Consider the following 115,042-nt stretch of genomic DNA (forward strand, 5'->3'; position numbering starts at 1 on the left):
GTGGGGGGTGGGGGGTGGGGGTTAGGACATGTGTGGGTACGAGTGGTCGGTCGGCGGGACGAAGGTCTCCTTGATCGTCCGCGGCGACATCCACCGCACCAGGTTCTGCCAGGAGCCGGCCTTGTCGTTGGTGCCGCTGGCCCGGGCGCCACCGAACGGCTGCTGCCCGACCACGGCGCCGGTCGGCTTGTCGTTGATGTAGAAGTTGCCGGCCGCGTACCGCAGCTTCTCCGTCGCCCAGTCGACGACCCGCCGATCGGTCGCGAAGACCGCCCCCGTGAGCGCGTACGGCGCGATGGACTCGGCCTGCGTCACCACATCGGAGAACCGCGCGTCGTCGTAGACGTGCACACCCAGGATCGGTCCGAAGTACTCCGTGGTGAACGACTCGTGCGCCGGGTCACCGCACTCGAACAGCGTCGGCCGGACGAAGTACCCCTCGGAATCGTCGGCGATGCCACCGGCCAGGATCCGGCAGGCGTCGTCGCCCTTGATCATGTCGAGCGCCGCGGTGTGCCGGGCGAACGCCTTCGCGTCGATCACCGCGCCACCGAAGTTGGCGAAGTCGGTGACGTCGCCGTACCGCAGCGAGTCCACGGTGGCGGCGAGCCGGTCGCGCAGGCCGCCCTCCCACAGCGAGCGCGGCACGTACGCCCGGGAGGCCGCCGAGCACTTCTGGCCCTGGTATTCGTACGCGCCCCGGACCAGGGCGGTGTGCAGCGCGTCCACGTCGGCGCTGGCGTGCGCGACGACGAAGTCCTTGCCGCCGGTCTCGCCGACCAGCCGGGGGTAACCGCGGTAGCTGGCGATGTTCTCCCCGACGGTGCGCCACAGGTGCTGGAACACCTTGGTGGAGCCGGTGAAGTGGATGCCGGCCAGGTCCGGATCGGCCAGCACCACGTCGGACACCTCCTCGCCCCGACCGGTCACCATGTTGATCACTCCGGGCGGCAGACCGGCGGCCTCGAACAGGCGCATCGTGAAGTGGGCGGCGAACTGCTGCGTCGGTGCCGGCTTCCAGACCACGGTGTTGCCCAGCAACGCCGGCGCGGAGGGCAGGTTGCCGGCGATCGCGGTGAAGTTGAACGGGGTGATCGCGTAGACGAACCCCTCAAGTGGCCGGTGGTCGAAACGGTTCCACACACCGGGCGAGGAGTTCGGCTGCGCGGCGAGCAGCTTGCTGGCGAAGGCCACGTTGAACCGCAGGAAGTCGATCAACTCGCAGGCGGAGTCGATCTCGGCCTGCACCGCGGTCTTCGACTGGCCGAGCATCGTGGCGGCGTTCAGCGTGTCCCGCCACGGCCCAGCGAGCAGGTCGGCGGCGCGCAGGAACACCGCGGCGCGGTCGGCGAAGGACAGGCTCCGCCAGTCCGGTGCGGCCGCCTTGGCCGCCCGCACCGCCGCCCGCCCGTCGTCATGGGTGGCGTGGCCGGTGACACCCAGAACGTGCGCGTGCTTGTGCGGCTGCACCACGTCTATCCGCTCGCCGCCGGCCATCCGCCGCTCCCCGCCGATGGTCATCGGCAGGTCGATCCGTTCGGCGGCGAGTTCGTCGAGCCGCCGCCGCAGGCTCTCCCGCTCGGCACTCCCCGGCGCGTAGGTGTGGACCGGCTCGTTGTGCGGCTCGGGTACGGAAAAGAGGGCGTCCATTCCAGCTCCTGCGGATCTCGACAGCGATGGCGAAACCGGACCCACCGGGCGCCGGTATGGTGAACCGAACTGGCCGCGTACCCGGTGGTACCGGGCCGCCGGCGGCGGGACCTCGGCCAATACTCCCACGCCCGCCCGACGGCGCCGAGCGCGGCGGGCGCCGGTCCGGTCACCGCGTACCCTCGCAGACGGCGGTCCACCCGGCCCGTGCCCTGCGGCTCCCGCGGAGAAGGAGACGATGAGCGACAAGCCCGGCAGCACCGCGGCGTCCCGGCCCCGCCGCCGACCCACGCCCGCCGGTGATTCCCCCGCCCCCGCCACGGACGCCTTCCGACGCCAGCCAGCGCCGGGAGCGCCACTGCTGGCCCTGCTCGCGCTGGCCTGGCTGGTCGCCATGCTCTGGTCGACCCAGCGGGCGATCTCGTCGAACGCGGGCACGACCGCGATCTTTTCGGCCGCGTACGCGCTGCCGGGGGTGATCTCCGCGAGCCTGGTCGGCGGGGCCGCGGCCGGCCTGGCCGCGGTCCGCCTGCTGGCCCGGCGCGGTGCCCACCGCCCATGGGTGAGGTTCGCCGTGGCCGTCGGCGCGGGAGCGCTTACCGGGTTACTGTCCGCCGTGGTCCTGACGCTCGGCCGCGACGACCAGGGTGTGGTCGCGGTACTCGCCGGCACCATCGCGGCCGCCACCGTCATCGGCGGGGCGATCGGCGCCCTCCGGCCACCGGTCGCCGGCGCCGTGGTGCTCGGAGGGCTGGCCGTATTCGCCGCCACCTTCGTACTCAGCCTCTTCCAGCGTGAGATCACCTCCTGGTACGGCGCCGGTGACACCATGGCGTCGCAGCTCAGCGCATTCACCTGGTTCTCCCGGACGCTCTCGGTGACCTGCGGGCTGGCCGCCGGCCTCGCCGCGTACGCCTACCTGCGCGGTGCCGAGCGCCGCGCCGTGGGTCGGGATGCCGCCGGCGAGCCGGACCGGCCCGCTGGTTGGCCCACCTACCTGGCGGCCGGTGCGGGGCCGGGCCTCGTCCTGCTGCTCGCCGAGACGCTTATCTGGACCGCAGGCGGCCGGGTGCTCCGGCTCGCCGGCCAGCTCAGCGAGGCGGACCAGGTGGCCCAGGGCCTGCTCAACGGCTCCCGGGTGGTACACGGCATGGGCGTGTTGTTCCTCGGCGGGCTCGTCGCGATGATCGCCTTCGGCCGGACCGTGCGGCCGGCCGACGAGACCGGTCGAGCGGTACCGGACGACGCCGCGGCGGGCACCGGTCCGGCGGGTGCCGGACGACCGGACGGCGATCCGGCGAGGGCGCGTCCGACCAACGCGGGACGACCGGACGGCGACCCGGTGGACACCGGCCCCGAGGAGACCGGCGCACCGGGCACCGGCCCGGTCGACGCCGACCAGGCGTCGCCCCGGGACGCCGACGACGACCGGGACGAGGCCGACGACCGGGACGCGGACGACGATGACACGGGCGGCTGGCCGGAACGGCGGTAAGGCGCCGGACCGGGAATGTCGTAGGCGAACGGCAGGATTGTCCCGGCGCATCCGAGCGCCAGGGGCGCCCGGCCAGCGCACGCCAGACCGGCCGGGTCGACGACCAGAGAGGACACCATGCTCATCGTTGCCGGCAGTATCTGGGTCGATCCGGCGGACCGCGACTCCTACCTGGCCGGTTGCCGGCAGGTGGTCGGCGCGGCCCGCGCCGCGGCGGGTTGCCACGACTTCGCCCTGGACGCCGACCTGCTCGAACCGGGTCGAATCAACATCTTCGAGCGTTGGGAGTCCGACGGGCACCTGCACGCGTTCCGGGGCAGTGGACCCGACCAGGAGCAGACCGTGGCGATCACGCGGGCCGAGGTCTCCAAGTACCGGATCTCCTCGGTCGAGGCGCCCTGACCCGGGCACTCACCGCAACGTGTCCAGCTCCGACACGTCGTACCATTCCAGCTCGTGGTCCTCGGCGGTGTCCACCGTGAACTCAGCGTCCGGGTCGCCGGCCAGGGCCTCCTCGATCGCCTCGGCGGCCGCGCCGACGTCCGCCTGGGCGTCGTCACCGTCGACATGGACCGCGGCGACGGCGCCGACCCGCACCGGGACGCCCAGCCGTACCGTGCTGGAGCCCAGTTCGCCGTCCACCGGCCGGACCTCCGACGCGGGCAGATCGGCGGAGACCACCACGCGTCGCCGGGGCGCCGTGGGATCCGCCCGCAGCAGCCGAAGCGCCGCCTGTGCGGCCCGGGTGAAGGCGACGTACTCCAACTCCTCCTCGTCTCCCTCGGCGTACCACTCCCGCAGGCCCGGGGTCACGGCGTGAGCTTGCGCGGCGGTGCCGTCGTGGGCGTCCGTGGCATCGACGAGGCCCGCGCCGGACAACGCGGCCAGCATGGGCACCGTGGCCGGGACGTACACCCGGACCAGTTGTTCTGTCACCGCACCACCTCCGGCTCGACACCCGCACCGGCCACCGGGCCGGCCCTGTCGCAGATCATGCCCGGCCCACTCCCGGTCCCGCCGTTCGGGGCGGGGCCAGGCCCCAGCCGGCCGGACCGCTATGTGTCACGCGGTCAGGCCGGTGGTGGCGCACCAACCACGGGGCGAAGCGTGTCCGGAGTCCGCCCCCGAGGCGGCGCGCGCACGGCTCTGGTACGACCGACGGTCCTCGCCTGTCGTCGGTCGGAGGCCGTCGATGGCAAACTGAGGGTATCGCGCCATCCCAGGGAGAGCCCGTGGAGTCCAGGTTCCTGCAGTTGTCCGACGTCGCCGCCGAACTGAACGTGTCGGACTCGCAGGTTTACCACATGGTGCGCAGCGGGGAACTGCCGGCGATCAAGATCGGTGGCCGAGGTCAGTGGCGGGTGGAACGAGCCAGGCTCGAGGAGTACATCCAGCGCAAGTACGCCGAGACGGCCGACTGGGTGCGGCAGAACCCGCTCGTCGAGCGGGACGACTGACCCCTTGACACGGGGCGTGGCGGCTCGCGGCTCCCTGCTCACGCCTCCCTGCTCGCGGCTCACGGCTCACGACTCGCGGCTTCGCCTGCCACGACATGCCGCACAGCGAGCGGATCAACAGTGTGAGCCGTCGTTCACCCAAACCACGACGGCACGTTATCCACAGGACCGGCAGCACTCCCATTGACCGGCCTCGTCATGATGCCCTACAAAGAGGATGTCGGAGGCAAACGAAGGTAAACACAAGATTATAGGAGCTGAGGCGGATGCGTGGAGCGATGGTCACGTCCCGGCCGACCGTCCGGATCCGGCCCGTCCCGCCACTCGATCCGCCCTTCGACGACGAGTCCACCGCCTACACCTGGTGGCGGGAATCGACCGGGCAGCTCGCTCTCGACCTCACGGCCCCGGCGACCAGCGGGCTGGGCTCGGCGGGAGGTCCGCCCGTCCGCGCCGTCGAGCGGGCCGATCGTGACCTTCTGGCCGGCACCTCACCGGCCCCGGGCGGGGAGCGACTCAGCCCGGCCGGGCTGCAACCCTGGCCGGCCTCGGCCGGCCCGGACCTCCGCCCAACCCCGACCGGGCCGGGCCTCCGCCCGGCCGACCCGCGGGGCGGTCCGGGGACGCCCGCCGGAGCATTGTCACCGGACCGGTCGCCGACGTCAGGACCGGCGGTGTCACGGGCGTCGACACCCGGTGTGCTGGTCACGGCAAGTCCGGAGGCGCGGCGGGCGACCCGCCGCTTCCTCGGTTGCTGCCTGGAAATCCTCGACGGCCACCGGCCGATCGGTCACCTCCGACGGCTGTGCCACCCGGTCGAGGCGACCGATCTGATCGACGCGTTCACCGCGGCGGTCCGCCGACTCGCCAGGAGGACGGGCACGGTCACCCGGCGTTCGGGCAGCGCCCTGCGGATCCGCGTCCTCCGGGTCTGCGAGCCCACCGACGGCGTAGCCGAGGTGGCCGTCGTGCTGGGGCGGATCGACCGGAGCTGGGCCCTTGCGCTACGCCTCGAACGAAGTCCGGACGGCTGGTTGTGCACCGCCTTCGAGCTGCTGTGACGGTGTCCGCGAGCGGCGGCACCCGGACGATCGAGTCAATCCGTCACGGCGTCGAGCCGCCCGGGGTGCCCGCCCGGCACGGTCGGTGGGCATCCCGGGCATCCAGATCGTCTCGGTCAGGAGTTGCCAGGGGCTCCGTGGCACCGCTTGTACTTGCGACCCGACCCACAAGGGCAGGGCGCGTTACGGGACGGCCCGCTGCTGGCCGCCGGGGTGCCGGCGGGTGCCGGCTGTGCGGCGGCCCGACGCTTGGTCGGCGCCGGAGCACCCGAACCGCCGATCCCCAGCGCGGGTGCCTGGTTCTCCGGCCGCTCCACCGTCACGCCACCGGTGGCGCCAGCCTCGCCGTCAATGGTCGGAGCGGAGTATTGCAGGCCCTGACGGCGCGGCGTCGGAGCCAGTCCCTTGGCCTTGATCTCGACCGGCTGCTCGAGCAGCTTGATCTCCTCGGCCGGGGCCGGCTCCGGCTCCTCGACCTGGACCTCCAGGTTGTAGAGGAAGCCGACGGTCTCCTCCTTGATGCCGTCCATCATGGTGGCGAACATGTCGAAGCCCTCGCGCTGGTACTCCACAACCGGGTCGCGCTGCGCGTACGCCCGCAGCGAGATGCCCTGCTGGAGGTAGTCCATCTCGTAGAGGTGCTCGCGCCACTTCCGGTCGATGACCTGAAGCAGCACCATCCGCTCCAACTGGCGCAGCGCCTCGCTGCCGAGATCCGCCTCGCGACGCTCGTACGCGGCGTGCGCGTCCTCCTTGAGCCGGGCGAGCAGGAACTCGGCGTCCAGGCTGTTGCGCTCGCCGCCAGCCTCCTCCTCGAGGTCCTCGATGCTCACGCCGATCGGGTAGAGCTGCTTGAGGCTGGTCCAGAGCTGGTCGAGGTCCCAGTCCTCGGCGTATCCGTCCGCGGTCGCGCCGGTGACGTACGCCCCGACCACGTCGTCGATCATGTTCCGCACCTGGTCGTGCAGGTCCTCGCCGTTGAGCACGCGGCGGCGCTCGGCATAGACCACCTGGCGCTGCTTGTTCATCACCTCGTCGTACTTGAGGACGTTCTTCCGGATCTCGGCGTTCTGGTTCTCGATCTGGGCCTGCGCGCTCTTGATCTGGCGGGTGACCATCTTCGACTCGATGGGCACGTCCTCCGGAATGTTGAACCGCTCCATGACGGCCTCGACGGCACCGGCGCGGAACCGCCGCATCAGCTCGTCCTGCAACGACAGATAGAACCGCGACTCACCCGGGTCGCCCTGCCGGCCCGACCGACCGCGCAGCTGGTTGTCGATCCGCCGCGACTCGTGCCGCTCGGTGCCCAGCACGTACAGGCCACCAACGGAACCGACCTCGTCCGCCTCGGCCTCACACGCCTGCTTCCAGCCGGGCAGGACCTCCTCCAACGCCTTGACGTAGTCGTCCGGCTGCTCGTCCGGGTCGAGGCCGCGCTGCCGCAGCTCGTTGGCGGCCAGGAACTCGGGGTTGCCGCCGAGCAGGATGTCGGTGCCCCGACCGGCCATGTTCGTCGCCACCGTGACGGCGCCCTTACGGCCCGCCTGCGCGATGATCTCGGCTTCCTTGGCGTGGAACTTGGCGTTCAGCACCGCGTGCGGGATGCCGCGCCGACGCAGCAACTGCGAGAGGATCTCGGAGTTCTCCACCGAGACCGTGCCGACCAGGATCGGCTGCCCCTGCTCGTGCCGCTCGGCGATGTCCTCCACCACGGCGTTGAACTTGGCCTTCTCCGTCTTGTAGATGACGTCCGGCCGATCCGCCCGAATCATCGGACGGTGGGTCGGGATGGTCACCACGCCGACCTTGTAGACCTTGTTGAACTCGCCGGCCTCCGTCTGCGCGGTGCCCGTCATGCCGGAGAGCTTGTTGTAGAGGCGGAAGTAGTTCTGCAGGGTGATGGTGGCAAGCGTCTGGTTCTCCTGCTTGATCTCCACCCCCTCCTTGGCCTCGATCGCCTGGTGCATGCCCTCGTTGTAGCGGCGACCGTGCAGGATGCGGCCGGTGAACTCGTCAACGATCAGGACCTCGCCCTCGTTGACGATGTAGTCCTTGTCCCGCTTGTAGAGTTCCTTGGCCTTGATCGCGTTGTTCAGGTAGCCGACCAGCGGCGTGTTGACCGACTCGTACAGGTTGTCGATGCCCAACCGGTCCTCGACCTTGGCCACCCCGCGCTCGGTGATCGCGACGGTGCGCTTCGAGTAGTCGACCTCGTAGTCGCCCTCGCCGTCGGTGCCCGCCTGCAACCGGGACACCACCCGGGCGAACTCGGTGTACCACCGGGCCGAGTGCTCGGCCGGACCGGAGATGATCAGCGGCGTCCGGGCCTCGTCGATGAGGATCGAGTCCACCTCGTCGACGACCGCGAAGTTGTGCCCGCGCTGCACCAACTCGTCCTTCGACCAGGCCATGTTGTCGCGCAGGTAGTCGAAGCCGAACTCGTTGTTGGTGCCGTAGGTGATGTCGCACTGGTAGGCGGCCCGGTGCTCCGCCGAGGGACGGTTCGGCAGGATCACGCCGACGGTCAGCCCGAGGAACTCGTGCACCCGACCCATCCATGCCGCGTCCCGCTGTGCCAGGTAGTCGTTGACCGTGACCACGTGCACGCCGTCGCCGGACAGCGCGTTCAGGTACACCGGCATGACGGAGGTCAGGGTCTTGCCCTCACCGGTCTTCATCTCGGCGATGTTGCCGAAGTGCAGCGCCGCGCCGCCCATCACCTGCACGTCGTACGGCCGCTGGCCGAGCACCCGGGAGGCCGCCTCACGGACCACCGCGAATGCCTCGGGGAGCAGGTCGTCAAGGGTCTCACCGTCGGCCAGCCGGTCCCGGAACTGGTCGGTCATCCCGCGCAGCTCTTCGTCGCTGAGGTCGACGTAGTCGTCCTCGACCGAGTTGACGGCGGCCGCGATGGCCTTGAGCCGACGCAGCATGCGCCCCTCGCCGGCACTGAGGACCTTTTCCAGAATCGACACGGATCAACGCTCCCCTAGAGTCTCAACCAAACCATCGTAGGCGCTCGACCCGGGACGCCGTCAGGTGCGCCACCTGTCGGTACCCCACTGAACCAGACAATCTCGGCGGATAGCGACCGGCCGGCGGAGAAATCCGTTACGCCGAGCGCGAAGTCTCCGCCAGGATGACCGGATGGAGTCCCCCGAACTCGTCGAGGACGGCCTGCTGCTGCGCCCCTGGAAGGCGTCCGACGCCGACGCCGTGCACCGCGCCTGCCAGGACCCGGAGATCCAGCGCTGGACCACCGTACCCGCCCCCTACCTGCCTGAACACGCCGTTCAGTTCGTCACCGAGCGGGCTCCGAAGCAGTGGACGGACGGCACCGGGGCGCCGTTCGCCGCCTGCGACGCGACCACCGGCGAGTTGCTCGCCTCCTGCGGCCTGGTGACCCTCACGCCCGGCGAGGCGACCGGTGAGATCGGGTACTGGACGGCGCCGTGGGCGCGAGGGCGCGGCGTGGCGGTCCGGGCCACTCGGGCGGTGGCTCGGTGGGCCTTCGCCGAGCGGGGACTGCACCGCCTGGTCTGGCAGGCCGAGGTGGGCAACCACGCCTCCCGGCTGGTGGCGTTACGGGCCGGTTTCCGGGTCGAGGGGCAGCTCCGGCTGGCCCACCCGCACCCGCGGGGCGGCCGGGACGCGTGGGTGGGCTCGTTGCTGCCGGACGAGGTGCCGCCGCCCGGCACCCCGGCCGACGGCACCGGCGGACCGGCCGGCCCGGGTTCGCTTGTCGCCCGTCGCGCCGCCGTCTTCGGCCGCCCGCAACCCGTGCTGTTCGCCGCAACGCCGGAGACCGAACTCAGCCTGCGCCCGCCGGCCGAGCAGGACCTCGACGCGATGGTGGCGGCCTGTCGGGACCCGGAGGCCCAGCGCTGGATCCCGCTGCCCGATCCGTACCACCGGTCGGACGCCGAGGCGTTCCTGACGAAAGGGCTCGCCGCCTGGCGCGCCGGCACCGCCGCGTGCTTCGTGGTGGCCGGCCCGGACGACGGCTACCTCGGCGCGCTCGACCTGCGCATCGCCCCCGGAGATCCACTGATCGGCGAGGTCGGTTTCATGATCGCGCCGCAGGCCCGGGGCCGTGGCTATCTGCCCGCCGCGCTGACCGCCGTCGCCGCCTGGGGCTTCGCCACGCTCGGCCTGGCCAGGATCGACTGGTACGCCCAGGTCGGCAACACCGCCTCCCGACGGGCCGCCGAGAAGGCCGGATTCGTCATGGTGGGAACGGTCCGATCAGCCCTCGACCAGCGAGGCACCCGGAGGGACGCGTGGCTGGGTTCGCTGCTACCCGGGGACCTGCGGATGCGCCAGGACCCATGACGGCCGGAGACTGATGAACCCTGGGACCCACGATTGAGCGAGGATCTGGATGACTATCGCCACGGAGCCTGATGTGATCGACGGTGACGGGGTCCGGCTGCGCGCGTACCGGGCGGCGGACGCCGACGACGTCGCGGCGGCCTGCGCGGACCCGCTTACCCAGCGGTTCATCCCGACGATGCCCCACCCGTACACCAGGGACCGGGCCATGGAGTGGATCGACAAGGGGGCGCCGGCCGCCTGGTCGGCCGGCGGCGCCGCGTACGCCATCGTGGACCCGGCCAGCGACCGGGTGATCGGTGGCATCGGCATCGAGCGGCCGGTGCCGGCCCGCCGGCAGGCGGAGATCGGCTACTGGGTGGCGCCCTGGGCACGGGGGCGTGGCGTGGCCACCGCCGCCACCCGCGCGCTGGCCGAGGCGGCCTTCGCCGGCATCCCCGGCGGGCCGCGCGTCGACCGGTTGGAACTGCTCACCGAGTGGGAGAACGCGGCCAGCCAACGGGTGGCCCTGTCCGCGGGATTCCAGCGCGAGGGAGTACGCCGGGAGGCCGGTCTCCTCCCGGACGGGCGTCGCTACGATCTCGTCGCGTTCACCCGGCTCGCCACCGACACGGGCGGTCCCGTGCCCCGACTGCTGCCCGACCTGCCCGACCCGGCGACCGGGCGTGCCCGGCTGACCGACGGGGTGGTGGCCCTGCGCCCGCTCGGCCCGGAAGACGTGGACTTCTTCGTCGAACTACAGAGCCTGCCGGACGTGGTGGCCACGAACGTGCCACCGGTGCCCGCCGACCGGGAGCGGCTCGCCAGGCGATGCGCCCGGGCCACCGCCCAATGGCTGGCCGGCGCGCAGGCCGACGTGGTCGTCCTGGACGCCGCGTCGGGTGACCCGACCGGGCACCTCAGCCTCTACTACGAGCAGCCGGGCCTGCGCGAGGCCATGGTCGCGTACAGCGTGCTGCCCCCCTGGCGGGGACGCGGCTATCCGACCCGCGCGCTGCGTCTGCTGTCCCGGTGGGCGTTCACCGAGGCCGGCATCGCCCGGCTGTACGGCGGCACACTGCCGGACAATGTCGGCTCGCAGCGCGTACTGGAGAAGGCCGGCTACCGGCGCGAGGGTGTGTTGCGCGGTCAGCTCCCGGGCGCCGGTGGCATCCGGGCCGACGACGTGGTCTACGGCCTGCTGCCTGCGGACCTGCCCGAGGCGGCTCGACCGTCGACGTGAACGCCGCCGGGACGATCCCGCCGGGGATCGTCCCGGCGCCCGGCGTCAGGCGTCCAGCGCGATGATCCCGTAGTCGTAACCCTTCCTGCGATAGATCACGCTCGGTTGCCCGGAGTCCTTGTCGAGGAACAGGTAGAAGTCGTGGCCGACCAGTTCCATGTTGTGCAGGGCGTCGTCGACTGTCATCGGCTCGGCGGGATGCACCTTCTCCCGAGCGATGTGCCAGGGCTTGTCGTCGTACTCGTAGTCGTCGTACCGCGAGTCAGCCGGCTCGGGACGGTCGGCGACCGCGGTGGCGGTAGCTCGACCGTTGCCGTTGGGAGAGGAGAGGAGAGGCTCGTCGAGACCGGCCACCGGCAGACCCGCGGTGGCCGCGGCCACCGAAATCGGGGCGTGCCGGCCGCGGTGCACCCGACGGCGATCGGCGGCGCGGCGGAGCCGCGTGTCCAGCTTGGCGATGGCGACGTCGAGCGCGGCGTAGAAGTCCTTGGCACAGGCCTCCGCCCGGACGACCGGGCCACGGGAGACGCAGGTGATTTCGACGCGCTGACAGTGATCCGACTGCCGCGGATTGCGCTCGTGGAACAGTTCGACGTCGACCCGGATGAGCTTGTGGTCGTAACGTTCGACTTTGGCGAGCTTCTCGGCTACATGAATTCGGTAATGATCGGGAACTTCGACGTTACGGCCCTTGACCACGATATCCACGCGTGACCTCCTGAGGTGCGGATGGTCGTGCAAACAGAAAATCCGGTCGGCCATGACCCAGGGACTGTGTCGGCGCGACCGGTCGGCTACGGCTACGCCTCCTTCCAACACCGGGGGATGGAGTTGAGCTGGGTGGTACCCCGGTGAACACGACGCTAACGCCTGGCTGAGCCCTAGTCACCCCCACTGCCAAGACCTTTTCGAGAAGATTTGCGGCAATGGCACGATGAGGTGAATCAGGCACCACGCAGAGTCAATTCATCCGCCGGCGCACCGTCCCGGCGAGCACCGCCGCCGCCCGCACCGGCACCTCGTACCCGTTGAGCAGGACGGCGATCGCCGCGAGCGTGGCCCCCGTGGTGATGATGTCGTCGACAAGCACGATCGTGGCGTCACTTGTTACGGAACGTAGTCTTCGGATGGCTCCGGGACGTACCTGGAAGGCCTCCCCGGCAGTCGCCGCCCGCGCCGCGCTGTCCAGGTGGGTCGAATCCGGGCGGGGCATCGCCCGCAGCGGCTGGGTCGCCGCCGCCGGCCAGCCCGCACCCCGCAACCGGACGACCGCGCGCCGGGCCAGCCGGGCCATGTGGTCCCCGTGCCGCTCCCGCGCCGCCCGGGCGGTCGCCGGCACCGGGACCAGCAGCACCGGGCGTGGCCGGCCGACCGCCGCTGCCACCGCCCCGGCCAGTAGAACACCCAACGGCCGGCCCAGCCTGTGCCGGCCGCGTTCCTTGTACGAGAGCACCGCCTCCCGCAGCACCCCCTGGTACGCCCCGACGGCGGTGCACGGAGGCAGGCCGGCTGGTGCGGGCGTGGGCCGGACCGGATGCGGAACCAACGCCTCCAGCGCGCCAGCGCAGGAGGCGCAGACACCCGCTCGCAACGGCAGCCGGGTGGCCCGGCAGCCGGCGCAGTCGGCCGGCAGCACGAGGTCGGCAAGCGCAGCCAACACACCGTCGCTCGGCAACAGACCTCCCGCACGCCTGGCTGAGCCGATCGGCTCAGCGGGATGGACGGTCGGGTCCGGCGGTGAGAGCCGGGCCGGATTCAGTAGAGGAAGAACGGGGCCCGGGGGCCGTTCTGCCCGGCCTCCGCACCGACCACCTGCTGCGCGGTGACCTGTTCGTAGGAGTTGAACCGGTTCGCCCACACGGATCCGGCCGCCTCGTACATCAGCCACGTGCTCGACTTACCGACCACCGGGTTGTTCGGGTACGTCGCCAACTGGGTCACCGGGGCGTCCGGTGTGTGCAGGTCGAAGTCGGCGCCCCCGTCCACCGTCACCTGGTAGATCATCGGGCGGCCACCCCGTCCGGTGCCCGCCACCGCGAGCGAGGTCTCGTCGAACCAGTCCACGGCGGTGGGAGCGGTCAGCGGCACCGGCACCGGGCGGGCCTCCCCCGCGGTCAGGCCGGCACCGTCGGTGTTCACGGCGGCGACGTAGACCCGACCGCCGGCGACCACCGCGATCCGGCGGCCGTCGAGTGCGGCGCCGACGCTCGCCAGCGGGCCCGAGACGTTCGGGATCCGCACCTCGACCATGCCCGCTTCGACGTCGAACCGGAAGAGCTTCCCGTCGGCCACCACAAGCCCGGTCATGCGCTGCTTGGCGTACGGCACCTTGAGCCACACCGGTCGGCCCATCGCCCCGTACGACCGGCCGCCGAGCCGCTTTACGGCGACGCTTCCCGATCCGATCCCGGCGGCCAGCGCCTGCCGGTCCCCGGCGCTTACCACCAGGCCGGCCGCGACGGTGTCTCCGCTGCTCACTATGCCGGCGGAAAGGACATTCTGGTTCGTGTCCACGGTGAGCGGCGGCGGGAACGGCGGCGGGTCGCTCACCCCGCTCGCGACCGCGCGCACCTGCCCGTCGTACACCACGAACCGCTGGTTCCGCTCCGACACGTCGTACAGCGGCATGATCTCGCGCTCGCTGACCGCGTCGAACGACCGCCGGCTCTCGTTGCCCACCTTGACGTCGATGAGGTTCTGGTCATCCGGCATGGACCAGGCGAGTTGGGTGACCAGACGGTCCAGCTCGGCCTCCTCGTCCGCGCCGGCGTTCGGCAGCGACAGGTTGACCTCCAACCGGCCGGCGTCGGTCTCCGCGACGTTGCCCGTCACCCGGATGCCGTCGGGCAGCGACCGCGCCACCGATCTCAGCCACTCCGACGGACCGTCGTTCAACCAGCCGGCGATCTCCGTTGCGTGCCGTTCCCGCGGCACCTTGCGCGGCAGGTGGCGCAGGTCCGGAACGAGGTGCGAGTTGTCGCTGCTCCAGAAGTAGACGGCGTACGGCACGTAGTGTTTGGCGAGCGCCTTGGTACTCAGCATCAGCTCGCGCGGCGGGTTGTGCAGCCACAGGCCCGGCTCCACCTTGCCTCGGGCGTCCGGCTGGGCCCGGCCGACCTCGAAGGTGTACTGGCCGGACGGCGTGGCCGGGGGTGGACCGATGGTGCCGTCCGACTGGAGAACCCCGACGACCTCGTAGGGCACGGTCACCCTGGTGACCGACCCGGCCGGTGCGAGGTCGAAGTCGGTCTCCTCGACCCGGACCACCGTCAGGGTGACCTCGCTGGCCCCCTTCGGCGGCAACAGGGTCCGGGTGTCCTTCGGCAGGAATTCGTGCACCCGGCCGTACGCGCCGTCGGTCTCCCCGGCCGCCGCGGACAGGTAGTTCATGACGAAGGTGGCGGGGTCCAGGGTTTCGGTCCGGGCCGGCGGGTCCTGCGTGCCGAGTTGATCAGCCGCCCCGCTGAGCGACGTGCCGGCCCGCGGCGGTCCCGCCACCCGGACATCCGTGCTGTCCGGGATGCCGCAACCGAGCAGCCCAGTGGTCATCAACACCGCGACGACCGCCGCTAGGGCCCGTGTCGACGTCCTCGGTCGAGCCGAGGACGTCGACACGGGCCGTGACCACCGCCCGATCATCGCGGCACCCGTTCGCCGTCCGGTGTCGGCACGGACGGTGGGCGACCAGGACCGTCGACGTCCACCGATCTCGCCGAATCCTCGACCGCCACCGGCCACGCGGGGCCGTCGGCCGTCGCCCGCCGCGCGTCGGCCGGGTTCGGTGTCGCGGTGGCAGGAGTCGACGCGGCGCCTGCCGGGGGCGCTGTCGCGGCGGCCGGGCCGATCGCCAGTACGCCACCGCTGCCCGGGCCGATAGCCACCCGGGGGGCGGCGCCGTGGCCAGGACCGGGCACGGCCGCGTCGGCCGGCACCAGCCGCAGCGGAGCGGAGGTGAGCCGGTCCCCGGCCCGCGCGGGCAGCGTGAGCCGGAACTGAGCGCCCTGCCCGGACGCCCCCCATGCCTCCAGCCAGCCCCCGTGAAGTCGGGCATCCTCGAGGCTGATGGAGAGGCCGAGCCCGGTACCGCCGGTCTGCCGGGCCCGAGACGGGTCGGCCCGCCAGAACCGGTTGAACACCAGCTTCTCCTCACCGGGCTTGAGGCCGATCCCCCGGTCCCGCACGGTCACCGCCACCGCGGCGGCGTCCGCGCCGAGCACCACGTCGACGGGTCGTCCCTCACCGTGCTCCACCGCGTTGCCGACCAGGTTACGCAGCACCCGCTCCACCCGGCGCGGATCGATCTCGGCGATCACCGGCCCGTCCGGCACCGTTACCCGCAACGGCACGCCGACCCGATCGGCGAGGCAGGTCAACTGGTCGACCACCCGGTGCACGATCGGCACGAGGTCGGTCGGCTCGACGTCCAGCATCGCGAACCCGGCGTCGAACCGGCTGATCTCCAGCAGGTCGGTCAACAGGCTCTCGAACCGGTCCAGCTCGGCCTGGAGCAGTTCGGCGCTGCGGGCCACCGCCGGGTCGAACTCGTCCCGCTCGGCGAAGATCAGGTCGGCCGCCATCCGGACGGTGGTCAGCGGCGTACGCAGCTCGTGGGACACGTCCGAGGTGAACCGTCGTTGCAGCCGAGACATCTCCTCAAGCCGGACGATCTGCCGCTGGAGATTGGTCGCCATCTGGTTGAACGACGCGGCGAGCAACGCCAGGTCGTCCTCCCCGTTGACAGCCATCCGCTGGTCGAGCAGGCCGGCAGAGAGCCGCTGTGCGGTGCGGGCGGCCACCCGGACCGGGTTGACCACCAACCGGGTCACCAACGCCGCGAGCAGGCCGAGCAGCAGGACCAGCGCTACCCCGGTGGCCAGCACCGTGGAGCGGGTCTGCTCGGCGATCTCGTCCTGCTGGGTCAGCGGTACGAAGTAGTAGAGCTCAAGCTGGCCGAACCGGGTGGCGACGGGGGAACCGTAGACGAGGTACTTGGCCGTGCCGCTGCCCAGGTCACCGGTGCGGATCTGGGACGCCATGTTGCCGGAGCTGACCTTCTCCCGCAGCTCATCGCTGATCAACGGTTGGAAGTTCACCCGGGCCGACGCCTGGGGTTCGATGGCGCTGGGGTCGGCGTCCGAGGTCACCGCCACCACCAGCCCGCCGACCTGGTTGGAGTCACCACCGGCCAGGGCCTGGATGGTGGCCGTGATGGTGCTCTGCAGCTTCGGCTCGTAGGAGGCAGTGTGCACGCTTATCTGCTTCGTCGCGTACGCCTGGCCGTTCTCCAGCCGGTTGTGGACGTCCTCGGTGGCGTTGTCCAGGAGGATGTTTGTGATCTTGTCAGCGACCAGGTAGGCGAACCCGCCCACCAGCAGGCTGGAGGCCACCAGCGTGATGGTCACCACGCGGACCTGGAGCGAGCGGCGCCAGGTGCGGTGGCCCCGTACCGTCAGGGTCATCCCCCGGCGCGCCACGACACGCCACATCTCCCGGGCGACCGCCTGGGCGCGGGCGACGGGAGACTCTTCGGGAACGGGAGGACTGGCCACGGTGTGTCCAGGCTATCCGGTGCCCGCCTTGTAACCCACGCCGCGCACCGTCAGGATGATCTCGGGTCGTTCGGGATCCGGCTCGATCTTGGCCCGGAGCCGCTGCACGTGGACGTTGACGAGCCTGGTGTCCGCCGCGTGCCGGTAACCCCAGACCTGCTCCAGCAGCACCTCCCGAGTAAAGACCTGGCGCGGCTTGCGGGCCAGGGCGACAAGCAGATCGAACTCCAGCGGGGTGAGCTTGACCTCCTCGCCGTTGCGGCTCACCGTGTGCGCCGGCACGTCGATGGTGATCTGGCTGCCGGGTGGCCCGATGGCGAGCATCTCCGGCGCGACATCCTCTCCCCGGCGCAACCGGGCCCGCATCCGGGCGACAAGTTCCTTGGGTTTGAACGGCTTGACAACGTAGTCGTCGGCGCCCGACTCCAGACCGAGCACCACGTCCACGGTGTCACTCTTGGCGGTCAACATCACGATCGGGATGCCCGATTCGCCGCGGATCGCCCGCGCCACGTCGATGCCACTCATTCCCGGCAGCATCAGGTCGAGTAGCACGATGTCCGGCCGACCCTCCCGGAACGCGGCGAGCGCGCGTTCGCCGTCGGCCACGAAGGAGGGCAGGAAACCCTCGCTCCGCAGCACGATGCCGAGCATTTCCGCAAGTGCGGGATCATCGTCGACCACCAGGACCCGGGCTCTCATGGCACCAATGTTTACACCCCGGGCCGCCGTCGCGGTGACCCGCTCCGTCCGAAGCCACGACGCGCCGCCGCCAGGTCAGGCCGAGAACCGCCCGACAGAACGGGACACCAAGGCTCGGACCCGGACGAAATTCCGGTTGGGTCCGGCCGCGGTGACCAGTGTGCGTGCGTCGGGCCGACCCCGGGAGACCGCCGGCCGGCGGCCGCGGCCGGGGATCTGCTGGAATGGGCCGATGAAGGCATTCCTGCCGTGGCTCGCCGTCCTCGCCGTCGTTCTGCTGCTCTCCGCGCTCCGGATGCGCACCCTGGCCGCGGCGGTCTCCCTCGGCTGGCTCGCCTACTGCGTGTGGACCTGGGTCCGACCCCGGCGGAACCACTCCGGGTGAGACGGGGAAGAGCCTCCGGTCCACGCCTTTCGCGTTGACCAGAGGCTCTATTCCGCGCGGAATCAGTAGCGGTAGTGATCGGGCTTGAACGGGCCCTCCACCGGCACGCCCAGGTAGGCGGCCTGCTCCTTGGACAGCGTGCTCAGCTTGGCGCCCAGCGCATCCAGGTGCAGCCGGGCGACCTTCTCGTCCAGGTGCTTGGGCAGCACGTAGACGCCGATCGGGTACTGGTCGGTCTTGGTGAACAACTCGATCTGCGCGATCGTCTGGTTGGCAAAACTGTTCGACATCACGAAGCTCGGGTGCCCCGTCGCGTTACCCAGGTTCAGCAGGCGACCCTCCGACAGCACGATGATGGCGTGCCCGTCGTCGAACGTCCACAGGTCGACCTGCGGCTTGATGTTCTCGCGGGTGACGTCCGAACGCTTGGCCAGACCGGCCATGTCGATCTCGTTGTCGAAGTGCCCGATGTTGCCGACGATGGCCTGGTGCTTCATCCGCGCCATGTGTTCGTTGGTGATGACGTCGAAGCAGCCGGTCGCGGTGACGAAGATGTCCGCCTGCTCGACCACGTCGTCAAGCGTCGCCACCTGGTAACCGTCCATCGCCGCCTGCAGGGCGCAGATCGGGTCGACCTCGGTCACCACCACGCGGGCGCCCTGCCCACGCAACGATTCGGCACAGCCCTTGCCCACGTCGCCGTAGCCCATCACCACGGCCAGCTTGCCGCCGATGAGGGTGTCGGTGGCCCGGTTAATGCCGTCGATCAACGAGTGCCGGCAACCGTACTTGTTGTCGAACTTGCTCTTGGTCACCGAGTCGTTCACGTTGATCGCCGGGAACAGCAGCGTCCCATCCCGGTGCATCTCGTACAGCCGGTGCACGCCGGTGGTGGTCTCCTCGGTCACACCCTTGATGCCGGCGGCGATGCCGGTCCACCGCTGCCCGTCCTCGGCAAGCGAGCGGTGCAGCAGTTCCAGGATGACGGCGTACTCCTCGGAGTCGGCCGACTCCACCGCCGGCACCGCCCCGGCCTTCTCGAACTCGGCGCCCTTGTGGACCAGCAGGGTGGCGTCCCCGCCGTCGTCCAGGATCATGTTCGGACCCTGCCCGTCCGGCCAGGTCAGCACCTGCTCGGTGCACCACCAGTACTCCGAAAGGGTCTCCCCCTTCCAGGCGTACACCGGAGTGCCCGCCGGCGCCTCCGGGGTCCCCTCAGGACCCACCACCACAGCGGCGGCCGCGTGGTCCTGGGTGGAGAAGATGTTGCACGATGCCCACCGCACCCGCGCGCCCAGCGCGACAAGGGTTTCGATAAGCACCGCGGTCTGGATCGTCATGTGCAGCGAACCGGTGATCCGCGCGCCCGCCAGGGGCTGCGCCTCGGCGAACTCCCGCCGGATCGCCATCAGGCCCGGCATCTCGTGCTCCGCGAGCCGGATCTCCTTACGTCCGAACGCGGCGAGCGACAGATCCGCCACCTTGAAGTCGCCGTCGGCGAGCGTGGCCGGCCGGGCCTTGGGGGATGCGCCGCCGGACGGCGCCGGGAGGGTGCTGGTCATCGAAGCTCCTGTCGAACGGTTTCGTGCGCGACCTCCCACCATACGCGGGTCACCCTCGATGCTTGGCAGAGGACGGCGCGACGTGACACGCTCCGCGGCGATCCCGCACATATGGACAAGAGCCGGCGCGTCCGGGACCGCGCGGGAGCCCGGTGCCGCTCACCGGCGCGCAGCGGAGACCGGACCGGCACGCAGCAGAGGCCGGACGAGCCGCCCCAGCCAGGCCGGACCGCGTGCCGAACAGCGCGCGGGACGGCCAGCCGCGGGCGGCCTGTCCACCCACTGCTCGGCCGCCCCGCGCATCCCCCCGGTTTGGTCGCCCGCCGGGCGCAGAGCGTTCAGCGAGAGCCGCTCATGCACCAGGCGTACTGATCACACTACCGAGAGTCACTGTCCTGTCAACCAGAACGCGGAAAGTCGGCCACCGAGGCGACGTACGCCTCCCCGTCGCCGTCCACCGACAACGGCCCCGCCACGGCGGCACCGAAGGCCGCCGCACCCGGCCCGAGGTCCACCGACCCGGCGGCGTCACCGACGGTCACCCGACCCTCGGTGCACAGCACCACCCGGGGGCCGAGTGGCTCCAGCCGCACCGGCTCGGCCCCGCCGACCCGGGCCCGACGCAGGGCGAAATCCTCCACCGGCACCGGCCAGGTAACCAGTCCCGGTCCCAGCGGTTCCGGTTTCAGCACCGGGTCGGTCAACACCTCGAAGCGGAGCACCCCGAGCAGTTCCGGCACGTCCACCCGTTTCGGGGTCAATCCACCGCGCAGTACGTTGTCGCTGGCCGCCAGGATCTCCACGCCGCATCCGTTGAGATAGGCGTGCAGGTTTCCGGCCGGCATCCAGATCGCCTCGTCGGGCGCCAGCCGCACCTCGTTGAGCAGCAGCGCGACCAGCACGCCGGGATCGTCCGGATAGTCCCGCGCGAGGCGGCCCACCAGGTCGGCGCGACCCGCGAGCGCCGGCGCGGCGCTGGCCCGTACCGCGGCCCCCACCAGCCCGGCGCGTTCCGACTCCGGCCAGGTGAGCAGCAGCCGCACCGCCTCGGCGAGCCCCGCCACCCCCGTCCGCAGCGCCGCTACCACCGGGGCCAGCGCGTCGAGCCGCAACGCGGCCAGCACCTCGGCGGAGATCGCCGGGTCGCGGAACCCGCACAGCGCCTCGAACGGTTGGAGCGCGACCAGCAGCTCCGGCTTGTGGTACGGGTCGGCGTAGTTGCGGTGGACGCCGGCCACCTCCTCGGCGGCGTACCCGGCTCGCGCCTGCTCGGCGTCCGGATGGGCCTGCAGGGAGAGCGGCCGCTCCGGAGCCAGGATCTTCAGCAGGAACGGCAGGCGCGGCCCGAACCGGCGCAGCACCTCCCCGCCGAGCCAATGCTCCGGTTCCCTTGCCAACAGGTCCGGCAGCGGGATCGGACCAGCCGGCCGGGACACCACGCCGGGGCCTCCGGGATGGGCGCCCAGCCACAGCTCCGCCTCCGGTCCGTCGGCCGGGACCGGGCGGCCCTGGAGCTGGGCCAGGACCGACCGGGACCCCCATGCGTAGTCGCGGATCGGTCCGTGTAACCGCTCCACGTCAGGTACCCGAGGACTCGGCCGCCGCCCGGTCCCGCAGCGGCTCGTCCTCGGCACGCTGCCCCACCACCACGTCGGCCCGGCCGGCCTCCGCACCGGCAGCGCCGGTCCCTGCGTCCACCCCGGCATCGTCCGTACGGGCCTTGTCCACCCGGTAGACGTCCGGCTCCAGGTAGATCACGCGAGCGATCGGGACCGCCTCCCGGATCCTGGACTCGGCGCCGTCGATTGTGCGTGCCACCTCGACGGCCTCCTCGCAGGGCGCGACAGCAATCTTGGCGGCCACCAGCAGTTCCTCGGGTCCGAGGTGCAGCGTCTTCATGTGGATGATCCGCTCGATGTCCGGCTCGGCCAGGATCGCCCGCTCGATTCGGGTGACATCGTCGGCGGACGCGCCCTCGCCGAGCAGCAGGCTCTTGGTCTCGATCGCCAGGATCACGGCGATGATCACGAGCAGTACACCGATCATCGCCGTACCGGCCGCGTCCCAGTAGCCGTTGTCAGTGATCAGCGTCATCCCGACACCGAACAGGGCGAAGATCAGACCGACAAGCGCGCCCAGGTCCTCCAGTAGCACGACCGGCAGCTCCGGCGCCTTGGCCTTGCGTACGAACGTGCCCCAGCTCGCCTTGCCCCGCACCTTGTTGGACTCGACGATCGCGGTCCGGAACGAGAAGGTCTCCATGATGATCGCGGCCACCAGCACGGTGACCGGCACCCACTTCCAACTCTCGATCGGGTGCGGATCGTGCCACTTGTGGTACGCCTCGTAGAGCGCGAAGAGGCCGCCCACGCTGAACAGCACGATCGAGACGATGAACGCGTAGATGTAGCGCTCCCGGCCGTACCCGAACGGGTGTTGCGGGGTGGCGGACCGCCGCGCTCGCTTGCCGCCGAGGAGCAGGAGCCCCTGGTTTCCGGAGTCGGCCACCGAGTGGATCGACTCGGCCAGCATCGACGACGACTGCGTCAGCAGGAACGCGATGAACTTGGTGACGGCGATGCCGAGGTTGGCCGCGAGTGCGGCGATGATGGCCTTGTTTCCGCCGCTGGCGCTCACCGTGTCACCCCTCGTCGGTGTCGCGGGAAGCCCCCCGTGATTCGCTCGTTCACTGGTTCGACAGCTCCTTCATCTCGGTGATGGCGGGCACCGCCATCGGGTCCAACCGGTGAGCCAGCGCCAGATAGACCGACGCGAAGTCAGGGACGGCGGTAAGCGAGGCGAGCCGTTCCAGCGCCGACCCACCCTCGGCGGTCACCACGTCGCACCGCACGCCGCGACGCTCCGCGAGGGTCTGCACCGCGTCGGCGCGCCGCTCCTCGACCGCCGGCGGCTCGTCGGCGTCGTCCGCGGCGTTCAACCCGCCGTCGCGCAACAGGACGACCCGCAACCGGGTCCCGTCCGGCTCGTCGTCCGGGTCGGCGAAGATGTCCCGGGCAGCCTCACCCAGGCCGCCGAAGACCCCGTCCAACAGGCCGACCCGGCCGCGACCGGCCTCGCCGAGCGCGCCGGCCACCACCGGGTAGCGGGCGTTTGCCGACAGCGTGTCACCGAAGCGACGGGCGGCCACCGTGGCCAGCGGGGACGACCCCCAGACGACCGGGATCGAGCCGGCCAGGCCGAGCGCGAGCGACTTGGCCGGGTTGACGAACGACTCGGCGGTCGGCCGGCACCGGTCCGCGTCGGCGTCCAGCCGGGCCGCGGTCTCGGCGAAATCGGCCTCGTTGACCTTGACCAGTCCCAGTGCCCGGGCCGCCAGGAGCACCGGCACGACCAGCCCCCACAGGCTGGCCCGGGCCGGCGCTCGGCGGGGCACCGGCACGAACGGTGCCCGCACCCGGCTGGCCACCGACTGGAGTTCGGAATCGGGAGCGCCAACCGCCACCAGCCGGGCGCCCCGACGGGCGGCCGCCTCGGCGGCCCCGAGCGCCTCCGGGCTGCGGCCGGAGGCGCTGACGGCGATCACCACGTCGGCGGCGCCCACCCAGCCGGGCACGCCCGCGCTGCGGTGCGGGATCACCGGCACCGGACACCGTGGGCCGGCCACCGTGGCGAGCACGTCCCCGGTACGCCCGGCGGTGCCCACGCCCGCGATCACCACCGCCCGCGGCCTGCCCTCGTCGCCCAGCCCGGCCAGGTTCGCCTCGGCGGCCAACGCGGCCGACTCGCGGACCTGCGCACCCGCCGACGCGGTCGACCGGAGCATGCCACCCGGATCGAACTCGGCAAGCGCCGTCGCGTCGTCGAGCAGTGCCTCGTCGGCGACGCGCTGCCCGCTCACCCCGGCGGACCCCTCCATCAGCGTGCCCCTCCAGCCCGCCGGATCATCTACCGCCCCGTCCCGTCGGCCGGCTGAGCCGGACCACCGCGTGCCTCATCGAGCAGGAGCACCGGAATGTCGTCGCGCACCTCGAAGATCCGCCCGCACTCGGTGCAGGTAAGCGTCTGCGCCGAGGCATCGTAGTCCAGCGGGGCGTGATGCGTGTCGGGACAGGCGAGAATGTCGAGCAGCTGCGGGTCGAGGGCCACGGTGCGGCTCCTTCCACATCGAGCGGTGGACGCTGGGGGCAGTGTCCCCCGGCCCAGAGGATCCTAATCACGCCACCCGACGCGGACGCCCCCAGCCGGGACGCTGACGACAGGCACAACGGCCGGTGAGTCGGCCGCCGGACCAGCCGGCGGGTCAGCCGTCGGGTCGGCCGCTGGGTCGGCCGCTGGGCCAGCCGGCGGGTCGGCGCCGGGCCGGTCGGCGCCCGATCAGCCGCGCACCACGGCGAGCACCTCGTCGCGCAGACTCGCCATCCGGTCGGCGGTGGGTGCCTCCACGTTGAGCCGGAGCAGTGGCTCGGTGTTGGACGGACGCAGGTTCGCCCAGGCGCCGTCGGCGAAGGTAAGCGTCAGGCCGTCCAGGTCGTCGGCCTCGGCCTGGGGATAGGCGCGCCGCACCTCGGCAAGCTTGGCCGCCTGGTCCAGCACCGTCGAGTTGATCTCACCCGAGGCGGCGTACCGCTCGAAGGCGCCGGCCAACTCGGACAGCGGACGGTCCTGCTCACCGAGGGCCGCCAGCACGTGCATGGCGGCCAGCATGCCGGTGTCGGCGAACCAGAAATCCCGGAAGTAGTAGTGGGCCGAGTGTTCGCCACCGAAGATCGCGTTGGTCCGGGCCATCTCGGCCTTGATGAACGAGTGACCCACCCGGGCGCGCAGCGGCTCCCCGCCGGCCTCGCGCACGATCTCCGGTACGGCCCGCGAGGTGATCAGGTTGTGGATCACCGTCGAGCCGGGGTGTCGGGCCAGTTCCCGGGTGGCGACCAGGGCGGTGATCGCCGACGGGGACACCGGCTCGCCCCGCTCGTCCACCACGAAACAACGGTCGGCATCCCCGTCAAAGGCCAGTCCGAGGTCGGCCCGGTGCTCCCGGACGGCCGCCCGCAGATCCACCAGGTTCGCCGGATCCAGCGGATTGGCCTCGTGGTTGGGGAACGTCCCATCCAGTTCGAAGTAGAGCGGGACGATGTCGAGGGGCAGCGCGGGAAGCACCGCGTCACCGAGCACGGCCGGCACCGTGTGGCCGGCCATCCCGTTGCCCGCGTCCACCACCACGCGCAGCGGCCGAATGCCGGTCAGGTCGGCCAGGCCGCGCAGGTGTGCCGCGTACGCCGGAAGCAGGTCCCGGCGTTCGCCGGCCGGCACGTCCACCTCGACGCCGGTCGCCTCGCCCTTGTCCAGCAGAGCCTGCGCCCGGTCCCGGATCTCCGCGAGCCCGGTGTCCTGTCCGATCGGCCGGGCCCCGGCCCGGCACATCTTGATCCCGTTGTAGTCGGCCGGGTTGTGGCTGGCGGTGAACATCGCGCCGGGCAGATCCAGCGTGCCGGAGGCGAAGTAGAGCAGATCAGTGGAGCCGAGGCCGATGTCGATGACGGCCATGCCCTCGGCACGCACCCCGGCGGCGAAGGCGGCGGCCAGCACCGGGGACGAGGCCCGCATGTCGTACGCGATGATCACGGTGTCCGGACCGTCCGGCTCCGCCAGCACCTGGGCGAAGGCGGCGCCGAGCGCCTCGGCCTCCCGCTCGCCCCACTGCTCCGGGACCTTGGCCCGGATGTCGTATGCCTTGACGATCTGGGACAAGTCAGACAACGGTTACACTCCTCGCCGCGACGGTCAACCCCCCGAGGGTAGCGGAGCCACACCGGCCCGCCGGGGGCTACTGGGAGCCGCGCTCCGGCTGGTGCGGGAACCTCGGCATGATCACGGTCTGGTCCCCACCGGTAGGCGGCATCGCCCTGGTCTGGTCCCCACCGGCAGGCGGCATCACCCTGGTCTGGTCCCCACCGGCAGGCGGCATCACCCTGGTCTGGTCCTCACCTCGGTGGGGGCGGCCCGCGGGCGGGACGCCACCGGCGGCCTGGGCGCCGCCGGGAGCCGGATAGTCGCTCGTGGCCGGGTAGCCGCCGCCCGACCCGTAGGCGTTACCGCCGTAGGTGTTACCGCCGTACGTGCCGCCGCCATAGGTGCCGCCCGAGCCGTACCTGCCGCCGCCATAGGTGCCGCCCGAGCCATAGGTGCCGCCCGAGCCATAGGGGCCGCCGGAGCCATAGGTGCCGCCCGCAGGGCCGCCCGCCGGGGTCGGCCCGGATCCGGCCGCCTTGTCGGCCCGGTTCCGGCGCAGCAGCAGCACCAGCAACGCGAGGCCGATGACCACCATGCCGACGCCGAACAGGACCGCCGGCCAGGGGAGTCCGCCCGACGGCGCCGTCGCCGCCGCCGGTGCCGCCGACGGGGTCCCCACCGGCCCCACCACCTGTGTGTCGGTGGGCGGCACGGTCGGCGCCGAACTGGCCGTACGGGACGGTGAGGCGGACGGGCGCGCCGTCGCGCCGGTCACCCGCGTGGTGACCGCCTGCCGGGCCAGCACGTCACCGCCGGCGCTACTGGCCTGCCCGATCAGAGTGGCCGTGCCACCCGGCGCGCCGTCGAGGAAGGTGACCCGGAAGCGGACGGCGGCGCTCTTCTTCTCGCACAGCCGTTCCCGCTCCGGAGCGATCGGACTTGTCGCGACGGCCGACGCGGAGCCCGAGACGCCGACCCGCCGCGTGTCGCCGTCGACCGTGGCGTCCACCCGTACCTGGTCGGGAGCGAGGCCGGCCAACCGGATGCCGAGCTGGAGCCGGACGTTGACGCAGCCGTCCTCCCGGCGGTTCACCGACACCACCACCGCACCCGGATTCCCGCCCGCGGTGAAGCTCTTCGGCGCCCGCATGCCGACCCGGTCCGGCTCGTCCGCTGCTGCCGGCGCCGCGCAGACCGCCACGAACCCGGCGAGCACCACGGCGGCCGTCGCCAGCCGTCCCGCACCGAGCCGTCGCATCATGATCCACCTCATCATCGCCAGTCAGTCGCCGGTCAGCCTATCCCCCGCCTACCCGAGCGGCAGGGATGCGGACAGCCGACCGGTGACCAGCGCCACCTCACAGCGGGACGCCGCTGAGCACCAGAACACGGGGCTCGGTGTAGTCGTCCATCGCGCTGCGTACCCCCTCGCGACCCACGCCGCTCGCCTTCACACCGCCGTACGGCATCTGGTCGGCCCGGTAGGACGGCACGTCGCCGACGATGACCCCGCCGACGCGGAGGGCACGGTGCGCCGCGAAGGCGGTGTCCAGGCGGCGGGTGAACACACCGGCCTGCAACCCGTACCGCGAGTCGTTCACCGCGTCAAAGCCGGCGGCGTCGTCGGCCACCGGTTCGACAATCAGGACCGGCCCGAAGACCTCCTCGGTCCGTACGGCGGCGTCAGCGGGCACGCCGGTGAGCACGGTCGGCGGAAAGGTGGTGCCGTCCCGTCGGCCGCCCAGTTCAAGCCGGGCACCGGCGGCCACCGCGTCGTCCACCCAGCGTTCCACGCGGGCGGCCGCCGCCTCGTTGATCAGCGGTCCGACCTCGGTCGCCTCGTCGGCCGGATCGCCCACCCGCAAAGCGGCGACCGCGTCCACCAACCGGGCCAGGAAGCCGTCGTAGAGCCACTCGTGCACGAACACGCGCTGCACCGCGATGCAGCTCTGTCCAGCCTGGTACGCGCCGAATGTGGCGATCCGCCGGGCCGCGAAGTCGAAGTCCTCGTCGGCGGCCCAGTCCTCGCAGATCAACGCGGCCGCGTTACCACCGAGTTCCAGGGTGACGTGCTTGTCCGGCACCATGCGCCGGATCGCCTCGCCGACCCGGTCCGAGCCGGTGAACGACACCACAGGCAGCCGGGGATCGCGTACCAACGCCTCGGCCCGGTCGTCCGGCACCGGCAGCACGGCGACCATCCCGGCCGGCAGGTCGGTCTCGGCCAGGATGTCGCCGAGCACCAGCGCCGACAACGGGGTCTTCGGTGCCGGCTTCACCACGATCGGGGCACCCACCGCCAGCGCCGGGGCCACCTTGTGGGCCACCAGGTTGAGCGGGAAGTTGAACGGCGTGATGCCCAGCACCGGACCGCGCGGCACCCGCCGGACCAGGGCGATCCGGTCGGTGCCGGTGGGATCGGTGTCCAGCCGCTGCAGCTCGCCGGAGAACCTGCGAGCCTCCTCGGCTGCCCACCGGAACGTCGAGACCGCCCGCCGCACCTCGATCCGGGCCCAGCGGATCGGCTTGCCGCTCTCCGCCGTGATCAGCTCCGCCAGTTCGACGGACCGCTCGGTCAGCCGGCGGGCCACGTGGTCCAGCGCGCCGGCCCGAACGTGCGCCGGCAGTCCGGCGGCCGTCCCACTCGCCCGCGCCGCCGCGGCCACCGCCCGCTCCACCTCGTCGGTGGTCACCGCCCGAACGCGGTCAACCTCGCTCCCGTCGTACGGATTGACCACCACCAGTTCATCCACCCGCGCAGGCTACCCCGCCCCCTTTCGCGGATCTTGCACTTTGGGCTGTCGTTACGGGTGTTTGATTCCTTTCGCGGGGACCCAAAGACCAAGATCGCGGGTGGGTTGGGGCAGGCACGAGTCACCGGGAGGCAGCGAGGGCCGCGCGGACCAGGGCCACGATGTAATCCGGCCTGCGGTACAGGTCGCGGTCGGTGAAGTACCGCATGGTCCAACCCCTGGCGTCGAACCAGTTGGACCTCTCCCGGTCGTACCGCAGGCGATCCCGGTCGAGATGTGACATCCCGTCGTACTCGACGCCCACCCGGCGCTCCTCATAGCCGAGGTCGATCCGATAGCGGCGGTTGCCCCAGTCGTCACAGACCCACACCTGAGGTTCCGGAGCCGGCAGCCGAGCGTCAATCAACACCAGTCGCAGTTGGCTCTCCTGCCGACACTCGGCCCGCCCGTCGGCCAGCGGTACGAGTTCACGAGCCTGCCTGACCCCCCGGAGTCCGCGATGCCGGTCCACCTCGGCGTGGAGCCCGTCGGGCGTCACGAGGTCGCTTCTCAGCGCCGCGTCGAGGACCGGCAACGCGTCCAACCTACGCACTGTTCGGGCCAGGTCGACAGCGCACCGGGCTGGCGGAACGCACGGAATGCCACGCACCATGACCGGCTCCGGCAGCGGCAGCACTCCGTGGTGGACGATCAGACCCGGCAGGCGGGGCCGCGAAACGTCGGGTGGAAGCTGGATGTGGACCGCGTCCTCGCGCAGCACCCCAAAACCGAACCGTCGGGCCGCGCTCAGCCCCGCCAGCACCGCCACCTCCGGCAGGCAGAGGAACAGGGCCCGCAGGTCAACCTCGTCATCAGGCATCCGATCGGCGTAGACCCCCCGACGGACGCGATACAGGTCGCCGCGCCCGACCCGCATCCGTACGGCCATTCGCCCGGCGGACTGTACTAGCTCCCGCCCGCGCCATAGTCCCCGATCCATGGGTGTGTAGATTGCCAGCCGAGGGCAGACCGCCGGACGGTCAACGCGGTCGCCTGTGGACTACCAGACCGGCTGTGGACAACGCCCATCGCCACCCCTGATGTGCTATCGCATCGAAGCCCGCACACCACCCCAATCCCTCGTTGATCTTGCAGTTTAGGTTGCGGCAAAACGGGATCAGAGCCACTAATTGCCAACCAAACCCGCAAGATCGACAGAGGTGGGGGTGGGTGGGTGGGTGGGTGGCAATCCAGCGTGAGCTGCGTCACGATGGTTGGTGATGGCGGATCCCTGGCTGGCACTGGAGGTCGGCGCCGATCCGGTTGAGCGGATGGCGCGAATCGGAGCCGCCCACGAGGCGTTCCTGGCCGGCCGCTCAGCCGACGGCACCGCCGGCAGGGCCACCGATGGCGGCACCACCGACGGCATCATCCGCAGCGCCGACGGATCTCGTCCTGGCTCGGTCCGGCGCGCATCGATGTCACAAGCCTTCGAGGGCGCGCCCGACCACGCCGCCAACGGCGCGGTGGACAGCGGACGCGCTCCACAGCTTCGGGTACGGGACGTGGTGGCGGCCTCGTGGCGCCGTTCGTTGGGTGCCCGACTCGACCCGGACACCACCGCCCCGATCGAGCTGACCGACGACTCACTGGCAGCGTACCGGGCCGACCACCCGCTGGCCCGGGTGTTGCCGCTGGTCCGGGATCTGCTCGGCGGCGTCACCCAGGACGGCGCCCACCTGATGGCGGTCTGCGACGCGGCCGGCCGGCTGCTCTGGGTCGAGGGCCACCCCGCGGTGCGCCGGCAGGCCGAACGGATGAACTTCGTGCCGGGCGCCCGGTGGGACGAGGGCCACGCCGGCACCAACGCGCCGGGCACCGCGCTCGCCGAGGACCACAGTGTCCAGATCTTCGCCACCGAACACTTCAGCCGGCCGGTGCAGCGGTGGACCTGCGCCGCCGCCCCGATCCACGACCCGGCCACCGGCCGGCTGCTCGGCGCCCTGGACATCACCGGCGGCGACCACCTGGCCAACCCGCAGAGCCTCGCTCTGGTACGCGCCACCGCCCGGGCCGCCGAGGCGTACCTCGCCACGATCCGGCCCCCGGCTGGGAACTGGCCCTCCCCCGTTACCGGGACAGGATGGCTGGGCAGCGCGGACACCGGGCCCGAAGGGCCGACCGGGATGGGCGCCGGCGGACTGGTCCGCGCGCTCGGCCGGGACACCGCTCTGCTCAGCACCGGCGGGCGGCGGATCCGGCTCGGCCGCCGGCACAGTGAACTCGTGGTGCTGCTGCTCAGTCACCCGGAGGGTCGCACCGGTGAACAGCTCGGCCTCGACCTGTACGGCGACGGCCGGTGGACCCCGGTGACGCTGCGCGCCGAGCTGTCCCGGCTGCGCCGCAACCTCGGCCCGGCCCTGCTCGACTCCCGCCCGTACCGGTTGCGGCCCGGCCTGGACGCGGACTTCCTGGCCGTCACCCGGCTCCTCGACGCCGGCCGGGTGGCGACCGCCGTCGAGGCGTACCGCGGTCCGCTCCTGCCCGCCTCCGACGCACCGGAAGTGGGCCGGCTGCGCCGGCTGGTCGACGGCCAACTGCGGGCGGCGGTGCTCGCCGGCGCGGACCCGGCGGCGCTGGCGGCGTGGGCGCGGGCACCGTGGGGCGAGACCGACCTGCGGGTGTGGGAGCGACTGGTGGCCGTGCTGCCGCTCGGATCGCCGCACCGACCACTGGCCGCCGACCGGGTGCGACAGCTCCGGATGGAGTACGGCCTGCCGGCCGACCCCGGGCGACAGTGGCCGCCGCGCCGGCCCCAGCGCGTCGTCGCCACCGATGCAACGTGGCTGCAACGTCCTCGTCACTAACGTCGCCGGGACACGCATCCTGCGACGATGGAGGACCGGCATGACCCGATACGCGGCGCCGGGCACCGAGGGTGCCCCCGTTTCCTACCAGTCCCGGTACGACCACTGGATCGGCGGCGAGTACGTCGCCCCGGCCGGCGGCCGGTACTTCGAGAACCCCACCCCGGTGACCGGGCAGCCGTTCACCGAGATCGCCCGTGGCACCGCGGACGACGTCGAACGCGCGTTGGACGCGGCACACGGCGCCGCCGACGCGTGGGGCCGAACCCCCGTGGCCGAGCGTGCCCTCCTGCTCAACCGGATCGCCGACCGGATGGAGGCCAACCTGGAGGCTCTCGCCGTCGCCGAAACGTGGGAGAACGGCAAGCCGGTACGGGAGACACTGGCGGCCGATATCCCGCTGGCCATCGACCACTTCCGGTACTTCGCCGGGGCGATCCGGGCGCAGGAGGGCGGCCTCGCGGAACTGGACGACGACACCGTGGCGTACCACTTCCACGAACCGCTCGGCGTGGTCGGTCAGATCATCCCGTGGAACTTCCCCATCCTCATGGCCACCTGGAAGCTGGCCCCCGCCCTGGCCGCCGGTAACGCCGTGGTGCTCAAGCCGGCCGAGCAGACCCCCGCCTCGATCCACCTGTGGCTCAGCCTGGTCGCCGACCTGCTGCCGCCCGGCGTACTGAACATCGTCAACGGGTTCGGGGTGGAGGCGGGCAAGCCACTCGCGGCGAGCCCACGGGTGGCGAAGGTGGCGTTCACCGGCGAGACCACCACCGGGCGGCTGATCATGCAGTACGCCAGCGAGAACATCAAGCCGGTCACCCTGGAACTGGGCGGTAAGAGCCCCAACCTGTTCTTCGACGACGTGAGCGTGGCCCGGGACGACTTCTACGACAAGGCGCTCGAAGGCTTCACGATGTTCGCCCTGAACCAGGGCGAGGTGTGCACCTGCCCGTCCCGGGCACTGGTCCAGCAGGGCCACTACGCGGATTTCCTGGCCGACGCGGTGACCCGGACCGAGGCGATCAAGCAGGGACACCCGCTGGACACCGAGACGATGGTCGGCGCGCAGGCGTCCAACGACCAGCTCGAGAAAATTTTGTCCTATCTGGACATCGGGCGGCAGGAGGGCGCGAAGGTGCTCACCGGTGGCGAGCGCGCCGACCTCGGCGGGGAGCTTTCCGGCGGCTGGTACGTGCGGCCCACGATCTTCGAGGGCGACAACTCGATGCGGGTCTTCCAGGAGGAGATCTTCGGACCGGTGGTGTCCGTGGCCTCGTTCAACGACCTCGCCGACGCCGTCAAGGTCGCCAACGACACGCTGTACGGCCTCGGCGCCGGCGTGTGGACCCGGGACATGAACACCGCGTACCGGGCCGGCCGCGCCATCCAGGCCGGTCGGGTGTGGACGAACTGCTACCACGCGTACCCGGCGCACGCGGCGTTCGGCGGCTACAAGCAGTCCGGCATCGGCCGGGAGAACCACCGGATGATGCTCGACCACTACCAGCAGACGAAGAACCTGCTGGTCAGTTACTCCCCCAAGAAGCTCGGCCTGTTCTGATGGCCGGCGTCCCCACCACCGACGGCTCGCCCGTCACCGTGACGCCTGCGGCAGCAGACCTCATCCGGTCGCTGCGGGCGGCCCACGGGCCGTTGATGTTCCACCAGTCCGGTGGCTGCTGCGACGGCAGCGCCCCGATGTGCTACCCGGCGGGCGAGTTCCGCACCGGCGCGTCGGACGTACTGCTGGCCTCGCTCGTCGTGGACGACGTGCCGGAACGGGTGGAGTTCTGGATGTCGGCCGCGCAGTGGGAACGATGGCGGCACACCACGCTGACCGTCGACGTGGTGCCCGGCCGAGGCAGCGGCTTCTCGCTGGAGGCCCCCGAGGGCGTCCGGTTCCTGATCCGCTCCCGGGTGCTCGGCAATCGGTAACCGGGCTGCGACCGGGTCTTCAATGACCCGGTCGCGTCCTGGTCATCCGGCCGGCGCGCGATCGGCGTCGTCGAGCAGCGCCTGCAACCGGTCCCGGCAGCGCAGCAGGAGGCCGGAGATCTCGTCGAACGTCGTCGCGTCGACCTGGCTGCCGTCGAACCACATTGCGCGTACGGCCGACTGCCCCTGCAACAGGTAGGACCCCGCGGTCTCGACCAACCCGACGAACTCGGCACGCCGCTGCGGCGGCGCGAACTGGACGGACCCGCGCGCCGCTCGCAACGGCTCCCCGGGCGACGGTGAGGTAAAGAGCCCCGCGGGGTCACCGCCCGCCTGATCGGCCCCGATACACGCCAGCAGGTACTCCAGCTCGGTCGAGGCCAGCGTGAGTCTGCCGACCGCCAGGACCGTTTCGTTGGTCAAGCGCCGCACCGGTCACACGGTAGCGGACCCGGCGCCTCGCGGTCGCGGGTCAGGGCCGGGGCGGGATGACCCGGAGGTGGCCGCGCCGGCCGGTGTGCGGCTCGGTCGGCCGGTCCAGGTCGACCTCGTCGGCGCGGGGCGGCGCGGGGCGGGCCGCCTCGCGTACCGCCTCGGCGAGCGCCACCAGGTCGTCCGTGGTGGGTGGTGGCGGCTCGAACTTGCCCTCGTGCCGGACCACATCCCAGCCGCGTGGCGCGGTCAGGCTGCGGGCGTGCTGCTCACACAGGTCGTACGTGTGCGGCTCGGCGAACGCGGCAAGCGGTCCCACCACGGCGGTCGATTCGTTGTAGACATAGGTCAACGTGGCGACGGCTTGTCGGGGGCAGCCGTTGCGGGAGCAACGCCGTGGTGACCTCACGGCGGCACGGTATCTCTCTTACCGCGTTCCGCGCGACGGTTGCCGATCCGACACGCCGACCGTAGTGATCACAATCTGGGCGCGCCGCAGGCAGCGGGCGAAGCGGCGCTGGAAATAGTGGTACGCGCGGTGGTCGCGCCTCGCGCCCCGTACGACGGCCTGCTTCGCGCACGGGGGCTGGCGCTGGCCGGCACCGTGACGGGCCGGTCAGCGGGGCAGATCGAGCGCATAGTGTCTGCTTATCGGCCAGATCGCCCAACCCACGCAGCCATCGCCAAGAAGCACAGGCCGGCAGCGCCGGCGCGCCGGAACGTGCCGATCCCGGGACACGACCGGGCACCGACGGCATGGCGCGGCCGGACGGGACTACCCTTCTCGCGTGGGAACCCCGCACCAGGGAGCGCAGATGACCAGTCCAGACCACCGCCGACCGGGCACCGGTCGGCGGGCACACCGCGACCGCCGGGGTCGCGGACTGCGTGGTCGGCTGGTGCCGGCGACGGTGCCGCTGGCCCGCACCAAGGCCGAGGTCTTCGACGACCTGGTCCTCGACACGGTCGAGACGCTGGAGCGGCGGCTCGCGAAGGAGCTGTCCGGGGTCGAGTTCGCGGTGGAGGACGTTCCGCCGGAACTCAACGTTTACGACACCGACGTGCTGGAGGATGGCGAGGTGCCACTGGCCCGGTTGTTACCGGGCCGCCCCGGCCGCCAGGAGATGCCGCCCCGGATCGTCCTCTACCGCCGTCCCTTGGAATTCCGCGCCATGGACAACGAGGACCTCGCCGACCTCGTCCACGATGTGATCATCGAACAGGTGGCCAACCTGCTGGGCATGGATCCCGACGAACTGGCCTGACTCGACCGTCTGGTCACGCCACCCGCTGTCCGGTCACGCCACCCGTCGCTTCAGCTTGCGGCGTTCTCGTTCGGACAGGCCCCCCCAGATTCCGAACCGTTCGTCGTGCCCGAGCGCGTACTCCAGGCACTCGGTCTTGACCTCGCAGCGGGAACAGATGCGCTTTGCCTCGCGGGTCGAGCCGCCCTTCTCGGGAAAGAACGCCTCGGGGTCGGTTTGCGAGCACAGTGCCCGCTCCTGCCACTCCGGTGCGTTTCCGAGCAGGTCGGCCACCTCGAGTCGGCCGTCCATGCAGATGCCTCCTTTTCGTGCGACGACCGCAGCCGCCGCAACCCCCCACGCGGAAGGCGTATGTGTCCGTCCGTCCCGGTTTATCCCGCTCCGTCCGAACGACCCCTCCGAAAATTACACGCGTGTAATGCGTGCGCCGTCAAGCGGAACCTGCTAGGCGAGAAACTCCTCCGGCGCGTCTGGAACGACTCGCGGAAACCCGTCCCGCCTCGCACCGCCTATCTGTCGGGGACCGCCGCGAGTAACGCCCGCCCGGCGAGTTGAGTCGGAAATCGGCGTGGCGTTCGGCGTGTCGGATCAGCCGATCAATTCGTACCTGGTGCCGCGTTGCCGGGCCGGCCGCCCGGCCGCGGCGGCGATGCCCGTCAGCTGCGCCACGGTCCGGGCCGAGCCATGCCCCGAACCCGCCATCCGGGAGATCGTCTCCTCCATCAGGGTGCCGCCCAGGTCGTTCGCCCCACCGCGCAGGATCTCCGCCGTCCCCGCGTCACCCAGCTTCACCCAGGAGCACTGGATGTTGCGGATCCGGCCGTGCAGCAACAGCCGGGCCATCGCGTGCACCACCCGGTTCTCCCGCCAGGTGGGACCCGGTCGGGCGATCCCGGCGAGATAGATCGGCGCGTTGGTGTGCACGAACGGCAGCCCGACGAACTCGGTGAAGCCGCCGGTGCGGTCCTGCACGCCGGCGAGCACCCGCAGGTGGGCCAGCCACTGCCCGGGATGGTCGACATGCCCGTACATCATCGTGGAGCTGGACCGGATGCCCAGCTCATGCGCGGTGCTCACCACCTCGACCCAGGTGGCGGCCGGAAGCTTTCCCTTGGTCAACACCCACCGCACGTCGTCGTCGAGGATCTCCGCGGCGGTGCCCGGGATGGTGTCCAGGCCGGCTTCGCGCAGCATCACCAGCCAGTCCCGCACCGGCACCCCGGCCTTGGCCGCCGCCGTCACGATCTCCATCGGAGAGAAGGCGTGCACGTGCAGTTCCGGCACCCGCGACTTGATCGCCCGGACCATGTCCGGGTACGTCGTGACGGGCAACTGCGGATCGATGCCACCCTGCATGCACACCTCGGTCGCGCCCGCCCGCCACGCCTCCTCGGCCCGGTCGGCGACCTGCTCGATCGAGAGTCGGTACGAATCAGCGTCCCGCTCCCGCTGAGCGAAGGCGCAGAACCGGCAGCCGACGTAGCACACGTTCGAGAAGTTGATGTTGCGGTTGATCACGTAGGTGACGTCCGGCCCGACGACGTCCTGCCGCACCTCGTCGGCGATCCGGCACAGCTCGTCCAGCGCCGGACCGTCGGCCGCGAACAACGCCAGCGCCGCCGCCTCGTGCCGGGGATCGAGCAGCGCCGCCGGGTCCGTGCCGGCCAACCGCAACCCGGCCCGCAGCTCCGCGTCGGCCAGGTCCGCGCCGTCGGCACCGTGCCGATCGGCCGAGCTGACGCCTTCGCCCGACCCGGACCCGGCGTCGCCGGACCCGGCCGGGCCGCCGCCCGATCCGTCCCGGTCACCGCCCGATCCGGCCGGGCCGGTCTGCGGACGGCCCTCGGCGGCGCCGGTCGCCGCCAGCTGACCGGCCAACTCGGCCCAGTCGCCGTACACACTGTCGAAGTCACCCCGCCGGTCGGTGGCCCGCCCGACACTGTCGATCGCGGCGTGCAGGTCGGTCCGACCCGTCGGAAGGCCCTGGTCCGGCTCCTGCCACGGGTGTCCCACCGGCCTGGCGTCGGCGATCGCCAGGCCGGTGGACGGATCGGCCAACGCCGACACGTGTGCCGCGAGCCGGGGGTCGAGCCAGCCACCACCGCGGCGCAGATACTCCGGGTAGATGGTGAGCCGCTCCCGCAGTTCGAAGCCGGCAGCCGCGCAGCGGCGAGCCAACTCGTCGATCTGCGGCCAGGGACGCTCTGGATTCACATGGTCGGGTGTCAGCGGCGAGACGCCGCCCCAGTCGTCGATGCCGGCCCGCAGAAGCAGGTCGTACTCGCCCTCGATCAGGTTCGGCGGGGCCTGCACCCGCACCGCCGGGCCGAGCAGGATCCGGGTCACCGCCACGGTGGCGGCCAGCTCCCGCAACTCCGCGTCGGGCATCCCGCGCATCGCCGTGTCCGGCTTGGCGCGGAAGTTCTGCACGATCACTTCCTGAATGTGGCCGTACTGCCGGTGCGACCGCCGGATCGCGAAGATCGAATCGACGCGCTCGACGCGGGTCTCCCCGATCCCGATCAGAATTCCGGTGGTGAACGGCACGCCCACCCGCCCGGCGTCGTCGAGCACCCGCAACCGGACCGCCGGTTCCTTGTCCGGTGAGCCGTAATGCGGCCCGCCCGGCTCCGACCACAACCGGGTCGCCGTGGTCTCCAGCATCATCCCCATGCTCGGCGCGACCGGCTTCAGCCGTTGCAGGTCCGACCAGGACAGCACCCCGGGATTGAGATGCGGCAGTAGGCCGGTCTCCTCCAGTACGGCCACCGCGCAGGCGCGGACATAGGCCAATGTGGAGTCGTAGCCGCGCTCGTCGAGCCAGGTCCGCGCCGCCGGCCAGCGCTCCTCCGGCCGGTCGCCCAGGGTGAACAACGCCTCCTTGCACCCGGCCGCGGCCCCGCGCGCGGCGATCGCCAGCACCTCGTCGCGATCCAGGTAGGGCGCCGGCAACCGGTGTGGCACGGTGGCGAACGTGCAGTAGTGGCAGCGGTCCCGGCACAGCCGGGTGAGCGGAATGAATACCTTCTTCGAGTACGTCACCACGCCCGGCCGCCCGGTCTCCCGCAGGCCGGCGTCGCGGATCCCGGCCGCGATCCCGAGCAGTTCGTCGAGTGCGTCGTCGCGGGCGCCGAGCAGCGCGGCGGCCTCGTCGACGGAGAGCGTGCGGCCGTCGGCGGCACGGCGGAGGGCTCTGCGCACACTGGCCCCGGTCGCCGGGGAGTCGATCAACTCAGCCACCCGAGGAGCCTAACGCCCGACGCCGACACCCGCCGAGCCGCGCACCGGGTCGTCCCAGGTGGCGGCCGGGGCCCACGGCCGCGGGCCCCGGCCGCCACGGCTACTGCTGGTCGGAACCGCCCTCGGGTCGCCGCACGCCCTGGTCGCCGATGATCATCTGAGTGGCCTCGCTGTCGTCCGCACCGGCACTCGGCCGGGGAATAACCTGCGTCCGCTCAGCTCCCGAGTCACCGCCGTCATCGGAGGTCGTCGGGTCGGCCGACTCCGGCGGCGCGGGCGACGCCGAGGCCGGCGCCGGAGCGGAAGCGGGCGACGCCGCCAAGTCACCGGTCGACACCACCTGGGTAGCCGCCGGATCAGCCGCCGCCGACGACCCGGGCGGGGACGAGGCCGCCGCCGACGACCCGGGCGGGGACGAGGCCGCCGCCGACGACCCGGGCGGGGACGAGGCCGGCGCCGACGAGTGAGCAGAAGCCGGCGGCGCCGAACTCGGCGCGGCGCTCTCGGCGGAACCGGGCGTCGCCTCGCCGGGCGGGGGCAGGGGCGGCATCGGGGGTGGCGGTGGCGGCGCGACGACCGTCGGCGGGGTGGGCGGCCCCGGCGGGGTGGACGGCCCCGGCGCGGGGACCACCTGGGTGGCCTCGACGTTCCCGCCGAACTGCGGCGACGGCGGCTGCCCGTAGCCGGTGCCACCGAAGTCGTGCCCGTACGGCGACGGCGGCCGACCGTACGGGTTGGGCTGGCTGACCTGCGCGTACGGGTCGGACGGGCTGGCGTACGGTTCGGCCGGGCCGGGCTGCTCCCACGGCGGCCGCGGCGGCTGGCTGGGCTGCTCCCAGGGCGGCGTCGGCGGCAGACCACCGTACGGGTTGGGCTGCGGCCGGCCGTACACTCCCGGCTCCCGCTTGGGCCGGGGGGCGTAGTAGAGCGTGCGCCACACCCGGTAGACGGCGAACGCCGCGATGCCGAACACCGTCAGGAACGCCGTGCGGACGAGCACGCCGGTGAACAGCGCCCGGAAGGCCAGATCGGCCAGCGAGTTGACCATCCACACCAGGAAGCTGATCACGGCGAACACCGCCGAGACGGCGTACTCCACCGCGGCGGCCTGCGTGATCAGCTTGGCCCGGCCGACGGGCGGCTGCGGAATCGTGGCGAGCAGCACCGCCACCAGCGGCAGCACGATCGCGGTCAGGCCGACGAAATCGAAGAAGGCGCCGCCCACCCGGCTGCTGAACACCGGTCCACCACTGACCGGGATCAACAGGTCGATCAGAGCGACGAAGAGCAACAGGGCATTCGCCCCCACCAGCACGACGGCGGCGAGTTCCCGCAGTGGCGCGATGATCTGGCCGGCCGACGGTTTCGGCTCCGGCCCGGGCACGCTGGTCAAGGCTCCCCCTGGTTCTTCTCGCGGGTAGTGGCGACGGTGAGCCTAGTCTCCCCACCCGGAGCCCGCCGAAGGCCACGGCGTAGGCGAGGATGGAGACATGCGGATCGTGGTACTGGCGGGCGGCATCGGCGGGGCTCGTTTCCTGGCCGGTGTCCGGGCGTACGCCGCCGGGGTGGGCGCCGAGGTGACCGCGGTGGTCAACGTGGGCGACGACATCCGGCTGCACGGCCTGCGGATCTGCCCCGACCTGGACAGCGTGATGTACCACCTGGGAGGCGGCGCCGACCCGGAACGGGGCTGGGGACGGGCGGACGAGACCTGGACCGTCAAGTCGGAACTGGCCGCGTACGGCGCGGAACCGACGTGGTTCGGCCTCGGTGACCGGGATGTCGCCACCCACCTGGTCCGCACCACGATGCTGGACGCCGGCTACCCGCTGTCGGCGGTCACCGAGGCGCTGTGCGAACGCTGGCGTCCCGGCGTACGACTGCTGCCGGCGACCGACGACCGGTTGGAGACGCACGTCGTGGTCGACGTCGACGGCGAGCGGCGGGCCGTCCACTTCCAGGAGTGGTGGATCCGCTACCGCGGTGACCTGCCCACCCACCGGTTCGTCTTCGTCGGCGCCGACGCGGCGAAGCCGGCGCCCGGGGTGCTGGACTCGATCGAGGGCGCCGACGTGGTGCTGGTCGCCCCGAGCAACCCGGTGGTGAGCATCGCGCCGGTCCTGGCCGTGGCCGGCGTGCGGGAGGCGGTGGCGGGTGGTTCGGCGCCGGTGGTGGGCGTTTCGCCGATCATCGGCGGGCGACCGGTGCGCGGGATGGCCGACAAGTGCCTGGCCACCCTGGAGGTGCCGTGCACGGCGGCGGGGGTCGGCGGCATGTACGGGTCCCGCGGTGACGGTGGCATTCTGGATGGCTGGCTGGTGGACCCGGCCGACGGGGACGTCGCGCTGCCCGGTGTGCGGGTGGGCGCCGCGCCGCTGTGGATGACGGACGAGATGGCGACCGCCGCGATGGTGCGCGCCGCGATGGAGTTGGTGTGACGTTGGAGATCTTGCCGGTCCGGGGAATCGGCGAGGTGGCCGAGGGCGACGACCTCGCCGCGATGATCGCCGAGGCGGCGCCCTGGCTGCGCGACGGTGACGTTCTGGTGGTGACCAGCAAGATCGTCTCTAAGGCGGAGGGTCGGCTGGTCGACGTACCGGTGGCCGAGCCGGACCGGTCGGTCGCGCGCGAGGACGTGCTGGCCGCGGAGACCGCCCGGGTGGTGGCCCGGCGCGGGCCGGTCCGGATCGTGCAGACCCACCACGGCTTCGTGATGGCCTCCGCCGGCATCGACGCCTCGAACGTGCACCGGTCCCGCCTGGTGCTGCTGCCCAAGGATCCGGACGCGTCCGCCCGGGGGCTACGCGCGGCCCTGCGCGAACGGTACGAACTGGACGTAGCCGTGATCATCTCGGACACTATGGGTCGACCCTGGCGCAACGGGCTGACCGACGTGGCGCTCGGCGCCGCGGGGATCGCCCCCATCCGGGACCACCGCGGCGAGGTGGACCCGTACGGCAACGAACTCAGCATCACCCAGATGGCCGTGGTGGACGAACTGGCCGCCGCCGGCGAACTGGTGAAGGGCAAGCGGGACCAGGTGCCCGTCGCGGTGATCCGCGGCTACCTGGACGCGGCCGACCCGGCCGACGGCCCGGGGGCGGCCGTGCTGGTCCGGGACGCGGAGCACGACCTGTTCGCCCTGGGCACGGCCGAGGCTCGGAGCGAGGGCCTGCTCACCGCCGCCAGGCTGCCCGCCGTACCACCGCCGGGGTCGACCCCGGCGGACCCGGCGGCGGCAGCCCGGGCGATCGCCACGGTGGCCGGCGTCGTGGCGCCCGGCACGGTCTTCACACTGCACACCGACCATGCGGTACGCGCGGAACTGGCCGCCCGGGTGCCTGACTGGCCCCCGGACGTAACCGCCGTGATCGTCGCACCTCGACTGGACGGCGACTCGGCGGCGCTGATCCGCCTCGGCACCGACCTGCACCGGTTACGCGCCGCACTGGCCGCCGAGGGCATCCCCTCAACCCTGCTACTCCCCCCCGAAGCCCCCGCAATAATCGCCATCTGACCCCCTGACCCTCCCTGTCCTGCGTTGATCAAGAGGTTCGCGTCACCGTAAGGCCGGTCCGGTGACGCGAACCTCTTGATCAACGCTGGACAACCGAGGGACAGGGGGTGGGGCAGCCGGGTCAGCGGTCGAGCATCGCGCGGCCGAGCGGGGTGAGCGTGTGCAGCACCGTGTTGCGGTCCCGGTGGCTGACCAGCAGGCCGGCGTTTCGCAGCACCGACGTGTGCTGGCTGGCGGCCGCCGGTGAGATGCGCAGCCGGCGGGCCACCTCACCGGTGGAGCACCCACCGTCGACCACCGCGAGCACGCTGGCCCGGGTCCGGCCGAGCAGCGCCGCCAGCGCCTCCCGGCCACCGGCGTCGCTACCCCCGGTCGGGTCGTTCCCGCCGGCGGCCGCGGTCATCCCGCCACCCGGCGCCCCGCCGGGCAGCAGCCCACCGAGCCGGTCGACCGGGTAGACCAGCACCGGTGGCAGCGTCGGATCGAGCAGCGCCACCGGCGCCCGCGAGCAGAAGAACGACGGAACCAGCAGCAGGCCGCGCCCGTCCAGATGCAACTCCCGGTCGGCCGGATAATTCGGCACCTCCAGCAGCCCGGCGTGCCAGCGCATGGCCGGACGCAGCCCGGCGAGCAGCGCCTCCGTCCCGCCGTCCAGCAGCGCCCGGGCCCGCCGCGCTCGATCGGCGTCCACGGCCGCCTGCACCCGCGGCCAGTACGGCGTGACCGCCACCGCCCGGTAGTGCTCCATCAGATCGGTGAGGTCGCGCAACGCCTCCGGTTCGCCCCTGGCCAACGCCGCGGTCGAGGTGGGCAGCGGGTTCTCCGCGGCGAGCACGGCGAGGTCGCGCCGCAACCGGGTCACCGGGGTGGAGCGCAGGGCGTCCAGCCCCGCCTCCAGGCCCTGCCGGGTCTCCTGCGGGGTGAGGAAGTCGGGGAAGTAGCCGCGTGGCGGGTTGAGGGCCAGCAGCAGCCGGAAGCGAGCAGCGGCCCGGTCCCGGCGCAGCCCGGCGGTCACCGCCCGACGCCAGCCGGCCATCGCCGGATCCGCGTCCCGGGCCTGTAACAGATGCAGGCTGAGCACGAGTTCCCATAGCGGATCGGCGGTGGCGGCGACCCGGGTGCGGCCGACGTCCTCGCTGGAGAAGTGGATTCTCAGCACCGAACGCTCCTGGCGGTCGTGGGGCCCTTTCGCCCCAGCGCACCTCGAACTGTACCGGGCCCTTTCCACATCAATATTTCAGCGAGGACTGAAACGGCTCGACCGGCCCGTGCGGCCCCGGGCATGCTCGGCCATGTCGCGGCGCGTCGTCGCCGCGACTTATGGGGGTACCGGTCGCGGCACAGCCGCGACCTCCGGGGAACAGTCGCGGCGTATCGGGGGATCCGCCGCGACGACACGGGGAACGGTCGCGGCGTATCGGGGGATCCGCCGCGACGCCCGGGGCACAACGGGGCGGCCACCACGAGGGTTCGCGGACCGAGGTCCGCGAAGGTGGCCGCCCATCCCGCGCACCGGCTCGGACTGCCCCCGTTTAGCGTCACCGCTTCAGACGAGTCCGTCCTCGCCCCGGTCGCGCAGGTCTTCGACCAACTTCTTCACATCCTGGGCCCGGTCCCGGGGGCAGACCAGCACCGCGTCCGCCGTGTCCACCACGATGAGGTCGTGCACACCGAGGGCGGCGACGAGCCGGCCGGACTGTGGGACCACGATCAGACCGCTACTGTCACGCAGCAGGACCCCTGGCTTCTCCTCCGCCGTCTCGGCGCCGAGCACCACGTTGCGATCCTCGTCGGCGGGCAGTACGTCGGCGAGCGTGTGGAAGTCACCCACGTCGGTCCAGCCGAAGTCGCCCCGCACGGTCGCCACCCGACCGGCCGCGGCGGCCCCCTCCATCACCGCGTAGTCCACCGAGATCTTGGGAAGCGTCGGCCACACCGCACCCAGCACCTCGTCCTGTGCCGGCGTACCCCACGCCCGCGCGATGGCCACGATGCCGGCGTGCAGCGCTGGCTGCTGCCGGGCCAGTTCGGCCAGGAAGACGTCCACCCGCCAGACGAACATGCTGGCGTTCCACAGATGCCGCCCGGACCGCAGGTACCCCTCGGCGACGTCGGCGGCCGGCTTCTCCCGGAACTCCGCCACCTGGCGCAGCGGACCGGACCCGATCGTCTCCCCGCACTCCAGATAGCCGTATCCGGTCTCGGGCCTGGTGGGCTGGATCCCCACCGTCATGAGCAGTCCCTGTTCCGCCCCGGAGATCGCCTCCCGCAGCGCGGCCTCGAACGCACCCGGATCGGTGATCAGGTGGTCGGCGGCGAAGGACCCCATCACCGCGTCCGGCTCCCGGGTCGCGATGACCGCCGCGGCCAGCGCGATCGCCGCGCACGAGTCCCGCTGGGAGGGCTCGACCAGGATGTTCTCCTCGGGCACCCCGGCGAGTTGGCGGGCCACCGCGGCCGCGTGCGCCACCCCGGTGACCACTAGGGTGCGGTCCGGCGTGGCCAGCGGCGCGAGGCGCTGCACGGTGGCCTGCAACAGCGAGGCAGCCGTGCCGGTCAGCGGGTGGAGGAACTTGGGGTGGCCGGCCCGGGACAGCGGCCAGAGCCGGGTTCCGCTGCCCCCCGCGGGGATGACTGCATAGAACATTCGCACATCATGCCGGACGGGGGCACGCCGCCACGGTACGACGGCCCCACCCGGTCAGCCGCGGGCCCGGCTCCACGCGGAAATGTGCACGTCGGCGCTGGACTCCCAGGTGAACTCCTTGGCCCGGTCGAACCCGGCCTTGGCCAGGGTCAACCGCCGGGACTCGTCATCCAGCAGCGCGGCCAGGTCGGCCCCGATCTGCTCGGGATTCTCACTGGTGTACGCGACCGCGTCCCCGCCCACCTCGGGCAGCGACAGCCGCGGCGTGGTCAGCACCGGTGCCGCGCACGCCATCGCCTCCAGGATCGGCAGACCGAAGCCCTCGCCGTACGACGGATAGGCCGCGACCAGGGCACCGCCCAGGAACCCTGGCAGATCGGCGTAACGCAGGTAGCCCGGCCGCAGCAGTCGCAGGTGCGCCGGCACGTCGGCGACCGCCCGGTCGATCTCGTCGTCGTGCCCCTGACCGCCGGCCACCACGAGGGCCGGCGGGTCCTCCCGGTCGGCGACCGCGATCACCCAGCCACGGATCAGGTTCGGCACGTTCTTGCGCGGCTCCTTGGCGCCGAGGAACGCCACATAGCTGCTGCCGCCGAGGCCGAGCCGGGCCCGGACCCGGGCCTTCTCCTCCTCCGTCGGGGCGTGGAAGGCCGCGTGATCCACTCCGTGGTACGCCACGTCGATCCGGGTCGGATCGGCGTCCAGCAGCCGGATCAACTCGTCCCGGGTGGCCTTGCTCGGGACGATCACCCGGTCCGCCCGCCGCAACGAGGTCTTGATGGCGCTGCGGAAGAACGTACGGCGGGATTTGTCGTAGTGCTCGGGCTCCGTGAAGAAGGTCGCGTCGTGCACGGTGACCGTCACCGGACAACCCGCCCGCAGCGGGCAGGTGTAGAACGGCGAGTGCAACACGTCAGCCCCCACCTGCTGCGCCAGCAGCGGCAGGCCGGTCTGTTCCCACGCCAGCCGGGCCGGTCGGTGCGCCACCGCGGCCGGCGCCGCGATCACCTCGGCGTGCGGCAACATCCGGGCGTACCGCTCGGCGTCGGTGCGCAGGCCCACCACCACCAGGTCGACAGCCATCCGGGCCGGGCCTTCGAGGGCGCCCAACAGGCCGTCGACGTATCTGCCCACACCGCCCCGATCAGCGGGGACACTCGTGGCGTCGATGAGCACGCGGGGCGGACGACCGGCGGTCACGGGGCGACTCCTCAACTCACAGGCACAGCGGTTCCGGGCGGTCACGGCACACCGACGACGGATCGTCGACTGTGCGCAACGACACTCTGCGCAAAGCCTACGCCGGGTCCCCACACCGCCGACGACCGCGACCCGACACGTAACTGTCCTGCACCCGACCCGCCACCGGCCGTGTTCCTGAGCGCGGCGTGGCGCGGCCTGGCGTGGGTCGCCGGGCGAGTCGCGCCGGCCCGGCCGGTATCGTCGCCGTCGATGACCGACAACCTCGCCCGACGCTTCGCCGCAGCCGTCGCCACCGATCCCGCCCAGCCGTTGCTGACCTGGTACGACGATGCCACCGGCGAGCGGACCGAGCTGTCCGGCGCGACCCTCGCGAACTGGGTGGCGAAGACCGCCAACCTGCTTGTCGACGAGGTCGGGCTGGCCACCGACGACCCGGTCGGCGTGCTGCTCCCGCCGCACTGGCAGACCGCCGCCGTGCTGCTCGGCTGCTGGTCGGCCGGGGCAGCCGTGCGCACCGGCACACCGGAACCGGTCGAGGCCCTGTTCGTCGCCGCCGACCGGGTGCCCGAGGCGGCCGACTGGCCGGCCGGCGAGCGGTTCGCGCTCGCCCTCGCTCCGCTCGCCGCCCCGCTGCGGGTGGTGCCCGACGGCTTCGTCGACTACGTGGTGCAGGTCCGTGGCCACGGCGACCACTTCACCCCGTACCCGGACGGGGGCGCGCAGAGCGCGGAGCTGGCTCCCGCCGCGGCCCGGCGCGCCGCGGAGTTGGGGATCTCCGCTGGCGACCGGGTGCTTGTCGACACCGACCGGCGCCCCGACCCGCTGGACTGGCTGCTCGCCCCGCTGGCCGTGGGCGCCAGCCTGGTGCTGTGCGCGCACACCGACCCGGTCCGCTGGGCGCAGCGGCGGGCCGTGGAGAAGGTCACCGCGGAGATCGGCTGATCCCGGCCGGCCGTTACGACCGACCACGCCGGCGGTGGTACGCCCCGACGAGGACCAGCAACAGCGGGCCCCAGAGCAGGTTCGGCAGGTAGCACGCGACGAGCAATGCCTGCCACCACCCGCTTGTGAAATCGAACTCGTTGCGGCTCGGCACGAACAGGTTGACCGTGGCGAACGTCCACATGACGGTCAGCAGGACCGCGCCGACGGTCCCGGGCACGATCGCGGCGAGCGGTGGCACCCGGCGACCGCCGATCAGTGGCATCCAGCTCGGCACGACCTCGCCCCACGGCCGGACCAGGCCCAGCGACAGCAGGGCAAGCGCCTCGGTGACCAGCGACAGCCCGAGGATGTAGGCCGCCTCGCCGCCGTGCACGCTGACCGGCGTCCCGTCGACGGAGGCGCCCAGCGAGAAACCGGCCACCAGGGCGATCCGCCAGAGCGCCGACGGGAGCACGAGTAGCGGGATCAGGTGGGCGACCCGGACCGACCAGCGCGGCGGCCGCCGCTCCTGGTGGCTGGAGATGTTCCAGGCAGGCTCGACACAGGTGGCGGCGTTCATTTCCACTATGGTGCCGGCCACCGGTCGGCCCGCCCTCCCGCGACGTCGTGAGCCGGCTCCCCCGGACGGGGGATGGTCTGGACGTGGCGGCCGATACCCGAGGCCGGGCCGGGGATCAACCCGTGGCGCGGTCCCGGGCCAACCGCTCGAAGGCGACAAGCGACTCCGGATTGGCCAGCGCACCGGTCGCCGCCGCCGAATCCACCGGCGTACCGGTCAGGATCTTCTTGACCGGCACCTCCAGCTTCTTGGCCGACAGCGTCCGGGGCACCGCGCGCACCTGATGGATCTCATCGGGCACGTGCCGGGGCGACAGCGCGGTACGCAGCTCGCGCACGATCTTCGTGCGCAGCGCGTCGTCCATCTCCAGCCCGTCGGCGAGGACCACGAACAGCAGCAGCTCGCCCGCGCCGCCCTCGGCGTCCTCCAAGTGCACCACCACCGAGTCCACCACCTCGTCGAGCCCCTCGACCACGGAGTAGAACTCGGCGGTGCCGAGCCGTACACCGCCCCGGTTGAGGGTCGCGTCGGACCGACCGGTGATCACGCACCCGCCCCGGGAGTTGATGGTGATCCAGTCGCCGTGCCGCCACACACCCGGGTAGAGGTCGAAGTACGCCTCCCGGTAGCGGACGCCGTCCGGGTCGTTCCAGAAGCCGACCGGCATGCTGGGCATCGGAGCGGTGATCACCAACTCACCGAGCTGGTCGATGACGGGAGTGCCGTCCGCCGAGCGCGCCTCCACCCGCGCCCCGAGGCAGCGGCACGCTATCTCACCGGCACGCACCGGCAGCAACGGCACTCCGCCGACAAAGCCGGTGCAGACGTCCGTGCCCCCGGACAGCGACTGCAGTTGGAGGGTGTCGCACACCGCCTCGTACACCCAGGTGAAGCCCTCGGCGGGCAGCGGTGCTCCGGTGGAACCCAACCCGCGCAGCGCGGACAGGTCGGCCAGGTCCCGCGGCCGCAGCCCGGCCTTGCGACAGGCCAGCAGGAACGGCGCCGAGGTGCCGAAGTAGGTGACGCCGGACTCGGCGGCCAGCCGCCACAGCCCGCCCAGGTCGGGCTCGGCCGGCCGGCCGGGCTCCGCCCGGACCGCCGGGTTGCCGTCGAACAGCACGATCGCGGCGCCGACCGCTGGACCGGAGGCCAGGAAGTTCCACATCATCCACCCGGTGGTGGAGAACCAGAAGAACCGGTCGCCCGGGCCCAGGTCGTGGTGCAGCGCCAGCATCTTCAGGTGTTCCAGCAGGATGCCGCCGTGACCGTGCACGATCGGCTTGGGCAGCCCGGTGGTACCCGAGGAGTAGAGCACGTACAGCGGGTGGTCGAACGGCACCGGCGCGAACGCCAGCGGCTCGTCCGTCGGGGCCGCCAGCTCCGACCAGGGCAACGCGCCGTCGTCCGGGGTGGCCTCCGGGTCGAGGTAGCCGAGCAGCACGGTGTGCCGGACCGACGGCAGCGCCGCCCGGATCGCGGCCACCTCGGCCCGCCGATCCACCGGCTTGTCGCCGTACCGGTATCCGTCGACCGCCACCAGCACCGCCGGCTCGATCTGCCGCCACCGGTCGGTGACGCTGCGGGTGCCGAACTCCGGCGCGCAGGACGAGAAGATCGCGCCGAGGCTCGCCGTCGCGAGCATCAGCACGTACGTCTCGGGGATGTTCGGCGCGTACGCGGCCACCCGGTCGCCCGGGCCCACGCCGAGCCGGCGCAGCCCGGCCCGGACCCGCCCGACGTCCTCGCGCAGCAGCGCGGCCGTCCGGGTGACCGGCGGACGGCTCTGGCTGTACGCGATGACGGCCGGCTCGTCGTCGCCGATCCCCGGCATCCGCAGCACGTGCTCGGCGTAGTTGAGCGTCGCCCCGGGGAACCAGCGGACGCCCGGCATGTGGTCGCCCACCAGGACCCGCTCCGCCGGGGTGTGCGCGATGACGTCGAAGTAGTCCCAGATCGACTGCCAGAACGCCGGCACGTGGCTCACGGACCACTGGTAGAGGTCGTCGTACGAGGCGAAGTCCAGTCCGCGCTCGGTGCGCAGCCAGCGCAGGTAGTGACCGATCCGGGACCGTTCGACGACGTCGTCCGGCGGCGCCCAGAGCACCTCGTCCACTGTTCCACCCCTCCCCGACCAGCACGGCGCTGTGCCGGCCCACCGCCATCTTGCCGTACCCGGGTGGCCATTCTGCGCAGCCGTCCCGGCGTCGCGACGCGTGGCCGCCCCACATGCCCGGGCCGCGTCCGGTGTGCGCGGCCGACGGGTGTGCTCAACCGACCTCACGGTGTCGCTGGATCGCCTGCCGCCGGGCCAGCCGGTGTGCCCGGCGGATCTCGGCCTCCCGGAACCGCCGGTGGTCCGCCGCGGTCTCGGGCAGCACGGGACGCACCTCACGCGGCCCGCCGGCCACGTCCACGCCCACGAAGACGAGGTACGCGGTGGCCACCGGTACCGGTTCGTCCTCGGCCGTGTCCCAACGCTCGGCGACCACCCGCACCCCCACCTCCATGGAGGTACGACCGGTCCAGTTGACCTGTGCGTGCGCGTGCACCAGGTCGCCGACCCGGACCGGCTCGGAGAAGACGATCTCGTCGATCGCGGCCGTGACAGCGGTGCCGCCGCTGTGCCGGGCGGCGGACGCGCCGGCCACGTCGTCGACGAACTTCATAAGCACGCCGCCGTGGACCGTGCCGTAGAGGTTGACGTCCACCGCGGTCATGATCCGGCTCAGCGTGACCCGGGAGTAGGAGGTCGGCTTGCCACTCGCGTTGCTCATGACATTGACGCTACGACGTAACGGACGTGCCGTAGTTGGCGCCATTTGCACAAGAGACGGCCGCAACCACCCGCGCCGCCGGCCGGCGGACCACCGTGGGGTCGGTCACAACGGAAACGGTACGGTGCGCCGATGCGACATTTCTGGAGCTTCCTCGCCGGCCTGGCGGCGGCCCCGTTGTCCTGGGTCCTGATCGCCCTCGGTCAGGACGGGTCCGCCTCCACCATCGCCAGGTGGGCTGACGCCGGCACGTACAACGTGGCGAATCTGATCGAGCCGGCGGTCTATCTGGCGGTCGCCGGAATAGTGCTCGGTCTGCTGGGGACGCTGCGATTCTCGCCGCTCGGGCCGCTGGTGGCCGGGTTGCTGCTGGTCGCCCCGTACGTGGGCATGTTCATCAACCCGTTCGGGGTGCGCAACCAGGTGCCGGCGAGTTGGAAGGTTCTCGGTGACCCGCTGCCGCTGCGCCTCCCGCTGGACAACGGCACCCTGTTCATGATCGGTCTGCTCCTGGTGATGGCGACCTTCAGCGGGCAACGGTGGCGGCGCTGGCCGGAGTCGACGTCCAGCGGCGAGGCCGCGCTGGTCGGGGTCGACGGTCCGAAGACCCGGTCGGCCGAGGACCAGCCGGCCGAGCGCACCATCGACTGGTCGGTGCTGCGGGAGCCGGAGAAGGAGCCGGACACGGCTCCACTCAGCCTCGGTTATCCGGATCCGCAGCCGACCGGGGGCGCTGGGCGACGCGACGGTGGGACGCCGTGGTCCGATCCGCCGTCATCCTGGCGCGACAACGCCACGCGATAGAACGGTCGCACAGCGTAAGGTTTCTCTCGCAGGCAGCACGCGGGGGGACCGATGCGGCACGTCAACTCATTCATGCTTTCCCTGGTGCTGGCGCCCACGGTGTGGGCGCTCAGCGGGTACGGAATGGTCGCGTACGGCCGGGCGGGCACCCGGCCGGACGGCGATCTCGCCGCGGACCGGCTGGCCGGACTGGCCGCCCTGCTCGCCGCCGGCCTGATCGTGGCGCTGCTGACCACCACGCGGCTCAGCCCGCTCGGTCCAGCTTTCGCCGGCCTGACCTACCTCGGAACCGCGGGCTGGGTCGCCGCCCATCCGGCGCTCGCGAACCAGTGGGTACGCGAGCTTGGCGCGCCGTTCGGCGCGGAGCTGATCCGGCCGGCCGAGGGGTTCGCCGTGCTGATCGGCGTGCCGCTGGTGGCGACGGCGTTCAGCCCCGGGCGCTGGCGACGCGGCACGGCGCCACCGGCGTGGTACGCCGAACCGGCCCACGTCGCCGCACCGGCGGACATCACGGTAATACCGGACTTACCGCAAACCAGCCCGTTGGCCGTCGACGAGCCGCCGATCTGGCAGTCGGCCGAGCGGTGGCGACCGCCGCCCGGTTGGCCGGACTCGGTGGCGGCGGCACCGATGAGCCCGGCGGTCGGGGGTCTGCCGCCGAGGGCGCTGCCAGCGGGCGACGCGGACACCGCCGACCTCACCGCCGACCTGCTACCGCTCCGGTCGGCACATCCGCCGGCACCCTGACCCGCTGCCGCTCCGGCCGGCACATCACTCACTGCCCCGGCGCCCTGGCCCGACCCCGGCGGCGGGCTACAGCAGCGCAAAGGGAATTCCCACCCACGCGGGGTCCTCGTCCGATACCTCTACAACCCGGCCTGCGTGAGCAGCACATCCGCCGGGCGACCAGAGTCAGCCCTTGAGCAACTGCCTCGCCATGACGACCCGCTGCACCTGGTTCGTACCCTCGTAGATCTGGGTGATCTTGGCGTCCCGCATCATCCGCTCCAGCGGGTAGTCACGCGTGTAGCCGTACCCGCCGAGGAGCTGGACCGCGTCGGTGGTGATCTCCATGGCCGCGTCGGAGGCGAAGCACTTGGCCGCGGCGCCGAAGAAGGTCAGATCGGCGTCGCCGCGCTCCGACTTCCCGGCCGCGACGTATGTCATCTGTCGCGCCGCCTCCAGCTTCATCCCCATGTCGGCGAGCATGAACTGGACACCCTGGAAGTCGGCCACCGGCTTGCCGAACTGCTTGCGTTCCTTGATGTACGCCGTGGCGTAGTCCAGGGCACCCTGGGCGATGCCGACGGCCTGGGCGGCGATGGTGACCCGGGTGTGGTCCAGCGTGCGCATCGCGGTGGCGAAGCCGGTGCCCGGCGCGCCGATCATGCGGTCCGCCGGAATGCGCACATTGTCCAGATACACCTCACGAGTGGGTGAGCCCTTGATGCCGAGCTTCTTCTCCGGAGCGCCGAAGCTGACCCCGGGATCGGACTTCTCCACCACGAACGCCGAGATCCCCCGGGACCGGGCGGCCGGATCGGTCACCGCGAACACCGTGTAGAACTCCGAGACACCGGCGTTGGTGATCCACCGCTTGACCCCGTTGAGCACGTAATGGTCGCCGTCCCGCTCGGCCCGGGTCGTCATCGACGCGGCGTCGCTGCCGGCCTCCGGCTCGGAGAGGCAGTACGAGAACATCGCCTCGCCGGCGGCCACCGGGGTGAGGTAGCGACGCTTCACCTCGTCCGACCCGGCCAGCAGCAGCGGCATGGTGCCCAGCTTGTTGACCGCTGGAATGAGGGAGGAGGAAGCGCAGGCCCGCGCGACTTCCTCGATCACGATGGCGGTGGCCAAGGCGTCCGCCCCCGCGCCGCCATACTGCTCCGGAACGTGCGGGGCGTGGAAGTCGGCAGCCCGCAGCGCCTCGTAGGACGCCTTCGGGAACTCGCCGGTCTCGTCGGCCTCCGCCGCGTTCGGCGCGACCTTCGCGTCACAAACGTCGCGGACCGCCGCCCGGACGGCGTCGTGTTCCTCGGTCAACCGGTAGAGGTCAAACGACGATTCTGTCGTCATCGTGGCCCTTTCCTTGGCGACTATGCTGGTCAGCGGTAGCGTCGGCGTACTGGTGGCCCGGCCGCGCCGAGCGAGGATACCGACCAGGGTTCGCCCGTCACTTACCGGCGCGTAGGCTCATCCACTATCGTCTCCTGCGCCCGATGCGGCGGCATGAGCCAGCTCACACAACAGCAGATCGCCATTGTTAGAGCAGTAATGTCCACTTCCGGTGCCCACGCGAGGCGCCGCAGTCAGCTGCGACGCAAAGTAGCGCCGCCAGTGCGAGCGGAGAACCCAGGCGTGACGATTCCGTACCCGACCACTCAGCCCGTCCCGTTCGGCACGGTCAGCCCGCCGTCGGGCGCCGCCCGGCCCCGGCTGACCTTCCTGGGCACCGGCTACCTGGGTGCGACCTATGCCATCTGCTTCGCCGAGCTCGGCTACGAGGTGATGGGCGTCGACGTCGACGCCGACAAGATCGCCAGCCTGTCCGCCGGTGAGGTGCCGTTCCACGAGCCCGGCCTCGACGAACTGCTGCGCCGCAACCTGGCCTCCGGGCGGCTGCGGTTCAGCACCTCGTACCAGGAGGCCGCCGGATTCGGCGACGTGCACTTCATCTGCGTCGGCACTCCGCAACGGGCCGACGGGATGGGCGCCGACCTCAGCTACGTGGAGAACTCGGTCACCAGCCTGGCCCAGCACCTGAACCGCAAGGCGCTGATCGTCGGCAAGTCGACAGTCCCCGTCGGCACCGCCGAGTGGATCGAGCAACTGGTCGGCAAGCACACCGAGACGGACCTCGGGATCGAGGTCGCCTGGAGCCCGGAGTTCCTGCAGGAGGGCTTCGCGGTCGAGGACGTGCTGCGTCCGAATCGGATCGTCGTCGGGGTGAAGTCCGAGTGGGCAAACAACATGCTCTACTCCGCGCACAAGGGCGTGTTCGACCTGGCCGCCACCGAGGACCGCGAGGTCCCGCTGGTGGTCACCGACTTCGCCACGGCGGAGCTGGTGAAGGTGGCGGCGAACGCGTTCCTGGCCACCAAGATCTCGTTCATCAACGCGATGGCCGAGGTGTGCGAGGTCGCCGGCGGCGACGTCACCCAACTGGCCCGGGCGATCGGGTACGACCCGAGGATCGGCAACCGGTTCCTCCAGGCTGGAGTCGGCTTCGGCGGCGGTTGCCTGCCCAAGGACATCCGTGCGTTCCAGGCCCGCGCCCAGGAACTGGGGGCCGGTGAGGCGCTGCGGTTCCTGCACGAGGTGGACCTGATCAACACGCGCCGACGCAACCGGGTGCTCCAACTCGCCGCCGATCTGCTCGGCCGCCGCTACGGCCCGGCGGGCCCGGACCTGTCGGGCACCCGGATCGCGGTGCTCGGTGCCACCTTCAAGCCCAACTCCGACGACGTACGGGACGCGCCGTCGCTGGCGGTCGCGGCGCTGCTGCGCAAGGCCGGCGCGGACGTCCGCGTGTACGACCCGGAGGGCATCGACAACGCCCGTAAGGCGCAGCCGGAACTGACCTACGAGGCCAGCATGGCCGACGCCGCCCGGAACGCCGACCTGATCTGCGTGCTGACCGAGTGGGCCGACTTCCGAAACGCCGACCCGGTCGCCCTGGGAGAGCTGGTCGCCGGCCGACGCGTCATCGACGGTCGGAACTGCCTCGATCCCCACCTGTGGGCCCAGGCCGGCTGGGAGTACCGCGGCATGGGACGTCCCCAGGCCTGACGCGACGACGGTGGCGACCGTGGACCGGCCAGGTCCACGGTCGCCGCCGTTTCCGCGTGATCTTCCATCACCAAGGGGCTATTCAACAGTTGCCTGGTTTGGGCATGCTTCGGTGGGAGACAAACGCGGACGGCCGCGCGAAGGGGGAGCCATGAGTACGTACCAGTGCTCCTCGTGCGGACGCCTGATCGAGTCGGCACCGATCTGCCCCTTCTGCGGCGCGGAGCAGCACCAGTGGGCGGACGACCTGGTCCGTATCGAGCGTTCCATCGCCGAGATGAAGCAGCGCGAGCTGGCGATCGCGCAGGAACAGAAGAAGATCGCCCAGCAGATGCAGGCGGCGATGTTCCAGCGGGACATCCTGGCGCACGCCAGCGAGGAGAAGCTGCGGGCCGCCAGCCGGTCCCGCCGATTCCGGCGCGGCGCCAACCGCCGTCCACCGCAGACACCGCCACCGGCCGGGCCGTTCCCCGCCGGCCCGGCCTCCAGCGGACCGGGCACCAGCGGACCGGCCTCCAGCGGACCGGGCACCAGCGGACCGGGCACCAGCGGACCGCATGCGGACCGCCCGGATGGGACCGAACGCCCCGCGACCCCCCCGACCACGGCCCCCCGGACCGGGGCGGCACCCGCCGCGGCACCGGAGTCCACCTCGGGCGCCCCCAAGCCGCCGGGGTCCACGTCGGCCGGCCCTACAGCGCCCGAGTCCACCTCGGCCGGCCCCACGGCCCCCGAGTCCACCTCGGCCGGCCCCACGGCCGACCGGGTCCGTCCCGACCAGGCGCCTGCGGACCGGGTGGCGAGCGGTCGCGCCGGTGGCGGAGACCCCGCCGCCACCGGGCCCCGGGTGCCGCGACAGGGTCCGCTCCACGACGACCGGGTACGCCGGAGGCGCGCCACCTCGTCGCCGTACCCGGCCGCGCCGTCGCTGGATCCCGACGAGCCGCGCGTCGACCCCCGACCGTCGAATGTGGGCGCCGGCGAGCCACCGCCCCGCCTGGACTTCCCGCCGGACCCGGCCGGCGGAGCGGACCGACCGCACCAGCCGGAGGCGTCCTCCCGCGAGGTGCAGAACATCTTCCTCGGCCTGGCCGGACTGCTGTTCGGCGTCGCGGCGGCGGCGTTCGCGGTGGTGGCGGTCACCTCGCTCGCCGACGGCAGCCGGGTCGCCATCCTCGCTGGCGCGACCGTCCTCATGCTGGCCGCCGCGCCGGTGGTGGCCCGGCGCGGGCTCACCTCCACCGCCGAAACGATCGCCGCGGTGGGGCTCCTGCTGGTGCCGTTGACCGGGTACGCGGTGTGGACGGTGGACGCGGTCTGGACCAGCGGGCTGTCCGGTGCGGTCTTCGCCGGATTCACGTTCCTCAGCACCGCACTGGTCGCCGGCCTGTATGCCGGGGCCACCGGGCTGGCCGCCCCCCGGTACGCCACCGTCCTCGCCGGACAGCCCGTGCTGCCGTTGCTGGCGTACGACTGGATCACCGGCCCGGCCGGGTGGGCGCTGACCCTCACCGGTGTGGCGGTCCTGGACCTCTACCTCGCTCGGTTGTTCACCGTGGACGGACGGCTGGTGGTGACGTCCTGGCTGTCCAGGCGCGCCGGACCGGCGGAGCCGGCTGCCGACCACACGGCGGACCGGCCGGGTCGGCGGCGCGCCGACGACCCGGCCGTCAGCCGGCCCGAGGGGGCCGAAGAGGAGTCGGACGCCGTCGTCACCACCGGCATCGGGGAGCGCGCGAGCCGGACCGGCGCGGGCGCGGAGTTCGAACCGGACGTGCCGCCCGCCGCCGCGACGGCCCCCACCGCCCCGGTAATCGCCTGGCTGCGCGAGCTGACCTGGTTGCTGCACGCCCTGGCGATCACCATCGCGTTGGCGTACGCGGTCCAGGCCCTGGTAGTCGCTGTGACCGTGCCGGAAGCTGTCCGGGGCGCCACCGTCCTGCTGCTGGCCGCGGCCGTGGCACTTGTCGGCGCGATGAGCGTGGGCCGCCCCGCGCTTACCGATGTCGCCGCCGGCCTGCTGACCCTGGCGGTCATCGGCGCCTTTGGTCGGGTGGCGGCCGTGGCCGTGCCCGGCCGCGCCCTGCTCCCCGTCGCCGCCGTTGTCGCGGTGACCGGGATCGGCGTGCGCGCCGTCCCGCCGCGACTGCGTCGCGGCCCGGAGCTGGCCTCGGCGATCGCCCTCGTGGTGATCGGAGCGGTGGTCGCCGGCACCGCGCTACGCGCCGCGCTGGCGCCGATCCGGGCCGCCCTGCCGCCGTGGCAGGCCGATCTCGGTGGGTACGCCGACACGTTGGCCCGGGCCGTCGGTCCCGCCGGTTGGCAGCTCGCCGCCGCGGCGTTCCTGCTCACGGTGACCGCCGTGATCGCTCTTCCGGCTGGCCTGCGCCGTGAGTTCGCGGTGACCGGGACCGTGGTGACGGCGCTCGCGGTGCCCGCCGCGCTGGGGCTGCCGTGGCCGGCCGCCCCCTGGCCGGGGGTGCTCGCGGCGATCGGTATCGCCGTCACCGGGCTGACCGCCGAGTCGGAACGGGCCGCCCGGGCGCACGCGGTGGGTGCCGCCGTGGCCGGTCTCGGCGCCGCCGGCGCGGCGATGACCCGTCCCGCGTCCACCGCGGCCGTGCTCACCGTGCTGGCCGTCGCGGGGGTGCTTATCGCGCTGGCCCCACGCGTCGCCAGCTCCGCCGGTTCCGCCGCCTGGTACGTGCCGCGGTCCACCCGCCTGAACGCCGTCGGTGATCGTACGGCCGGGGGCGGGATCGCCGGCCGGGGCCGCCTGGCCGGCGTCGTCGCGGACTGGGCAGCCGGCGGGGCCGCGCTGGCGGTGCCCGGCGCGGTGGCCGCGTTCGCGGCGGCGGCGCTGCCGCTCGGTCCGGCACCGGCACCGGAAGCGGTCGAACGGGCCAGCCTGACCGTGCTGGCCGCCAGCTTCCTGGCCGCCTGCGGCACGCTCGGTTACGCGGCGCTGCGCCAGGTCGCGCACCGGCAGATCGGTTTCCCGCTGACGGCCGGCACCGGCCTCGGCGCGCTGGCGGTCGCCATCGCGGCCTTCGGCGCGCCGGGGGCGACCCTCGCCGACGCCCTGGTCGGCGCCGCCCTGCTGGTCGCGGCTGCGCTGCTGGTCCTCGCCCCGTCCATCGACGCCAGCCGACGCGCCGACCGGACGCTGGACGGCCCGGACTTCGCCGCGGCCGCCGCCACGGCCGCCGCGGTCGGCGCGCTCGCCCGGATCGCGGCGATCCTGGTGCCCGGCTCCGCGCTGGCAGCCGCGGCGGGGCTGGTACTGATGGTCGCCGCAGCCGCCCGGGCGATGCCCGCCCAGTGGCGCCGGGGACCGACGTTCGGTCTGCTGGTCACCGGTGCGGTGATCGCGGCGGTGGCCGGCTGGACCGCGGTGGTCGGCGGATTGCGGGCGTTGGCCACGCCGGGCCGGATCTGGGCGGCCGACCTCACGAACTGGTCGGCTCACGTGCCGGGCGGGGCCGGTTGGCAGGCACCGGTGGCGCTGGCCCTGCTCGCCCTCGCGGCCTCGATCCTGCTGCCCAGGCCCCGGGCGTACGACGTCGCCGCGGTCTGCGCCGGGCTGGCCGCCATCGGTACACCGGCCGCGTTCGGCCTGCCCTGGTGGTCGCCGATGGTGGTGAGCGGCGTCGTCGCGATCGGCTACGCGACCGCCGCCGTGGCGGCCGCCGATCCGCGCGCCGGGCTCACCAGAGCCGTCCTCGCCGGCTGCATGGCGCTGCACGCCGTCGGCGCCAGCCTGGTCCGCCCGTGGACCACGGCCACGGCGCTGATCGGGATCGCCCTGTTGGGCGTGGTGGTGGCGGTGCTGGCCCGCGCCATCGGCACGATGACCGCCGAGCCGGAGCCGCGCCCGGACGGCGAGCCGGCACCGGCCGTGGATCGGGCGGCGGCGATGCCGGTGCACCTGGCCCAGATCGGCGGTATGGCCACCGGTGGCGCCCTACTCGCTCTCCCCGGCGCGCTGGCCGCACTGGCCGCTCAGCTCGGCTGGGCCGCGGAGATCATCCTGACGGCGACTCTGGGCGGATCGAGCCTCGGCGTCGCGCTCCTTGCCCTGGCCCGTCGCCGGGTCCCGGAATATCTGCCGTACGCGACGGTCGGCATCGCCTGCGGCGCCACCGTGACCGCGGCGGTGTCGTTCTTCACTGATCTGCCGTACGGCGTCTACGCGGCGGCCGCCGCGCTGCTCGGTGTGCTCGCCGAGCTGATGCGGGCGGCCACCCCACCGCCGGGGGCCACCGACGGGCCGCACCGGCGGTGGACGGTGCTGCTCGGCGGTGCCCGACGCCGGCTGCCCGACCCGCCGCGCAGCCGGTGGTCGGTCAGCCCGACGGTGGGCGCGCTCGCGGTCTCCGCGCTACCCGCCGCGCTGGCCATCGTGGCGGTGGCTCCGGCGCTTGTCGTCGCGCTTGTCGAGCCGTACCGGGTGCTGGGCCGGATCTGGGACGGCCCGCCGCCGGAACTGCTCGCCCCACCGCCCGGCGCGGTCGATTCGAGCAACGTGTTGGCGGCTCTGCTGCTGACCACCGCCGCCGCACTCGGTGCGACCGGGTTGAGCGGAGGCCGCCCGGCCCGGGCGGTACCGGTGGTGCTGCCCGGAGCCGCCATCACCCTGCTGATCACGCCGACCTCGCTCGGTATGGGGTGGCCGAACGCCACCATGGCGGCGCTCGTCGTCTTCACCATCTCGATGCTCGGCCTGGCCCTCACCCCACCACCGCCGGCCGCGGAGCGGTCCCGTTCACTGCGGGTGGCGCGGATTCTGGTGTTCGGCATCGGTCTGGCGGCCGGCGGCGCCGGGCTGGCCGGCAGCCTCGCCGTCCAGAACCTCACCCTGTTCACCCTGGGTGCCGCGGTGGGTGTCGGCGCCGTCGCCGCGTTCGCCGGCCGGAGCCAGCCCGCCCGGATTCTCGGTTGGTTGTTCGCCTCGGTGATGGCGCAACTGTTCGTGCTGACCGTGGCGCTTGTCGCTGGGCTGCCACCGACCTGGTCGGCGTTCGGCGTGCTGGCTGTCGGCGCGGTGCTGCTGGTGGTGGCCCGGACGTTGCCCCGGTTGCGCCGGCCGGAGGCGCGGGCCGAGTCGGCCACCGTGGAGTGGACCGGCTACGGTGCCGCGCTGATCGCACTCGCCCTGGCGTTCCAGTCGCCGCGACACATCGCCGCGCTGCTGGCCGCGTGGGGGGCGGTGATCGGGGTGGCCGCGAGCCGGCCCGGACGCGGCACCATCGAGCGCCGGGCGCTGTTCTGGTCGGCGGTGGCCTGCGAGATCAGCGCCTGGTGGCTGCTCATGTGGATTTCCGATGTCGGGTTGCCGGAGGCCTACACGCTGCCGTTCGCCGCGTTGGCGCTGCTGGTCGGAGTGCTGGAGGTGCGCCACCATCCCGAGTTGAGCAGCTGGCTGGCGTACGGTCCGGCGCTGGTCGCCGCCTTCCTGCCCACGCTGGCGATCGTGCTGGTCAGCGACGCCAGCAGCACCCGGCAGGTCCTGTTGCTGCTCGGCGCGGTGGCGGTGCTCATCGCCGGCTCGACCAGCCGGCAGCAGGCGCCGGTGGTGGTGGGTGCCGTGGTCACCGCGATCACGGCGCTGCACGCGCTTACCGTGTACGGCCCGTGGTTGGTGCTCATCCCGGTCGGGATCGTGCTGCTCGTGCTCGGGGCCAGCAACGAGCGGCGCCGCCGCACGCAGGACCGCCTGCGCGGCGCCCTGCGCGGCATGCGGTAACCCCCGCACCCCCCGTCCCCCGGTCCCCCTCCCCCAGCCCTCCTCGTTGATCTTGCGGTTGTGGCTCCGGCATAGGGCACAAAAGCACCCATAACGGCAACCCAAAATGCAAGATCGACGTGGTAGGGGGGTTTAGGGGAGCGAGGCGCGCAAGGCCGCTTCCTTCTCCGCCACCAGGTCCGCCAACTCGCCCTGGTACGCCGACATCCGATCCCGCACCGCGGGGTCCGACGCGCCGAGGATGCGGACCGCGAGCAGGCCGGCATTGCGGGCGTTGCCGATGGACACGGTGGCCACCGGTACCCCGGCCGGCATCTGGACGATGGACAACAGCGAGTCCATCCCGTCCAGGTGCTTCAGTGGCACCGGCACCCCGATCACCGGCAGCGGGGTGACCGAGGCGACCATGCCGGGCAGGGCGGCCGCACCACCGGCCCCCGCGATGATCACCCTGATTCCGCGACCGGCCGCGGCGCGTCCGTACTCGATCATCTTGACCGGGGTCCGGTGCGCCGAGACCACCGACACCTCGTAGCCGACGCCGAACGAGTCGAGCGCCTCGGCCGCGGCCCGCATGGTGGGCCAGTCCGAGTCACTTCCCATGATCAGCCCGACCGCCGGTGCCGATTCGTCGCTCATCAGGTCCACCCTTCGTTCGCGACCGCCGGGCTCTCGAAGCTCACTGGTCACCGTGCCGCAGCCAGCGGGCGGCCCGCGCGGCCCGTGCCCGTACCTCGTCGAGATCGTCCCCAAGCACCGTGACGTGCCCGATCTTGCGGCCGGGTCGCACCTGCTTGCCGTACAGGTGCACCTTGGCCCCCGGTTCGGCGGCGAACAGGTGGTGCAGCCGTTCGTCGATGGCCATACCACCCGGCTCACCGCCGAGCACGTTCGCCATCACCGTCACCGGCGCGGTCAGCGCCGTGCTGCCCATCGGATAGTCCAGCACGGCCCGCAGGTGCTGCTCGAACTGGGAGGTCCGGGCCCCCTCGATGGTCCAGTGCCCGGAGTTGTGCGGCCGCATGGCCAACTCGTTGACGACCAGCCCGGCCGGGGTGTCGAACAGTTCCACGGCGAGCAGACCCACCACGTCCAGCCCGGTGGCCAGGTCGATGGCGAGCTGCTGCGCGGCCACCGCCAGCTCCTCGGGCAGTGCCGGCGCCGGCGCCAGCACCTCCACGCAGATGCCGTCCCGCTGCACCGTCTCCACCACCGGGTACGCCGCGACCTGGCCGAACGGCGAGCGGGCCACCTGCACGGCCAGTTCCCGCCGCAGCGCCACCCGTTCCTCGACGATCAGCTCGGCACCCCCGGCGAGCAACGCCGCCGCCCGTTCGACGGCCTCCGCGCCGGTACCGATCAGCCAGACGCCCCGGCCGTCGTACCCGCCGCGGGCCGCCTTGAGCACCACCGGCCAGCCAACTTCGGCACCGAACGCGGTCACGTCGTCCGGCGAGGCCACGGGCCGCCACCGGGGCACCGGGGCGCCCATCTCCGACAGCCGCTCCCGCATCGCCCGCTTGTCCTGGGCATACCGCAGTGGGTCGGCGGCCGGATACAGCGTCACCCCCTCGGCGGCAAGCGCTCGGATGTGTTCGCCGGGCACGTGCTCGTGGTCGAAGGTGACCACATCGCAGTCCTTGGCGAAGGCACGCAGCGCGGCCAGGTCGGTGTGATCGCCGTACCGGACGTCGGCGGCGACCAGTGCGGCACCGTCGTCGGGGGTGAGGGCGAGGACGCGCAGCGACTGGCCGAGGGCGATGGCAGCCTGATGGGTCATCCGGGCGAGTTGCCCGCCGCCCACCATGCCCACCACGGGCAGACCGGTTCGGGGATCCATAGCGGGATCAGCCTAACCACCCCCCGAACCCCACCAGCCCCCGGCCGGAACCCCACCCCACCCCCCTTGCCGCGATCTTGCGTTTTGGGCTCGGACGAAAGGGCTAAACAATCCTAAAGCGCCAACCCAAAGTGCAAGATCACCGGGGGAGGAGGGTCAGGTGAGTTGGGCGATGAGGGCGTCGACCGACGTCACCGGGCGGTCGCAGACGAAGCCCCGGCAGACGTACGCGGTGGAGCCGCCGTCGAGCATCGGCCGGTCGGCGAGCAGCGGCACCCCCGGCCGGTCCGGCGGGCCGGCGACCACCACGGCTCCCGGCGGCGCGTGCCGGTGCGCCGCCGCGACCAGCGGATCGGCCGCCGAGTCGTCGGTGACCACTGCGATCTCGTACGGCCCGGAGAGCAGCGCCTCGCCCACGGCGGCCGAGTAGCCGGTAAACCGGGCGTGCCGGCCGACGACCGGCGCCATGGTGCCCAACGCCCGCTCGGCGGCCTCCCGGTAGCTCGACTCGCCGGTCAGGGCCGCGTACGCGGTCAGCGCCGCGGCGATCGACGACAGACCGCTCGGGGTGGCGTTGTCGGTCGGGTCCGCCGGGCGGGTGACCAGGCGCTCCGCGTCGTCGGCGGTGTCGTAGAAGCCACCGTTCGGGGCGGCGAACCGGGCCAGCGCGACATCGAGCAGACCGCGGGCCGACTCCAACCACCGGCCCTCGCCGGTGACCTGATGCATCGCGCAGAACGCCTCGGCGACGCAACCGTAGTCCTCCAACACGCCCGCCGGATCGCCCACCACGCCGTTCCTGGAGACCCGGCGCAGCCGGCCGTCGACGATGTGCGCCCGCGCCAGGTGTTCGGCGGCGTCGCGCATCGCGCCGAAGGTGCCATCGGCCACGCTCTCCAGCGTCTGCGAGTCCTCGTCCGGACCCGCCGGGCCGAAGCTGTCGGCGACCTGGTTGAACTCGGCGATCGCGGTGATCGCCAGGCCGTTCCAGGCCGCCACCACCTTGTCGTCCCGGGCCGGTTGCGGGCGCCGGTTCCGCGCCTCGTGCAGTTGGCCGACGACGTCCCGCCAGCGGGCCCTGATCGCCGGATCGGCGTCGTCCACGTCCCGGGCCAGCCGCAACACGCTCGTCCCGTGCTCGAAGGTCCCGGCGGCAGTCACGTCGAACAGGTCGGCGGCCCACCGGCCGTCCTCCTCGCCGAGCGCCGCCACGAGCTGCGCCGGGGTCCACGCGTACGTCGCCCCCTCCACACCCTCGGTGTCGGCGTCCAACGCCGAGGCGAACCCTCCGGACGGCACCGCCATCTCCTCGGCGAGGAACCAGGCCGTGTCCTGGGCGACCCGGCGGGCCAACGGGTCGCCGGTCAACCGCCACAGGTGGGTGTAGACCCGCAGCAACAGCGCGTTGTCATAGAGCATCTTCTCGAAGTGCGGCACGGTCCAGTGCGCGTCCACCGAATACCGCGCGAAGCCGCCGGCGAGCTGGTCGTAGATGCCGCCGCGGGCCATCGCCTCGCAGGTGTGCCGGACCACCTCCAGGTCGCGTACCAGGCCGGTGCGCTGGTGATGGCGGAGCAGGAACAGCAGGTTCATGTGCGGCGGGAACTTGGGCGCGTCGCCGAACCCGCCGTTCGTCTCGTCGTACTCCCGGCCGAGCTGGGTCGCGGCGGTGTCCAGCAGGTCCGCGGTGAGCGGGGCCTGCGGCCCACCCACCGCCTGCGCGCCGCCGATGGCCTCGACCACGGCGGCCCCCTGCTGGCGTACGGCGTCCCGCTGGTCGCGCCAGGCGGTGGTGACCGACTCCAGCAGCCGGAGGAAGTTCGGCCGGGGGAAGTAGGTGCCGCAGAAGAACGGTGTGCCGTCCGGGGTGGCGAAGACCGTCATCGGCCAGCCGCCCTGGCCGGTCATCGCCTGCGTGGCGGTCATGTAGACGGCGTCGACGTCCGGCCGCTCCTCCCGATCCACCTTGATCGAGACAAAGTTCTCGTTCAGCAACCGGCCGACCGTCTCGTCCTCGAACGACTCGTGCGCCATGACGTGGCACCAGTGGCAGGCGGCGTACCCGACGGAGATGAGCACCGGCACGTCGCGGCGTTTCGCCTCGGCGAATGCCTGGTCACACCACGGCCACCAGTCCACCGGGTTGTCGGCGTGCTGCTGCAGGTACGGGCTGGTGGCGTCGGCCAGTCGATTCACCACCCGACCATATCCAGTCCGTCCGGCGGGCGCCCGCGCTCCGGCAACGGGCCTCGATACCGGGGTCAGGAGGCGCCGTCGGCGCGCAGCGGGAAGACTTTGGCCTGCGCGGAGTCGAGCAACGAGCGCAGCACCGCGACGATCTTCTCGGCCGGCATGGGTTTGAAGAAGTGGTAGCCCTGGGCGGCGGTGCAGCCGAGTTGGGCCAGGGCGGCCCGCTGATCGGCCGTCTCGACACCCTCCGCGACCACCCGTAGGCCCAGCTCCCGGGCCAGTTGGACGGTGGTCCGGACGATCGCGGCGGCCTCCGGAGAATCCGCCATCCGCATAACGAACGAGCGGTCCACCTTGAGTTCGTCCACCGGCACCCGGGCGAGGAAGGTCAACGAGGAGAAGCCGGTGCCGAAGTCGTCGACCGCGAGCTGCACACCCAGCGCCCGCAGCGCCCCCAGCACCTCGTCGATCACCTCCAACTCGCTCATCACCACCGTTTCGGTGATCTCCAGCACCAGCCGGCGCGGCGGGACCCGGTGCTGGCGCAGCGACTCGGCGACATCCGCGGGCAGGCTCGGATCGAGCAGGCTGCGGGCCGAGACGTTGATCGAGATGGGTACGTCGAGCCCGTGCCGGCCCCACTCGGCGGCCACCGTGAGCGCCTTGTCCACGACGTACCGGGTGAAGCCGCCGAGCAGTTCGCTGTTCTCCACGGTGCGGACGAAGTCGACGGGTCCGAGCATCCCGCGCCGGGGGTGGCTCCACCGGATCAGGGCCTCGACCCCGGTCGGGGCGCCGGTGTCCAGGTCTACGGCCGGCTGCAGGGCCAGCACCAGCTGGTCGTCGACCTCCAGCGCCTCGCGCAGCTCGGCGAGCAGGGCGAGCTGGTCGGTGTTGGCCGCATCCCGGGTGCCGTCGTACGACGCGACGCTGCCGCCGCCCTCCTTCGCCTGGTACATCGCGACATCGGCCCGGCGCAGCAGTTCCGTCATGTCGGCGGTGCCGGCACCGGCCGCCACGACGCCCACCGACGCCTCGATGGACATCCGCACGTCGGCGACCTCCATCACCTCGGTGAGCACTTCGATGATCTCCCGTGCCCGACGTACCGCGTGTGGTGTCGAGCCGGCGGAACCGGCCGGCGGGGCCGCGGTGACCAGCAGCGCGAACTCGTCACCGCCCAGCCGGCCGAGCAGCTCTCCGGGCCGGGCCAGGGTGCTCAGCCGGGCCGCGATCACCTGGAGCAGCTCGTCGCCCGCCGCGTGCCCGAGAGTGTCGTTGACCTCTTTGAAATGGTTGATGTCCAGCAGCAGCAGGGCGACCGGATGGTCGTGTCCGAGCTGCCGCAGCAGCGCGTCGCCACGAGCCAGCAACGCCACCCGGTTCAGCAGCCCGGTCAATGGGTCGTGCCGGGCCTCGTAGCTGGACCGCGCGGTCAGCACGCGGAGTTCGCGGTGCGTCGCGGCGTCGTGCAGCGCGGCCCCCAGCGCGTCGGCGAAGGCCGACAGGGCGGCGCGGTCCCGCGGGCCGGGATATACCGATCGCGGCAGCCGAACGCGCAACTCGCCGACGTGCACGGCCCCGACCAGCAGCGAACGGCTGAGTTCGGGCTCCTCACCGGTGCCGGGTCCGCCCGGCTCCTCGAACCGGGCCACGTCACTGCCGAACCCGGCCACGTCACTGCCGAACCCGGCCACGTCACCGCCGAACGCCGCGGTTGCCACCCTCGGCGGCCTCGACCCGGCGGCGGTCGACCCGCCCCTCGATTGGCCGCGTACCCGGGCTGGGCCGAGCGGCGGCGTCATGGCCTCGTCGGTGACCTTTCCGTCGGACCCCCCGCGGTACCGGCGCCACTGGCCGTCCCCGCGTGCCACGTCGAGTTCCACCGACTCGGCGGTGAACAGGGCCAGCGCCCCGGTCACCCCGGCGGTCGCGACACCCCGCTCGTTCAGTTTGTTGAGCGCGCTTGTCGCCTCGGCGAACGTCCGCCAGACGCGCCGTTCCTCGTCGGCCCGCAACCGGTGACTGTATGTCTGCTGCAACAACCACAGCCCCGGCGGCAGCAGCAGCAGCCAGCGCGGGTCGCGATCGAGCATGGTCACCACGACGAGCCCGACCAGCACGTTGCCGACGAACATCAGCAACTTGCCGCGCAACGTGGCGATCAGCAGTGGGCGGATCGCGGTACGTTCCCGCACCGCCATGGTGCCGGCCGCGAGCGTCACGGTAACCAGGAGATAGACGCAGGCGCCAAGGACCATCGCGCCGGCCGAGGTGGGCGTGGGAGACAACCCGAACGGATCCACCAGAAGCCGGGTCGCGGCGGTGGCCAGCGAGGCGGCGATCGTCAGCGACGCGGTGACCCGGACGACCTCGACCGGCGGCCGTCCGTCGGAGACAGCCGAGAGGATCACCCAGGCGAGCCCGGAGCCGAGGAACACCGCCGCCGGGATCCAGCCGGCCGGCGCGAGATAGAGGGCGATGATGAGTGCCGCCTCGCCCCAGGCGACGTTTATGGTGCCGGTGGCCAGGCGGAAGCGCAGCCGGGCCAACTGGGCCAGGGCCACGATCGCCAGCGCCGCGCCCAATCGGGTCGGGTCGCCCGGTGGCCCCGTCGAGCCGCCGAACGGCACCCCGACCACCAGCCCGACGACGACAGCGGCGGCGGCGACCACGAACAGCACGGCGGCCAGCCCGACCAACCTCCGGGGCAGTGTGGTCAGTCCGGCCCAGGCCAGCAGGCGACGATTGGTCACGGGTCCGCCCCCGCCGTGACCACGAATCGGATCGGGGCACCGGACGGAGTGGTCGGGCCGCGCTCACCACGCCGCGCGCTCGACACCGGTCCTGGGGCACGATCGGAGGTCCGGCCGGTGGCTGGAACGCGGCGCCGGTCAGATCTGACAAACACTGACGCCCCCTCCGCGCACGGTGCGGGACTGAATGGTCCCCCGGCGGAAGGCTAAGCCATCCCGATGAGGGGCAACAGGGGTCGAGCGGGCCCCGGCGGATGAATCACGATGTCGGTGGACGGTCCCGGCCCAGGTCACCCGGGTTTCCGGAAGCTCCGGAAGATTCATCCATGGTGGTCGGGCCGACGCCGGATTCCTCGTCGCGCTGGGCTGGAAAACGGTCCGGCAGCCGGCGCAGCCGGGCGTTCATATTGCGGATCAGCAGCACCGTGACGATCGCCAACACGACGATCATGAACAGGCCCATCGGCCCGGCGAGGCCGCCGGACCGGGTATCCCCGAAGTTGTTCTCCGCGAGCACCTGCGCAGCGGTCATCATGTCCGATCCTCCGAAGTGCGGCCGTCAGGGCCGGTGTCAAAGTCCTCGGTCGAGCCAAGGCAGAGTCCGGGAGCTTTGACACGGGCCCCAGTCAACCGTACGCCGCTGCCCGGTCATCGGGCATACGAGGTGCCCCGGATGCCGGCGAACAGGTCCGACTCAGGCAGCGGGCTCTCGACCACCGACCTGGCCAACTGGAAGTCCTCCGTCGGCCAGGCCCGCCGCTGCAACTCCATCGGCACGTGGAACCAGAAACCGTCAGGGTCGACCTGGGTGGCGTGCGCCCGGAGCGCGTCGTCCCGGACCGGGAAGTAGTCGGCGCAGTCCACCCGGGTGGTGATCCGGGGACCCTTGTCGGGCCGTTCCTCCCAGCGCTCCAGCCATTCCTGGTACGGCGATTCCAACCCGGCCTCCAGCATCGCCTCGTGCAACGCGACGATCTTGCCCTTGGAGAACCCGATGTCGTAGTACAGCTTCAGCGGCTGCCACGGCTCGCCCAGCTCCGGATAGCGCGCCGGGTCCGCGGCCGCCTCGAAGGCCGCCACCGTCACCTTGTGGGTCATGATGTGGTCCGGGTGCGGGTAGCCGCCCTCCTCGTCGTACGTGGTGATCACGTGCGGGCGGAACTCACGGATGAGCCGGACCAGTGGCCCGGCGGCAACGGCCAGGTCCTGGAGGGCGAAGCATCCCTCCGGCAGGGGCGGCAGGGGATCCCCCTCGGGCAGCCCGGAGTCGACGAAGCCCAACCAGGCCTGCTCGACACCGAGGATGGCCCGCGCCGCGTCCATCTCGCCGCGCCGGATCTCCGCGATGTTCTCCCAGATCTCGGGGCGGTCCAGCTTGGGGTTCAGTACGCTGCCCCGCTCGCCTCCGGTGCAGGTGGCGACCAGTACGTCGACTCCCTCCGCGACATACTTCGCGGTGGTCGCGGCCCCCTTGCTCGACTCGTCGTCCGGATGGGCGTGGACGGCCATCAGACGCAGTTGCTCTGCCAACTCCGGTGCTCCCTCGTCATACCGGGCGATGCCGATGCCGCCGGACATCCGGCACGACCCGGGCGACGCCGGGTGAAGACACCCGGACGGCGAGCGGCCCGCCGGACCGACCACGGCGGCCGGCTGAGATGATGGACTCCTGACATTCTTGCCGATGCCACCGACAGAAACCGCAGGAGTTTGCCTCCGGTGATCGAGACGCACGCCACAACGCCGCCCGGAGCGCCGATGTTCCCGGCGGGCCGCTACGGTCGGCGCCGGGCCGTCCGGCGGCGCCGGCCGTGGCTGGTCGGGCTGCTCGCGCTGGCACTGGTCGCGACGCTCGGGTTGATCTCGGTGCGCTTGTACGAGCAGTACGGAGATCCGGAATACCGGGCAAAGGTGATCACCTACACCGACATCACCGACAGGCAGGTGGTGGTCGACTTCGAGGTGACCGTCCCGGCCGGTGGTGCCGCCGTCTGCGTGCTGCGCGCCCGGTCCCGGGACGGCGCCACAGTCGGTCAGGAGGAGGTCCGGGTGGCGGCCGCGCCCGGACAGCGCCATTCCCGGGTGCGGCATTTGATGATCACCACCGGGCGACCGCTGGTCGGCGAGGTGCTGCGCTGCCGACCGGCGGACTGACCGCCAGCCGGACGCACGGGTCGGCGCCCGTCGACACCGGCCAACGCCGGGTCATGAGCCCGTCCCCCGCCCGCAAGCCGTGAGTCGTGGATCCGTCCGCCGGGAAACGAGCGCGGTGCGGCGTGTATCGCACTGGTAACTTGGTAAGTCGTCCCTGTCCACCGCTATGCCCACCCGAGGAGATCGCCTGTGTCCACGACCGATCAAGGCGCCACCTGGCTGTCGCAGGACGCGTACGACCGGCTGCAGGCCGAGCTCGACGAGTTGATCGCTGCCCGCCCCGCCGTCGCCGCGGAAATCAACGAACGCCGGGAGGAGGGTGACCTCCGGGAGAACGGTGGTTACCACGCCGCCCGTGAAGAGCAGGGCAAGCAGGAGGCGCGCATCCGCTACCTCCAGGAGCTGCTGCGCACCGCCCGGGTGGGCGAAGCTCCGACGGCGGACGCCATCGCCCCGGGCACCGTCGTGACGATCTACTTCGACGACGACACCGACGCCACGGAGACCTTCCTGCTCGGCTCCCGGGAGATCTCCGCCACCACCGACCTCAGGGTCTACAGCCCGGAATCCGCCCTCGGGCAGGCCATCCTGGGCAGCCGGTCGGGCCAGACCGTGACCTACACCGCACCGAGCGGCGCCGATATCAAGGTCACCGTGGTCAGGTTCGAACCGTACGGAGGCTGACCGCAGATACGGCAAAGGGCCCCTTATCACCGCACGGCGGGATAAAGGGGCCCTCTTCATTCGTCAATCCGCCCCGAAGGAGACCAGGTAGCCGCTGGTCCGTAGCGCCTCGATCAATCGGTCCGAGTGTTCGGCGCCCCGGGTCTCCACGGACAGCGCCACCTCGACCTCGCCGAGCCGCAGATGCGGGTTGTGCCGCTGGTGCTCGACGTCCACCACGTTGCCCCGATGCTCGGCGATCTGCATGAGCAGGGACGCCAGCTGCCCCGGCCGGTCCGAGCAGCGCACCGTGAACCGCAGGTAACGCCCGGCCGCGGCCAGCCCGTGCCCGATCACCCGCAGCAGCAGCAACGGGTCGATGTTGCCACCGCTCAGCACCGCCACCGCCGGCGTCGGCGCCTCCACCGCCCCGGCGAGCAGCGCCGCCACCCCCACCGCCCCGGCCGGCTCCACCACCTGCTTGCCCCGCTCCAACAACATCAGCAGGGCCCGGGAGATGTCCTCCTCGGAGACGGTCACCATCTCGTCCACCAGCTTCGCCACATGCGCGAAGGTCACCTCACCCGGCCGACCCACGGCGATCCCGTCGGCGATCGTGGTGAACGACGCGAGGCGTACCGGCTCTCCGGCGCTGAGCGACGGCGGGAAGGCCGCCGCCCCCGCCGCCTGCACCCCCACCACGCGGACGTCCGGCCGGAGTGCCTTGGCGGCCACCGCGATGCCGGAGACCAGCCCGCCACCGCCCACCCCCGTCACGATGGTCCGCACCTCCGGGCACTGGTCGAGGATCTCCAACGCCACGGTGCCCTGACCGGCGATCACGTCCCGATGATCGAACGGGTGGATGAGCACCGCACCCGTCCGGTCGGCGAACTCCTGCGCGGCCACCAGCGCCTCGTCCACGGTGCTGCCGGACAGCTCGACCGTGGCGCCGTACCCCTTCGTCGCCGCCACCTTCGGCAGCGGGGCGTTCGCCGGCATGAAGACCGTCGCGTCGGTGCCGACCAGGCCGGCGGCGAGCGCCACACCCTGAGCGTGGTTGCCCGCGCTGGCTGCCACCACCCCCCGGGCCCGCTCCGCCGGGCTCAACCGGGAGATCCGCACGTAGGCGCCGCGCACCTTGTACGACCCGGCGCGTTGCAGATGCTCGCACTTGAGCCACACCGGGCCGCCGAGTGCCGAGCTCAGCGGTCGGGACGGCTCCAGCGGCGTGGTGCGGGTGACACCAACGAGCAGATCCCGCGCGGACTCGACGTCGGGCAGTCCGACCAGCTCCGTCATGCCCCGATCGTGCCACCTCGGATTTCCGGGCCGGCCGGGGATGGCATCGCCATGCCGGGTAGCACCTGCCCGATCGGCTGTCCACCGCCCCGGATCCGGGCCGTCTGGGCAGCCGATATCCGAATGATCAGGACGGCGAGGGCGCCGGCCGCGACGACGCCGCAGAGTGCGACGAGCGGATAGGTGATGGTCGTCGACCCGTAGTAGTCGACATACGCCTGGTAGTCGTCCGGAGTCGCCAGCACGGTGGGCAACTCGTCGTACCGCCGTTGGTCGAGCCGGCTGAGGAGCTGCCCCCCGTACGAGTTGATCACCCAGCCGGCCCACCAGACGCCGATCAGGGCCGGCGCGCCGGCCCGGCCGAGGCTGCCCCGGGCGATCTGGATCATCACCCGGCAGGGGATGACCAGGTTGGCGAACGGTATGAACCAACCACCGATCGCCCAGCCGGCACCCATTCCCGGCGTGGCCTCCGGGAATGCCTCGATGTTCTTGCGCGCCCGGTAGAACCAGATGATGACGAGCGTGGCGGCGGCGAGGGTGCAGGCCAGCACCGGGAGGGTGAGCACGGCTTCCAGCAGCGCCGCGTCGGAGAGCAGCTCGGGATCGTCGGTCTGCTGGGCGCGCACCGCCATTCTCCGGCCGATGATCGGCCAGAACGACAGCAGCGTGTCCACCAGCGCGGTGGCCGCCACCGCGACGATGGCCGCGATACCCACACCGCGCACGGCGTACGTCCGCGTCGCCGTGGGCTGCGCGGGGAACGCCGGAGATGCCGGAGGCTGCGTGGGGTACGCCTGCCGTACCCCGTACGCCGGCTGCTGTCCGACGCCCGGATCCTCCCAGAGCGGCGCGTGGCAGAACCGGCACCGGACATCCTGCGGCGGCACGTCCCGCTTACAGATCTGACACCGCATGATCGCCCCCCGGTCGACGTGCCGGGCACACGATAATCGACCGCGATCAAGCCGGCGACCCCGTTACCGGGCGACCGGATACTCCGGGGCGTGCCGCTGCCACGGCTGGGCCAGCTCGAACTGGCCGGCGACGGCGAGCAGCCGCAGCTCGGACCCGGGCGGGCCGACCAGTTGCACGCCGACCGGCAGCCCGTCGGGGCGCCGCCCGACCGGCACCACGATCGCCGGCAGGCCAGCCACGTTCCACGGCGCCGCGTACGGGGCGTACCGGATGTTGACGCTCATGTTGGCCCGCCAGGAGCGCCTCGACCAGCCGTCCGCGCCCGGCGGGGTGGCCGCCAGGGCCGGGGTGAGCAGCAGGTCCAGGTCGTTGTCGGCGAAGAACGCGACGCTCCGCTCCCGCCAGGCCGCGCGGTCGGACTCCCGGACCAGGCCGCGCCGCTCGGCCACGCCGCCCAGGACGGCGTGCCGGCGGGTCCGTGGTTGCAGGGTCGCGCGGTCCACCCCGGCGGCCCGCGCCTCGGCCGCCGCGGCGGCCAGCCAGGTGGCCACGCCACGCAGCCCGAGCGAGGTGGGATAGACCGGGTCGGCGGCGATGGCGTCATGTCCGGCGGCCGCGAGCAGCCGGGACCCGGTGGCCACCGCGTCCCGGTTGGCGTCGTCGAGCCGTACGCCACGTACCGGCGACCGCAGCGACACCGCGATCCGCAGCCGGTTCGGCGGCACCAGCTTGTCCGGGCGGCGACCGGCGAGCACCGCGAAGCCGAGGGCGGCGTCGGCGACCGTGGTGGCGAGGATTCCGTGTTCGGCCAGTCCGAACCAGTCGGTGGCACCAAGCTGGCAGGGCACCACGCCGCGCCCCGGTTTGAGCCCCACGAGGCCGCAGCAGGCGGCCGGGATCCGGATCGAGCCCAGCCCGTCGTTGCCGTGCGCGATGGGGACCAACCCGGCCGCGACCGCCGCCGCGGCGCCGCCGGAGGAGCCACCGGGGGTACGGTCGCGATGCCACGGGTTGCGGGTCGTCGCGGACTCGTCGTCGGTGGTGCCCCACAACCCCAGTTCGGGCATCCGGGTGACGCCGACGATCACCGCGCCGGCGCCCCGCAGCCGGCGTACCACCTCGTGGTCCTCCTCGGCGACGGCGGTCCGCACCACCGCGGAGCCGTTCCAGGTCGGCAGACCGGCTACCGGCGTGTTCTCCTTCACGGCGACCGGCACCCCGGCCAACGGAAGGTTTGCCAGGTCGTCCTGCTCGTCGACCTTCTCCGCCTCGACGATCGCCTCGCCGCCGCGGACCACCCGGAACGCGGACAGGTCACGGTCGGCGCGGGCGATGTGCTCCAGATGGTCGGCGACCACCTGGGTCGCCGAGGTGTCCCCCCGACGAACGGCCCGGGCGACCTGCTTCGCGGTCGCACCCACCCAGGTCGGCATCATCTCCTGCACCGCCACACCCTCCCCATCAGGTCCTCAGGTACGCCGAGCGGCGCCACGCCCGCGGTACCGGCACCGTGCCGGCACCGCGCCAGCGGAACCGGCCCGCCCGCGACGCGGCCGGGCCGGTTCACCGCCGTGGCGGTCAGCCGAGCGCCTGCTCCAGGTCGGCGAGAAGATCGTCGGCCGTCTCGATGCCGACAGACAGTCGCACGAGATCGGCGGGAACTTCAAGCGGCGAGCCGGCGGCGCTGGCGTGCGTCATCCGCCCGGGGTGTTCGATAAGTGACTCCACCCCGCCGAGTGACTCGGCGAGCACGAACAGTTTCGCCCGGTTGCAGATCTCGACCGCGTGGTCCTCGCCTCCGGCTGCCCGGAACGAGATCATGCCGCCGAACCGGCGCATCTGCTTCGCGGCCGTCTCGTGGCCCGGGTGCTCCAGCAGGCCCGGATAGATCACCTGGGCAACCTTGGCGTGCCCCTTCAGGTAGTCGGCGATCCGCTCGGCGTTGTCGCAGTGCCGGTCCATCCGTACCCCGAGGGTCTTCAGGCCGCGCAGCGTCAGCCAGGCGTCGAACGGGCCGTTCACCGCCCCCATCGCGTTCTGGTGGTACGCGAGTTCGGCGCCCAGGTCCTGGCTGGCCGCGACCAGCGCGCCACCCACCACGTCGGAGTGGCCACCGACGTACTTGGTGGTGGAGTGCACCACCACGTCGGCGCCGTGCGCGATCGGCTGTTGCAGGTACGGCGAGGCGAAGGTGTTGTCGACCACCAGCAGGGCCTTTGCCTCGTGCGCCACGGCGGCCAGGGCGGCAATGTCGGCGATCCCGAGCAGCGGGTTCGTCGGCGTCTCCACCCAAATGATCTTCGTCCGGCCGGGCTGGACCGCGGCCCGCATGGCGTCGACGTCGGAGACCTTCGCCGGCGTGAAGTCCAGGCCCCAGCGCTCGGCGACCCGGGCGAACAGCCGGTAGGTGCCGCCGTACGCGTCATCGGGGATCACCACGTGGTCGCCGGGCCGGCAGACGGCGCGCAACAGGGTGTCCTCGGCCGCCAACCCGCTGGCGAAGGCGAGCCCGGTCCGCCCGCCCTCCAACGCCGCCAGGGCCTCCTGGAGCGCGTCGCGGGTGGGGTTGCCCGACCGGCTGTACTCGTAGCCCAGCCGGGGGGCACCGACGGCGTCCTGAGCGTACGTGCTGGTCTGGTAGATCGGCGGGATCACCGCACCGGTGCGGGGGTCCGGCTCCTGGCCGGCATGGATGGCGAGCGTCTCGAAGCCGTAGTTCATTCGACAGAGGCTAGTCTGCCCCGATGGAGGGTTGCGTCTTCTGTGCGATCGCGGCGAAGGAGACACCCGCGTTCCGGGTGCTCGACGAGCCCGGGGTGGTGGCGTTCCTGGACACCCGCCCGGTCTTCAAGGGCCACCTGCTGGTGGTGCCGCGCAGGCATGTCGAGACGCTTGGCGACCTGCCGCCCGACGAGGTGGCCGGTTACTTCGCCACCGTCCGGCAGCTCAGCCGGGCGGTGGAGGACGGACTCGCCGCCGGCGGCACCTTCGTGGCGATCAACAACCGGGTCTCCCAGTCGGTGCCGCACCTGCACACCCACGTCATCCCCCGCACCAAGGGCGACGGGCTGCGCGGCTTCTTCTGGCCGCGACACCGGTACGACTCGGACGCGGAGGCCCAGACCTACGCCGACAAGATCGCCGCCGGGGCGTAGGGAAGGGCGCTTCCGCCATGCCTGGCGGCCGATGAGGCGGGTAAGGATCAAGGTGGGCGGGGCGTTGCATGTTACAGAGGTCCCGTCCGCCCACCGGGTGGACCGAAAGGAGCAAGACGTGTTTCTCCGTCGCATGAAGCCCCAGATGCCGTCCCCGGACCAGATCCTGCCGGGCCGGCAGACCACCATGCCGGTCGCCGAGCGGCACGCCGTTCTCGGCAGTCCGCTGGCGGGCCCCTGGCCCACCGGTGCCCGGACCGCGGTGTTCGGGATGGGGTGCTTCTGGGGAGCCGAACGGCTCTTCTGGTCGCTGCCCGGGGTCATCTCCACCTCGGTCGGCTACGCCGGTGGTCAGACCCCCAACCCGACGTACGAGGAGGTCTGCTCCGGCTACACCGGGCACACCGAGGTCGTCCAGGTCGTGTACGACCCGTCCAAGATCGATTATGCGGACCTGCTCAAGGTCTTCTGGGAGAACCACGACCCGACGCAGGGCATGCGGCAGGGCAATGACATCGGTACGCAGTACCGGTCGGCGATCTACGCCACCGACGACGAGCAACTCGCCGAGGCGGAGACGTCCCGGGAGGCGTTCGCGCCGGTCGTGGCCGCCGCCGGGCACGGGGAGATCACCACCGAGATCGGCATGCTGTCCACGTACTACTTCGCCGAGGACTACCACCAGCAGTACCTCGCGCCGTCGAAGAACCCGGACGGCTACTGCACCCACGGCCCGACCGGCATGTCGTGCCCGGTCGGCGTGGCCCGGACCGCCGCCTGACCTACTGGTAGGACACCGGCGGCTGACCGGGACTCGGAGTCGCCTGCTGGCCTGGACCGGTGTTCGGCGGCTGGCCGGGGCCGGCAGTCGACGGCTGACCCAGGCCAGCGCTCGACGGCTGACCCAGGCCGGCGTTCGGCGGCTGACCCAGGCCAGCGCTCGACGGCTGACCCAGGCCGGCGTTCGGCGGCTGACCCAGGCCGGCGTTCGGCGGCTGACCCGGGCCGTATCCGGGCGGCGACGGGTAGCCCGCAGGCCCGCCGGCCCCGCCCGCAGGCCCGCCGAAGCCGCCCGCCGGCCCGAACCCGCCCGCCGGCCCGAACCCGGCCGCCGGCCCGCCGAAGCCTCCGGCCACCCCACCGGCTCCGAGCGCCGGGGTGGCCGGTGCCGGCAGGTGCCGTCCGATCTGGAAGCCGATCCCGGCGAGCATGGCGGTGAGTCCGCCGAGGGCCAACACGACAGCCGCTGTTCTCATGCTCTGGGCCTCCAGCTGGCACTCCAGGATCTCCTCCTGGGTACGGGCCAGATCGCACACGCTGGCAGCGGCCACCGTCAGGTACACCGCGAGCATCATGCTCAGCAGCGACAAGACGAACAGGACGATGAAGCCGGCGTGGACCCTCGCGTTGCGCACGGTGGGACACCATACCGACCACGCTGCCCGGCCGATGCCCCCGCGGCGCCGGGCGCCGGAATCACGATCCGGTGCGTCCGGAGCGTGCGTTTACCGCCTCGAACACCAGCAGACCGACGTCGGACGCCGCCAATTCACCGCCGATCCCACGTTACACATCGGCGCCGCCCACCGGAGCTAGCGCGAGCCGGCGGACTCGGCAAGTGATCTAAACCCGTTGCCGGTCCGCCGCCGGCTGGATAGGTTGGCCGTACACGGGAAGGGAGGTGGTCCAGGCTTTGTATAGCAATCGGACTCGTGAGGTGGCTGTCCGCTAGCCGCTGTCCTTGACAGTCCTGGTCGCCGCCGGTGGTTCGCCGCCGACGAAGACCAGAGCCAGATCGTCGAGACCGTGTGGCAGCGGTGCGGCGAATCCACGACAGCCACCCGACCCCCGGAGCGCCGGCCCAGTCCAGCCGGTCCGCGTACGCGCGGAACCTCCGGGGGTCGCTCTATTTCCCGGGGGTCGTCCGGCGTGTCAGCGCGCGAGCTGGTGGTGCTCGGCACCGCGAGTCAGGTGCCCACCCGGCACCGCAACCACAACGGCTACCTGCTCCGCTGGGACGGCGAGGGTTTCCTCTTCGACCCCGGCGAGGGCACCCAGCGGCAGATGCTGCCGGCCGGGGTGGCCGCAGGCGACATCACCCGGGTCTGTGTGACCCACTTCCACGGCGACCACTGCCTCGGCCTGCCCGGCGTGATCCAGCGGCTGTCCCTGGACCGGGTCGCCCATCCGGTGACCGCCCACTATCCCGCCTCCGGCGAGCGGTACTTCGCCGCCCTGCGGTACGCCAGTTCCTTCCACGAGACCGCGCGGCTGCGCCCCGAGCCGGTGACCGGCGATGGGCAGATGATCGAGACACCGGTCGGCCGGCTGGAGGCCCGCCGGCTGCGGCACCCCGTCGAGGCGTACGGCTATCGGCTGATCGAGCCGGATGGTCGGCGGATGTTGTCCGACCGGCTCCGGGCGTACGGCGTCGAAGGGCCCGCGGCCGGCGAACTGAGCCGCGCCGGTCACCTGGACGTCGGCGGGCGCCGGGTCACCCTGGACGAGGTGAGCGTCCACCGACGCGGGCAGCGATTCGCGTTCGTGATGGACACCGGGCTGTGCGACAACGTGTACGCGCTGGCCGAGGGCGCCGACCTGCTGGTGATCGAGTCAACTTTCCGCGCCCAGGACGCCGCGTTGGCCGCGGAGTTCGGCCACCTGACGGCTGGTCAGGCAGCGCGGGTGGCGGCCGAGTCCGGGGTACGGACGCTGGTGCTGACGCACTTCTCCCAGCGGTACCCCGATCCCGACGGGTTCGCCGCCGAGGCCCGGGAGTGGTTCACCGGGGAACTGGTGGTGGCGGCGGACCTCGACAGGTTGCCGGTGCCACCCCGCCGGGTACCCTCGGCCGAGTGATCATCACGCTCCGTCCCGCTCGGAAGATCGATCTGATGGGCGTCGGCGCCCTGCACCAGCGTTCGCGGGTGGCCGCGTACGCCGATTTCCTGCCGGCCGAGGCGCTGGCCCGGCCGACACCGCGTGCCATGGGGCGATACTGGACCGAGCGGTGGAGCTACGAGAAGCGCGACCATTCGCTCACCGTGGCCGAGCACGCCGGCCGGCTGGTCGGCTTCAGCTACCTCGGCCCGGCGGCGCCCGACGAGGCCGGATCGGAGCCGAACGCGGCTGCGCTCGAGCCGGACGCGCCCGGTGCGGCTGGCGGGGCCGATGCGGCCGGCGGGGCCGGTGCGGACGCGCCGCGGACCGGGGTGCTGCACGCGATTCACCTGGACCCGCGCTGGCGGGGTCGAGGTGTCGGCCGGCAACTCATGATCGACGCGCTGCGGACCCTGGCCGGCGAGGGCTACCACCGGGCCGAGCTGTGGGTGCTTGTGGACAACCTCACCGCCCGCCGGTTCTATGAACGCGGCGGCTGGAGCTGTGACGGCGTGGAGCGGGAGGACACCATCGGCACGGCGCTCACCCGACAGGTGCGCTACTCCCGCCCCCTGCCCTGACCCACACCCCCTTGTTGATCAAGAGCTCCGCGTCATGGGACGGCGGGAATCTGACGCGAACCTCTTGATCAACTCGGCAGGGCGCGCGAACCCGGCAGGGCGCGCGAACTCAGCGGGCGCCCAGGTGGGCCAGCAGGTCCTGGCGGGTGAGGACGCCCTTGGGCTTGCCGTCCACCAGCACCAGGGCGGCGTCGGACTTTTCCAGCAGGTTCACGGCCTCGCTCACCGGCTGCCCGCCACCGATCATCGGCAGCGCCGGGCCCATGTGCCGCTCGATCGTGTCGTGCAGGTGGGCCTGACCGGTGAACAGCGCGTCGAGCAGGTCCCGCTCGGCGATCGAGCCGGCCACCTCCCCGGTGACCACCGGCGGCTCGGCCTTGAGCACCGGCAGTTGGGAGACGCCGTACTCGCGCATGTAGTCGATGGCGTCCCGGACCGTTTCGGTCGGGTGCACGTGCACCAGCTCCGGCATGCCGCCCGGCTTCTGGGCCAGCGCCTCCGCCACGGTCGACTCGGCGCCACCATGGGCCAGGAAGCCGTACCGGGCCATCCACGCGTCGTTGAAGATCTTGGACAGGTAACCCTTGCCGCTGTCCGGCAGCAGCACGACGACCACGTCGTCCGGTCCCGCCTTGCGGGCGACCTCCAGCGCACCCACCACAGCCATCCCGCACGAGCCGCCGACCAGCAGGCCCTCCTCGCGGGCCAGCCGCCGGGTCATCTCGAACGAGTCCTTGTCCGAGACCTCCACGATCTCGTCGCAGATTGACCGGTCGTACGTCTCCGGCCAGAAGTCCTCGCCGACGCCCTCCACCAGGTACGGCCGGCCACTGCCGCCGGAGTAGACCGAGCCCTCCGGATCGGCGCCGGCGATGTGCACCCGACCGCCCGACGCCTCCTTGAGGTATCGCCCGATCCCGGAGATCGTGCCCCCGGTGCCGACGCCCGCCACGAAGTGGGTGATCTTGCCTTCGGTCTGTTCCCACAGTTCCGGCCCGGTGGTCTCGTAGTGCGACCGCGGGTTCGCCGGATTGGCGTACTGGTTCGGCTTCCACGCGTCCGGGATCTCCCGGGCCAGCCGGTCCGACACGTTGTAGTAGGAACGTGGGTCCTCGGGGGCCACCGCCGTCGGGCAGACCACCACCTCGGCGCCGTACGCCCGGAGCACGTCCTGCTTGTCCTGGCTCACCTTGTCCGGGCAGACGAACACGCACTTGTAGCCCTTGAGCTGCGCGACCAGGGCCAGTCCGACCCCGGTGTTGCCGCTGGTCGGCTCGACGATCGTGCCGCCCGGCTTGAGGATCCCCGCCGCTTCGGCGTCCTCCACCATCCGCAGCGCGATCCGGTCCTTGACCGACCCACCGGGGTTGAAGTACTCCACCTTGGCGAGCACGGTCGCCTGGATGCCCTCGGTCACGTTGCGCAACCGCACCAACGGGGTGTTGCCGATCATGTCGACGACGTTGTCGTAGTAGCGCACTGCGGTGTGCCCTTCTCGTCTGGCTGGCTCGCCGGCCGGGGGACGGTGCCGGCCGGCGTCGCTGCCGGCAGGCGGCCGGGCCTGCGGTGAATTCCGCCTCCAGGGTACGTGCCGTCAGCGCACGGTCTGACCGGGGATCACCGTGTCGCGGCGCGCCTCCCAGGCCAGGAACCGCTCGGTCTCCGACAGCACGCTGCCGGCCAGCCAGGCGATCATCAGGGCGTCGTCGGCCAACCCGAAGATCATCAAGGCGGCCTCCGGGACCAGGTCGACCGGGGACACCACGTACGCCGTCGCGGCCGCCATGAGAGCGATCCGCAGGCCACCGTCGTACTCGCCACGCCGGGTGGCGCTGATCATCCGGGGCAGCGCGGCGAGCCGGGCGCCGAGCGACGGACCTCCGCGCGCACCGGCGGCCAACGCCCGGGCCAGGGCGGTGAGGGCGGCCGTACGCTTAAGGGACTTGGCCATGTGTGCCTCCTTGACGACCCCACCCATGTTGCCTCGCCGGCGCCACCCGGCGGTGCTGTCCTCCACGGGTGCTAATTACCCACCGGCAACCGTTTCCAGACGCGATGGCCGCATCTGCGACAGCGCGCCGGCATCCACTCGCGATAGCCTCGAAGATCGCAGGGCAGATCAGTTGAGGGCGGGGGGCGCTTGATGGATCGGGCCGTCGCGGCGCCAGCGGCAGCCGTGTCATTGCCGGCAATCCGCCGGCTGGCCAGGCTGGCCGCGTACGGCGCGGGGCTGACCGCGGCGACGGCGCTGACCGCCTCCGGCGTGCTCATCGGTCAGGCCCGGCAGGCCCGGCGGACCATCCCGATGGCCGAAGCTCCACCGCCCCGCGGTGACGGCGTGTACGGCGTCAAGTTTCCCGGTACGCCGATCACGCTCGTGGTCCTCGGCGACTCGTCGGCCGCCGGCTACGGCGTGCACCGGCCTCGGGAGACGCCCGGCGCGCTGCTGGCCACCGGCATCTCCCGCCGGCTCCGCCGCCCGGTGCGGCTGTTCCGGCACGCCGTCGTGGGCTCCCTGTCGTCCGGGCTGCGGCCGCAGGTGGAGGCGGCGCTGGAGCACCGACCGGACCTGGCCGTGATCCTGATCGGCGGGAACGACATCACCAACCGGACCCCGCAACCGGTGGCCGTCCGGCACCTGGTCGAGACGGTCCGGGCGCTCCGCACGGCTGGCGCCGAGGTGGTCGTCGGCACCTGCCCCGATCTCGGCGCCATCCAACCGATCAAGCCGCCGTTGCGCTGGCTGGCCCGGCGGTGGAGCCGCCGGCTGGCGGCCGCGCAGACCGTCGCGGTGGTGGAGGCGGGCGGCTGGACGGTGTCGCTGGGCGACCTGCTCGGCCCCCGCTTCGCGGCCGAGCCGACCAGGATGTTCGCCTGGGACCACTTCCACCCGTCGGCCGAGGGGTACGCGATAGCGGCCGCCGCGTTGCTCCCGACCGCGCTGTCCGCCCTGGCCGCCGGCGAGCGTCCGGCGGGCGCGCCGGGCGACGACGAGCTTCGCTCGATTGTTGCCACCGGCCCCGCTGGCGTACGGTCGCTGCCAGAGGCGGCACAGGTCGCCGCCCGGCACGCCGGGACGGAGGTCAGTGCCGCGCGGGTGGCCGGCCGCGATCGGGGCCCGGCCGGGCGGTGGGCACGACTGCGTCGACGCCGACCCTGGTTCGGGCACGCCCGTGGTCCGGCACCGGTTCCCGGCCAACCGCCGGGTCCGGTTCCCGGCCAACCGCCGGATCCGGTTCCCGGCCAACCGCCGGATCCGTCCACCGCGACGTCGACAGTGGAGGAAGGCGCGACATGACCGGGTCGAGCACCGCGGACATCGCCCTCCGGATCGGCCGGACGGCCGCGATGGCCCTGCTCGCCGGGACGGTCGGCGGAGCGGCCGTGCTCGCCGGTGAGGCAGTCCTGGCCAGCAACCGGCGGTACGCCCACCCCGACCCCGACCTCGCCCTGAGGTGCACCGTCGGGCCGTCCGGCGCGCCGCCGCTGCGACTGGTGTTGCTCGGCGACTCGTCCGCCCTCGGCGTCGGCGTGAACCGGGTCGGCGACACGGTCGGCGGGCAGCTCGCCCGGCTGCTCGCCGAGGGAGCCGGGCGTCCCGGGGCGGGCCGGCGAGAGGTCCGGTTGTCCAGCGTGGGCGTCGTCGGCTCGCGGTCGACCGACCTGGCCACCCAGGTGGCTCGGGCCCTGCTGGGCGAGCGCCCCGACGTCGCGATGATCCTTATCGGCGCCAACGACGCCACCGGTCTGCGCCGTCCCGCCGAGTCGGCCGTCCACCTCGGCGCCGCGGTCCGCCAGTTGCGGGCGGCCCACGTGGAGGTGGTGGTCGGGACCTGCCCGGACCTGGGCGCCGTGCGGGCGATCGCCCAGCCGCTCCGGCAGGTCGCCGGCTGGCTGGGCCGCCGCACCGCGGACGCGCACGCCGAGGCCGCCCGCCAGGCGGGTGCCCGGGTGGTCGACCTCGGCGCGGTGACCGGGCCGGTGTTCCGGGCCGACGCCGGGACGCTCTGCTATGACGGGTTCCACCCGTCGGCGGACGGCTACCGGGTGTGGGCACACGCCCTGCTGTCGGCGACGGCCGAGGCGGCGGCCGTGACGAGCCGGAACTGAGGCACCCCTTCCCGGCGAAGTTACTCGCGAGTTAACGTTGGCCCATGCCGACCGACCCTTCGCGTACCGCCGTCATCGTCGCCACCGCCCGCTCGCCGATCGGCCGGGCGGTCAAGGGCTCGCTCCGCGACGTCCGTCCCGACGACCTCGCCGCCACGATCGTCCAGGCCGCCCTGGACAAGGTGCCCCAGCTCGACCCGGCCACCATCGAGGACCTCTACCTCGGCTGCGGCCTGCCGGGTGGGGAACAGGGCTTCAACATGGCCCGGGTGGTGTCCACCCTGCTCGGCCTGGACGGCCTGCCCGGCGCCACCCTGACCCGTTACTGCGCCTCCTCGCTCCAGACCACCCGGATGGCGTACCATGCCATCGCCGCCGGGGAGGGTGACGTGTTCGTCTCCGCCGGGGTGGAGACCGTTTCCCGGTACGCCCGGGGCAACTCCGACCAGCTCCCCCCGGAGGCTCAGGAACTGGTCGGTGGCGGTTGGCAGAATCCACGGTTCACCGCCGCCCGGGACCGATCGACGGCTCGCGCGCAGGGCGGCGCGCCGGTCTGGGCAGACCCGCGGGAGGCCGGCGAACTGCCGGACATCTACCTGGCCATGGGGCAAACCGCCGAAAACCTCGCCCAGGTGTACGACGTCAGCCGCGCCGAGATGGACGAGTTCGGCGTACGCAGCCAGAACCTCGCCGAGAAGGCGATCGCCGACGGCTTCTGGGCCCGCGAGATCACCCCGGTCAGCACGCCCGGCGGCGACGTGGTGAGCACCGACGACGGGCCCCGGGCGGGGGTGACGCTCGACGCCGTCGCCGGCCTCAAGCCGGTGTTCCGGCCGGACGGTCGGATCACCGCTGGCAACTGCTGCCCGCTCAACGACGGTGCCGCCGCCGTGATCGTAATGAGCGAGCAGCGCGCCCGCGACCTCGGCATCCCACCGCTGGCCCGGATCGTCTCCACCGGCGTGACCGCGCTCTCCCCCGAGATCATGGGGCTCGGTCCGGTCGAGGCGTCCCGGCAGGCCCTGCGGCGGGCCGGCATGACCATCGACGACATCGACCTCGTCGAGATCAACGAGGCGTTCGCGGCCCAGGTCATTCCGTCGTACCGGGAGTTGGGCATCCCGCTGGAGAAGCTGAACGTGATGGGTGGCGCGATCGCCGTGGGCCACCCGTTCGGGATGACCGGCGCCCGGATCACCGGCACCCTGCTCAACGCGCTGGACTGGCACGACAAGTCGGTCGGCCTGGAGACCATGTGTGTCGGGGGCGGTCAGGGCATGGCGATGGTGCTGGAACGGCTGAGCTGACCCGACCCGGTCGGCTTGCCGGTCGGACCCGCCGCGCGGACCCGCCGGTCGGGCTCGTGGATCCCGGTCGGGCTTGTGGATCGTGGATTTCCGGTGCCCCCAGGGGGCCTCAGGAATCCACGATCGACCACGACGAGCGACTACAGCACCCGGCGGGTGGCCTGCACCTCGGCCGCGGACTCGGCGAGCACCTCGTCGGGCGGACCGGCCGCCACCAGGTCGGCGGTCACCACCCGGAGTTGGTCGGGCAGGGCCATGTCGTTGTCCAGCCGGGGAACGGTCCGGCGTCGCTCGCTGGCGGCGTCGGCCGCCCGGTTGGCGATCCGCTGGACCAGCCGGTGCACCAGCTCACCGCGGGGGGCGTTACCCGCCGCGGCGACCGCGGCCCAGCGCGGCGCCTCCCAGTGGCCCACCTGGCGCACCAACTGGTCGACGGCTCGGTTCAGGTCCGCTGCGCTCACCCGCCGCAGCTTAGCGCCCGTCGCCCACCTGGCCGTATAGCCGTGTTGATCAAGAGGTTTGCGGGGGTTTCAAAGATCGAGATCCCCGCAAACCTCTTGATCAACACGGGAGGATGGGAGAGCGCGAGGGCGCGAGGGCGCGACGCCCGCTCCCGGGAGCCGGGAGCGGGCGTCGCGTCGGGCACCGGCCCAAACGTCAGTCGTCGCCCTGGAAGTAGCTGAGCAACCGCAGGATCTCGATGTACAGCCAGATCAGCCCGACCAGGATGCCGAATGCCGCGGTCCACGAGTAACGCTCCGGCAGCCCCATCCGGACGCCTTCCTCGATCTCGTGGAAGTTCAGGATGAAGCTCAGCGACGCCACGACGATGCAGACCAGGCTGAAGATGATCGCGACCGGGCCGCCGTCACGCAGGCCGGTGTTGACGCCGAACAACGCCAGCACGAAGTTGATCAGCATGGCGGCGAAGAGACCGCCCATCACCGCGATCATGATGCGACGGAACTTCGGGCTGGACCGGACCACTCGGGCCCGGTAGAGCGCTGCCATGGTGAAGAAGACGCCGAACGTCGCCACCACAGCCTGGAGCACGATGCCCTCGTAGCCCATCACCGAGGTGAAGAACTTGCTGATCATGCCGACGAAGACGCCCTCGACCACCGCGTAGGCGATCACGAGCGCCGGGTTGGCCATCCTGGAGAAGGAGATCACCAGGCCGATGACCAGCCCGACGACCGCTGCGCCGATCCACGCCGGGCCGAGCAGCGTATCCGGCACGAGGACCCACGCGGCAGCGGCGGAGGCCGCCAGGATGGCCAGCAGCGTGACGGTCTTGACGACCACATCGTCGATGGACATCGCCCGGGTGGCGGGCGGAGCGGTCGGGTACGCCGGGGCGTCGGAGTGACCGGCGGGTGGGTAACCGGCTGCGCCCGGGTAGCCCGCGGTCGGGTGCTGCTGCCCGTAACCAGGCTGCGGATAGCCGACAGCGGTGCCGTACCCGGCGCCTCGCTCTCGCTCGGCCGCCTGGCCGAGCCGGGCGAGCACCGGGTTGGATGTCTTCACTTCTCAGGCCTCCCTCAGGGGGTCAACGCACGTCACGTGCCCCTAAAGAGTAATGTCCCGACGCCCGAACGGCGACGCCTCGTCGCCACTGGCTGGCTCAACCCGTGCCCGGGGCGGGGATCGAACCCGCACGCCTCGCGGCAGCCGCTTTTAAGGCGGCCGTGTCTGCCATTCCACCACCCGGGCCGGCGGCCGGGTCGCCGTCGCGACCCGTGCATGTCACGGTAGCGGGTCGCGGCCGACCCGGCGTACCCCGCCGGGCCGTCGGCATTAGGGTCGATTCCGTGACCAGCACAGCCCGCGAGACGCGGAGCGCCAAATCCGGCGCGACCGCGCCAGGCGGACCCGGACCGGCCGCACGCCACCACCTGACCCGTTGGACGACCATGGCTCGCGCGCACCGAGCGGATCTCTTGATCGGCCTGGCCTACCTGGTCCTGGCCGGCTGGCTCACGCACGGACTCTGGCCCGACCCGGGCCACCGGGTGCTGGCCCTCAACCCGGCCGACCAGACCCTCTACGAGTGGTTCCTGGCCACCGACGCCCGGGTCCTGTTTGGCGATTTCAGCCTGCTCAGCGACCGGCTGAACGCGCCGGCCGGAGTCAACCTGATGACCAACACCACGGTCATCGCCCTGGGCATCCTGTTCTCCCCGGTCACCCTGCTGTTCGGCGCGGCAACCACCTTCGCGCTGCTGGCCGCGCTCAACCTCGCCGGTACGGCGATCGCCTGGTACCTGCTGTTCCGTCGGGTGCTCGGGGCGGGCCGGCTCGCGGCGGTGCTCGGCGGTGGGCTCTGTGGCTTCGCCCCCGGCATGGTGTCGCAGACCAACAGCCACCTGCACATGACGGCGCAGTGGCTGGTGCCGGTGATGGTGTGGCTGCTGGTGCGGATGGTCCGCGCCGCCGACCCAGGCTCCGCCACCGGCACGGGCTCCACCGCCGACCCAGGCTCCACCACCGGCACGGGCTCCACCGTCACGGCGAACGGCTCCGGCGGCCGGGACTGGCGACGCATCGGCACGTCGGCCGCCGGACTGGCCGCGGCCATCGCCGCGCAGGTCTTCGTCGGCGAGGAGGTTCTGTTCCTGGCCGCCGTCGCCCTGGTGATCTTCACGGTGGCGTACGCGGCGGCGCGCCCCCGGCTCACGGTCCGGGTGCTGCCCGGCTTCCTCGCGGGGATGGTCGGCGCCACGGTCCTGGCCACCCTCGTGCTGGCCTGGCCGCTGTGGTTCCAGTTCCGGGGACCGCAGGGTGTCCACGACGGGATGTTCAGCCCGCACTACTTCTCGGCCGACCTGGCGACCTGGGTCACGCTGTCGCCGCTGTCGATCGGCGGCAGCGAGGCGGCCGCCCAGCTCACCACAGGGCCGGCGGAATACAACACCTTCCTCGGCTGGCCGCTGCTGATCGCCGCCGCGCTGGCCGCCGGTTGGCTGATCCGCCGGCCGCTGGTGATCGGCTGCGTCGCCGCCGGTCTCGTGATGGCGGCCCTGTCGATGGGGCCGGACGTTATCGTGGCCCGGGACCGGACCACCGTGGCCGGGCCGTACCGGATGCTGATGGAGTTGCCGGTGGTGGACGGCGCCCTGCCGATGCGGTTCGCGCTGGCCGTCGTGCCGCTGCTGGCCACCGTGCTGGTGCTGGCCGTCGACCGGGCCCGGACGGTGGGCTGGGCGCCAGCCCGCTGGCTGGTGCCGACCGGCGCCGCGCTGGCCCTGCTGCCGGCCTTCCCGGCGCCGCTGCCCACGGCCGACCGGCCACCGGTGCCGGAGTTCTTCGCCGCCGGACACTGGCGGGACTGCGTCCGGACCACCGGCGTGCTGGTGCCCGTCCCGTTGGCTACCCCGAACGACCCCTGGCCGATGCGCTGGGCGGCCGCCACGGATGTCGGCTTCGCGATGCCCGAGGGCTTCTTCATCGGACCGTACGGGGACAACCGCGGCGCCTCGATGGGCACCTACAAGCAGCCGACCTCGAAGCTGCTGGCGGACGTCGCCAGGACCGGCGCGGTCCCACCGATCGGTATGAAGCAGCGCCAGGAGGCGCGCCACGACATCGCCTTCTGGAACGCCTCGTGCTTCGTCCTGGCCGACGACGCGCCGCACCGGGAGGAGTTGCGCACGGCCATGGAGGGCCTGCTCGGACCGGGAACCCGGGTGGCCGACGTCTGGACCTGGAAGGTCCGCTGACGCGACACAAGGCGACGCGACGCGACACAAGGCGACGCGACGCGACACAAAAGCGACGGGCCGGTGACGCGCGGCGGCACCGGCCCGCACCACCACTCAGATCGGGGCGTCCGCCTTCGATCGCTCCTTCTCGGGCGGGCTCGGCCGGGTCGACGACGTGGCCACCGAGAACTCCTCCCGCGGGTCGTGCAGCTGGCCGAGGGCCACCACCTCACGCTTGAGGAAGAAGGCCAGGGTCCAGTCAACCACCACGCGCACCTTGCGGTTGAGCGACGGGATCCGGCTCATGTGGTACGTCCGGTGCATGAACCACGCGGGGAACCCGGTCAGCTTGATGCCGTACACCTGCGCGACGCCCTTGTGCAGGCCCAGGCTCGCCACGCTGCCGGCGTGCTTGTGCTTGTAGTTACTGGGCAACCGACCCCGGATCACGGCCCTGATGTTGTCCGCCATCCGGGCCGCCTGGCGCACGGCGTGCTGCGCGCTCGGCGAGCAGTACGTCCCGGGCGGGCCGGTCAGGTCCGGCACCGCGGCGCAGTCGCCGGCGCTCCACGCGCCCTCCACGACCCGGTCCCCGTCGACCACCTGGAGGGTGGGTAGGCAGGTGACCCGGCCCCGGTTGTCGCGCGGCAGGTCGGTGTGGTCCAGGATCGGCGACGGCTTCACGCCGGCCGTCCAGACGATGGTGTCGGACCGGAAGCTGTCCCCGTCGGAGAGCTTGACCAGGCCGTCCACGCAGGATTCCAGGCGGGTGTCCAGCCGGATGTCCATGTTGCGCTTGAGCAGTTGCTGGACCGTGTAGGCGCCCATGTCCCGGTCGACCTCGGGCAGCACCCGCTGGGTCGCCTCGACCAGCACCCACCGCATGTCGTCCGGCTTCAACTCCGGGTAGTAGCGCAGCGCGTCGCGGGCCATGTCCTCCATCTCGGCCAGGGCCTCGATGCCGGCGTACCCGCCGCCGACGAAGACGAAGGTCAGCGCGCACCGCCGGGTGTCCGGGTCGGTGGTGGCCGCCGCCACGTCGAGCCGGTCCAGCACGTGGTTACGCAGGTAGATGGCTTCACCGATGGTCTTGAAGCCGATGCCCTGCTCGTGCAGGCCGGGGATCGGCAGGGTCCGGGAGACCGAACCGGGAGCGACCACGATGTGGTCGTACTCGATCTCGCGCGGCGGGCCGATGATCGGCTGGACGGTCGCGGTGCGCCGGCCATGCTCGACCTTGGTGACCGCGCCCGCCACGACCGTGCACCGGTCCAACTCCCGGCGCAACGGCACCACGGAGTGCCGGGGCGAGATGTTCCCCGCGGCCGCCTCCGGCAGGAAGGGCTGGTAGGTCATGTGCGGCTGCGGATCGACCACGATGACCTCGGCCTCGCGGGAACCGAGCTTCTTGGACAACCGGAGAGCCGCGTAGAGCCCCACGTGGCCGGCGCCGACGACGAGAATGCGCTGCGGATTCACGCTGTCTATCTTTCCCCCGGCACCGCCCTTATGCCTCGCCAACCGCCCGTTCTGTGACCGAGGACGCCGGTGTGACCTGCCCTACCCGCAAGAACGTGACGGGCGTCCATGAGCTGGCTCACCATCGTCGATGCGGCGGCGGTGCCGGGGCCGGTGGGCGGACCGGTCACGCCCGGCGGACCAGCCAGCCGAGCAGGGCGGCCAGCCCGGCGCTGACCGCCAGGCCGAGCACCGTCACGCCGAGTGCCGCGCCCGAATCCACCTGTCCGGCGGCGAGCAGGGCGGCCACCCCGACGGCCGCGGCGGCGAGCGCCACCAGCGCCGCCCGCCCCAACCAGCGGCCGATCACGGCAGGGTCCACCACCGCGTCGTACGGCACCAGCGCGGCCAGCGCGCACAGGCTGTGCACCAGATAGAGGGTCACCGCGAGACCGAGCAGCCGCCACAGGTCGATCGGCCGCTCGAAGACCGTGGTGGCGAGCAGCCACCCGGCGACCGCGGCGAGGATCGCGACGGTCGCCCCGAACCGCCGGGGACTCACCGCCGGCAGCACCGCGATGCCGACCAGCAGCGGCATCGGTCGTCCAGCGAGGTACTCCCCCGGCACCGCGAACACGAGTCCGGCCAGGGCGGCGAGGAAGGCACCGGCCCGGATGTACACCGGTGTCGGGGTGACCCGCCGGGCCGCCCGCCACAACGACCGGAGCCAGTCGAGGAACATGTCGATCATCGGCCCACCCGGGGTGCGGTGGCCAGCCGGGCCACGTCCCGCAGCACCAGGTCGAGGCTGCCCGAACCGGCCCAGGTCACCACCGGCACGCCGTGCTCACGCAGCTGCCCCAGGGTGTTCTCCCGATCCAGCCGCCACAGTCGCTGGGCGACCGCGGCCCAGGGGTCCCGCCGGTCCGGCGGTCCGGCCTCCGGCAGCGTGTCGATGGCGATCACGAACCGCCCGGACCGGGCCAACCGGGCCAACATCTCCGCGGACCGGTCGTCCAGCAGCGGGGTGAACACCACCACGAGCGCGTCCGAGGACAGCAGGTGCGGACCGAACGCCTGGTCCGAGATCTCGTGCGCGGCGCTGTCGGGCTCGACGTCGAGCAGCCACTCCAGGACGGTCAGGTACTGCCGGCGCCCGGTGGCCGGCCGCAGCCGGCGCGCGGCCAACCCGTACTCCAGCATGGACACCCGGTCACCACGGTGCAGGTAGTGCTCGGCGATCGCGGCCGCGGCCCGGACCGTGGTGTCCAGCACCGATGCCGACCCGTCGACCCCACCCGATCGCCCCGCCTCGTTCAGCACGTCGAGCAGCAGCACCACCTCGGCGTCCCGATCGGACAGGGTGGCGGCGACGTGCAGTTGGCGGGCCCGCAACGAGACCCGCCAGTCGATCCGGCGCAGTCGGTCACCGGGCGCGAAGACGCGTACCCCGGCCAGCTCGCCGCCCTCCCCCGGCCGGCGGGACCGGTGGCCACCGACGAGACCGGCGGCCCGCGGCATGGCCTCCACCGCCTCGAACGGCTCGGTGGCCGGATAGACCCGCACGGCGCTCGCCGCACCGCCGACCGGGCGGCTGACCAGCAGACCGTCGCAGGCCGCCACCCGCGCGCCGGCCGGCCCGATCCGGTGCCGACCCCACCGGCGGGTCCGGCCAGCCAGATCAAGATCGATCTCCGTCCCGGCCGACACGGTGGCCAGGAACGGTCGATCGGCGAGTTCGAGGGGCGGCTCGGCGGCGCCCGTGGCGAACCCGACCCGGTCGAACCGCAGCCACGGCGAGCCACCGACCCGCAGCAACGCCAGGTCGTAGTCGACGTCACCGGGATTGCCGACGGCCACCGAGGCACGCACCGGTCCGCCCTCGACCAGGACGCCGTCCTCGGCCGCCACGCTCACCGCCGGCAGCCGCGCGGGCCGCCGCCGGAGCGAGTACGCGGTACCGACCGCCAACGGCGCGGCGAGCACCACCAGGTCGACCCGGCCGAGCAGCACCGCACCGACAAGCAGGACGCCGGTGAGCAGCACCGCCCGGCCAAGGGCACGAGTGGGTGCCCAGTCCGGCGCCGGCACGTCCGGTTCGGGGGCGGGGCGGTCGCGGTGGACGGGCGGTACGGCCGGACGGATCGGCGTGGTCAATGGGCCACCTGGTCGGCGGCGTGGCTGGGCAGGGCTCCGCTGGCCGGTGCGGGGGTCTGGTCGAGCACCTCGTTGACCACGAAGGCGGGGTCGACCCGGCGCAGCCACATCTCCGGACGCAGGGTGATCCGGTGCGCCAACGCGGGTACGGCCACCTCCTTGACGTCCTCGGGCACGACGAAGTCCCGGCCGGCCATCGCGGCCCGGGCGCGGGCCAGCAGCAGCAGGGCCAGCGAGCCGCGCGGCGAGGCGCCCACCAGGACCGACGGGTGCGCCCGGGTGGCCGCCGTCAACTCGACGATGTAGTGCCCGAGCGAGTCCTCGACGACCACGTCCTCCAGTGCGGCCTGCATCGCGAGCAGGGTGGCCGGATCCACCACGGCGGCCAGCTCCGACTCCTCCCGCCGGCGGGACATCCGGCGGCGCAGCACATCCCACTCCTCGTCGTGGGTCGGGTAGCCGAACGACACCCGGAGCAGGAACCGGTCGAGCTGCGCCTCGGGCAGCGGATAGGTGCCCTCGTACTCGATGGGGTTGGCGGTGGCCAGCACGTGGAACGGTGCCTCCAGCCGGTAGGTGACGCCCTCGACGGACACCTGCTTCTCCTGCATGGCCTCCAGCAGGGCCGCCTGCGTCTTCGGCGGGGTCCGGTTGATCTCGTCGGCGAGCAGCAGGTTCGTGAAGACCGGGCCGGCCCGGAACGTGAAGTCGCCCTTGCTCTGGTCGTACAGGAAGGATCCGGTGACGTCGGCCGGCAGCAGGTCCGGGGTGAACTGGAGACGACGGAAGTCCAGCCCGAGGGCCTGCGCGAAGGACCGGGCGGTAAGCGTCTTGCCCAGCCCGGGCAGGTCCTCCAGCAGCACGTGACCCCCGGCCAGGATGCCGGCCAGCACCAGTTCCAGGGCGTCCCGCTTGCCGACCACCACCGCGCCGACCGCGTCGAGCACCGTCCGGGCCAGCCGGCCCACCTCGCCGGTCTCGAACCTCACGTCGTTCATATTCTCTCCAGTTCGGCGACGAGCGCCGCGAGTTCGCGCGGCGACGGTGGACGGCGGACCTCGGTGGCCAGGGTGTGCCAAGCGGCCTCGCCGAGCAGGGCGCGGGCGCGGGCCGGGTCGGATCGCCGGGTCAGGCCGTGCCGCTGCCGCAGTCGCTCGTCGGCGAGCGCGCCCAGCCGGGGCAACACCCGGGTGTTGTACCGGTCCACGTCCTTCTCCGCCCAGCCGAGGGTGTGTTCCCACCGGCCGATGGTCCGGTCCAGCGCGTCCCTGGCCACCCACGACGGATCCCCACCGGGCGACGCCGGGGCGATCCGCGCGGACGGCGGTGGCGCCAACCCGGCCGCCACCCGACGCACCACGAGCAGGGTGAGCACGCCCGCCAACACGGCGATCGCCGAGACCGCCACGCCGACCACCCGCAACCCGGCAAGCACCACCGCGGTGATCGCGCCGGCGATCAGCAGCGTACGCAGCACCCGGGCACCGCCGCCCCCACGCCGTGGCCGGGCGGGTGGCTCGTCAGCGTCCCCGAGCAGGTCGTCGATGCCGACGCTCACGGAGCCGGCACCTCCTCGGCGGACATCGACCGGGCGGTGGTCAGCTCGCCGCGCAGCCGGCGAAGTGCCGTCCGGGCCTGGTCACGCATCCGCTCGTCCACCGCGTGGGTGGCGTAGCGGGCCTCCCGGTAGACCCGGGCGAACTCGGCAAGCACGTCGGCACTGACCACGGCCGGCGTGCCGCTGACCGGGTCACCCCGCAGCAACCGGGTCACCAGGTCGGTGGGCGTGTCACCGACCCGGCGCGGCACGCCCACCGCGGCGGCGGCCTCCTCCAACCGGACCCAGCAGGCGATGACCGCGGTACGCGGGTCGGTGGCGGCATCGTCGAGTTGCACGAGGCCGGCGTCGAGGGCGGCCACCACCTCCTCGGTGGCCTGACCTGCGATCGTCGGTGACCGGACGGCCCACCGCGTCCGCATCCGCCGGCGGATCGCTCCGCCGAGCACGCTCCACAGCACCAGACCGAGGATGCCGGCGACGACAAGGGCGAGCACCACCGTCAGCGCGGCACCGAGCCAGCCCGGCACCTCGGTGGGGGCCGCCTGGGCGGCGCCGGACGGGCGCGGCTCCAGGGTCGGCGGCAGCGACGGCAACGCGGTCGAGTACTCCTCCAGCACCGGCACGTCGTCGGCAGCCGGTGCGACCGGGCGCAGGCCGATGGAGGAGTGTCCGGCGGCGACCGCCGCGGCGCCGAGCAGGGCCGCGACGGCCAGCGTGGGCCACCAGCGGCGCAGCGGATCGCGGTCCATCGCCCCGCCTCCCTCCGCGCCCGGGTTCAGTCCAGTTCGGCCAGCCGCTTCGCGCGCGCGAACACCTCGTCCAGCATCACCGGCGTGAGCCGGCCGGTGAACGTGTTCTGCTGGCTGACGTGGTAGCACCCCAACACGGTGGGTGCCGCCCCGCCGGACCAGTGTGCCCCATGGCCGAACCGCGGACGCGGGCTGGGCGGACGCACCCCGTATGCCCGGGCCAGTGCTGGCCACCAGGCGGCCCAGGCGAAGGCGCCGAGGGCGACCACGACCCGTACCGATGGTCTGACCAGTTCCAGCTCGCGGTGCAGCCACGGGGCGCAGGTGTCCCGCTCGGCCGGCGTCGGCTTGTTGTCCGGCGGCGCGCACCGGACCGCCGCGAAGATCCGGGTGTGTCGTAGCGCCAGGCCGTCGTCGAGGGCCACGCTTGTCGGTTGGTTGGCCAGGCCGGCCCGGTGCAGCGCGGCGAAGAGCACGTCACCGGACCGGTCGCCGGTGAAGATCCGGCCGGTGCGGTTGCCGCCGTGCGCCGCGGGCGCCAGCCCGAGGATGGCGATCCGGGCGTCGGCCGGCCCGAACCCGGGCACCGGCCGCCCCCAGTACCGCTGGTCCCGGAAGGCGGCCCGCCGGGTGGCCGCCACCTCCTCCCGCCAGGCCACCAGCCGTGGGCAGGCGAAACAGTCGCTGATGGCGCCGTCGAGGTCAGCCAGGTCGGTAGCCCGGGGCGCGTGCGTAGCGACCTCTTCCGGGGTACGCGACAGCGGCGGTCCGCCGGTCGTGGATGCCTCGTTACCGGTCAGCGTCGTCGCCCGTCAGCCTCATTGCCGTCAGCCTCATTGCCGTCAGCCTCGTTGCGGTCAGCCCAGCTTCGCCCGGAAGAACTCGAGGGTCCGGGCCCACGCGCTGGCCGCCGCTGGCTGGTGGTACGCCTCGGGCCGGTCATCGTCGAAGAAGGCCCGGACGGTGCCGGGATAGTCGCAGACCTGGCATTCCCCACCGGCCGTCTCGATCGCTCGGCGCGTGGCCAGCGCACCGTCGCCGGATGACGGTTCCTCGGCGCAGCAGTGGATCAACGCGCTCTTGCCCGCGTAGCCGGCCCAGTCGGTAGGCATCCCGTCCCAGGGCAGCACCGGATAGAACCCGACCGCGCCGACGATCCGGTCGGACCGGGTCGCCGACCACAGGGCCAGGCTGCCGCCGGCGCCGAACCCGACGACTCCCACCTTGCCGGCCACCCCGGATCGCCCGGCAAGGTACTCGGCGGCACCGGCGATCTCGACCGAGGCCCGGTCCAGTTCCGGGGCGTCGACCGGCCGCGTTTCCTGGCCGGACCTGTCGAGGCCGGCGGACGCCCCGCGGTCCAGATCGACGGCCAGCGCGGCGAAACCCGCCTCCGCGAACCGATCGGCGACCGAGGTGATGTGCGGCACCAGCCCCCACCACTCCTGGACCACGACGACGGCAGGCCGGCTCTCCCCGGGAGCGGGTCGGGCGAGGTAGCCCTCACCCGCGTTGCCGGCACCGTGATAGGTCACCATCTCGCCCATCGGCCGTCCTCCTGTCGGTCAGACATCATTGGCTGGTCGCAGGGTCCATCCGGCCGAGGTCCATCGGCCAGACGCCCGAGGCGTGCACTTACGTGCCGGTAGCGTGCCATGCCGGGACGGTGCCGCGAAACCCGCGGCAACGTGGGATATGCCTTCCTGTCGCCGTACGTTCGCCGTCCGTACGCCGTCAGGGCGTCGACGTGGCGGTCGGCTCGGTCGTCGGTCCGGTGGCCGAACCAGGCGTTGGTGCCGTTGTCCCGGGCGCGGCGGTCGAGCCGGGGCCCGCCGTCGTCCCGGGGGCCGGAGCGTTCGTTGTCGGCTCAGCCGGCCCGTCCGTCGTCGGCTCCGCCGGCGGTGGGGTGCGGGCGACCCGCGGACCCGCGTGGCCGAACGGCGCGTAGTCGGGGCAGTACGGGTACGTGTACCGGGGCCCGGGTCCGCGACTGAACTGCTCCGGCGCGTTCGCGGTCGCGGTCCCGCACCAATCCGGGTAGCCCAGTTGGATCGGCCGGCCCTCCTGGTCGAAGATCCGGGCGCCGTCGACCAGCCGTCCCTCGCTGTCGTAGATGTAGAGGTCCTGCACGTCCGTGTACGGGTTCTCGTTGTACGACGGGGTGTAATAGCCGCCCGATGTCGCCCGGCCGTCGGCCCCGAGCAGGCCGGCCAGTCCGATCAGCACGATCAGCCCACCGGCGACGCCGACCACCAACCGGGGCGCCCGGCTCAGCCGGTCGCCGCGCCGGCCCAACCAGATCGACCCCAGGACGGCCGCCACCAGCAGCGGGAATGCGGCCACCGTGCTGCCGCCGAGCCGGGGCACGATGCCGAGGTCGCCGCCGATCAGCATGGCCAGCACCAGCACCGCGAGGTATCCCCGGGCCACCCACCACGCGGGCCGCAGCAGCCGGAGGAACTCGCTGGTCCGGGCGTAGCCGAGCAGCGGTCCGGTGGCCCGGTCCAGGGTGGCCAACCGGATCCGGGCCGAGCGCAGCGCGGCAGCGGCCCGGTCGTCCAGGGTGAGCTTTCGGGTCGGTTCGGCGAGGCCGGCGGCGGCCCGGAGTTCGGCCGCGTACGCCTCGGGCGGGCCGAGCCGCTCGACAAGCGTGCCACCGTTCTCGGCACCGACCTCGGCCAGGTGCTCGGGCAGGTCTTCGAGCAGTTCCCGGCGCACCTCCGGGGACAGGTCGGCGAGCGCGGCGCGGACCCGGGCGACGTACTCGGTTATCTCCTGCCCACTGATGACGGTCATGGCGCGATGCCTCCAAGCTCTCGTATCGCCGTCACGCGGCCATCCCCCGATCGTCGAGCAGACCGTCCATCGTGGCGGCGAACGACCGCCAGACCTTGCCGGACCGCGCCAGCTGGTCGCGACCGGCGTTGTTGAGCGCGTAGTACTTGCGGTGCGGACCCGCCTCGCTCGGCACCACGTACGTGGTCAGGAGCCCGGCCTGGAAGAGCCGGCGCAGGGTGCCATAGACCGACGCGTCGCCGACATCGTCAAGTCCCGCGACGCGCAGCCGGCGCATGATGTCGTAGCCGTATCCGTCCTCCTCCCGGAGGACGGCGAGGACCGCCAGGTCCAGGACGCCCTTGAGCAGTTGCGTCGTGTCCACCCGCGGCACACTACTGTGCAATGCGCAATAGCGTCAAGCTGGCCGCGCCGCGCTCCCGGCACCCGGCACCAGCCGAGGCGCGGCCTCCGAACCGCTTGCCGCGACGGCGGCGGTTAAACTGCCACCCTCGATGATCGGGGGAGCGAATGGCGACGATCGATCCGGTGCCGACCTACGAGCGAGCCGACCGGCCGCCGGTCGACCTGCGCACCGACGTGCCCCACCCGGCCCGGGTGTACGACTACCTACTCGGGGGCAAGGACAACTTCGCGGCCGACCGGGCCGCCGCCGAGAAAGGCTTGCAGGCCAACCCGAGCAGCCGCGTCCCGCCCCGGGAGAACCGTCGTTTCCTGGTCCGGGCGGTACGCCACCTGGCGGCCGAGGCCGGCATCCGGCAGTTCCTGGACATCGGCACCGGGATCCCCACCGCGCCCAGCGTCCACGAGGTGGCCCAGGCCGTCGATCCGACGACCCGGGTCGTGTACGCCGACAACGACCCCATCGTGCTGAGCCACGCGCGGGCCCTGCTCACCGGCACTCCGGAGGGTCAGACCGCCTACCTCGACGCCGACCTGCGCGACGTGGACGCGATCCTCGACTCGCCGGTACTGCGGGCGACACTCGACCTCGGCCAGCCGGTCGGCCTGCTGCTCATCGCCATCCTGCACTTCGTCGGCGACGACGACGACCCGTACGGCATCGTGCGCCGGCTGATCGACGCCCTCCCCTCCGGCAGTTACCTGGCGCTGTCCCACCTCACCGGCGACTTCAACCCGGCGGCCTGGGAGAAGATCGCCGCCATCTACCGGGCGCAGGGCGTCACCATGCGGGTCCGGTCCAGGGCCGAGATCGACCGGTTCTTCACCGGCCTCGAGCTGATCGAACCCGGCGTACAGGTGGTGTCGCGGTGGCGGCCGGACGAAGCCGGCGAGGCGACGCCGCCGACCGACGCCGAAGTCTCCGTGTACGGCGCGGTGGCACGCAAGGCGTAACCCCGCTCAGCGGTCGCCCGGGCGCCCGGCTCGTGCGCTGGGCGGCGCGGCCATCGGCACCATTCGGTGCTCGCCCAGCCGGGTGAGCACTGCCAGCGGCCGGGTGGCCATCCCGATCATCCGGGCGAGTCCGGGCCGGGACTGCCGGCGCAGCAACCGCGGCCCGATTTCCGCCATGACCGCGGTGAGCGCCGGCAGCGGCCGCCCGAAAAGGGTGATCTCGCGGATCTGTCCGGCGGCGTCGAGGCGCACCAACTGGGCCTCCTCGACCTCCTCGCGGCCGGTCCGGGCCCGGTAGAACAGCGCCCGGGTGTCCCCGGTGCCCACCGAGGTGTGGAAGCGGATGTCGTGGATCACCTCGAAGGCCGCGGCCAGCATGTCGCCGACCTCGGTGCGGCCCCGGAACCGGAACTGGGCGGTGAGCGGTGAGATGACCTCCACCTCCTCGGCCAGGCACTGCACGGCTGCCGGCGCGTCGCCGCGTTCCCCGGCCATCCGCCACGCGGCGATCGTCTCCTCGTACACATGGTCGTTCCTCGACATCGCACCCTCCCCCACGTCGCGTGTGATGTCCGATGTCCACTGTCTCATCACGACACCGCTCGCGCGGGTGATCCCGCGGTGCGAGTGCGTGCCGACCGTCAGTGGGCCAGCAGTTCGATCACGGCACCGCGGCCTGCCGCGGCACGGGAGACCGCGGCGGGCGCGTGCTGGACCCCCCGCGAGGTCCTCGCCGCCGTGGCCGGCGGCGAGCCCGGCGGCGCAGCAGCGCGAAGTACGGTGCCAGCGACACGGGGCGTCTTCGTCATGCGGACTACGCTGGTGGCCAGGCGAAAATCGCTCAAGGACGCACGTCGAAATGGGTGCTACCGCGAGGTACGCATCGGGGAGGACAGTCGTGGCGACCACGCACAGGCCCGGGTCGTACATCTGCGGCATCGACGCGGCCATGGAGGTCATCGGCGGCAAGTGGAAGGGCCTGATCCTCTGGGCGCTGCAGGAACGGCCGCACCGGTTCGGTGAGCTGCGCCGGGAACTGCCCGGGGTGACCGAGAAGGTGCTCTCCTCGCACCTACGCGAACTCGAGGCGGACGGCATCGTGCACCGGGAGGTGTACGCCGAGGTGCCACCGCGGGTGGAATACTCGCTGACCCCGCTCGGCGAGTCGCTCAACGAGGCGCTGGCACCGCTCGGCACCTGGGGATCGCGGCACATTCTCGGCCAGGTCGAGGCGCACCACCCGGCCTCCTAGCGGCACCGCCGCGACGCGTTCCGGCGCCATGTCGCTGTCCTGGGCCGACCCGCTCGCGCGACGGATGTGACCGCCGTCACGTTGGGCTCCTGTCGGAAGGCCCGGCTGCGCACCGACCCTTTCGAGAGACCGGCATCCGGACCGGGTGCCGGCCGATCGGAGAGGACAGCGCGGATGACCAAGGTGACGGCACAACTGTCAGTGTCGCTTGACGGTTTCTATGCCGGCCCCCGGCACACCGGTGACGGAGATTGGGTGGATTCGGCGGAGAGCGCCGGTTTCTTCCGGATCACCCGCTGGGCCACCGACGCGATGGCCTGGCGGGAGCGCCAGGGTTTCGCGGGCGGCGAGCGCGACACGGATTCGGAGATCATCGCCGAGTCGTTCGCGGCGGCCGGGGCGTACGTCATGGGGCGACGGATGGCCGACGGCGGCGAGGAGCCGTGGGGTGACGAGCCACCGTTCCGCGCACCGGTCTTCGTCGTCACGCACCGTCCCCGGCAGCCGCTGGCCCGCCTGGGCGGCACCACCTTCACCTACGTCACCGACGGTGTCGCCAGCGCCGTCGAGCAGGCGCGAGCCGTGGCCGGCGGCAAGAACGTCGCGGTTGCCGGGGGCGGCAGCCTGGTCCGGCAGGTACTCAAGGCGGGCCTGCTCGACGAGTTGGAGCTGCACATCGTGCCGGTGCTGCTGGGCACCGGCCTGTCGCTGTTCGACGCCGACCTCGATCTCGACGACAAGGAGGCGATCGAGCTGACCCCCACCCGGGTCGTCCCCACACCGCAGGTCACGCACATCCGGTATGCGGTGCGCGGCCGCGCGGCGCTGGTGCTCGACGACCGGGGCAGTGGCGGCGGCCCGACGGCGATCAGGCAATAGGCACCGCTGCCGCGTCGGAATCCCGCCGGACGTCTCGGCATCCGGCGCTCGGCGCCCACACTCGGTGCCCCCGGCACGCCCGGCACGCCCGGCACGCCCAGCACCGAGATCAACTCGATGTCGGTGAAGTAGGGGTGTCGGAGCCATCGGGACACCCCTACTTCACCGACATCGAGTCGTTCAATCAGATATAAAGCTTCCGAAGCTCGCGGGCGATGTCCGCGACCTCGACAAGTCCGCCGCTGGCCACCGCCATGACCAGAGACTCCGCCTGATCGACGTCGACGTCCCGGATGGGCACCTCGTTGAGGGCCAGGAAAACCCGGGCGGCCGCCCAGGCGAGGCGCTTGTTCCCATCGATCAGCGCATGGTTCATGCAGATCGAGTGCAGCAGCGCGGCTCCCTTGTTCCACAGGTCGGGGTATGCCTCCTGCCCGAACGCCACGGTGGCCGGGCGAACCGCGGCGGACGAGAGCAGACCGAAGTCCCGAACCTTCGGCTGCTCACCCAGAACAATCGCGGCAATCTCCAGCAGGTCATCGACCTCTAGATAGTTGATCATTCAGCCAGCCGTCGCAGCAGCTCGGCATCACGTGTCGCGACATCCCGCGCCAGGTCTCGCACTCGATCCCGCCTGCCGTGCGCCGAAACGTACTCCTCAAGCGCTACGACAATTGTCGCGTTCATCGACCTGTGTTCCTGCTCGGCAAGCCGCTTGAGCCGCTCATGCAACCCGTCCGGCAGATTGACGCTGGTGATCATATGGAAATCATACTGCCTCTTCAGTTTGGCAGCGGCCACTCAGAGGGCGCTTCTGCGATGCGGCACACCCGGGGGTGATCCTTTGCGGCCGGGCTGCTGGCCCGGGCCCTCCCTGTTGCGTCACACCACGGTCCGCTCACCTACCTCAGGCGAGGCTCCAGGCGATGCCGTCCGGCATCTGCGATAAAATCTAGCACATGCCCCCACACCCTGAGCAGCCGCGCGTTACCGCCATCTACCTGCGGCTTTCCAAGCTGACTGACCGGTCCGTGTCCCTGGACGCACAGCTAGCGGAGTGCATGGCGCTGTGCGAACGGAACGGATGGGCCAACGTCAGGATCTACCGGGATGAGTCCCGTACGGCGTCGAACGCCCGGCGGAAGCGGGCAGCGTATGAGCAGATGCTTGCTGACGTGCGCGCCGGCCTGGTGGAGCGGATCGTTTGTCGGGACGATGACCGGCTAGTCCGCCAGCCCATCGAACTTGAGGGGTTGATCAACACTCTTGAGCCTGGTTCGGTTCCTGTGTGGTTCGCGGCCGGCAGCGAGCTTGACCTGACTACCTCCCGGGGCCGGGAGAACGCCCGGATTCGTGGAGCGATTGCCCGGGGTGAGGTTGAGAGGAAGTCTGAGCGGCAGAAATCCAGCAACCGCGAACGGGTCACCAAGGGCAAGCCTCTGGGCACCGTCCGGCCGTTCGGCTACACGTACGCGGCCGGCAAGCTCACCGTAGTCCCGGAGGAAGCGGAAGCGATCCGCTGGGCTGTTGAGCACGTCATGAGGGGGGGCACCGTTTCAGACGTTGCCCGGGAATGGACGCGCCGGGGCCATACGGTTCCGAAAACGAAGGGCCCCTACTCTTGGCCGTCCGCTAAAGGCGCTCTAACGAATCCCTACATCTGCGGCCATCTGCAATACCAGCCGACCACGATTCTTTCCCCCGAGGAAAGCAAGCGCGTCCCCGTATGGAAAGCGGAGTTGATTAAGGGGACGTGGGAGCCGATTATCAGCCGGGAAGATTGGACCACGGTTGTTCAAGTTTTGACTCGCACGCGGTCGAAAGCGGGCAACTATGTCAAGTACCTAGGTGCCGGCATATTCGTTTGCGGACTCTGCGGCGGAAAGGTGCGGAGCGGGTGGACGACCGTTAAGGGCCGCAAGTTCCGCAACTATAAGTGCGTAGACTCGAAGCCTGTCACGGCTGGTGCGTCTCGTATGCATTTCAGCTTGAAGGCTGATCCGATTGATGACTATGTGACCGACGTTCTTACGTCGATGTTGCAGCGTGAGGATTTTGCGGATTTCCTTAGCCCGCAAGAAGGCCCGGACCGTCCGGCGTTAGAGGCTGAGCGGAAGGAACTTGAGGAAGAACTTGAGGCCCTTACGGCGTCTTATGGACTCCGAAGGATTCGGCTAACGCAGTTGGAAACGGGTACGGCGGCCATTGAAAAGAGGCTGACTGAGATCGATGAGGCGCTAGCGGGAACGGTGGAGCAGGAGGAACGGGCCGCGAGGTACGCTCCGGCGTCGCGTGAGCAGTGGGAGAATTCCACCATCGAACAGCAACGGCTGTTCCTGCGGGATCTGTTGCCGGTTGTTCGCATCTTCCCGGCCGGCAGTAATCCGGCACCCTCGGTGCCCGTCTACGTTCACGCCTACGATCGCAGGGGCCGACTGAGGCCGTTGCCGGTCGGGCCAGATGAGGTGGAGATGTTCCAACACCAGGAAGCGCACGCGGGCCGGTACGACAAGGCTATTGACTAGCGAAAATGGCCTGAGGGCCACGCTGAGCGGTTTTCTTGCCCCGACGGCACACCGGGCAAGGGTGAAGCCGTCGGGGCCTCTTACTGTCCCGGGGCTTCGTAGCTCTGGCCCCTGTTGGGTGCCGATAGGATCGACACGTAACCCGGCGACGAGAACAACAGCACGTTCATACGGGCCCCTTCATTGGGGGCCTGTTCTTTGTCTCTGCGGCTGTTATGCCGTGTAAACGCATTCCGAGGTTAGGAGGAGTCTGCCCAATGAACATGGATAGGTGCATCATTTGGGAAGGCCAAATCATTTACGCCCCTGAGGGGTTGAGTGTTCGGGAGTGGGTGGACGCTGTGACCGGTGATCCGGCTATCAGTGAGGCCAACGTTAGAGAGGTCTGGGAGATTGCTCAGGCTTTCGCGGCTAAGGGGATTGTGTGAGCACATCCCCCACATCCCCCACGTGCCCCCACGGCACCAAGGTTCTTTCCCCGGGTGGTGATTTTTGGAACTGTCCCGGGCATGAGTGGCCTTGCCCTCCGGAGGCGATCGGACGGAACGGTAAGCCGGCTGCCGCTGGCAACCTCCGGCAGGGACGGCCGGACGGGTACACGGGCAACGGGACCAGGCCGAAGAGGGACGCCACGGGGAGGCCGGGAAGGGTAATCCCTAGGCCAGTGAACGATTATCGGCGGGCGCTCCGGAAGTGTCCCGACGTCACAGGTTCCAATCTGACGGTAGGGCTGCTGATGGCTGAGTTTGCGGACTACGGCACGGGGATGGATTGCTTTCCGTCGCAGAGGACGATTGCGTCTGAGATGTGTTTCACCTCGACTAGGCAGGTGCGAGCCTGCCTTCGTTGGCTCAAAGAGGTGGGCTGGCTTCACGACACCGGGGCGACCGTGGAGAGTGATGGGCCGCACCGAGGTTCCCGGATCTACTGGCTAACGATCCCGGATTGCCCGCACCGTCACGACGGTTCGGCTCTGCCTGTGGTCAAGGACTAGACCCCCTCCGGAACTCCTGTTCCGGTTACCTTTCGAGGATTACCTATCAGGGATTCAACTAAACGGGCCCCTTGAAGGGGCCCTTGCCGGGGTGGTTTAAACCAACGAAGGGAACGGCAGAGCGAAGCTCTGCACTACTAACCCCCTCTGTCCAATCCACAGAGGCTAACCAGTAAGCAAGTTTCGCGTTGATCTTGGAGGTATGCACTGTCCTACAACACCTGCACAAAATGCAAAAGACTGATCCCCCTTGGCAGCGGCTACCGCTGCCCTAGCTGCAAACCCCGGCCGTTCGCTAACGCGACACGCACCAGCAGTGACCGCCACGGCAGAACCCATGACCCGCGTTGGTACAACGCACAGGCACGCAAAATGAAGGCCGCCTTCCTGGCGGCCAACCCGAGGTGCCATGAGTGCAGGGCACCAGCAACTCACGTTGACCACAGCGTGCCCACATCGGAACGGCCGGATCTCATCTTCGTTGTGTCGCTGTGGCGTCCACACTGCGCAACCTGTTCCGCTCGGCAGGGCGGCAGGATCGGAGCGGCCAGAGCAGCCGCTAAACGGCCCTCTAAGGGCCAATAACCATTGGACCTACCCCCACTATGGGGTGATGGCCTTTAGGTCGCACAGGGTTTCTCAGGGCCCTTAATGAGCCACCGTGTAGGCGGTACCGGGGTGGCCTTGAAACTTCCCGGCAACCCTCGGGGCTTCCCACGTGTTTAGGCGCGTGTGTGTCTCTGCGGATCTCCCCGGCTTTGTGGGAATTGGAATTAGGGAGGAATTGGTTTCTTGTTGAAATATTATCGTTGGTGTGCTGTTCACCGTACCGGGCACCCGCTAGAGGGGCCCGACTGTCCAGAATGGCTAACCGTTTTGCGGGCTCGTGAGACGGTTCTAGAGTGTCGTCGCCGTGAGTGGCGACGGGCCCGGAATAGGGCTCAACGGTGGCGTACCTGTGTGGCATGTTCCCGTTTGTTCGATGCTGGGGTCGAGCGGAAGCGCGGAAGGCCGCGAGAGACGTGCTCCGCCGCGTGCGCCGAGATTCGGGACAACGACCTTCGGAGGCTGCGGCACGCTGGCATCAGTAGACGGGTACGTAGGTCCGGTGCGCGGCCTCGACGGGCGCTGAGGATGTCTCCGGACGTTGTGGCGTTCTTTGAGGCTTTCGGTAACGACTGGTCCGCCGATTAAATCGACATAGGAGAAGACGACCACCAGGGACAGGGGTCCCGCCACACGGCCGGGCCCCTTTTTGCTGTCCCGGTATAGAGAGTGAGGACACATGGAGAAGCTTGTTGCGGCATTCCGGGAGTTGGACGCGGACGACCTAGACGTTATGGCCGAGGAGTTTTACGGCCGTACTGAAAAGTGCCTTGAGGCTGGTAAGGACAACTGGGCTCAGGTTTACGCCCTTATTGCCGTAGCCGCTGTTGACGCGCTAGAGCCGCTGCGGCCGAACGACAACTGACCAACAGTCTTTTAGCTGCCGTCCCGACCGGGGCGGCTTTTTATGCCCTGATTGGAGCAATACCCTTGACTGAGCTTGACAATGTTGCCCTGGCCGCAAAGCGTGCCGCCCTGGTAAACAACCTGATTAAGATTGCCGATAACCCGATCCTTCCCATTGAGTCGCGGCATGCGGCTATTGACACTCTGGCCCCTGAACTGGCCACGACTGACACTGAGGTTGAGGATCGTGCCCAGGTTTCGCCCGTAGAGACGCGCGCGGCTGTGGATGCTGAGCAGCGGTCTGTGATCGCCGCAAACCCGGTGGGTGTCCCTGGCACCCGTACCGAGGTTCGCGCTGGTGACCTGCTGGCCGCTGAGGTTCGGGCCCTCACTGGTGCGTCCGGCATGGGAGCGGCATTCACGCCGGCTGAGCAGGCCGGCTATGTGCTCGATTTCCTCGCCAAGTCCAGTGTCATTTTCCGTAGCGGCGTGCAGATTATCCGCACGTCCGGGGATTCGATCGTCATTCCGCACATGACTAGCGACGGCAGCGCGGGCGCTATCGCGGAATCGGCAAACGTGCCCCTGAGCGACCCGAACGCCGAGAGCCTTACCGCTGTGCCTCGGAAGTTTATGCAGGGCACCCGCGTCCCTAACGAGGTGCTTGCCGACAGTAAGCCTGCTGCGCTTGAGCAGCTTTCCCGGTCCCTTATCCGGTCGGTTGGGCTGGCCTATGACCTGAGTTGTTTTGAGGGCAACGGTACCGCTCCGAATGTGCGAGGGTTCAAGAACGTTTCCGGTATCGGCACCCTTTCCAACGGCACCAACGGTGGCGCTCTGACGAACCTTGACGTTATCGCTGATGCCTTGGGAATGCTGGCTGAGGCGAACGCCGATGAGGAATCGGCGGTAATTGTTATGGCTCCCCGTGCTTGGCGTGGAATCCTCAAAATGAAGGAGGGTACCGGTAGTAACAAGAGTCTGATCCAGGATTCGGCCGGTAGCGCGACGGGTGGTGTTACCCGGGCCCTGTTCGGTCGGCCGGTTTACCTGTCCGGGAACCTGAGTCTCACGGAAACTCAGGGTACCGGTACGAACATGTCCAGCATTTACGTGTACGTGCCCGGCGAGGTTTACGCCGTGGTCCGTGAGGATGCCGTATTTGATGTAAATCCGTTTGTGTACGGCGCGACTGACGAAACCCTGGTTACCGCGAGGATGCGCGCTGACCTCCTGGTGCCCAACCCGACGGCCGTGGTCCGTATCTCGGGCGTTGCCTAATTCTTCCAACGGTGCCCGGCCCCCTCAACGGGTCGGGCCCTTTACCTGTAAGGAGGTGGCCCATTGGGTTTCTGGAATCGGATGAGGGAACGTCGGTCGGCACCAGGGCCGACCATCGGCACGCTTGCCGCTCTGGCTAACCAGGGCCCTACATGGTCTGGGGTTAACGTCAGTCAAGACACAGCGCTTTCCCTGTCTGCCGTTTACACGTGCGTCTCGCTGGTATCTGACGCTGTGGCGAGCCTGCCGGTTGATGTTGTGCTAACCGTTGGTGAGTCCCGCGTGCCGGTCGCGGGACCGGCGTGGCTTAACCAGCCCAACCCGTTTGATCGGCCCATGGATTTCTGGGGAAAGGTTATGACGTCGCTTCTCTGCGACGGGAACGCCTTTGTTCGTGTCTTCCGTGCCGGTAACGGCAAAGTGGTTGCCCTGCTGCCCCTCGACCCCCGGACGGTTCGGGTTGAACTAACCGAGGATGGCTCAGGGGTTCTCTATAAGGTCGCTGATCAAATCCTGTTCGGCCGGGACGTGGTACATGTTCGCGGTTTCGCTACCGCCAGCAGCCTTCGCGGACTGTCGCCACTTGAGAACGCGCGGCAAACTGTCGGGGCTGGCTTAGCGACCGAGGAATATGCGGCACGATTCTTTAGCCAAGGTGCGACGGTTTCCGGGATCGTGGAACATCCCGGTACACCTAAGCCTGGTGAAGCGGCAGTGTTAGCGAAGATGCTTCGGAAGAATCACGCCGGGGTGAAGAACAGTCACGCCGTTGGCATCCTCACCGGGGGCGCACAGTGGAAGCAAGTTTCTGTCACCCCTGAGCAGGCACAATTCTTGGATACTCAACGGTTCAATCGGTTGGCTATTGCCGGCATCTTCCGGGTTCCCGCCTACTACCTAGATCCCACCGTGGCTAGTTCGTGGGGATCCGGGGTAGAGGAACAGCACAACTTTTTCACTTCACAAACGTTGATGCCGTGGTTAGTCCGGTTGGAGCAGGCTTTTTCTAGCCTGCTCCCCACCGGTCAGTCGTTGCGTTTCAACGTGAATAGCCGGATGCGGGTAAAGACCTTGGAGAGGTACGAGGCCTACCGGACCGCGATTGAAGCTGGCTTCCTGTCGGTGGATGAGGTGCGGGCTCTTGAGGATCGTGAACCGCTTTCACATACTAGCGGAACGTGAGTTCTGCTCATTTCCGAAGCGTGGCGGCCCTATTCGTGGCTTTTATGTCGAGTCCAGCACATTTAATCGAACAAGCGTTCCAATTGTGCGCGATTCAAGCCCGGTTCGGCGCCTTTTCCGGATACCGCCTAAGGCATCCTCTGTGGCAGGATCGGATTATGTGACGCCACCGACCATGCCGAGAATCCTTCGGCAATGGCGGGGTGCTCGGGGGTACAGCCCCGAGCACCCGCAGGTGTCTTCGCATGTCCGATTGATCATTCTTGGGAGAGGATCACTATGGCAGTAGAACCGCCGTCGGAATGCGTCAACACTCGGAAGTGTAGCCCGGTGTGTTGTTGTATGCCAAGCACTATGCATATCGTCCCTGAGAGCCCCGGCGAGAACTCGGGCGAGGACTCCCACGGAAGCCCGAACGGTGATCTGCGTGGGGCCCCGTGGGGCTGTGTGATGCTCTGCATCTTGGTAGTTCGGCCGGTCGCGGACGGGTTGTCTCAGGTGCTGGACAGCGTTGCGGGCGTCATCAGCGCGGCTGCTGGCTAGCTGTCCGGGGGCCCGGCGGCGCCGGGCCCCCGTTGCCGCGAGGGTGGAAGCGGGTGCACCCCGAACGGTCCCCGGCGAGGCCACTCAAGGAACCGGGCGGCCAATGCTTCCGGGGTCGGGACCGGATGCCAGAGCTTCACCAGGTCCCGGGTAGCGGCCTCCATCATGGTGGCCATGTAGATGCACAGGGCTAGCCGGTCGTCGCCGTACTCTGCTTTGAGCCTCAACCGTGCCGTGCCGCAGGGCCACGGGTTGCCGCAGCTACGGCACAGCCATAGGGGCCGGAACGGCAGGTGACCGCGACCGGGTTTCGGAGGCCCGCACACGTGGGGTTTCACGTTGACCCATCGGGCGGCAGCACACCCGGGGCAGCCGTCGGGGGTGGGCTGCTGCTCCGGGCCGCTCACCAGTGCCCCCGGTTGGGTGGCTCGGTCGGCACGGTGGCGCCCTTGTCGGGGCAGCCCTTCCACAGGAGGCCGCAACTACACCAGCGGCGCCAGCGGCGCCACACGGGCCGGTGAATCGGGGCTAGCGGGACGGGCCTGGGGCGGTTGTTTCTGCTGGTTCCCATGCACCCCAGAGTGTCTAACCCCCTAGCCCTGGGTCAATAGCCTTGAGGCAACTTGCCTTAGGGCTAGCTAGGGGTTGCCTAGCGTCTAGTCCATGAGGCTGGTTGGCGCTGCGGAGATCCGAGTGATGCTCGGAGGTGTCTCCAAGCAGCGCGCCTACCAGATCACCAGCCGACCCGATTTCCCGAAACCCGTGGCGGTGCTTGCGCAGGGGAAGGTTTGGCGCACTGGTGATGTTGAGCGGTGGATTGCCGAACATCGCACAGGGTTGATGGATGACTGAAAGAGGGGCCCCGGTCGGGACCCCTCTTCGTCGTTGGCTGCGGTCAGTCGATCGGCACCACCCGGTGAGTCTCAACCTCCCACGTCATCCACACCCGGTTCTCATCGTGCTGAATGTCGGTGCAGTGGGCGCCGTCCGGTAGCGCTCCCGCAAGTTCCGTCAGGTCCGTCGGGGTGAGCGGCATGTCAGCTACGGCGATCCACTCGCCGGGGCCCTCTTCGGTGATCTTCAAGGAGTGTTCCTTCCTAGGCGTTGTTGAGAACAGAACGGAGATGGCGGGGGGTGATGGAGAGGCGGGCGGCAAGTTCCGCCCGGCTGATGGTGGGCTGTTCCGCCACGATGGCCGCAGCAAGCTTCCGCGTTTCGGCCACCGGACGACGCTTCCGCCGGGGCTTCACCTGTTCCGGCACGTCCGGCCCGTTGAGGGGGACGCTGCCGCGTTCCAGCGGCGCCTCGGGCCCCTCGGTGCGGGTGGCAGCCTCCGGGCCCTCAGGGGCCGTTTCCTGTTGCGTGGCAACGGGTTGCGGAACTTCCGCCGGAGCAACGGCGGCAGGCTTCCCGGACAGCACCAATTTAGATAACCCCATGAATGCAAGTGCCGGGACGGCCGACAGCAACCAGCCTGAGGGGCCCGGTTTGGCTACCGCCAACTGAGCCGACAGGGACAGCACCACGGCGGACAGTAGGAGGAACATCGGATACCGGATGCTGCCGCCGGTACGGCGACGCTGCCGGATGGTGAGCAGGGCCCCGATGGGCACCAACTCACTGATGACGGCGTTGGCCCACCCGAACCATCCCGGGGTGCCCTGCGGGCTGTTGGCCATGGTCCAGTCGTGAACGTGGGTGAAGCTGGCGGCACCAGCCGCGCCACCAACGGTGATCAGGATGAGCACCAGGGCGGCACGCTCTAGACGGTCGCTGCGGTTCACGCAGCACCCCCGAGGGCTTCGCTGCGGCACGGTCCACAGTTCCCGGCAGGACATCCCCGATGCTTCGGACAGTGACCAGCGCGGGGGTTGGCGGGAAGCGCTGCGCCGCGTAGCGAGCGCGAGCGCGGTTGGACGTTCTTAGGGAAGTTCAAGGACGTTCGGGGGGCACGGCTGTGCCCGGGGGAGGGGGGCACAGCTACGCCCGGGGGGTCGGGCTGAATGTCCGGGGAGTCAATCTGCCCGGGGGGCACGCTGCCCGGGGTGCCGTCCGACATGATGACCGTGTACCGGTTGGTGCCACCGGGGCCGGCAGCGACAGCTACCGCCAGTTGTCCGGCATCCTCAAGGCGTCGGATGATGCGGCGCACGGTGCGTTCATCCAGTCGGGTTTTACGGGCGAGCGTTCCAAGGCTGGGCCACGCGTTCCCGCCGTCGTCGGCAGCGTTGTCAGCGATGGCCAGCAACACCAGCCGCTCATTCCCGCCCGCGGGAGAGTGATCCCACACCCAGGTCATGACTTTGATGCTCACCGGGCACCACCACGGGCCCGGAAGGTGTCCACCACGGCGCGCACATCGGCCGGGGTGAGGCTGTCTCGGTGCTTCCACGTGGCGAGTAGGGCCCGCGCCTCAGCGCGGTTGTGGGGTTGGAACGGGGCGAGTGCCTTGGCCGCAACAGCGGCGGCAGGCGATAGGCTGGTCATGTCGGGGATTCCTCCCGGCCGGGCCCCCGTGGTGTTCCAGCACCAGCGGGGGCCATTCAGCTACAGAAAGCTGTAGCAGATGCCGTCGAGGATGTCGTGCTCACTGGCCACCACGGAGTCCATCCCGGCCCGTTCCATGATCACTTGAAGGACGAGGGCGCCCGCCCCGATCACGTCGGCCCGGCCGGGATGCATGACCGGCAGCGCCCGCCGTTGCTCCGCCGACATGGCGAGCAGGTCGGTCGTCACCCGGGCCACCTTGTCGTACCCCACCCGCGCGTGGTGGATCCGGCCCGGGTCGTACCCGGGCAGCCCGAGCGCGATGGCGGCCACGGTGGTGACCGACCCGGCGAGCCCGACCAGCGTGGCGGCCGTCCGACCCGACACGGCCTCGATCGCGCGGTCGACGGTCGCGGTGATGTCGGCCCGTGCGGCCGCCACCTCCTCCGGCGTCGGTGGGTCGCCGGGCAGGTGCCGCTCGGTCATCCGGACGCACCCGATGTCCACCGAGATGGCGGCGTCCACGGTGCCCGCGCCCACGACGAACTCGGTGGAACCACCACCGATGTCCACCACCAGGAACGGCGGCCGGGCGTCGGTGGACAGCCCCCGGACCGCGCCGGTGAACGACAGCCGGGCCTCCTCGTCGCCGGTGACCACCTCCGGCTCGACGCCGAGGGTACGCAGCACCATGGCCCGGAACTCGTCGGCGTTGGCCGCGTCCCGGGAAGCCGAGGTGGCCACCATCCGGATCCGCTCGGCGTCCAACTCGCCGATCGTCGCCGCGTAGTCGGCCAGGGCCACCCGGGTCCGCTCGATCGCCTCCGGGGCCAACCGGCCGGTCCGGTCGACGCCCTGCCCCAGGCGGACGATCTCCATCCAGCGGGTCACGTCCACCAGCGGCGCGCCGGGTCCGGCCGCCGCGCCCGGCAGGTCCGCCACCAGTAACCGGATGGAGTTCGTCCCGCAGTCGATGGCGGCCACTCGGCGCTTCATCCCGGCCACCCTACCGACCCAGCCGCAGCAGCATGCGGGCGTTGCCGAGAGTGTTGGGCTTGACCCGTTCCAGGTCCAGGAACTCCGCCACACCCTCGTCGTACGAGCGCAGCAACTGCTCGTACACCTGCGGCGGAACCGGCGCGCCATCGATCTCGACGAACCCGAACGAGCCGAAGAACGCGGTCTCGAAGGTGAGACAGAACACCCGGGTCACCCCGAGTTCGCGTGCCTCGGTCAGCAGGTCGGAGACGATCCGGTGGCCGATCCGGCGACCCCGGCAGTCCGGGTGCACGGCCACCGTACGGATCTCCGCGAGGTCTTCCCACATCACGTGCAACGCCCCGCATCCGATGACCGCCCCGTCGGGCTGGCGAACCGCCACGCGGAACTCCTGCACGTCCTCGTACAACGTCACGGTCGCCTTGCTGAGCAGTCGCCGCTCCGGGCTGTAGGTATCGACCAGTTCCCGGATCCCGCGTACGTCCGAGGTGCGGGCCCGGCGCACCACCACCGGATGCTCGTCGGCCATCTCAGGCCAGCTCCGTCCCGGATCGGTCCGGCTCGCCGACCGGCACGCACGGGCCGGCCGTCCACCACGGTTCCAGCAGCGCCAGCGTCTCGTCGCCGAACGGGTTCACCCCCGGGCCGGCCGCCAGCGCGTGACCCAGGTGCACGTGCAGGCATTTCACCCGGCCCGGCATCCCGCCGGCGGAGACTCCGGCGATCTCCCTCACCTGACCGATCGCCTCCCGGCGGGCCAGGTAGTCCTCGTGCGCTGCCCGATAGCGATCGGCCAACTCGGGGTCGGTGGCCAGGCGCTCGGCCATCTCCCGCATCAGCCCGGCCGACTCCAGCCGGCTGCACGCGGCGGTGGCCCGCGGACAGGTCAGATAGAACAGCGTGGGAAACGGCGTACCGTCCGCCAACCGGGGGGTCGTCTCCACCACGTCCGGCAGCCCGCACGGGCAGCGGTGCGCCACCGCGCGGGTCCCGCGCGGCGGGCGTCCGAGTTGCGCGGCCACCGCCGTCAGGTCACGCTCCGTTGCCGCTTCGCGGCTGGGTCCGGGTACGGAGTCCGCCGCGCTCATGCGAACCTGACCGGGCATGTCGTGTCGCCTGAGCCCGCGCTCACGGCCCTCGCCCCGCTCGGTGCGTTCGCCCGCGAGCTGGCCTTCATTCGGGCTCTCCGTCGTCGTTCGCCGCCCGGATGCTCGACCACAGTGTGTCGTACCAGGGAGCGGGGGCGGCGGGTCCGCCGTCCGGCTGCCCGGCGTCCGGCGTCCCGCTGCCCGGCAGCACGATCAACGGCTGCTCGCCCTTCTCCACCATGTAGAACCGCCGCTTGGCCTCGGTCTTGACGAACTCGGGGTTCTGCCACAGCGCAGCGCGCTCGGACAGCTCCCCGATCTTCTGCCGCTGCGCGGCCTGGGCGGCGGCGATCCGGTCGATCTCCGCCTGCTGGTTGAGATAGAGCCGCACCGGATAGGTGTACGCCAGCGCCAGCGCGATCAGCACCGCGAACAGCACCGTTGCCCGGCCGGTGAACCGGCGGGGCTCGATCGCGGTGGTGCGTTTGGTGGCTCCGGTCGCGGCGGTCCGGCGGGCGGAGGCCGGCCGGTTCGCCGACCGGGAACCGTCGGTGCTCCGGCCGCGCGCGGCGCTGTCCCGCTGGCCGCCGGCACGGGCGCCGCGGGCGGCACCGCGGCCCTGCTGTCCGGGGCGGCGGGCGGGCCGCTGACCGCTGGGTGTACGGCGCTGGCTCATGACCGGATCGGCTCCTCCCCCGAGGACTGGCGCACGCCGCCCGCGGTCGTGGCCCGCGGGCCACGACCGCGGGCGGCGTGGATGTCAGGCAGAACGGTAACGCGGGAAGGCACCGGCACCGGCGTAGCGCGCCGCGTCGGCCAGTTCCTCCTCGATCCGCAGCAGTTGGTTGTACTTCGCCACCCGCTCGGACCGGGCCGGAGCGCCGGTCTTGAGCTGGCCGCAACCCATCGCCACCGCCAGGTCGGCGATCGTGGTGTCCTCGGTCTCGCCGGAGCGGTGGCTCATCATCGTCCGGAAACCGGCCCGGTGTGCCAGGTCGACCGCCTCGAACGTCTCGGTGAGCGAACCGATCTGGTTGACCTTCACGAGGACGGCGTTGGCGGCGTTCTCCGCGATGCCGCGGGCGATCCGCTGCGGGTTGGTGACGAACAGATCGTCGCCGACAATCTGGATCCGGTCTCCGAGCGAGGCGGTGAGCGTCGCCCACCCGCTCCAGTCGTCCTCGGACAGCGGGTCCTCGATAGACACGATCGGGTACGAGTCGAGCAGCTTGTGGTAGTACGCCGTCATGTCGTCGGCGGACTTGCCGGCACCCTCAAAGGTGTAGACGCCGTCGGCGTGGAACTCGGTGGCGGCCACGTCGAGGGCGAAGACGATGTCGGTGCCGAGCCGGTAGCCGGCCTTGTCGACCGCCTCGGCGATCAGGTCCAGGGCGGCCGAGTTGGTCGGCAGGTCGGGGGCGAACCCGCCCTCGTCACCCAGTCCGGTGCTCAGCCCGCGCTTCTTGAGCACCGACTTGAGCGCCTGGTAGACCTCGGCTCCGGAGCGGAGCGCCTCCCGGAACGTCGGGGCACCGATCGGCGCGATCATGAACTCCTGGATGTCGACGTTGGAGTCGGCATGCGCGCCGCCGTTCAGGATGTTCAGCATCGGCACCGGAAGCAGGTGCGCGTTCGGCCCGCCGAGGTAGCGGAACAGGCTGAGTTCGGCACTGGACGCGGCGGCCTTCGCGACCGCCAGCGACACGCCGAGGATGGCGTTAGCGCCCAGGCCGGACTTGTCGGCGGTCCCGTCGAGATCCATCATCCGCTGGTCGATCAGCCGCTGCTCGCTCGCCTCGAAGCCGATGAGCTGGTCAACGACGCGGTCTTCGATGTTGGTGACCGCCCGCTCGACCCCCTTGCCCTGGTAGCGGTCGGCGTCGCCGTCACGCAGTTCGAGTGCCTCGTACGCGCCGGTCGACGCCCCGGACGGCACCGCCGCCCGCGCCACCGTGCCGTCGTCCAGCCCGACCTCGACCTCGACGGTCGGGTTGCCGCGCGAATCCAGGATCTCGCGGGCGACGATTCCCTCGATGGTGGCCACTGTGTGCTCCTCGCGTTGTCAGTTGGCGGGCCGCTTCGGCGCGGCGGTGGACCCCCACGCAGCGTATCGGGCGCGGGTGGCGCCTCGGGCGGTGGCTCCACGACATCCACCGGCTGGTACCGCTGGCGGGAAGGCGTTTGCGCGAGGTCGCCGTCGTGGACAAGGCTGGCGGTATGCCATCCCCGTCGACGCGGCCGCAGCTGGCCCCAGGATCCGTGGCGAAATCCCTGGTACAGGCCCTGGCCGGGGCGGTATCGGCCACCCTGTTGGTCAGTGGGTGCCAGACCCTGGACGACGCCGGCCGGGTCCTGTCCCGGTCGGAGCTGGTCAACGACCTCGCTGCCCGCCTGGAATCGGCGACGCAGCTGACCTACTCCGCCGACTACCAGTTGGCCGATGGCGCCACCGGCTCGATCGCGCAGGCCCAGGAGCCACGCCGGGCCTCGTACAGCTACCCCGGCGGCAAGATCATGATGAACGCGGAGGCGACCGCCCGGTGCTCCACCGCCAACGCGCCGGCGACATGCACGCTGGAGCCACCGCCGGCGCCCGGCACCCGGCCGCCCCTCACCTCGGTCAGCGCGGCCAGCCAGGCCGGCCTGGTCACCCCGCCGGTGGTCATCGCACTGCTCACCGACACCGCGCTGGACCAGGAGGCGGTCGTCGAGCAGGAGGACACCACGGTCGCCGGCCGGCACGCCACGTGCGTCCAGGTCAGCGAGGCGGCGAACGCCGCCGCGTCGAGCTTCTACGCCTGCGTGACCGACGACGGCATCCTCGGCAGCTTCCGCGGCTCGCTGGACGGCAAGGAGGTGGATACGGCACTGACCCGCTACCGGGACGCCGTGGACGGCACCGCGTTCGACATGCCCGAAGGCGCGGGCGTGGTGGACCGGCGGACCGCCCGCGACTGAGGCCTGTCTCGAAGCCCTTGGTCGAGCTTCGAGACAGACCCCGAGTACCGCCACTGTGACGCCGTCGCGCCCCCCGCCGCTACACCTTCAGGAATGCGTGCGTTTGCTTTCTCCAGCGGAGCCGGCTGGGACCCGGCCCGGTGCCGCCGATGCGATTCTGTGGGGGATCGATGATGGTCGACCTGGCTCGTTACGACATCG

General features: G+C 71.4%; 105 protein-coding genes and 1 tRNA gene (1 of these 106 cut by a window edge). 39 read left to right on the forward strand and 67 right to left on the reverse strand.

From position 1 onward, the window contains the following. Nucleotides 1–21: 21 nt before the first annotated feature. Nucleotides 22–1,650, reverse strand: a complete 1,629-nt coding sequence (gene pruA / locus ACFQUZ_RS00005; RefSeq protein ID WP_377436517.1) for an L-glutamate gamma-semialdehyde dehydrogenase — start codon at nt 1,648–1,650, stop codon at nt 22–24. A 238-nt stretch (nt 1,651–1,888) separates the two neighbouring features. Here pruA and ACFQUZ_RS00010 point away from each other — a divergent pair, with 238 nt between their 5' ends. Then, nucleotides 1,889–3,145 carry a hypothetical protein gene (locus ACFQUZ_RS00010; protein WP_377436520.1) on the forward strand — a complete coding sequence of 419 codons (1,257 nt, stop codon included), beginning with the start codon at nt 1,889–1,891 and terminating at the stop codon, nt 3,143–3,145. Between the two features lie 117 nt (nt 3,146–3,262). Beyond that, nucleotides 3,263–3,547, forward strand: a complete 285-nt coding sequence (locus tag ACFQUZ_RS00015; protein ID WP_377436523.1) for a putative quinol monooxygenase — start codon at nt 3,263–3,265, stop codon at nt 3,545–3,547. Nucleotides 3,548–3,556: 9 nt separating this feature from the next. On the opposite strand, the gene ACFQUZ_RS00020 is transcribed toward ACFQUZ_RS00015, so the two are convergent. Then, nucleotides 3,557–4,081 carry a DUF6912 family protein gene (locus ACFQUZ_RS00020; RefSeq protein ID WP_377436525.1) on the reverse strand — a complete coding sequence of 175 codons (525 nt, stop codon included), beginning with the start codon at nt 4,079–4,081 and terminating at the stop codon, nt 3,557–3,559. 296 nt (nt 4,082–4,377) lie between these two features. Between ACFQUZ_RS00020 and ACFQUZ_RS00025 the strand changes: the two genes are divergently transcribed. Together ACFQUZ_RS00025 and ACFQUZ_RS00030 are read left to right on the forward strand one after the other, a co-directional pair. Further along, a complete protein-coding gene (locus ACFQUZ_RS00025; RefSeq protein WP_377436528.1) occupies nt 4,378–4,602 on the forward strand; it encodes a helix-turn-helix domain-containing protein in 225 nt (74 codons plus the stop codon). A 266-nt stretch (nt 4,603–4,868) separates the two neighbouring features. Further along, nucleotides 4,869–5,663: an Rv3235 family protein gene (locus ACFQUZ_RS00030; RefSeq protein WP_377436531.1), complete on the forward strand. Its 795-nt coding sequence runs from the start codon at nt 4,869–4,871 to the stop codon at nt 5,661–5,663. 116 nt (nt 5,664–5,779) lie between these two features. Here ACFQUZ_RS00030 and secA read toward each other — a convergent pair whose 3' ends face one another. Further along, nucleotides 5,780–8,641, reverse strand: coding sequence for a preprotein translocase subunit SecA (gene secA, locus ACFQUZ_RS00035; RefSeq protein WP_377436534.1), 2,862 nt, complete (start codon nt 8,639–8,641; stop codon nt 5,780–5,782). 172 nt (nt 8,642–8,813) lie between these two features. Between secA and ACFQUZ_RS00040 the strand changes: the two genes are divergently transcribed. Then, entirely contained in the window at nt 8,814–9,998 is a 1,185-nt protein-coding gene (locus tag ACFQUZ_RS00040; protein WP_377436536.1) for a GNAT family N-acetyltransferase, read from the forward strand. Between the two features lie 49 nt (nt 9,999–10,047). After that, the gene (locus ACFQUZ_RS00045; protein ID WP_377436538.1) at nt 10,048–11,220 is read left to right on the forward strand and encodes a GNAT family N-acetyltransferase; all 1,173 of its coding nucleotides are present in this window, start codon (nt 10,048–10,050) and stop codon (nt 11,218–11,220) included. A 45-nt stretch (nt 11,221–11,265) separates the two neighbouring features. Here the strand turns inward: ACFQUZ_RS00045 and hpf are convergent, their stop codons facing one another. From hpf to mtrA, 5 genes are all read right to left on the reverse strand, one after another. Next, a complete protein-coding gene (gene hpf, locus ACFQUZ_RS00050; RefSeq protein WP_377436541.1) occupies nt 11,266–11,928 on the reverse strand; it encodes a ribosome hibernation-promoting factor, HPF/YfiA family in 663 nt (220 codons plus the stop codon). 253 nt (nt 11,929–12,181) lie between these two features. Then, nucleotides 12,182–12,895 (reverse strand): ComF family protein, encoded by a 714-nt coding sequence (locus ACFQUZ_RS00055; protein ID WP_377436543.1) that lies wholly within the window; start codon nt 12,893–12,895, stop codon nt 12,182–12,184. 80 nt (nt 12,896–12,975) lie between these two features. Continuing rightward, nucleotides 12,976–14,769, reverse strand: a complete 1,794-nt coding sequence (locus ACFQUZ_RS00060) for an LpqB family beta-propeller domain-containing protein (protein WP_377437452.1) — start codon at nt 14,767–14,769, stop codon at nt 12,976–12,978. A gap of 86 nt (nt 14,770–14,855) precedes the next feature. Beyond that, entirely contained in the window at nt 14,856–16,769 is a 1,914-nt protein-coding gene (gene mtrB, locus ACFQUZ_RS00065) for an MtrAB system histidine kinase MtrB (RefSeq protein ID WP_377436545.1), read from the reverse strand. Between the two features lie 12 nt (nt 16,770–16,781). Next, nucleotides 16,782–17,471: an MtrAB system response regulator MtrA gene (gene mtrA / locus ACFQUZ_RS00070; protein ID WP_377436547.1), complete on the reverse strand. Its 690-nt coding sequence runs from the start codon at nt 17,469–17,471 to the stop codon at nt 16,782–16,784. Between the two features lie 232 nt (nt 17,472–17,703). Between mtrA and ACFQUZ_RS00075 the strand changes: the two genes are divergently transcribed. Further along, nucleotides 17,704–17,856: a hypothetical protein gene (locus ACFQUZ_RS00075; RefSeq protein ID WP_377436549.1), complete on the forward strand. Its 153-nt coding sequence runs from the start codon at nt 17,704–17,706 to the stop codon at nt 17,854–17,856. A gap of 62 nt (nt 17,857–17,918) precedes the next feature. Here the strand turns inward: ACFQUZ_RS00075 and ahcY are convergent, their stop codons facing one another. The 9 genes from ahcY to ACFQUZ_RS00120 form a co-directional block, all read right to left on the reverse strand. Continuing rightward, nucleotides 17,919–19,418 (reverse strand): adenosylhomocysteinase, encoded by a 1,500-nt coding sequence (gene ahcY / locus ACFQUZ_RS00080; RefSeq protein WP_377436550.1) that lies wholly within the window; start codon nt 19,416–19,418, stop codon nt 17,919–17,921. Nucleotides 19,419–19,816: 398 nt separating this feature from the next. Continuing rightward, nucleotides 19,817–20,995 carry a mannose-6-phosphate isomerase, class I gene (gene manA / locus ACFQUZ_RS00085; protein WP_377436552.1) on the reverse strand — a complete coding sequence of 393 codons (1,179 nt, stop codon included), beginning with the start codon at nt 20,993–20,995 and terminating at the stop codon, nt 19,817–19,819. A 1-nt stretch (nt 20,996) separates the two neighbouring features. After that, nucleotides 20,997–22,055 (reverse strand): cation diffusion facilitator family transporter, encoded by a 1,059-nt coding sequence (locus ACFQUZ_RS00090; RefSeq protein WP_377436553.1) that lies wholly within the window; start codon nt 22,053–22,055, stop codon nt 20,997–20,999. A 49-nt stretch (nt 22,056–22,104) separates the two neighbouring features. Further along, the gene (locus tag ACFQUZ_RS00095) at nt 22,105–23,298 is read right to left on the reverse strand and encodes an SIS domain-containing protein (RefSeq protein WP_377437454.1); all 1,194 of its coding nucleotides are present in this window, start codon (nt 23,296–23,298) and stop codon (nt 22,105–22,107) included. A gap of 26 nt (nt 23,299–23,324) precedes the next feature. Beyond that, nucleotides 23,325–23,525 (reverse strand): Trm112 family protein, encoded by a 201-nt coding sequence (locus tag ACFQUZ_RS00100; RefSeq protein WP_377436555.1) that lies wholly within the window; start codon nt 23,523–23,525, stop codon nt 23,325–23,327. 228 nt (nt 23,526–23,753) lie between these two features. Further along, a complete protein-coding gene (locus ACFQUZ_RS00105) occupies nt 23,754–25,136 on the reverse strand; it encodes a phosphomannomutase/phosphoglucomutase (protein ID WP_377436558.1) in 1,383 nt (460 codons plus the stop codon). A 67-nt stretch (nt 25,137–25,203) separates the two neighbouring features. Further along, entirely contained in the window at nt 25,204–26,370 is a 1,167-nt protein-coding gene (locus ACFQUZ_RS00110) for a hypothetical protein (RefSeq protein WP_377436559.1), read from the reverse strand. Between the two features lie 97 nt (nt 26,371–26,467). Further along, on the reverse strand, nt 26,468–27,862 hold the full coding sequence (locus ACFQUZ_RS00115) for an aldehyde dehydrogenase family protein (RefSeq protein WP_377436560.1): 1,395 nt from the start codon (nt 27,860–27,862) through the stop codon (nt 26,468–26,470). A gap of 121 nt (nt 27,863–27,983) precedes the next feature. After that, entirely contained in the window at nt 27,984–28,721 is a 738-nt protein-coding gene (locus ACFQUZ_RS00120; RefSeq protein ID WP_377436562.1) for an endonuclease domain-containing protein, read from the reverse strand. 598 nt (nt 28,722–29,319) lie between these two features. Between ACFQUZ_RS00120 and ACFQUZ_RS00125 the strand changes: the two genes are divergently transcribed. The 3 genes from ACFQUZ_RS00125 to ACFQUZ_RS00135 are packed head-to-tail and all read left to right on the forward strand — an operon-like array spanning nt 29,320 to nt 32,646. Then, complete coding sequence (locus ACFQUZ_RS00125; protein WP_377437456.1) at nt 29,320–30,708, forward strand: GAF domain-containing protein; 1,389 nt, start codon at nt 29,320–29,322, stop codon at nt 30,706–30,708. 40 nt (nt 30,709–30,748) lie between these two features. Next, on the forward strand, nt 30,749–32,272 hold the full coding sequence (locus ACFQUZ_RS00130; protein WP_377436564.1) for an aldehyde dehydrogenase family protein: 1,524 nt from the start codon (nt 30,749–30,751) through the stop codon (nt 32,270–32,272). Continuing rightward, nucleotides 32,272–32,646: a DUF779 domain-containing protein gene (locus tag ACFQUZ_RS00135; protein WP_377436565.1), complete on the forward strand. Its 375-nt coding sequence runs from the start codon at nt 32,272–32,274 to the stop codon at nt 32,644–32,646. The genes ACFQUZ_RS00130 and ACFQUZ_RS00135 overlap by 1 nt, the downstream gene beginning before the upstream one ends. A gap of 42 nt (nt 32,647–32,688) precedes the next feature. Here ACFQUZ_RS00135 and ACFQUZ_RS00140 read toward each other — a convergent pair whose 3' ends face one another. Both ACFQUZ_RS00140 and ACFQUZ_RS00145 read right to left on the reverse strand, forming a co-directional pair. Beyond that, the gene (locus ACFQUZ_RS00140) at nt 32,689–33,078 is read right to left on the reverse strand and encodes a hypothetical protein (RefSeq protein WP_377436566.1); all 390 of its coding nucleotides are present in this window, start codon (nt 33,076–33,078) and stop codon (nt 32,689–32,691) included. A gap of 40 nt (nt 33,079–33,118) precedes the next feature. Then, entirely contained in the window at nt 33,119–33,487 is a 369-nt protein-coding gene (locus tag ACFQUZ_RS00145; RefSeq protein WP_377436568.1) for a DUF3499 domain-containing protein, read from the reverse strand. Nucleotides 33,488–33,893: 406 nt separating this feature from the next. On the opposite strand from ACFQUZ_RS00145, the gene ACFQUZ_RS00150 reads away from it, so the two are divergent. Next, nucleotides 33,894–34,343 carry a metallopeptidase family protein gene (locus ACFQUZ_RS00150; protein ID WP_377436571.1) on the forward strand — a complete coding sequence of 150 codons (450 nt, stop codon included), beginning with the start codon at nt 33,894–33,896 and terminating at the stop codon, nt 34,341–34,343. Nucleotides 34,344–34,376: 33 nt separating this feature from the next. Here ACFQUZ_RS00150 and ACFQUZ_RS00155 read toward each other — a convergent pair whose 3' ends face one another. From ACFQUZ_RS00155 to ACFQUZ_RS00165, 3 genes are all read right to left on the reverse strand, one after another. Further along, nucleotides 34,377–34,634, reverse strand: coding sequence for a WhiB family transcriptional regulator (locus ACFQUZ_RS00155; RefSeq protein WP_192765159.1), 258 nt, complete (start codon nt 34,632–34,634; stop codon nt 34,377–34,379). Between the two features lie 297 nt (nt 34,635–34,931). After that, a complete protein-coding gene (locus ACFQUZ_RS00160; RefSeq protein ID WP_377436573.1) occupies nt 34,932–37,583 on the reverse strand; it encodes a bifunctional FO biosynthesis protein CofGH in 2,652 nt (883 codons plus the stop codon). Nucleotides 37,584–37,683: 100 nt separating this feature from the next. Beyond that, nucleotides 37,684–38,976, reverse strand: a complete 1,293-nt coding sequence (locus ACFQUZ_RS00165; RefSeq protein WP_377436574.1) for a hypothetical protein — start codon at nt 38,974–38,976, stop codon at nt 37,684–37,686. 97 nt (nt 38,977–39,073) lie between these two features. On the opposite strand from ACFQUZ_RS00165, the gene cofD reads away from it, so the two are divergent. Both cofD and ACFQUZ_RS00175 read left to right on the forward strand, forming a co-directional pair. Then, complete coding sequence (gene cofD, locus ACFQUZ_RS00170; protein ID WP_377436576.1) at nt 39,074–40,021, forward strand: 2-phospho-L-lactate transferase; 948 nt, start codon at nt 39,074–39,076, stop codon at nt 40,019–40,021. Then, on the forward strand, nt 40,018–41,100 hold the full coding sequence (locus tag ACFQUZ_RS00175) for a coenzyme F420-0:L-glutamate ligase (RefSeq protein WP_377436577.1): 1,083 nt from the start codon (nt 40,018–40,020) through the stop codon (nt 41,098–41,100). Before cofD ends, ACFQUZ_RS00175 begins: the two co-directional genes overlap by 4 nt. Before the next feature lie 121 nt (nt 41,101–41,221). Here ACFQUZ_RS00175 and ACFQUZ_RS00180 read toward each other — a convergent pair whose 3' ends face one another. From ACFQUZ_RS00180 to ACFQUZ_RS00190, 3 genes are all read right to left on the reverse strand, one after another. Next, on the reverse strand, nt 41,222–42,259 hold the full coding sequence (locus ACFQUZ_RS00180) for an ArsR/SmtB family transcription factor (protein ID WP_377436579.1): 1,038 nt from the start codon (nt 42,257–42,259) through the stop codon (nt 41,222–41,224). Between the two features lie 387 nt (nt 42,260–42,646). Continuing rightward, nucleotides 42,647–43,747, reverse strand: a complete 1,101-nt coding sequence (locus ACFQUZ_RS00185; RefSeq protein ID WP_377436581.1) for a mannose-1-phosphate guanylyltransferase — start codon at nt 43,745–43,747, stop codon at nt 42,647–42,649. Between the two features lie 54 nt (nt 43,748–43,801). Beyond that, on the reverse strand, nt 43,802–44,947 hold the full coding sequence (locus ACFQUZ_RS00190; protein WP_377436582.1) for a glycosyltransferase family 4 protein: 1,146 nt from the start codon (nt 44,945–44,947) through the stop codon (nt 43,802–43,804). Nucleotides 44,948–45,199: 252 nt separating this feature from the next. Between ACFQUZ_RS00190 and ACFQUZ_RS00195 the strand changes: the two genes are divergently transcribed. After that, nucleotides 45,200–45,892, forward strand: coding sequence for a TIGR03089 family protein (locus tag ACFQUZ_RS00195; protein WP_377436585.1), 693 nt, complete (start codon nt 45,200–45,202; stop codon nt 45,890–45,892). A 13-nt stretch (nt 45,893–45,905) separates the two neighbouring features. Here ACFQUZ_RS00195 and ACFQUZ_RS00200 read toward each other — a convergent pair whose 3' ends face one another. The 3 genes from ACFQUZ_RS00200 to ACFQUZ_RS00210 form a co-directional block, all read right to left on the reverse strand. Continuing rightward, complete coding sequence (locus ACFQUZ_RS00200; protein ID WP_377436588.1) at nt 45,906–46,454, reverse strand: hypothetical protein; 549 nt, start codon at nt 46,452–46,454, stop codon at nt 45,906–45,908. Nucleotides 46,455–46,569: 115 nt separating this feature from the next. After that, nucleotides 46,570–48,567, reverse strand: coding sequence for an acetoacetate--CoA ligase (locus ACFQUZ_RS00205; RefSeq protein WP_377436590.1), 1,998 nt, complete (start codon nt 48,565–48,567; stop codon nt 46,570–46,572). Between the two features lie 154 nt (nt 48,568–48,721). After that, entirely contained in the window at nt 48,722–49,228 is a 507-nt protein-coding gene (locus tag ACFQUZ_RS00210; RefSeq protein ID WP_377436592.1) for an acyl-CoA thioesterase, read from the reverse strand. 132 nt (nt 49,229–49,360) lie between these two features. Between ACFQUZ_RS00210 and ACFQUZ_RS00215 the strand changes: the two genes are divergently transcribed. Continuing rightward, nucleotides 49,361–50,032 carry a hypothetical protein gene (locus tag ACFQUZ_RS00215; protein ID WP_377436593.1) on the forward strand — a complete coding sequence of 224 codons (672 nt, stop codon included), beginning with the start codon at nt 49,361–49,363 and terminating at the stop codon, nt 50,030–50,032. Between the two features lie 51 nt (nt 50,033–50,083). Further along, nucleotides 50,084–50,779, forward strand: coding sequence for a hypothetical protein (locus ACFQUZ_RS00220; protein ID WP_377436595.1), 696 nt, complete (start codon nt 50,084–50,086; stop codon nt 50,777–50,779). A 165-nt stretch (nt 50,780–50,944) separates the two neighbouring features. Here ACFQUZ_RS00220 and ACFQUZ_RS00225 read toward each other — a convergent pair whose 3' ends face one another. Beyond that, nucleotides 50,945–52,108, reverse strand: coding sequence for an acyl-CoA dehydrogenase family protein (locus ACFQUZ_RS00225; RefSeq protein WP_377436598.1), 1,164 nt, complete (start codon nt 52,106–52,108; stop codon nt 50,945–50,947). Nucleotides 52,109–52,390: 282 nt separating this feature from the next. Between ACFQUZ_RS00225 and ACFQUZ_RS00230 the strand changes: the two genes are divergently transcribed. Beyond that, on the forward strand, nt 52,391–53,821 hold the full coding sequence (locus tag ACFQUZ_RS00230; protein WP_377436601.1) for a UDP-glucose dehydrogenase family protein: 1,431 nt from the start codon (nt 52,391–52,393) through the stop codon (nt 53,819–53,821). A 151-nt stretch (nt 53,822–53,972) separates the two neighbouring features. Continuing rightward, entirely contained in the window at nt 53,973–59,567 is a 5,595-nt protein-coding gene (locus ACFQUZ_RS00235; RefSeq protein ID WP_377436604.1) for an SCO7613 C-terminal domain-containing membrane protein, read from the forward strand. 132 nt (nt 59,568–59,699) lie between these two features. On the opposite strand, the gene purE is transcribed toward ACFQUZ_RS00235, so the two are convergent. From purE to mca, 6 genes are all read right to left on the reverse strand, one after another. Further along, nucleotides 59,700–60,206, reverse strand: a complete 507-nt coding sequence (purE, locus tag ACFQUZ_RS00240) for a 5-(carboxyamino)imidazole ribonucleotide mutase (RefSeq protein ID WP_377436607.1) — start codon at nt 60,204–60,206, stop codon at nt 59,700–59,702. A gap of 40 nt (nt 60,207–60,246) precedes the next feature. Then, the gene (locus ACFQUZ_RS00245; RefSeq protein WP_377436609.1) at nt 60,247–61,407 is read right to left on the reverse strand and encodes a 5-(carboxyamino)imidazole ribonucleotide synthase; all 1,161 of its coding nucleotides are present in this window, start codon (nt 61,405–61,407) and stop codon (nt 60,247–60,249) included. Between the two features lie 156 nt (nt 61,408–61,563). Then, the gene (locus ACFQUZ_RS00250) at nt 61,564–63,603 is read right to left on the reverse strand and encodes a thioredoxin domain-containing protein (protein ID WP_377436611.1); all 2,040 of its coding nucleotides are present in this window, start codon (nt 63,601–63,603) and stop codon (nt 61,564–61,566) included. Between the two features lie 65 nt (nt 63,604–63,668). Next, entirely contained in the window at nt 63,669–66,290 is a 2,622-nt protein-coding gene (locus ACFQUZ_RS00255) for a putative bifunctional diguanylate cyclase/phosphodiesterase (RefSeq protein ID WP_377437458.1), read from the reverse strand. A 322-nt stretch (nt 66,291–66,612) separates the two neighbouring features. After that, nucleotides 66,613–66,888, reverse strand: a complete 276-nt coding sequence (locus ACFQUZ_RS00260; RefSeq protein ID WP_377436613.1) for a hypothetical protein — start codon at nt 66,886–66,888, stop codon at nt 66,613–66,615. Between the two features lie 113 nt (nt 66,889–67,001). Further along, entirely contained in the window at nt 67,002–67,883 is an 882-nt protein-coding gene (mca, locus tag ACFQUZ_RS00265; RefSeq protein ID WP_377437459.1) for a mycothiol conjugate amidase Mca, read from the reverse strand. A 228-nt stretch (nt 67,884–68,111) separates the two neighbouring features. Here mca and ACFQUZ_RS00270 point away from each other — a divergent pair, with 228 nt between their 5' ends. Together ACFQUZ_RS00270 and greA are read left to right on the forward strand one after the other, a co-directional pair. Then, complete coding sequence (locus ACFQUZ_RS00270; protein ID WP_377437460.1) at nt 68,112–68,507, forward strand: DUF4307 domain-containing protein; 396 nt, start codon at nt 68,112–68,114, stop codon at nt 68,505–68,507. A gap of 189 nt (nt 68,508–68,696) precedes the next feature. Further along, nucleotides 68,697–69,191 (forward strand): transcription elongation factor GreA, encoded by a 495-nt coding sequence (gene greA, locus ACFQUZ_RS00275; RefSeq protein WP_377436615.1) that lies wholly within the window; start codon nt 68,697–68,699, stop codon nt 69,189–69,191. Nucleotides 69,192–69,254: 63 nt separating this feature from the next. Here the strand turns inward: greA and ilvA are convergent, their stop codons facing one another. The 4 genes from ilvA to ACFQUZ_RS00295 form a co-directional block, all read right to left on the reverse strand. Continuing rightward, on the reverse strand, nt 69,255–70,472 hold the full coding sequence (gene ilvA, locus ACFQUZ_RS00280; RefSeq protein WP_377436617.1) for a threonine ammonia-lyase: 1,218 nt from the start codon (nt 70,470–70,472) through the stop codon (nt 69,255–69,257). Then, nucleotides 70,469–71,389, reverse strand: a complete 921-nt coding sequence (locus ACFQUZ_RS00285; protein ID WP_377436618.1) for a DUF4328 domain-containing protein — start codon at nt 71,387–71,389, stop codon at nt 70,469–70,471. Before ACFQUZ_RS00285 ends, ilvA begins: the two co-directional genes overlap by 4 nt. A gap of 63 nt (nt 71,390–71,452) precedes the next feature. Beyond that, the gene (locus ACFQUZ_RS00290) at nt 71,453–72,841 is read right to left on the reverse strand and encodes an amidase (RefSeq protein ID WP_377436620.1); all 1,389 of its coding nucleotides are present in this window, start codon (nt 72,839–72,841) and stop codon (nt 71,453–71,455) included. Nucleotides 72,842–72,968: 127 nt separating this feature from the next. Further along, a complete protein-coding gene (locus tag ACFQUZ_RS00295; protein WP_377436621.1) occupies nt 72,969–74,111 on the reverse strand; it encodes a cystathionine gamma-synthase in 1,143 nt (380 codons plus the stop codon). Between the two features lie 23 nt (nt 74,112–74,134). On the opposite strand from ACFQUZ_RS00295, the gene ACFQUZ_RS00300 reads away from it, so the two are divergent. Both ACFQUZ_RS00300 and msrA read left to right on the forward strand, forming a co-directional pair. Beyond that, the gene (locus tag ACFQUZ_RS00300; protein WP_377436622.1) at nt 74,135–74,545 is read left to right on the forward strand and encodes an HIT family protein; all 411 of its coding nucleotides are present in this window, start codon (nt 74,135–74,137) and stop codon (nt 74,543–74,545) included. Nucleotides 74,546–74,663: 118 nt separating this feature from the next. Continuing rightward, nucleotides 74,664–75,326, forward strand: coding sequence for a peptide-methionine (S)-S-oxide reductase MsrA (gene msrA / locus ACFQUZ_RS00305; protein WP_377436623.1), 663 nt, complete (start codon nt 74,664–74,666; stop codon nt 75,324–75,326). Between the two features lies 1 nt (nt 75,327). On the opposite strand, the gene ACFQUZ_RS00310 is transcribed toward msrA, so the two are convergent. Beyond that, the gene (locus tag ACFQUZ_RS00310; RefSeq protein WP_377436624.1) at nt 75,328–75,960 is read right to left on the reverse strand and encodes a hypothetical protein; all 633 of its coding nucleotides are present in this window, start codon (nt 75,958–75,960) and stop codon (nt 75,328–75,330) included. Between the two features lie 514 nt (nt 75,961–76,474). On the opposite strand from ACFQUZ_RS00310, the gene ACFQUZ_RS00315 reads away from it, so the two are divergent. Both ACFQUZ_RS00315 and ACFQUZ_RS00320 read left to right on the forward strand, forming a co-directional pair. Further along, the gene (locus ACFQUZ_RS00315) at nt 76,475–77,404 is read left to right on the forward strand and encodes a ribonuclease Z (RefSeq protein ID WP_377436625.1); all 930 of its coding nucleotides are present in this window, start codon (nt 76,475–76,477) and stop codon (nt 77,402–77,404) included. Continuing rightward, nucleotides 77,401–78,006: a GNAT family N-acetyltransferase gene (locus tag ACFQUZ_RS00320; RefSeq protein ID WP_377436627.1), complete on the forward strand. Its 606-nt coding sequence runs from the start codon at nt 77,401–77,403 to the stop codon at nt 78,004–78,006. The genes ACFQUZ_RS00315 and ACFQUZ_RS00320 overlap by 4 nt, the downstream gene beginning before the upstream one ends. A 109-nt stretch (nt 78,007–78,115) precedes the next feature. Here ACFQUZ_RS00320 and ACFQUZ_RS00325 read toward each other — a convergent pair whose 3' ends face one another. Then, the gene (locus ACFQUZ_RS00325; RefSeq protein WP_377436628.1) at nt 78,116–79,486 is read right to left on the reverse strand and encodes a cystathionine beta-synthase; all 1,371 of its coding nucleotides are present in this window, start codon (nt 79,484–79,486) and stop codon (nt 78,116–78,118) included. 114 nt (nt 79,487–79,600) lie between these two features. Then, a complete protein-coding gene (locus ACFQUZ_RS00330; protein ID WP_377436630.1) occupies nt 79,601–79,957 on the reverse strand; it encodes a YkvA family protein in 357 nt (118 codons plus the stop codon). Nucleotides 79,958–80,149: 192 nt separating this feature from the next. On the opposite strand from ACFQUZ_RS00330, the gene ACFQUZ_RS00335 reads away from it, so the two are divergent. The 3 genes from ACFQUZ_RS00335 to ACFQUZ_RS00345 are packed head-to-tail and all read left to right on the forward strand — an operon-like array spanning nt 80,150 to nt 83,423. Then, entirely contained in the window at nt 80,150–81,304 is a 1,155-nt protein-coding gene (locus ACFQUZ_RS00335) for an SGNH/GDSL hydrolase family protein (RefSeq protein WP_377436631.1), read from the forward strand. Continuing rightward, nucleotides 81,301–82,116, forward strand: a complete 816-nt coding sequence (locus ACFQUZ_RS00340; RefSeq protein ID WP_377436632.1) for an SGNH/GDSL hydrolase family protein — start codon at nt 81,301–81,303, stop codon at nt 82,114–82,116. Before ACFQUZ_RS00335 ends, ACFQUZ_RS00340 begins: the two co-directional genes overlap by 4 nt. Before the next feature lie 44 nt (nt 82,117–82,160). After that, nucleotides 82,161–83,423, forward strand: coding sequence for an acetyl-CoA C-acetyltransferase (locus tag ACFQUZ_RS00345; protein WP_377436633.1), 1,263 nt, complete (start codon nt 82,161–82,163; stop codon nt 83,421–83,423). A 140-nt stretch (nt 83,424–83,563) separates the two neighbouring features. On the opposite strand, the gene ACFQUZ_RS00350 is transcribed toward ACFQUZ_RS00345, so the two are convergent. The 3 genes from ACFQUZ_RS00350 to ACFQUZ_RS00360 form a co-directional block, all read right to left on the reverse strand. Beyond that, nucleotides 83,564–83,884 (reverse strand): hypothetical protein, encoded by a 321-nt coding sequence (locus ACFQUZ_RS00350; protein WP_377436635.1) that lies wholly within the window; start codon nt 83,882–83,884, stop codon nt 83,564–83,566. A 196-nt stretch (nt 83,885–84,080) separates the two neighbouring features. Continuing rightward, nucleotides 84,081–84,950, reverse strand: a complete 870-nt coding sequence (locus tag ACFQUZ_RS00355) for a Bax inhibitor-1/YccA family protein (protein ID WP_377436636.1) — start codon at nt 84,948–84,950, stop codon at nt 84,081–84,083. A 105-nt stretch (nt 84,951–85,055) separates the two neighbouring features. After that, nucleotides 85,056–85,136, reverse strand: a tRNA-Leu gene (locus ACFQUZ_RS00360). 98 nt (nt 85,137–85,234) lie between these two features. Here ACFQUZ_RS00360 and ACFQUZ_RS00365 point away from each other — a divergent pair. Then, nucleotides 85,235–87,142 (forward strand): hypothetical protein, encoded by a 1,908-nt coding sequence (locus ACFQUZ_RS00365; RefSeq protein ID WP_377436638.1) that lies wholly within the window; start codon nt 85,235–85,237, stop codon nt 87,140–87,142. 96 nt (nt 87,143–87,238) lie between these two features. On the opposite strand, the gene ACFQUZ_RS00370 is transcribed toward ACFQUZ_RS00365, so the two are convergent. The 10 genes from ACFQUZ_RS00370 to ACFQUZ_RS00415 form a co-directional block, all read right to left on the reverse strand. After that, on the reverse strand, nt 87,239–88,603 hold the full coding sequence (locus ACFQUZ_RS00370) for an NAD(P)/FAD-dependent oxidoreductase (protein ID WP_377436639.1): 1,365 nt from the start codon (nt 88,601–88,603) through the stop codon (nt 87,239–87,241). Between the two features lie 166 nt (nt 88,604–88,769). Further along, the gene (locus tag ACFQUZ_RS00375; protein WP_377436641.1) at nt 88,770–89,333 is read right to left on the reverse strand and encodes a hypothetical protein; all 564 of its coding nucleotides are present in this window, start codon (nt 89,331–89,333) and stop codon (nt 88,770–88,772) included. Further along, nucleotides 89,330–90,739, reverse strand: a complete 1,410-nt coding sequence (locus tag ACFQUZ_RS00380) for a DUF58 domain-containing protein (RefSeq protein ID WP_377436643.1) — start codon at nt 90,737–90,739, stop codon at nt 89,330–89,332. Before ACFQUZ_RS00380 ends, ACFQUZ_RS00375 begins: the two co-directional genes overlap by 4 nt. After that, complete coding sequence (locus ACFQUZ_RS00385; RefSeq protein ID WP_377436644.1) at nt 90,736–91,737, reverse strand: AAA family ATPase; 1,002 nt, start codon at nt 91,735–91,737, stop codon at nt 90,736–90,738. Before ACFQUZ_RS00385 ends, ACFQUZ_RS00380 begins: the two co-directional genes overlap by 4 nt. After that, complete coding sequence (locus ACFQUZ_RS00390; RefSeq protein ID WP_377436646.1) at nt 91,734–92,297, reverse strand: hypothetical protein; 564 nt, start codon at nt 92,295–92,297, stop codon at nt 91,734–91,736. Before ACFQUZ_RS00390 ends, ACFQUZ_RS00385 begins: the two co-directional genes overlap by 4 nt. Then, nucleotides 92,294–93,049, reverse strand: coding sequence for a DUF4129 domain-containing protein (locus ACFQUZ_RS00395; protein WP_377436648.1), 756 nt, complete (start codon nt 93,047–93,049; stop codon nt 92,294–92,296). Before ACFQUZ_RS00395 ends, ACFQUZ_RS00390 begins: the two co-directional genes overlap by 4 nt. A 26-nt stretch (nt 93,050–93,075) precedes the next feature. Beyond that, on the reverse strand, nt 93,076–93,810 hold the full coding sequence (locus ACFQUZ_RS00400; RefSeq protein WP_377437461.1) for a uracil-DNA glycosylase: 735 nt from the start codon (nt 93,808–93,810) through the stop codon (nt 93,076–93,078). 96 nt (nt 93,811–93,906) lie between these two features. Further along, nucleotides 93,907–94,596, reverse strand: coding sequence for a dienelactone hydrolase family protein (locus tag ACFQUZ_RS00405; RefSeq protein WP_377436650.1), 690 nt, complete (start codon nt 94,594–94,596; stop codon nt 93,907–93,909). A gap of 187 nt (nt 94,597–94,783) precedes the next feature. Further along, nucleotides 94,784–95,845 carry a hypothetical protein gene (locus ACFQUZ_RS00410; RefSeq protein WP_377436651.1) on the reverse strand — a complete coding sequence of 354 codons (1,062 nt, stop codon included), beginning with the start codon at nt 95,843–95,845 and terminating at the stop codon, nt 94,784–94,786. A gap of 31 nt (nt 95,846–95,876) precedes the next feature. Beyond that, nucleotides 95,877–96,209, reverse strand: a complete 333-nt coding sequence (locus ACFQUZ_RS00415; RefSeq protein ID WP_377436652.1) for a PadR family transcriptional regulator — start codon at nt 96,207–96,209, stop codon at nt 95,877–95,879. A 146-nt stretch (nt 96,210–96,355) separates the two neighbouring features. On the opposite strand from ACFQUZ_RS00415, the gene ACFQUZ_RS00420 reads away from it, so the two are divergent. Beyond that, complete coding sequence (locus tag ACFQUZ_RS00420; RefSeq protein ID WP_377436654.1) at nt 96,356–97,201, forward strand: SAM-dependent methyltransferase; 846 nt, start codon at nt 96,356–96,358, stop codon at nt 97,199–97,201. Nucleotides 97,202–97,207: 6 nt separating this feature from the next. Here ACFQUZ_RS00420 and ACFQUZ_RS00425 read toward each other — a convergent pair whose 3' ends face one another. Continuing rightward, a complete protein-coding gene (locus tag ACFQUZ_RS00425; protein ID WP_377436656.1) occupies nt 97,208–97,744 on the reverse strand; it encodes a nuclear transport factor 2 family protein in 537 nt (178 codons plus the stop codon). A gap of 355 nt (nt 97,745–98,099) precedes the next feature. Here ACFQUZ_RS00425 and ACFQUZ_RS00430 point away from each other — a divergent pair, with 355 nt between their 5' ends. Beyond that, complete coding sequence (locus ACFQUZ_RS00430) at nt 98,100–98,453, forward strand: winged helix-turn-helix transcriptional regulator (protein WP_377436657.1); 354 nt, start codon at nt 98,100–98,102, stop codon at nt 98,451–98,453. Nucleotides 98,454–98,627: 174 nt separating this feature from the next. Next, nucleotides 98,628–99,332 (forward strand): dihydrofolate reductase family protein, encoded by a 705-nt coding sequence (locus ACFQUZ_RS00435; RefSeq protein WP_377436659.1) that lies wholly within the window; start codon nt 98,628–98,630, stop codon nt 99,330–99,332. A gap of 184 nt (nt 99,333–99,516) precedes the next feature. Here ACFQUZ_RS00435 and ACFQUZ_RS00440 read toward each other — a convergent pair whose 3' ends face one another. Both ACFQUZ_RS00440 and ACFQUZ_RS00445 read right to left on the reverse strand, forming a co-directional pair. Then, the gene (locus ACFQUZ_RS00440) at nt 99,517–99,894 is read right to left on the reverse strand and encodes a type II toxin-antitoxin system death-on-curing family toxin (RefSeq protein ID WP_377436661.1); all 378 of its coding nucleotides are present in this window, start codon (nt 99,892–99,894) and stop codon (nt 99,517–99,519) included. After that, nucleotides 99,891–100,094: an Arc family DNA-binding protein gene (locus ACFQUZ_RS00445; protein ID WP_377436663.1), complete on the reverse strand. Its 204-nt coding sequence runs from the start codon at nt 100,092–100,094 to the stop codon at nt 99,891–99,893. The genes ACFQUZ_RS00440 and ACFQUZ_RS00445 overlap by 4 nt, the downstream gene beginning before the upstream one ends. 197 nt (nt 100,095–100,291) lie before the next feature. Here ACFQUZ_RS00445 and ACFQUZ_RS00450 point away from each other — a divergent pair, with 197 nt between their 5' ends. The 6 genes from ACFQUZ_RS00450 (at nt 100,292) to ACFQUZ_RS00475 (ending at nt 108,161) form a co-directional block, all read left to right on the forward strand. Then, nucleotides 100,292–101,857: a recombinase family protein gene (locus ACFQUZ_RS00450; RefSeq protein WP_377436664.1), complete on the forward strand. Its 1,566-nt coding sequence runs from the start codon at nt 100,292–100,294 to the stop codon at nt 101,855–101,857. Between the two features lie 664 nt (nt 101,858–102,521). Continuing rightward, nucleotides 102,522–102,851, forward strand: a complete 330-nt coding sequence (locus ACFQUZ_RS00455; RefSeq protein ID WP_377436666.1) for a helix-turn-helix domain-containing protein — start codon at nt 102,522–102,524, stop codon at nt 102,849–102,851. Between the two features lie 1,285 nt (nt 102,852–104,136). After that, nucleotides 104,137–104,322: a hypothetical protein gene (locus ACFQUZ_RS00460; RefSeq protein ID WP_377436667.1), complete on the forward strand. Its 186-nt coding sequence runs from the start codon at nt 104,137–104,139 to the stop codon at nt 104,320–104,322. Nucleotides 104,323–104,387: 65 nt separating this feature from the next. Then, the gene (locus tag ACFQUZ_RS00465; protein ID WP_377436668.1) at nt 104,388–105,584 is read left to right on the forward strand and encodes a phage major capsid protein; all 1,197 of its coding nucleotides are present in this window, start codon (nt 104,388–104,390) and stop codon (nt 105,582–105,584) included. An 81-nt stretch (nt 105,585–105,665) separates the two neighbouring features. Further along, nucleotides 105,666–106,766, forward strand: a complete 1,101-nt coding sequence (locus tag ACFQUZ_RS00470) for a phage portal protein (RefSeq protein WP_377436669.1) — start codon at nt 105,666–105,668, stop codon at nt 106,764–106,766. Nucleotides 106,767–107,972: 1,206 nt separating this feature from the next. After that, the gene (locus tag ACFQUZ_RS00475) at nt 107,973–108,161 is read left to right on the forward strand and encodes a helix-turn-helix transcriptional regulator (RefSeq protein ID WP_377436670.1); all 189 of its coding nucleotides are present in this window, start codon (nt 107,973–107,975) and stop codon (nt 108,159–108,161) included. Nucleotides 108,162–108,204: 43 nt separating this feature from the next. On the opposite strand, the gene ACFQUZ_RS00480 is transcribed toward ACFQUZ_RS00475, so the two are convergent. The 9 genes from ACFQUZ_RS00480 to eno all read right to left on the reverse strand — a co-directional run bounded on the left by ACFQUZ_RS00480 (nt 108,205) and on the right by eno (nt 113,927). Next, the gene (locus ACFQUZ_RS00480) at nt 108,205–108,393 is read right to left on the reverse strand and encodes a hypothetical protein (protein ID WP_377436671.1); all 189 of its coding nucleotides are present in this window, start codon (nt 108,391–108,393) and stop codon (nt 108,205–108,207) included. Nucleotides 108,394–108,406: 13 nt separating this feature from the next. Next, entirely contained in the window at nt 108,407–109,093 is a 687-nt protein-coding gene (locus tag ACFQUZ_RS00485; protein WP_377436672.1) for a DUF2637 domain-containing protein, read from the reverse strand. Continuing rightward, the gene (locus ACFQUZ_RS00490) at nt 109,090–109,608 is read right to left on the reverse strand and encodes a helix-turn-helix domain-containing protein (RefSeq protein ID WP_377437462.1); all 519 of its coding nucleotides are present in this window, start codon (nt 109,606–109,608) and stop codon (nt 109,090–109,092) included. The genes ACFQUZ_RS00485 and ACFQUZ_RS00490 overlap by 4 nt, the downstream gene beginning before the upstream one ends. An 11-nt stretch (nt 109,609–109,619) precedes the next feature. After that, entirely contained in the window at nt 109,620–109,796 is a 177-nt protein-coding gene (locus ACFQUZ_RS00495) for a hypothetical protein (RefSeq protein WP_377436674.1), read from the reverse strand. 60 nt (nt 109,797–109,856) lie between these two features. Continuing rightward, entirely contained in the window at nt 109,857–110,792 is a 936-nt protein-coding gene (locus tag ACFQUZ_RS00500; RefSeq protein ID WP_377436675.1) for an exopolyphosphatase, read from the reverse strand. A 10-nt stretch (nt 110,793–110,802) separates the two neighbouring features. Beyond that, nucleotides 110,803–111,324, reverse strand: a complete 522-nt coding sequence (locus tag ACFQUZ_RS00505) for an amino-acid N-acetyltransferase (protein ID WP_377436676.1) — start codon at nt 111,322–111,324, stop codon at nt 110,803–110,805. A gap of 1 nt (nt 111,325) precedes the next feature. After that, entirely contained in the window at nt 111,326–111,883 is a 558-nt protein-coding gene (locus ACFQUZ_RS00510) for a DUF501 domain-containing protein (protein ID WP_377436677.1), read from the reverse strand. Nucleotides 111,884–111,968: 85 nt separating this feature from the next. After that, nucleotides 111,969–112,559: a septum formation initiator family protein gene (locus ACFQUZ_RS00515; RefSeq protein WP_377436678.1), complete on the reverse strand. Its 591-nt coding sequence runs from the start codon at nt 112,557–112,559 to the stop codon at nt 111,969–111,971. An 84-nt stretch (nt 112,560–112,643) separates the two neighbouring features. Continuing rightward, the gene (gene eno, locus ACFQUZ_RS00520; protein WP_377436679.1) at nt 112,644–113,927 is read right to left on the reverse strand and encodes a phosphopyruvate hydratase; all 1,284 of its coding nucleotides are present in this window, start codon (nt 113,925–113,927) and stop codon (nt 112,644–112,646) included. A gap of 173 nt (nt 113,928–114,100) precedes the next feature. Here eno and ACFQUZ_RS00525 point away from each other — a divergent pair, with 173 nt between their 5' ends. Both ACFQUZ_RS00525 and ACFQUZ_RS00530 read left to right on the forward strand, forming a co-directional pair. Continuing rightward, nucleotides 114,101–114,841 carry a hypothetical protein gene (locus ACFQUZ_RS00525; protein WP_377436680.1) on the forward strand — a complete coding sequence of 247 codons (741 nt, stop codon included), beginning with the start codon at nt 114,101–114,103 and terminating at the stop codon, nt 114,839–114,841. A 173-nt stretch (nt 114,842–115,014) separates the two neighbouring features. Then, on the forward strand, nt 115,015–115,042 hold the start of the coding sequence (locus ACFQUZ_RS00530; RefSeq protein ID WP_377436681.1) for a hypothetical protein. It continues 533 nt past the right edge of the window; the window shows 28 of its 561 coding nt (coding positions 1–28); the start codon lies at nt 115,015–115,017; its stop codon lies off the right edge, out of view.

Source organism: Plantactinospora sp. GCM10030261, assembly GCF_042666615.1.
Lineage (GTDB): Bacteria > Actinomycetota > Actinomycetes > Mycobacteriales > Micromonosporaceae > KBS50.

Coding starts and splice junctions, on each gene's coding strand:
- pruA (WP_377436517.1), bottom strand. CDS start 1,650: ATGGACGCCCTCTTTTCCGTACCCGAGCCGCACAACGAGCCGGTCCAC.
- ACFQUZ_RS00010 (WP_377436520.1), top strand. CDS start 1,889: ATGAGCGACAAGCCCGGCAGCACCGCGGCGTCCCGGCCCCGCCGCCGA.
- ACFQUZ_RS00015 (WP_377436523.1), top strand. CDS start 3,263: ATGCTCATCGTTGCCGGCAGTATCTGGGTCGATCCGGCGGACCGCGAC.
- ACFQUZ_RS00030 (WP_377436531.1), top strand. CDS start 4,869: ATGCGTGGAGCGATGGTCACGTCCCGGCCGACCGTCCGGATCCGGCCC.
- ACFQUZ_RS00040 (WP_377436536.1), top strand. CDS start 8,814: ATGGAGTCCCCCGAACTCGTCGAGGACGGCCTGCTGCTGCGCCCCTGG.
- ACFQUZ_RS00045 (WP_377436538.1), top strand. CDS start 10,048: ATGACTATCGCCACGGAGCCTGATGTGATCGACGGTGACGGGGTCCGG.
- ACFQUZ_RS00060 (WP_377437452.1), bottom strand. CDS start 14,769: ATGACCACTGGGCTGCTCGGTTGCGGCATCCCGGACAGCACGGATGTC.
- mtrA (WP_377436547.1), bottom strand. CDS start 17,471: ATGAGAGCCCGGGTCCTGGTGGTCGACGATGATCCCGCACTTGCGGAA.
- ACFQUZ_RS00075 (WP_377436549.1), top strand. CDS start 17,704: ATGAAGGCATTCCTGCCGTGGCTCGCCGTCCTCGCCGTCGTTCTGCTG.
- ahcY (WP_377436550.1), bottom strand. CDS start 19,418: ATGACCAGCACCCTCCCGGCGCCGTCCGGCGGCGCATCCCCCAAGGCC.
- ACFQUZ_RS00110 (WP_377436559.1), bottom strand. CDS start 26,370: ATGATGCGACGGCTCGGTGCGGGACGGCTGGCGACGGCCGCCGTGGTG.
- ACFQUZ_RS00120 (WP_377436562.1), bottom strand. CDS start 28,721: ATGCCTGATGACGAGGTTGACCTGCGGGCCCTGTTCCTCTGCCTGCCG.
- ACFQUZ_RS00125 (WP_377437456.1), top strand. CDS start 29,320: ATGTCACAAGCCTTCGAGGGCGCGCCCGACCACGCCGCCAACGGCGCG.
- ACFQUZ_RS00130 (WP_377436564.1), top strand. CDS start 30,749: ATGACCCGATACGCGGCGCCGGGCACCGAGGGTGCCCCCGTTTCCTAC.
- ACFQUZ_RS00135 (WP_377436565.1), top strand. CDS start 32,272: ATGGCCGGCGTCCCCACCACCGACGGCTCGCCCGTCACCGTGACGCCT.
- ACFQUZ_RS00150 (WP_377436571.1), top strand. CDS start 33,894: ATGACCAGTCCAGACCACCGCCGACCGGGCACCGGTCGGCGGGCACAC.
- ACFQUZ_RS00155 (WP_192765159.1), bottom strand. CDS start 34,634: ATGGACGGCCGACTCGAGGTGGCCGACCTGCTCGGAAACGCACCGGAG.
- cofD (WP_377436576.1), top strand. CDS start 39,074: ATGCGGATCGTGGTACTGGCGGGCGGCATCGGCGGGGCTCGTTTCCTG.
- ACFQUZ_RS00185 (WP_377436581.1), bottom strand. CDS start 43,747: ATGTTCTATGCAGTCATCCCCGCGGGGGGCAGCGGAACCCGGCTCTGG.
- ACFQUZ_RS00195 (WP_377436585.1), top strand. CDS start 45,200: ATGACCGACAACCTCGCCCGACGCTTCGCCGCAGCCGTCGCCACCGAT.
- ACFQUZ_RS00200 (WP_377436588.1), bottom strand. CDS start 46,454: ATGAACGCCGCCACCTGTGTCGAGCCTGCCTGGAACATCTCCAGCCAC.
- ACFQUZ_RS00210 (WP_377436592.1), bottom strand. CDS start 49,228: ATGAGCAACGCGAGTGGCAAGCCGACCTCCTACTCCCGGGTCACGCTG.
- ACFQUZ_RS00215 (WP_377436593.1), top strand. CDS start 49,361: ATGCGACATTTCTGGAGCTTCCTCGCCGGCCTGGCGGCGGCCCCGTTG.
- ACFQUZ_RS00220 (WP_377436595.1), top strand. CDS start 50,084: ATGCGGCACGTCAACTCATTCATGCTTTCCCTGGTGCTGGCGCCCACG.
- ACFQUZ_RS00225 (WP_377436598.1), bottom strand. CDS start 52,108: ATGACGACAGAATCGTCGTTTGACCTCTACCGGTTGACCGAGGAACAC.
- ACFQUZ_RS00235 (WP_377436604.1), top strand. CDS start 53,973: ATGAGTACGTACCAGTGCTCCTCGTGCGGACGCCTGATCGAGTCGGCA.
- purE (WP_377436607.1), bottom strand. CDS start 60,206: ATGAGCGACGAATCGGCACCGGCGGTCGGGCTGATCATGGGAAGTGAC.
- ACFQUZ_RS00245 (WP_377436609.1), bottom strand. CDS start 61,407: ATGGATCCCCGAACCGGTCTGCCCGTGGTGGGCATGGTGGGCGGCGGG.
- ACFQUZ_RS00260 (WP_377436613.1), bottom strand. CDS start 66,888: ATGATGACCGCTGCGCAGGTGCTCGCGGAGAACAACTTCGGGGATACC.
- ACFQUZ_RS00270 (WP_377437460.1), top strand. CDS start 68,112: ATGTTCCCGGCGGGCCGCTACGGTCGGCGCCGGGCCGTCCGGCGGCGC.
- ilvA (WP_377436617.1), bottom strand. CDS start 70,472: ATGACGGAGCTGGTCGGACTGCCCGACGTCGAGTCCGCGCGGGATCTG.
- ACFQUZ_RS00285 (WP_377436618.1), bottom strand. CDS start 71,389: ATGCGGTGTCAGATCTGTAAGCGGGACGTGCCGCCGCAGGATGTCCGG.
- ACFQUZ_RS00295 (WP_377436621.1), bottom strand. CDS start 74,111: ATGAACTACGGCTTCGAGACGCTCGCCATCCATGCCGGCCAGGAGCCG.
- ACFQUZ_RS00300 (WP_377436622.1), top strand. CDS start 74,135: ATGGAGGGTTGCGTCTTCTGTGCGATCGCGGCGAAGGAGACACCCGCG.
- ACFQUZ_RS00330 (WP_377436630.1), bottom strand. CDS start 79,957: ATGGCCAAGTCCCTTAAGCGTACGGCCGCCCTCACCGCCCTGGCCCGG.
- ACFQUZ_RS00335 (WP_377436631.1), top strand. CDS start 80,150: ATGGATCGGGCCGTCGCGGCGCCAGCGGCAGCCGTGTCATTGCCGGCA.
- ACFQUZ_RS00340 (WP_377436632.1), top strand. CDS start 81,301: ATGACCGGGTCGAGCACCGCGGACATCGCCCTCCGGATCGGCCGGACG.
- ACFQUZ_RS00345 (WP_377436633.1), top strand. CDS start 82,161: ATGCCGACCGACCCTTCGCGTACCGCCGTCATCGTCGCCACCGCCCGC.
- ACFQUZ_RS00375 (WP_377436641.1), bottom strand. CDS start 89,333: ATGATCGACATGTTCCTCGACTGGCTCCGGTCGTTGTGGCGGGCGGCC.
- ACFQUZ_RS00385 (WP_377436644.1), bottom strand. CDS start 91,737: ATGAACGACGTGAGGTTCGAGACCGGCGAGGTGGGCCGGCTGGCCCGG.
- ACFQUZ_RS00395 (WP_377436648.1), bottom strand. CDS start 93,049: ATGGACCGCGATCCGCTGCGCCGCTGGTGGCCCACGCTGGCCGTCGCG.
- ACFQUZ_RS00405 (WP_377436650.1), bottom strand. CDS start 94,596: ATGGGCGAGATGGTGACCTATCACGGTGCCGGCAACGCGGGTGAGGGC.
- ACFQUZ_RS00410 (WP_377436651.1), bottom strand. CDS start 95,845: ATGACCGTCATCAGTGGGCAGGAGATAACCGAGTACGTCGCCCGGGTC.
- ACFQUZ_RS00420 (WP_377436654.1), top strand. CDS start 96,356: ATGGCGACGATCGATCCGGTGCCGACCTACGAGCGAGCCGACCGGCCG.
- ACFQUZ_RS00425 (WP_377436656.1), bottom strand. CDS start 97,744: ATGTCGAGGAACGACCATGTGTACGAGGAGACGATCGCCGCGTGGCGG.
- ACFQUZ_RS00435 (WP_377436659.1), top strand. CDS start 98,628: ATGACCAAGGTGACGGCACAACTGTCAGTGTCGCTTGACGGTTTCTAT.
- ACFQUZ_RS00440 (WP_377436661.1), bottom strand. CDS start 99,894: ATGATCAACTATCTAGAGGTCGATGACCTGCTGGAGATTGCCGCGATT.
- ACFQUZ_RS00445 (WP_377436663.1), bottom strand. CDS start 100,094: ATGATCACCAGCGTCAATCTGCCGGACGGGTTGCATGAGCGGCTCAAG.
- ACFQUZ_RS00450 (WP_377436664.1), top strand. CDS start 100,292: ATGCCCCCACACCCTGAGCAGCCGCGCGTTACCGCCATCTACCTGCGG.
- ACFQUZ_RS00460 (WP_377436667.1), top strand. CDS start 104,137: ATGGAGAAGCTTGTTGCGGCATTCCGGGAGTTGGACGCGGACGACCTA.
- ACFQUZ_RS00470 (WP_377436669.1), top strand. CDS start 105,666: ATGAGGGAACGTCGGTCGGCACCAGGGCCGACCATCGGCACGCTTGCC.
- ACFQUZ_RS00475 (WP_377436670.1), top strand. CDS start 107,973: ATGAGGCTGGTTGGCGCTGCGGAGATCCGAGTGATGCTCGGAGGTGTC.
- ACFQUZ_RS00490 (WP_377437462.1), bottom strand. CDS start 109,608: ATGACCTGGGTGTGGGATCACTCTCCCGCGGGCGGGAATGAGCGGCTG.
- ACFQUZ_RS00495 (WP_377436674.1), bottom strand. CDS start 109,796: ATGACCAGCCTATCGCCTGCCGCCGCTGTTGCGGCCAAGGCACTCGCC.
- ACFQUZ_RS00500 (WP_377436675.1), bottom strand. CDS start 110,792: ATGAAGCGCCGAGTGGCCGCCATCGACTGCGGGACGAACTCCATCCGG.
- ACFQUZ_RS00505 (WP_377436676.1), bottom strand. CDS start 111,324: ATGGCCGACGAGCATCCGGTGGTGGTGCGCCGGGCCCGCACCTCGGAC.
- ACFQUZ_RS00510 (WP_377436677.1), bottom strand. CDS start 111,883: ATGAGCGCGGCGGACTCCGTACCCGGACCCAGCCGCGAAGCGGCAACG.
- ACFQUZ_RS00515 (WP_377436678.1), bottom strand. CDS start 112,559: ATGAGCCAGCGCCGTACACCCAGCGGTCAGCGGCCCGCCCGCCGCCCC.
- ACFQUZ_RS00525 (WP_377436680.1), top strand. CDS start 114,101: ATGCCATCCCCGTCGACGCGGCCGCAGCTGGCCCCAGGATCCGTGGCG.